The organism is Streptomyces sp. CB02980, from assembly GCF_014451325.2.
GTDB lineage: Bacteria > Actinomycetota > Actinomycetes > Streptomycetales > Streptomycetaceae > Streptomyces.
Genome location: NZ_JACSCH020000023.1, coordinates 1 through 109,842, shown reverse-complemented (window position 1 = coordinate 109,842; position 109,842 = coordinate 1). Strand labels below are relative to the sequence as shown.

The window sequence follows — 109,842 nt, the reverse complement described above, 5'->3', positions numbered from 1 at the left end:
GCCTGCGGCGAGCGGTACGTCGAGGACGTCGTGGACCATGCCGGTGGCGGTGATGAAGTTCGCCTCGGGCTCGTTGCGGGCCCAGCGCTCGATCTGGGCGCGGTCGGTGGTCGACTGCGTCTGCCAGGCGAAGGAGACCGGGTGCCGGGCGGGGGTGGGACAGCCGATCCGCTCACAGGAACAGCTGTAGCCGACGGGGTACGCGGCGGGGGCGAGGGGCAGCCCGGCGGCGGCGACGGCCAGAAGCAGCTTCTCGCGGTCGTTCTCGTCGTCGGCCGCGGTGCGTTTCGGGCGCCTGCGCAGCCACTGTGCGAGTTTGCTCTCCGTGCCGCGGTAGCGGTCGATCCCGTCGCCCATCTATCCCCTCACACCTCATGCTCGCCCGTTCGGCTCTGCCCATGGTCCCACCATCCTGCGCCCTGGGTGACCGGAGTGCGGAACCGGGGTGTGGAACCGGTGTGCGACGGACGTTTCAGGCCCTCGGCGCGAGGCCGCGCAGGGCGAGGTCGACGAGGCTGTCGGCGTACGCGTGGGTCAGCGGCAGGGTGCGGTGGAGCCAGCGGTGGTGGAGCGGTCCGACGAGGAGTTCGAGGGCGATCCGGGGGTCGACGCCGGGGTCCACGTCGCCGGCCGCCTGGGCCGCCTCGATGCGGCGGGCGTAGTACTGGAGCTGCGGTTCGAGGAGCGCCTCGGTGAAGCGGGCGCCGAGCTCGGGGTCGACGATGCCCTCGGCGGCGAGGGCGCGGGTGGGGGCGTCGAAGGTGGGGTCGTTCATCTCGTCGACGGTGGCGCGCAGGACGTACTTGAGGTCGGCGGCGAGGTCGCCGGTGTCGGGGATCTCAGCGGCCCCTTCCCCGCCGTGGGCGTCCGCCCGCCGAGCTGCCTCATTGGCGCGGGCCGCGAGGTCCAGGAAGGCGTCGAGGAGGACGGCGGCCTTGGAGGGCCACCAGCGGTAGATGGTCTGCTTGCCGACCCCGGCGCGGGCGGCGATGCCCTCGATGGTGGTCTTCGCGTAGCCGGTCTCGGAGACGAGGGCGAGGGCGGCGTCGAAGATGGCGCGGCGGGAGCGCTCGCTGCGGCGGGAGGCGTCGGGGGCCTTGGTGTCGGACATGGGCCCAATCTAGCAGTCTACGAGACGCTACGTCTCGCGAGTCGTGGCCAGAGCCGAACCACCCGAACGGTCCACAGCGCGGCGGGCCCGGAAGGCGGACCATGGGGTCACCGATCCGGCGGATCTTCACCCCGCCGGTGCCTCTGACCGCCCGTCCGTGAGGAGCCCTCATTGCGCACCACTCCGCGCACGTCCTCGCCCCGCCGTTATCTGATGTGCCCACCCACGCACTTCACGGTGACGTACTCCATCAACCCCTGGATGGACCCCACGAAACCGGTCGACCTGCCGCTCGCCCTCGCCCAGTGGGAGGACCTGCGCGACCGCTACCGCGCGCTCGGCCACACGGTCGAGCTCCTCGCCCCCGACCCGGCGCTGCCGGACATGGTCTTCGCGGCGAACGGCGCGACCGTCGTCGACGGACGGGTCCTCGGAGCGAAGTTCGCCCACGCGGAGCGCGCGGCCGAGGCCGGGGCGCATCTGGCCTGGTTCCGAGGAAACGGTTGGGCAGCCGACGACGTACGGGCTCCGGAGCACGTCAACGAGGGCGAGGGGGACTTCGCCGTCACCGCCTCCTGGATCCTCGCCGGGCGCGGCTTCCGCTCCAGCCCGCTCTCGCACGACGAGGCGCAGGAGTTCTTCGGCCGCCCGGTGATCGGCCTCGAGCTGGTGGACCCGCGGTACTACCACCTGGACACGGCGCTGTGCGTCCTGGACGACGCGGGCGACGAGGTCATGTACTACCCGGACGCCTTCTCCCCCGGCAGCCGCGCGGTGCTCGCCCGGCTCTTCCCCGACGCCCTGATCGCGACGGCCGAGGATGCGGCGGCCCTGGGCCTGAACGCGGTCGGCGACGGCCGGAACGTCCTCCTCCCCCAGGCGGCGGTGGGCCTCTTCGACCCGCTGCGACGGCGGGGCTTCGAGCCGATCGGCATGGACCTGGGTGAACTCCTCAAGGGCGGCGGCAGCGTGAAGTGCTGCACCCAGGAGCTGCGGCCCTAGCCCACAGGGCGTCGGAACGGGTCGACGCTGCTGGGGACGCTTCCGCGAAGTGCCCCTCCTGGTCTGCGGAAACGTGACTTCGGGGGGCACTTCCGGTGGGTGCGCACAGCCGGGGCTCTCAGTCCTCGGCCTCCGGCGGCCAGGAGTCGCCCCACTCCGCGTCGCGGGCCTGCTTGTAGAGCGAGCCGTGACGCTTGGTGACCGTGTCCCGGGTCAGGCCGTCCGGGCCGCACAGGTCGAGGAGGACCAGGCCCTTGCGGATCTGCGGCCTGCGGGTGATGCGGGAGGTCGCCGGCGCGGGCGCGACCCGGGTCGCCGCCACGTAGCTGTACTTCTCGTCCTCGTACGGCAGCGAACCGCCCTTCACCTTCCGGTGCAGCGAGGAACGGCTGACCCGGGCCGAGAAGTGGCACCAGTCCGTGCCCGGCTCGATCGGGCAGGCCCCGCTGTGCGGGCAGGGCGCCGCGACCGTGAACCCGGCCTCGATCAGCAGGGTGCGGGCCGCGATGATCCGCTCGTAGCCGTCGGGGGTGCCGGGCTCGACGATCACGACGGTCTGCGCGGCACGCGCCGCCTCGGTCACGAGGGCGGCCCGGTCGGCCTCGGTCAGCTCCTTGAGCACGTACGAGACGGTGACGAGGTCCGTGTCGGCGAGCCGCAGCGCGCTGCCGATCCTGGCCGTGCGCCACTCGGCGTCCAGAGTCCCGGCGGCGAGCTCGCGCCCGAGGGCGAGGGCCGGCTCGGCCCAGTCCAGGACGGTGGTGCGGGGCGGCTGCTCCTCCCAGGCCTCGGCGACGGCCCAGCCGGCCGCGCCCGTACCGCCGCCGACGTCGGTGTGGGTACGCGGCTCCCAGTCGGGCGCCGCCTCGCGCAGGGCGGCGAGGGCGCCCCGTACCGCCTCGAAGGTCGCCGGCATCCGGTACGCGGCGTACGCGGCGACGTCGGAGCGGTCGCGCAGCACGGGGGCGTCCGTCGGGGTGGTCCCCCGGTAGTTGGCGATCAGCCGGTCGACGGCCCGGGCGGCCTGCTTGGGCGGCAGCCCGTCGAGGAGCCCGGCGAGGGCGGCGCGCAGGGAGTCGGCGGAGGGAGCGGAGGCGTTCACCGAGACAGTCTAGGCGGCGGGATCGGCGGCCGCGGCGGCCCACGGAGCCCCCTGCGCCGCACCGGGCGACACAGGGCGGCACAGGACGACAGCGGGCAGCGCGGGTCGACATCGGGCGGCACACCGGGCGCCGCCGGGTCAGCCCGGCAGCGGGTCCCGGGAGTGGACCGTCCGCCACGCGTCGATGGACCGGTCCCACTGCTCACCCGTGAGTTCGGTCAGGGAGGCCGGGAAGAGGCCGTCCTCCTCCTTGGCGATGTGCGTGTGGAGCTCGTCGACGGCGCGGACGAACGCCGCGCGCTGCTCGGCCGAGTCGAGGTCGAGTCCGTCCAGGAAGGCGGCGAGCTCCCGGTGTTCCAGGGCGAGGGCGTCGACGTACGCCGTGTACTCCTCGTTCTCCCGCATGACCGCGAACAGCCCCCGCTCCTCCCCCGACCAGTGGGCCCGGAGTTCGACGGCCATCCGCGAGGCCAGCGTCCCGGCACGGGCGCGGTCGCCGCTGCCGAGCGCGCGCACGGCGTCCCCGGCGAGGTCGGTGACCGACTCGTGCTCGGCGATGAACTCCTTGATCAGCGGGATCTCGCGGCACCCGCAGTAGTGGCACATCCCCGGTCCTCCCGTCCGTCCCGGAGATCGTGACACCGCGGGCCGCGGAACGACCGGCGGCACACCGGCGGGCCGGATCCCCCTGGCCACGTCGCCCGCCTCGCCCGCCTCGGCCTACTTGGCCCTCCTGGTCGTCCAGGCCCTCCTGGTCGTCTAGGCCGCCTTGGCCGTCTGCCACGGCCTGCACAGCCCGAGGAAGCAGGCCAGGGCCAGGACGGCGCAGGTCAGCTGGACGACCGCCATCGGGACGGCGGTGTGCTCGCCGGCGATGCCGACGAGCGGGGAGGCGACGGCGCCGACGAGGAAGGACGTCGTGCCGAGCAGCGCGGAAGCGGAGCCGGCGGCGTGCGGGGTGCGCATCAGGGCCTGGGCGTTGGTGTTCGGCATGGCGAGGCCCATCGCGGACATCAGGACGAAGAGTCCGGCCGCGATCGGCACGAGTCCGACCTCCCCGAAGACGCCGCTGGTCATGAGGAGCAGCGCGAGGGAGGAGACGAGGATGGTCCCGAGGCCCCAGCCGAGCGCCTTGTCCAGGCTGACGCGGCCGACGAGCAGCTTGCCGTTGATCTGGCCGACGGCGACGAGGCCGATCGAGTTGAGGCCGAAGAGCAGGCTGAAGGTCTGCGGCGAGGCCCCGTAGATCTCCTGGACGACGAACGGCGAGGCCGAGATGTACGCGAAGAGGGCGGCGAAGGCGAGGCCGCCGGTCAGCATGTACCCGGCGAAGACGCGGTCGGCGAGCAGCCCCTTCATGGTGCGCAGCGCCTGTCCGACCCCGCCCTCGTGCCGGCGCTCGGGCGGCAGCGTCTCGGCGAGGAAGCGCCAGACGACGAGGGTGAGGAGGATGCCGATGACGGTGAGGACGTAGAAGACGCCCCGCCAGTCGGTGATCCGCAGGATCTGGCCGCCGATGAGGGGCGCGATGATCGGGGCGACGCCGGAGATCAGCATCAGGGTGGAGAAGAACCGGGCCATCTCCACGCCGTCGTACAGGTCGCGGACGACCGCGCGGGCGATGACGATGCCGGCGGCGCCGGCGAGGCCCTGGAGCAGCCGGAAGCCGATGAGCATCTCGGCGGTGGGGGCGAGGGCGCAGACGGCGGTGGCGAGGACGTACACGATCATGCCGATGAGCAGCGGGCGGCGGCGGCCCCACTTGTCGCTCATGGGGCCGACGACGAGCTGGCCGAGGGCCATGCCGGCGAGGCAGGCGGTGAGGGTGAGCTGGACGGTGGCGGCGGGGGCGTTCAGCGCCCCGGTGACCTCGGGCAGGGCCGGGAGGTACATGTCCATGGAGAGCGGGGGCAGTGCGGTGAGCCCGCCGAGGACGAGGGTGACGAGCAGCCCGGTGCGCCGGGCGGCCGCGTTGCCGATCGGCTCGGGAGCCCTTTCGGTTATGTGCCCTTGTGTTGTTTTCTGGCCGCTCTCCGGCATCGACCGCTCCATTTCGTTGAATTCTTGCCTATGCTCTCAGCTCGACCGACATGGTCGAGACCTCTGCGGGACCGCTGGGACAGATGGGGACGGGTGGGAAACATGGGTGAGACGGTGCGCTGGGGAATCCTGGCGACGGGCGGCATAGCGGAGCGGTTCACCACGGACCTGCTGACGCTCGACGGTGCGGAGGTCGTCGCGGTGGCGTCCCGCACGGAGGCGTCCGCGAAGGCCTTCGCGGACCGGTTCGGCATCCCGCGCGCGTACGGCGAGTGGGCCGGGCTCTTCGCCGACGAGGACGTCGACGTGGTGTACGTGGCGACCCCGCACCACGCGCACCGGGAGGCGGCCGGCCGTGCCCTGGAGGCGGGCAGGGCGGTGCTCTGCGAGAAGGCTCTCACACTCAACGCCCGCGAGGCAGAGGAACTCGTCGCTCTCTCCCGGGACCGTGGCCTCTTCCTGATGGAGGCCATGTGGATGTACTGCAACCCGCTGATCCGGCGCCTCGCGGAGCTGGTCCGCGACGGGGCGATCGGCGAGATCAGGACCGTACAGGCGGACTTCGGGCTCGCGGGCCCCTTCGCGGCGGACCACCGGCTGCGGGATCCGGCGGTGGGCGGCGGGGCGCTGCTCGACCTGGGCGTGTACCCGGTGTCGTTCGCGCAACTGCTGCTCGGTGAGCCGGACACGGTCCACGCGCACGCGCTGCTCTCGCCGGAGGGCGTCGACCTGAACACCGGCATGCTGCTGGGCTGGTCGGACTCGGGGGCGTCGGCGCTGCTGTCCTGCTCGCTCGACGCGGACACCCCGCTGACGGCCTCGGTGACGGGCTCGCTGGGCCGGATCGACGTCCCGCGCGGCTTCTTCTTCCCGGAACGCTTCACCCTGCACCGCAACGGCCACGAGCCGGAGGAGTTCACGTCGTCGGACGAACCCCACTCCCTCCGGCACGAGGCCGCCGAGGTCATGCGCTGCCTGCGGGCGGGCGAGACGGAGTCCCCGCTCGTCCCCCTCGACGGCTCGCTCGCGGTGATGCGGACGCTCGACGCGGTACGGGACCGCATCGGCGTCCGCTACCCGCAGGAGGAAGCGGTGATCACGCGGGCGTGAGACCCGGGGTCACGCGGACTTGAGGCCCGGGGGTCACGCGGACTTGATGCCCGGGGGTCACGCGGGCTTGAGTCCCGGGGTCACGCGGGCTTGAGACCCGGGTCGCCCGCCTCCGTGACGAAGGAGGCGGCCGTGGTGACGGGAGCGCCCTGGGTCGTCACGTACGGCACCGTACGGAAGTCGGCCCGGGCGGTCTCCTCGCCGAGCGCGACCGTCACATAGCCGCGCCGCCCGTTGAAGAACCTCAGGTGCGGGTTGGCCTGCATGAGCTTGTCGTAGTTCGAAGGACGGTCGGCGCCGTCCTTGCCGCTGCTGATCGAGGTGGCGACGATCTCGGTGCCGACGGTCCGGGAGGCCGGGTCGCGGAAGTCGGCCTTGATGTCGAGGCCGTAGCCGACGTGGACGTCCCCGGTGAGCACCATCAGGTTCTCGACCCCGGCGGCCCCGGCACCGGCGAGGAGCCGCTGCCGCGAGGCCGGGTAGCCGTCCCAGGAGTCCATGGAGAGCTTGAAGTCCGCGGTGGCGCGGTCACGGCGCTCGGCGAACACCACCTGCTGCGGCAGGACGTTCCAGCGGGAGCGGGAGCCGCGCCAGCCGTCGAGCAGCCACCGCTCCTGTGTGGCCCCGGTCATCGTCCGCGCCGGGTTCTCGGACTCCGGGCCCGGGACCTGCCAGCCGTCGCCGTACGCCTGGTCGGAGCGGTACTGGCGGGTGTCGAGGATGTCGAACTGGGCGAGCCGCCCGAAGCGCAGCCGGCGGTAGAGCCGCATGTCCGGCCCCTGGGGCCGCTGGGGCGTGCGGAGCGGCTGGTGCTCCCAGTAGGCGCGGTAGGCGGCGGCGCGGCGGAGCAGGAACTCCTCCGGCGGGACGTTGTTCTCGGGAGTGCCGCCCGCGTAGTTGTTCTCGGTCTCGTGGTCGTCCCAGGTGACGACGAAGGGGTGGGCGGCGTGCGCGGCGCGCAGATCGGGGTCCGACTTGTAGAGCCCGTACCGGAGCCGGTAGTCGTCCAGGGTGAGCGTCTCGCGGTTGAAGACGGCCGGGAGGGTCCGGTCGGTGTAGGCGCGGGCGCCGCCGGTGGCGTTCACGGCGTACTCGTAGAGGTAGTCGCCGAGGTGGAAGACGACGTCGACGTCCTCCTGCGCGAGGTGGCGGTAGGCCGTGAAGTACCCGTCGTGGTACGCCTGGCAGGAGACGGCGGCGAGCTTCAGACCGGAGCTGCGGGCCCAGGGGGCGGGTGCGGTCCGGGTGCGGCCGACGGGGCTGGTCCAGTCGCCGGCGCGGAAGCGGTAGAAGAACTCCCGGTCGGAGTCGAGGTGCTCGACCTCGACGTGGACGGTGTGGCTGAACTCCGGGTGGGCGGTGGCCCGGCCGCGGCGCACGGTCCGGGTGAAGCGCTCGTCGCGGGCGAGCTCCCAGTGGACCGAGACCCTCGCGGCGGGCAGTCCGCCGCCGGGCTCGAAGGGGCGGGGCGCGAGCCGGGTCCACAGCAGGACGGAGCCGGGCAGCGGGTCGCCGGACGCCACGCCGAGGGTGAACGGGTCCTCGGATATGCGCCGCCCGTCGAGTTCGGCCGCGGCCGCGGAACCCGCGGCCGGAAGCTGCGTGGCGAAGGCGAGCGCGGCGGCGGCCCCGGTGCCGGTGAGGAACCGGCGGCGCCCCAAGTGGCGGGCGGCGGCGCGGAGTTCCTCGGAATGCTCGTGAACGTCGTGTACGCGGTTCATGTGGCCCTCCCCAGACGGATGCTGTCCGTCCGTCATTCGAGGGGGGCGGGACGACCTCACGTTGTCGGGTACAGAACATCCACGTGTCGGGACCATGAGTTCATGGGGCACGCGTCTCGCGTACGCTGCGCGCCCATGAGCATCGCAGTGGTGACGGGAGCGGGATCGGGCATCGGCCGGAGTGTGGCCCTCGCCCTGGCGGCGGCAGGCTGGTCGGTGGCCCTGGCGGGACGGCGGGCGGAGGCCCTGGAGGAGACGGCGGCGACCCTGCCGGCCGGGGACTTCCTGACCGTCCCCACGGACGTGACCTCGGCGGAGGAGGTGACGGCCCTCTTCGCGGCGGTACGCGACCGCTACGGCCGCGTCGACCTGCTCTTCAACAACGCCGGTACGTTCGCGGGCGGCGGCGTCCCCGTCGAGGACCTGGACCCGGACACCTGGCGCGCGGTCGTCGACGTCAACCTGACGGGCGCGTTCCTGTGCGCCCAGGCGGCCTTCCGGACCATGAAGGAACAGTCCCCGCAGGGCGGCCGGATCATCAACAACGGCTCGATCTCGGCCCACGTACCGCGCCCGCACTCGATCGCGTACACGGCGACGAAGCACGCGATGACGGGCCTGACGAAGTCCCTGTCGCTCGACGGGCGCCCGTACCGGATCGCCTGCGGTCAGCTCGACATCGGCAACGCGGCGACGGAGATGACGGCCCGCATGCAGACCGGCATCCTCCAGGCCAACGGCGAACTGGCGGCGGAACCGGTGATGGACGCGGCGGACGTGGCGGCGACGGTGGTGCACATGGCGGCACTGCCGCTGGAGGCGAACGTGCAGTTCGCGACGGTGATGGCGACGACGATGCCGTACATCGGCCGGGGCTAGCGCCGGACGCCGTACATCGGCCGGGGCTAGCGCCGGACGCCGTACATCGGCCGGGTGACTCCCGATGCCGTTGCACCGGCCGGAGGGCCGACTCCTCCCCCGGCCGATGTCAGCGGCAGCGGCGCTACGCCTGCCCGGTCTCGAAGCGGGAGATCTTCCCGCCTTCGACGGTGAACAGCCACTTGGTGCGCATCGAGCCCCAGGTGTCGTTGCGGTAGTCGGCGACGAGACCACGCCCACCGTCCGACTCGGACTCGACGTCCATGTGCCCGCGCGAGCCGAACACCTCCCGGTCGAGCCACTCCTGGAGATCGCGCTCGGAGCCGTCGTCGGACATGGTCGCGTCAGGGGTCATGGCCTCGAAGAGTGCCGTCTGGTCATTGGCGTTGAGAGCCGCGACGAACGCACGCACGGCCGGATCGCTGAGCTGGTCCACAGGGATGGTCATGCCCTACCCGTACACCTCGCCGGGCCCCCGACGTGTGCCGCACGCCGATGGGACCCGGCAGGCTGCCCCGGATGACCGACACCGGCCGGGGCCGGCGGGGCGTCAGGACCAGTCGCAGGCCTTGCCGTCGTTGTCTCGGTCGAGGCCCGAGCGGTAGCCGGGCTGGCCTCGGTGGATGGGGGCCTTGCCGGCGGCGCGGACGGCGTCGCAGTTCTTGTAGTAGGCGAGACCGCCGCCCGAGCCGCCCGAGCCGCCACCGCTGCCACTGCCGCTGCCGCTGCCACTGCCACTGCCGTGACGGTCGGGGTCCGGGTCCGAGTCGCCGTGCAGGCGGGCGTAGTCCTCGCTCGGGCAGGACAGACCCGGCCGCGCCAGGGAGAGGCGTACGGACATGTGCTCCGGGCGCTCGACGTCCTCGCCCGCCTCCGGGTTCTGGAAGCAGATCCGCCAGTCCTCGTGACGGGCGCTCAGCTCCACGTCCGTGTACGCACTCGCGCCCCGGATCTCCGTGAGGCCCACCTTGCGGAGCTCGGCCGAGCCCTTCGCGAAGGTCCTGCCGACGACGTCCGGCACCTTGGGGAAGACGACGGCCGCGCCGTCCGCCGCCGGGCACGGGCTGCTCTTCTCGACGACGGCGAACTCGATCCTGCTCCGCCGTCCCTTCTCGGCCGTGGCCGTCTCCCCGGCCGCCGGCTCCTGGAAGCAGACCTTCCAGTTCCCGTCCACGAGCTGCATCCTGTCGTCCTCGGTCGCGTCGTGCGACCGCGCCCGGAACCCTGCCTCGTACGCGGCCCGCGACGCCGCCTCCAGGTTCTGGCCCCGGTAGTCGGCCACCACCCGCCGCACGGTGGGGACCGGGGTGGGCGTCGGCGGGGCGTACGGGGCGAAGGCCGTCGGGCGCGTGCCGGACGCGGGCTTCGCGTCGGCGACCGCGGGCTCGTCCGCCGGCCCGTCACTCGTGCCGACCGCCACGAACCACACAGCCGACAGGACGGTGGCGAGCACCTTCCGCCCCGGCGACCACCGGGTCCGCCAGGCCAGCACGATGCCCGCCGGAGGCATCAGGAACAGGCAGAAGACGACGAACCCGGGCCGTCGCCACCAGCGCTCCCCGGCCGGCGTGTTCCCCGGCCCGCCACTCCCCGCCCTGCCGGGCGACACGGCCGGCCCACTCTGATCCCGATCCTGCTCCACGGCGCGCGGAACCTGCCCCTCCCTGACGACTTCTCAGCGCCACACAGCCTATGACCTGCGTGTTCACTGGCACCCGGCAGGGCCGTACGGGCACTCTCCGGCATAAACCGCCACACGCGACCCACTCAACCCAGGAGGAGCGATGTCGAACGCCGGCAAGGTCGTCAAGCTGTACGCGAAGGGGGCCCCGGTCGGGGTCGAGGACGGAGCCGTCGTCGGCTTCCTCGTCGACCCGACCCGCGCCGGGGAGTGGCTGATCACCCGGGACGGCGAGGGCTTCCGGCTCACCGCCAAGGGCACGGAGGAGACCATCGCCTCGGAGGGCACCGAGCGCGCGCCCGTCGTCGCCCGCCCCGACGACTCCCCCGCCTCCGTCTGGCGCCTCCAGCGCGTCGAGGGCGACGGCGACACCATCGCGCTGACCACCATCACCTCGCTCGCCGACCTCCGGGACGGCACGTACGTGATCGACCAGAACGGTCTGGCCCTCGGCCGCGACCTGTTCGAGGACCGCTCCCTGCTCCCGAAGCGCATCTTCGTCCGTACGGACGACCGGGATCCGCAGTGGCGGATCGAGGTCCTCGCCTGAGCCGATCGCCCGGCGCGCGCCCCATCCGGGACCCGGGTGGGGCAGGCGTTCGTCCTCCCGTCAGCCGGTGAAGCCCGGCACCACCAGGCCCGACTCGTACGCGATGACCACCGCGTGGGTCCGGTTCTGCGCACCGAGCTTGGTCAGGACGTTCCCGACGTGTGTCTTGACCGTCTCCAGGCTCACGGTGAGGGACTCCGCGATCTCCGGGTTGGACAGGCCCGTGGCCATCAGCCGCAGCACCTCCTCCTCCCGCCCCGTCAGCGCCGCCTTCGGAAGCGCCTCCGCGGAGTCCAGCGGACGGGCGGCGACCATCCGGCGCAGGGTCGCCGGGAAGAGGATCGCCTCGCCCGCCGCCACCACCCGTACGGCCTCCGCGATCTGCCGGACCGGGAGCCGCTTGAGAACGAACCCGCTGGCACCGGCGCTGAGCGCGGCGGTGACGTAGTCGTCGTTCTCGAAGGTGGTGATCACGACCACCTTCGGCGGCACCAGGGCAGGGGCCCCGCCCCTCGGCCCCGCCGACTCGTCCGGCTCCGCGAGGAGTTGCCGCGTCGCCTCGATCCCGTTGCGGCGGGGCATCCGTACATCCATCAGGACCACGTCCGGCCGCAGCCGCCGCGCCCGCTCGACCACCTCGACGCCGTCGGCGGCCTCCCCGACCACCTCGATCCCCGGCTGTGCGGCGAGCAGGGTGCGCAGACCGGTGCGGGTCACCTCGTCGTCGTCCGCGATCAGGAGCGTCGTGGCGGTCTCGGTGGCGTCGGGGCCGGTCATGCCGACAACCGTACGGGCAGCCTGACCGCCAGCCGCCAGCGCCTCGGCCCGTCCGGGCCGGCATCGATCTCGCCGTGCAGGAGCCGTACGCGCTCGGCGAGACCGGGCAGCCCGTGCCCGGAGGTCGGGAAGGCCCGCGGGCGGCCCGTACGCGCGGAGGCCCCGGTCTCGTTGACCACAGCCAGCTCCAGCGCGTCCGGCCCGGCCGTCACCCGTACCGTGATCGGACCGCCGGCGCCGTGCCGGACGGCGTTGGTCAGCCCCTCCTGGATGATCCGGTACGCGGCCCGGGAGAGCGTCCCCCGCACCTGCGCCGGGTCCCCGGACCGCTCCCACTCCACCACCGCACCCGTGTGCCGCACCCGTTCGAGCAGCTCGGGAAGGTCGGCCAAGGTCCGGGTCGGCGCGGTCCCGGCGGTCCCGGCAGCCCCGGTCCCGGCCGTCTCGGCCTCGCGCTCGCGCAGGACGCCGAGGACGTAGTCCAGGTCCTCCAACGCGGCCCGGGCGGACTCCTCGATGCTGCGCAGGGCGGCCCGCGCCGCCGCCGGGTCGGTGGACATCAGCTCGCCCGCCACCGCGGCCTGGATCGTGGTCGTCGTCAGCGTGTGCCCGATGGAGTCGTGCAACTCGTGGGCCAGCCGGTTGCGTTCGGCCAGCCGCCGCTCCCGCTCGGCCGCGAGGGCGAGCCGCTCGGCCGTCGACGGCCCGAGGAGCCGCGGCGCCGACCACCGCAGGGCGCGCGTCACGAGGACGCAGACGACCGCGGCGAGCAGCAGACAGCCGAGCGCCACGGCCCAGCTCTGCCAGCCGCCGGTCACCCGTGCGGACCGGCCGAACAGGCTCAGGGCCAGCTCGGCGCGGAGCCAGCCCCCCGGAAGGGCCAGGGCGAGGAAGAGCAGCAGTCCGCTCGCGAGCGCACCCGTCCAGCCGAGGGTCACGTGCAGCAGCAGCCAGAGAGGTGTCCGCCAGCGGTCGGAGGCGGGGGGCGTGGGGGACGCGAGGGATGCGGAAGGTGCGCCGGGGACGGCCGCGACCGGTCCGGCTTCGGGCGAAGCCGTGGGCGGGCGCACGGCCGAGGGCTCGGGCAGGACCACGTACAACAGTCGGCGGGCGGCCAGGATCAGCACCCGCCGCGTGGTGCGGGCCAGGCCGACCAGGGCGATCAGGGCGGCCCAGACGACCAGCACCACGACGAAGAGGAGGCCCTCGGGGGCGGATCGCCACGCCAGCGCCGGAAGCAGCGCGAAGGACAGCAGGGGGAGACTCGCGAGGGCGGCCGAGTAGGCGAACAGCGCGCCCGTGTACGTGGAACGGCGCAGCAGCGGCCGGAGTGCCTTGATCATCACCGGCCAGTATGAACGGGCGGCTCGTGGCCGGCCTCCCCCGATCGGGGGAGCACTTTCTCCCGCGTTTCCGCGATGCGCTCACGGGCCCCCGGAAAACATGATCGTGTCCTGCCCGATCGACGGAAGGACAGCTGATGAACACGCGAGCGATGAAGACGAGGACGTCGAGGTTCCGCCTCTCCCGACCGCAGACGGGTCTCCGGCGCGGAGGCGCCGCGGCAGCGGCGGCGGTGGTCGTGGCGGTCATGACGGCGGGCGCGCTCGCGCCGCCCGCGGCGGTCGCGGCGACACGGCCGGACTCCGTGCAGCAGGGCCTGAACGCCCTGGTGCGCGGCGGCCAGCCGGCGGCGCTGGCGAGCGTCGAGGACGGCAGGGGCCACGCACGCACGTACACCGCAGGGGTCGGAGACCTGGCCACGGGCGCGAAGGTGCCCAGGGACGGCCAGGTGAGGATCGGAAGCAACACGAAGACGTTCACGGCGGTGGTCGTGCTGCAGCTGGTCGGCGAGGGGAAGGTCGACCTCGATGAGTGGGTCGACACGTATCTGCCGGGGGTGGTACGGGGGAAGGGACTCGACGGAGGGAAGATCACCGTCCGTCAGCTGCTGCAGCACACGAGCGGGATTCCGGACTACGGGACGGACATCAGCGACGAAGAGATGCTGCACCGGTACTTCGAGCCCCGTGATCTCGTCGACGTGGCGCTCAAGCACGAGGCCGAGTTCGTACCGGGGAAGAAGTGGAGTTACAGCAACACGAATTACGTACTGGCGGGCCTGATCGTCCAGAAGGTGACGGGGCGCCCGCTGGCCGAGGAGATCGACCGGCGCATCGTCAGGAAGATCGGGCTGCGGCACACGTATTTCCCCGGGCAGGGAGACAAGACCATCAGGGAGGCGCACCCGAAGGGCTATCACCGGATGAAGGAGGGTGAGCCGCTGCGCGACTTCACGGCGATCGACCCGTCGGCGGGCTGGGCGGCGGGCCAGATGATCTCGACGAACTCGGACCTCAACCGCTTCTTCGGCGAGCTGATCGGCGGCGATCGCCTGCTGCGCAAGGCGCAGCGCGAGCAGATGCGGACGACGGTCCCGATCGAAGGGACGTCGTTCCACTACGGGTTGGGGCTCATGAAGAGGCCGCTGTCGTGCGGGGGCGCCTACTGGGGCCACGGGGGCGACATCGCGGGCTACGAGACCAGGGGCGGGGTCACGGACGACGGGCGGGCGGCGAACGTGACGGTGACGAGCATCCCGACGGAGGACGAGGCCGTGAAGGGCGTGGCGGGGGTCGTGGATACGGCTTTGTGCGGGTGAGGGGGGTGGGGTGAGGCGCTGGGGGCGGGGGTTTCGAGTGGGCTTCTGGTGCGGCCGCCCTGGGCCGGGGCCTGCGCAATCTCCCCGTGGGTAGTTGAGCCCCCCGCCCCCGGCCGCACCACCTCACTCCGCTCAGTCCAGGCAGAACTCGTTCCCCTCCGGGTCCGCCATCACGATCCACCCGTCGCTCATCGGCGGCTCCGGCTCGAAGCGGCGCAGCCGCTTCCCTCCCAGCCCGACCAGCCGTTCGCATGCGGCCTCCAGCGCCGCCATCCGCTCCTCCCCCTCCAGCCCCGGCGCCGCCCTCACATCGAGGTGCACCCGGTTCTTCGCCGTCTTCCCCTCCGGCACCTGCTGGAAGAACACCCGAGGTCCCCGCCCCTCCGGGTCCTCCAGGGCCGATCGCGTGTTGCGCTCCTCCTCCGGCACCCCCAGCTTCGCCAGGAACTCGTCCCACGCGGCCATCGGGTCCGCCCCCTCCGGCAGTTCCACTCCCGGCGGGCCCGGATGGACGTAACCCAGTACCTCGCGCCAGAAGGTCGACAGCGCCCCCGGGTCGTGCGCGTCGAACGTGACCTGGAATTGACGGCTCATCGTACTGCTCCTTCATCGCGGCGTGATGGATCCACCCTGACACCCGAGGCGGACAGGATCGGTCCGCCACCTCTGGCAGGCTGGGCCACATGGACGAGCTGGGAACCACCGAGCGGGTACTCACCCTCCTCGGGCTGCTGCAGCAGCGCCGGGCCTGGTCCGGCCCCGAGCTTGCCGACCGGCTCGGCGTCACGCCGCGCACGGTGCGCCGCGACGTCGAGCGGCTGCGCGCGCTGGGCTATCCGGTCCACGCCGGCCTGGGAGTGGGCGGCGGCTACCGGCTGGGCCGGGGACAGGATCTGCCGCCCCTCCTCCTCGACGACGAAGAGGCGATCGCGACGGCGGTCTCCCTCCTCGCCGGCGCGGCCGCCGGCTCCGGCGACGCCACGCTCCGGGCGCTGACCAAGCTGGACCAAGTACTGCCGACCCGGCTGCGGCACGAGGTGCGCACCCTGTCGGGCTCGGTGGAGTTCTTCGGCGCGGGCCGCACACCGGTCGACCCCGAGGTCCTCATGACTCTGGCCGGAGCATGCCGCGAGGAGGTCGAGGCGGGCTTCGACTATCCCTCCGGAGGCGCGCCACGGCCGCGCCGGGTCGAGCCCCATCGTCTGGTCGCCTCCGACCGGCGCTGGTACCTCCTCGCGTACGACCTCGACCGGGACGACTGGCGCACCTTCCGCGTGGACAGGATGACGGCGGTGGCGGCCCGGACGTGGCGCTTCCGCCCCCGCGCGGCACCGGACGCGGCGCAGTACGTGCAGGAGGGGGTGACGAGCCGGGTCTACGCCCACCAGGCACGCTTCCTCGTCCACGCGCCGGCGGACGCGGTCCGCGCGCAGATCCCGGCGTCGGCGGCGGTCGTGCACGAGCGGGGCGAGGACCGCTGCGAGGTCCTGAGCGGCGCGGCGAGTCTCGACCGCGTCCTCGTGCACGTACTCCTCCTGGGGCACGAGTTCGAGCTGCTCGATCCCCCGGAGCTCACGGCCCGCTGCCGGGTTCTGGCGGAGAGGCTCCTGTCGGCCGCCGCCTCGGCGGCGACCCCGCCGCGACCTGGCGACGGGCAGGCGGAGGCATAGGGTCACGCCATGGTGAGCTGGGACGGGGCCGAGGTGCGTGCCCGGATACGGGAGATGGCGGCGCGGGACCCGGAGCGGGCGCGTTTCGGGTCGGATACGCATCGGTACGAGCTGCGTCCCGCGCTCCCCGACGCGGAGATCGGCGCGTTCGAGGAGGAGCACGGCATCCGACTCCCTCCGGACTACCGGGACTTCGTGGCGGAGGTGGGCGACGGCCCCGCCGGCCCGGCCCATGGTCTGCTGCCGTTGGCGACTCCCCGCCCGGAGGCGGGGGACGACTGGGCCGTGGACGGCGAGTGGGAGGAGGACCGTCGGCCGGGCCGGCTCGCCACGCGGTTCCCTCTCGCCGACCCCCTCCCCGGAGCGATCGGCGTCCTGGCAGCGGAGGAACTGACCCCGGGCACGCTCACGCTGGCGGAAGAGGGCTGCGGCATGTACGTCCGGCTGATCGTGACGGGGCCGCGTGCGGGCGAGGTCTGGTGGCTGGACCCGGACTGGGGCGGCTTCGTCCCCGCGTACCCCGACTTCCGGGCCTGGTACGCCAACTGGCTGCGCGCTCCTGCCTAGACTGACGGTCATGGCATGCCGCATCAGTGAACTGGTCATCGACTGCTCCGATCCCGAACGGCTCGCCGCGTTCTGGAGCGAGGTCCTCGGCTACGTCGAGCTCGGCCGTGACAGCGACGGAAGCATCGAGATCGGGCCGCCCGACGCCGGCTTCGGCGGCCCGCAGCCCACCCTCGTCCTCAGCCCCAGCAGCGACCCGCACACCGGAAAGCTCCCGCTCCACATCGACGTCAACCCCACCGACCGCGACCAGGACGCCGAGCTGGAGCGGCTGCTCGCGCTCGGCGCCAGGCCGGCGGACATCGGTCAGACCGGTGCCGAGAACTGGCACGTCCTGGTCGACCCGGAGGGCAACGAGTTCTGCCTCCTGCACCGCCGGCTCCCGCCGCTCTGAGCCCTCACGGACCTAGGCGGGGCTCACCGACCACTCGTTGTCCGGAGTGAGGACGGCCAGCATCGCGTACGTGCCGTCGAAGGGGACGGGGACGGCGTTCGTGATCTCCTCGACGTCCAGCACCTGCCCGGTGAAGAAGGTGCCGGCGGTGACCCAGTACGCGGGATGCGGTGTGAAGGGCAGGACCGCGCCGGGCTCCGCCTGCACCGCGAAGACCGGGGCGTTCGTCATGCCGATGCCGACCGAGGCGGTGCCCTCCGGCACGTCGTCCTGTACGTCGATCTCCAGGACACCGACCTGCGCGGGTCCCTCGGCGGCCGTGAACCCGAAGCTGCCGTTGTCGTGGTCGAACTCGATCCGGTTCCGGATCTGGTCGGCAGGGTCGGCCGAGACCTGGTCCCATGCCGAGAAGTGACCGCCGGGCTGGAGAGGGCCGGTCACCGCCCAGGCGAAGCTGTAGTCCGGGGACCAGGTGAAGGTCACCGAGTGGTTCGGGTGCGCGGGCGCGGTCAGCCAGGCGAGCGACAGCGCGTTCGGGACGCCGAGGTCGACCGGCTCCTGGTAGAGGCAGATGTCCTGGAACTGCGTCGAGTCGTTGGTGACGGTGAGGGTGTAACTCGCCGTCGCCGCCGCGGAGAGTCGCGGTTGTGCGCCGGCGACGGAGGGAACGGCGAGGGCGCCGGCGCACGCGGCGCCGCCGGTGAGGAACCCCCGCCGGGAGAGTGCGGGGCCCCGGTGGTGGGTCGGTTCGCGAGTCGGCATGTCCGCCAGACTGGCCACGGAGGTCCCGCCGTACGGGGTGATCGACGTGTCGGTCGACCGGACGGTCCCGTATCTTCACCCGCCGGGGGACGCGGCATCTTCACCGCCGGGGACGCGGCATCCTCACCCGCCGGGGGACGCGGCATCCTCACCCTCCGGAGAACGCGGACCCCTGGCCCGCCGGGGACGCGGGCTCATGGCCCACCCGGCTCCCCTCCCGCACCACCGCGTCCGAATTCCGCCAGCGGCCGCATCTCCGTCGCGCGACCCTGGCCGTATGAGCACCCAGACCACCACCACGACCGCCTACGACGCCCGCGCCATCGCGCCCTCCGCCCTCGCCGGGCTGCGCGTCACCGACGACGCGGGCCGCGCCTGCGTTCCGTACTCCGCCGACGAGGGCGGCGACCCGCTCCGCTGCTGCCTGCGTCTCTCCGTCCCGGGCGAGCGGATCGCGCTCGTCTCGTACGCGCCGCTGCGGCGCTGGGCGGCCGAGACGGGGGCCGAGCCGGGCGCGTACGACGAGCAGGGCCCCGTCTTCGTCCACGCCGGGGAGTGCGACGGGCCCGCGCCCTCGGAGACGTACCCCTTCGCCCGTGCGGAAGCGCTCAGGACCGTGCGTCGCTACGACGCGGCGGGCCGCATCGTCGGGGGCCGGCTCCTGGAGATCCCGGAGGCGACGTCCGAGGGCTTCGACCGGGCCTTCGCCGAAGCCTTCGCCGACCCGGCCGTGGCGCTGGTCCACGTCCGGGCGGTCGAGTACGGCTGCTTCCACTTCGAGGTCCGTCGCCCCTGAACGGCAGGCACCCCGCCGGCCCGGTCAGCGGGACTGCGGCTCCAGCCAGGGCCTGCGCCCGGGTCCGGTCGGGTGGGTGCCCGTGACGGCCATGACGACCGAGTAGAGGCTGGTCTCGGCGGCGATGAAGAGACGGTTGCGCTTGGCTCCGCCCCAGGTGATGTTGGCGACCGCCTCGGGCACGTTCAGCCGTCCGATCAGGGTGCCGTCGGGGTCGTAGCAGTGCACGCCGTCGCCCATGGCGGCCGCCCAGAGCCGACCGCCGTCGTCAAAGCGGAGGTTGTCGAAGCGGGCGGCCCCGCGGGCCCCGGCCTCGGCGAAGACGTCGCCGTCCGACAGCGTCCCGTCCTCGCGCACGTCGAAGACCCGGATGAAGCCCGCCCGGGTGTCGGAGACGAAGAGCTGCCGCTCGTCGGCCGAGAAGACGAGGCCGTTGGGGGCGGCGAAGCAGTCGGCGACCAGGCGCACTTCGCCCGTGGCGGGGTCGATGCGGTAGACGTTGTTGGCGCCGATCTCGCTCTCCGCGCGGTAGCCCTCGTAGTCGCTGGTGATGCCGAAGTCCGGGTCGGAGAACCAGATGGAGCCGTCGGACTTCACCGTCGCGTCGTTCGGGCTGTTGAGCCGCTTGCCCTGCCAGCGGTCGGCGAGGACGGTGATCGTGCCGTCGTGCTCGGTGCGGGTGACCCGGCGGTTGCCCTGCTCACAGGTGATCAGACGGCCCTGGCGGTCGAGGGTGTTGCCGTTGGTGTGCCCGGCGGTGCGGCGGAAGACGCTGACGGCGCCGGTCTCCTCGTCCCAGCGCAGCATCCGGTCGTTGGGGATGTCGCTCCAGACCAGCTGCCTCCAGGCGGGGAGGTAGATCGGCCCCTCGGCCCAGCGGCAGCCGGTGTACAGGACCTCCAGGCCGTCGTCGCCGTTCATGCAACGGCCGGTACGGAACCGGTCGTCGAACATCTCGTACAGTGCGGGGCGCTCGCTGGTCATGCGGGTTCCTTCCCATCCACACAGATGCCGTTCCGAATGCTGTACGGCTTCACGGGAAGACTGCCGAATGAGATACGGTCTCCGCAAGATCAAACCGAATGGAGAGTTGTGGATCACATCGATCGCGCCCTGCTGGCCCACCTCCAGCAGGACGCCACCCAGCCCTACGCCGCACTGGGCCAGGCCGTGGGCCTCTCGGCCGGGGCGGCCCACGAGCGCGTACGGAAGCTGAGGGAGCGCGGTGCGATCCGCCGCACCACCGTCGAGGTGGACCCGGCGGCGGTGGGCGGTGCCGTCCTGGCGTACGTGATGGTCGACTCGGTCTCGTGGATGGGCGATTCGGCACAGGACTTCGCCGCGCTCCCGGAGATCCTGGAGGCACACGTCATCGCCGGCAGCGCGTCGGTCCTGGTGAAGGTCAGGACGGCGACCACGGAGCAGCTGCAGGACGTGCTGCGCCGTCTCTACGCGATCGACGGGGTCAGCGGAACGCAGGCCACGGTCGTCCTGGAGACCTTCTTCGAGCGGCCGGTCTCCCCGGAGCTCGGCGCCGGGTGAACGAGCAGGGCCCCCGCCCGGGCGTAGTGCCTGGGCGGGGGCCCTCCCCACGTGGGCCGACAGACGAGTCGGGCTGTACGCCGGGTTCTGTCCCCCGGGACCTCGCGGTCGTCGGGGCGACGGCCATCCATCTAGGACCGGCGTTGCCACCGGCCTCCTGCGGTCTACCCGCGGACTCGGGCGAGCAGCCCTCGAACATCCGCGCAGAGACACCGAGGTGTCCCCTCTTGACCTTGCTCCGAGTGGGGTTTACCTAGCCGCCTGAGTCACCTCAGGCGCTGGTGGTCTCTTACACCACCGTTTCACCCTTACCGAGGACCGAAGTCCCCGGCGGTCTGTTTTCTGTGGCACTGTCCCGCGGGTCACCCCGGGTGGCCGTTAGCCACCACCCTGCTCTGTGGAGCCCGGACGTTCCTCGGGAAGATCCGAGGATCTCCACGCGGCCGCCCGCCCGGCTCGTCTGCCGTGCCGACCATGCTACCCGCCGATCAGGAGGCCGACGGCCTCAGAGGAAGTCAGCCGTCTCCAGGTCGAAGCCGAAGGGGGCGGGGAGCGGGAGGGGCTTGCCGAACGGGACGGCGTGCAGTTCGCGGTAGTCGCCGCGTTCCGGGTCGGTGAAGAGCGTCACGGTGGACGTGTCCCGGTCGACCAGCAGGTAGAGCGGGATGCCTCCGCCCGCGTAGCAGCGGCGCTTGGTCTCGCGGTCGGCGTTCGGGCGGGTGGAGGTGACCTCGAGGACCATCGCGACACCGTCACCGGGCATCCAGCAGTCGGCGCCCGCGAACAGGTCGGCCTCGACGGGAGCGAAGGTGAGGTCCGGGATGACGTGGTTCCTCGGCCGCTCCGCCGCACTCGCCGTCTTCAGGCCCTTGTTCCCCGACACGTCCATGTCGATCATCGATTTCCTGATCACCTGCCTCAGGACACGACTGATGTACTTCTCGTGGTCCCCGTCCGGCGGCGGTGTCACGACGATCTCCCCCTCGATCAGCTCCGCGCGGAAGCCCTCCGGCGTGTCCAGCGCCAGGAAGCCCTCCAGCAGGATGTCCGCCTGCGTGAGCGATTCGTTCGGCATGGCAGTCATGTCGTCAGGCTCGGACATCGAGGCACCTGCCGTCCGTCGGATGGGGGTCGTTCCCTCGATCGTGGCACATGATCCGGAAGCGGTCCCGAAGGTGTGGCGGAGCAGGCTTGACCTTGTCGCAGCGTCAGGGTTTCTACTGGGGCCATGCGTATCGGCGAGATCGCCGCGCTGGTCGGGGTCACCCCCCGCGCCGTGCGGCACTACCACCAGTCGGGCCTGCTGCCCGAGCCCGCGCGCCGGGCCAACGGATACCGGGAGTACGGCGTCCGAGACGCCGTCCTGCTCGCCCGTATCCGGCGCCTCACCGAGCTGGGTCTCGGCCTCGACGAGGTACGGGTGGTGCTCGCCGACGACGAGGGGCGCGGGCTCGTCGAGGTGCTGGAGGAGCTCGCGGGGGACCTGGCCCGCCAGGAGGCGGAGATCCGGGCGCGCAGGGAGCGGCTGTCCGCCCTCCTCGACGAGGCCCGGGCCGGGCGGCTGCCCGCCGACGGGCCCCTGTCGCCGGAGCTCACCTCGCTGCTCGTCGGCCTGGGCGAGCTGCCCGAGTCCCCGATGGCGGCGAAGGACCGGCAGATCCTGGCCCTGATGGACGTCGTCGTACCCGAGGAGGAGCGGGCCCGGCTGATGAGCCTGATGGAGGGAGCGGCCGAGCACGCGCGCGAGGTGTACCCGCTGCTCGACGCGCTCTCCGGGGCGGAGGCGGACGACCCCCGGGTCGCCGAGGCCGCGCGGGTGCTCGCCGGCTGCCTGCCGGACGAGCTGGGAGTGGACATGCCGTCCGGGGCGCCGGACGGGGCCGGCTCCCTCGACACCTCCCTCGCGGACGCCCTCTTCGCGGACCTCGCCCCCGCGCAGTCCGCGGCCATCCACCTGGCGATGCGCCTGGTCCGGGAACGACGGGAGCAGAACCGATGACGGGAACCGGAGCGATGACGGGAGCAGAGCCGATGACGGGCCGTAGGAGTGGGGGCGTTCGGCTTCTCCGGCTCGTCGCCTACGTCGTGCTCCCCGCCGAGGTCGTCCTCGCCGTCCTTCTCGTCGGCGGGGTCCGGATACCCGCCGCCGTGTGGGCCGGCGCCGAGCTCCTCGTCGTCGCGCTCGTGCTCGCCGAGGGCCTCTCGTACCTGCGGCTGCGGCGTCGGGGGCTCTCCCGGCGGGAGGCCGTCGCCGAGCTCGTGCCGGAGGCCGTGCTGCGGATCATGGGGCACGAGCTGCGGATCATGGCGAGCCTGGGGCGGTGGGCGGCACGGCGCCCGCACGGGGTCGGGGGTGTCGACGGCGTGTTCCCGCACGCGCGGGACCAGGCGGCGCTCATGTACGGCTTCGCGTTCGTGTGTGTGGTCGAGAGCGTCGGCATGTCGTATCTGCTCGCCGACTGGCCCGTCGTCCACGCGATCGTCCTCGTCCTGGACGTGTACACCGTGCTGTTCGTCCTCGGCCTGCACGCCGCGGCCGTGACCCGCCCGCACACCCTCGCCGGGGACGTCCTGCGGCTCCGCCAGGCCGCGCACGTCGACGTGTCCGTGCCCCTCGGCCGGATCGCGTCCGTCCGGCACGAGCTGGTGTTCTCGCACGAGAAGACCGAGGGGGAGCTGAACCTCGCCGTCGGCTCGCAGACCTCCCTCACCGTCGAGCTGACCGAACCGGTCGACGCGCCCCGGTTCTTCGGCGCGCCCCGGCCCGTACGGCTGATCCGCTTCCACGCCGACGACGCGCGCGCCCTCTACCGCGAGCTCGGCCCGGCCGTCACGCGGGCGCGAACAGAACCTTCGCCGTCCCCGGGTCCGCCTCCGCGAGTCTGACCCGCAGCCACTCCCCCAGCGGCAGGCGGGATTCGCCGCCCTCGATGCGGGCGACGACCGCCGGGTCGTCCAGGTGGACGGTGCCGACGGCCGGTTCGCGTTCCTTCACGTCGATCACGTACGCGTCGAAGATCTCGCCGACCCGTTCCCGCAGCAGCGCCGCCTCGACGATGTCGACGCTCTCGCGCTCCACGGTGTTGGCGCGGCGCGAGCCGTCGGCCATCTCGTCGGGCAGGTCGGGCAGGGCGGCCCGTACCCACTCGGGCGGTTCGTCGCCCGCCACCGCCGCGACGCACAGCTCGCCCGCGTACCGGTCGACGAGGCGGCGCAGGGGCGCGGTGCAGTGGGTGTACTCGTCGGCGACGGCGGCGTGCACGGCCGGGGTGGGGATGTGGCCGTCGGTGAAGACGGTGTAACCGGCGCCCCGGAGCAGGGTGGTGCACTCCTGGAGGAAGGCGGCGTGGCGCGGGTTCGTGGGGTCGGCGGCCCGGACGACGTCGGCGTACGAGACGTGGTGCGGCCAGTCGACGCCGAGGGCCTGCGCGGAGCGGCGCAGGCGGGCGACGGCGCCGTCGGGGGCGGTGGGGAGGGTGCGCAGGATGCCGGTGCCGGCGGCGGTCATGAGGTCGGCGGCGGCCATGCCGGTGAGCAGGGAGATCTGGGCGTTCCAGCCGTCGGCGGGGAGCGGGGCGCGGTAGGCGAGGGAGTAGGTGTGGTCCTGCTCGACGATCTCCTGTTCGGGGACGTTGAGGGAGATCCCGCCGCGTTCGGCTTCGAGGGCTTCGCGGAGGCGTCCGATGTCCCGGAGGAGCGCCACCGGTTCCTCGGCCGTGCCGGTGTCGATCTGCTTCTGCACGGTCGCGTAGTCGAGTTTGGCGCGGCTGCGGACGAGGGCGCGGCGGACGTCGGTGGCGACGCGGCGGCCTTCGGCGTCGAGGTCGATGCGCCAGAGGAGGGCGGGGCGGGGTTCGCCGGGGAGGAGGCTGGCGGCACCCTCGGAGAGGACGGCGGGGTGGAGGGGGACCTTGCCGTCGGGGAAGTAGAGGGTGAGGACGCGCCGGTGGGCCTCGGCGTCGAGGGCGGAGCCGGGGGTGACGAAGGCGGCGACGTCGGCGATGGCGTAGTGGACGCGGTAGCCGCCGTCGGACCTGCGGGCCAGGTGCATGGCCTGGTCGAGGTCGGTGGAGGTCGGCGGGTCGACGGTGAAGAAGGGCAGGTCGGTGGCGTCGTACGCGGGGAGCCGGGGGGCTTTCGCGGCGGCCTCGGCCGCGGCGAGGACGGCGGGCGGGAAGTCCTCGGGGATCGCGAGCTCGGCACGGAGTGCGCGCAGGGCGGCCCGCAGCGGAGCCTCGGCTGCGCCGGTCACGTGAATGTGGCGGCGGGGCATGGACCGAGCGTATGGGGCGGGGAGGGGTGCGGCACCTTGTGCGGAGGGGAGCGGCGCCTCGTACGGACGGGTGCGGCGCCTCGTGCGGAGGGGAGCCGGCGCCGTCTCCGTCCGTGGCCGCCCCCGCTGCCCGTACGGGACAGGGCGCCGTACCTCGTACGCTGGGCTCCTGGGGCCGCACCCCCATCCCCGTACGGACGAAGGAGAACCACCGTGCTCGTGCTGTTGCCGCCCTCCGAGGGCAAGGCCTCCTCGGGGCGCGGGGCGCCGCTCAAGCCGGAGTCGCTGTCCCTGCCGGGGCTCGCGGAGGCGCGGGCGGCGGTCCTGGACGAGCTGGTCGAGCTGTGTGCGGCCGACGAGGAGAAGGCTCGCGGGGTGCTGGGCCTGAGCGAGGGGCTGCGCGGCGAGGTCGCGAAGAACGTGGAGCTGCGGACGGCCGGCGCCCGCCCGGCGGGCGAGGTCTACACGGGCGTCCTGTACGACGCGCTGGGTCTGGCGACCCTGGACGCGGGCGCACGGAAGCGCGCGGGGCGTTCCCTGCTGGTGTTCTCGGGGCTATGGGGTGCGGTGAAGGTGACCGACCGGATCCCGTCGTACCGCTGCTCGATGGGGGTCAAGCTGCCGGGGCTCGGGGCGCTGGGCGGGCACTGGCGGGGCGCGATGGCCTCCGTGCTGCCCGAGGCGGCCGGGGACGGGCTCGTCCTTGACCTGCGCTCGTCGGCGTACGCGTCGGCGTGGAAGCCGAAGGGCGAGGTGGCCGCGCGGACGGCGACGGTGCGGGTGCTGCACGCGCCGACCCGGAAGGTGGTCAGCCACTTCAACAAGGCGACGAAGGGCCGGATCGTCCGGAGCCTGCTGGAGGCGGGGGCGGCTCCGCGTTCGCCGGAGGAGCTGGTGGTGGCGCTGCGGGACCTGGGGTACGTGGTGGAGGAGACCGGGAAGGCCGGGGCGCTCGACGTGCTGGTGGACGAGATCCACTGACCCACTTGGGCATTCATTGCACCCTGCGCAACGCTCGTTGCGCGTGACGCTCGTCGTGGGCAGGATGAAGCCCATGACGAGCGTGTTCGACCTTGCCCCGGAAACCCCCGTCGTCCCCGTCGTGGTGATCGAGGACGCCGCCGACGCCGTCCCTCTCGCCCGCGCCCTCGTCGCCGGCGGGCTGCCACTGATAGAGGTCACCCTCCGCACCCCGGCCGCGCTCGACGCCGTACGCGCCATCGCGGCCGAGGTGCCGGGCGCGGTCGTCGGCGCGGGGACGGTCGTCTCGGCGGCCGGGGTCGCGGACGCGGTCGGCGCCGGGGCGCGGTTCCTGGTCAGCCCCGGGTGGACGGAGCGCCTGCTCGGCGCGATGCGCGACTCGGGCCTGCCATTCCTCCCCGGTGTGTCGACGACCTCGGAGGTCGTGGCCCTGCTCGAACAGGGCGTGGAGGACATGAAGTTCTTCCCGGCCGAGGCGGCGGGCGGCGTCCCGTATCTGAAGTCCCTCGCGGGCCCGCTCCCCCGGGCCCGGTTCTGCCCGACGGGCGGCATCTCGCTCGCCTCCGCCCCCGCCTACCTCTCGCTCCCGAACGTCGGCTGCGTCGGCGGTACGTGGATGCTGCCGCCCGACGCCCTCGCGGCCCGCGACTGGGCGCGGGTGGAGACGCTGGCGCGCGAGGCGGCGGCGCTGCGGGGGCCCGTCAGCGCGCGGTCCCGGTGAACTCCACGCCCAGGTGGTCGGTCACCGGGCGGTAGCCGAGACGCTGATAGAGGGCGTTGCTGGTGGGGTTGGAGAGGTCCGTGAAGAGCAGGACCTGGGTGGCGCCGGTGTCGGCCGCGACCCGGCTGACGGCCTCGGTGGCTCCCGCCGCGTACCCGTTGCCGCGTTCGGCGGGCGGCGTGTAGACGAGGTGGACGCGGGCCTGGCCCTCGATCGTGCGGGAGACGGCGGCCATCGAGACCGCGCGGCCGTCGGGCGTCTCCCAGAGGACGAGGCGGCCTTCGGAGATCCGCTCGGCGACGAAGCCGGTGTAGTCCTCGGCGGGCTCGTCGCCGATGGCCGTCGCGAACTCCCTCGTCCAGGCCGTGACGAGCGGGGTGTCGGTCTCGGTGGCCGTCCGGTGCCGGCCGGCCGGGGCCGGGTCCGGCGGGGTCAGCTCGCCGAGCCGGAAGAGACGCATCCGGACGGCGGGCGTCCAGGGGCGGCCGGAGGCCTGCGCGTACGCCTCCACCGCGGCCGTCTCGCCGCGGACCTCCGTCGGCTCCTCCCCCGCCCGGAAGGCGAGCGCGAGAGCGGCCTCCTCCGTGGTCGCGCCGAGGTCGAGGGCCCCGGACGGGGAGACCGCGAGGACCCCCGTGACCCGGCCGTCGGGCTCGGCCCACCAGCCGAGCCGCTCCGCCCTGTCCATGAGGGTCAGCACGGCGGTGTTACGCGCGGGCTCGGCGGCGAGGTGCGTCCCGGCCGCGGTACGGAAGGCGGCGGTGTCCTCGGTGAAGTGCCAGGTCATGACGGGATGGTGGTACGGGGCCGGGTTCCCGCGCCACCCCCTTGCGGTGCCTCGTCGCCCCCTTTGCGGCGTCCCGCCGCCCTCGCTCCCCCTACCGGAGGTGGGAGGTGTCGTTGAGGAGCCGTACGGACGCGTTGCCGTCGGCGTAGTAGGCGACCGCCGAGATCGAGGCGGCCGCCAGCTCCATCCGGAACAGCGACTCCGGCGGGGCGCCGAGCGCGAGCCGGATCAGGGTCTTGATGGGCGTGACGTGGGTGACGAGGAGGACGGTCCGGCCCGCGTAGGCGGCGGTGAGCCGGTCCCGGGTCGCGGCGACGCGGCGGGCGACGGTCGCGAAGCTCTCGCCTCCGCCGGTGGGCGCGGCCTTCGGCGAGGCGAGCCAGGCGTCGAGGTCCTCGGGGTGTCGCTCCCGGACCTCGCCGAACGTCAGCCCCTCCCAGGCGCCGAAGTCGGTCTCGCGCAGCCCCTGCTCGACGCGGACGTCGAGCCCGAGGCGGCCGGCGACGGCGGCCGCGGTCTGGCGGCAGCGGGTGAGCGGCGAGCTGACGATCTCCTGGATGGTCCCGCGTGCGGCGAGCGCCTCCGCGACGGCCTCGGCCTGCCGGAGTCCGGCCGCCGAGAGCTCGGGATCGGTCCCCCCGCTGCCGGAGAACCGCTTCTCGGGGGTGAGCGCGGTCTCGCCGTGCCGGAGGAGCACGAAGGTGGCGGGCGCGCTCATGTCGGGCCCGGCGGACCAGCCTTGACCGGGGGCGGCAGGGGCGGCGGAGGCCGGCTGCGCGACCGGGGCGGGGGCGGACCCGGTGGGCGCGGGTGCTGCGGCGCTCCCGGTGGCCTCGGACCCGGTGGGCTCGGGTGCTGCGACGCTCCCGTCGCCCTCGGGCCCGGTGGTCTCGGCCGGTGCCCCCGCGGGCGCCGTGTCGGCCTCCGGCGCGTGGGTGCGCGCGGCGCGGCCGGTCGGGGCCGTGGCGCCCGCCTCTGCCTCGAAGTCTCCCGAGGCCGGGGCCGCGAGGGCCTCCTCGGCGGCGAACAGGCCGTCGTCCCGGGCCGTCGGGTGCGCGACGGTGCCGGGCCAGGCGCCCGAGCCCGTTCCCGTACGGCCCTGGCCGAGGTCGCCGGACGTGCCCGCACCCGCCGTGCCCGCACCCGTCGCCAGCGCGGCGCGGGCCCGTGCCGCGCCCGCCGTCGCGTCGCCGGGCGGGCCGGACGGCGCCGGGGGGAGGGTCGCGGCGTTGCGGGCCGCGGCGGTGTCCAGGGCGGCCGTCGAGTCGGACGGCTCCCACTGGCGGCCGCGCTTGCCCGCGTCCATCGCCTCGTTCGCGAGCCGGTCCGCGTGCTTGTTGCGTTCGCGCGGGATCCACTCGTAGCGGACCCGGCCCGCCGGGAAGACCCGGCCCGCCTCGGCCGCGAGCGGCTTCATGTCCGGGTGCTTGATCTTCCAGCGGCCGGACATCTGCTCGACGACCAGCTTGGAGTCCATCCGGACGTGGACGGTGGCGTCGGGGAACAGCGACCGCGCCGCCTTCAGGCCCGCCACCAGGCCCTTGTACTCGGCGACGTTGTTCGTCGCCACGCCGATGTACTCGGCCGCCTCCGCGAGCGTCTCGCCCGTCACCGGATCCAGGACCACGGCGCCGTACCCGGCGGGCCCCGGGTTGCCCCGGGAACCGCCGTCCGCCTCGACGATCACCTCACGCGAAGACGACGACGTCATTACAGGCCGGACTCCGACGTGCGGACGAGGATCCGGCGGCAGTTCTCGCAGCGCAGGACCTCGTCCTTGGCGGCGGCACGGACCTCGTTGACCTCGGTGATGTTGAGCTCGATGTGGCAGCCCTCGCACTTGCGCTGGTACAGCCGGGCCGCGCCGACGCCGCCCTGCTGGACGCGCAGCTTCTCGTACAGCTTCAGGAGGTCCGCCGGGACGGTGCCCGCGACGAGCTCGCGCTCCTTCTCCACGGACGCCTCCTCGGCGTCGAACTCGCCCTCGGCGGCGTCGCGGCGGGCGGTCGCGTCGTCCGTCTTGGCCTGGACGGCGGAGACCCGCTCGGTCAGCTCGGCGAGGCGCTCCTGGACGGACTCGCGGCGCTCCATGACCTCGAGGACGATCTCCTCCAGGTCGCCCTGGCGCTTGGCGAGCGAGACGATCTCGCGCTGGAGGTTCTCCAGGTCCTTCGGGGAGGACACGGCGCCCGAGTCGAGGCGCTGCTGGTCGCGCGTGGCCCGCTGGCGGACCTGGTCGACGTCCTGCTCGGCCTTGGTCTGCTCACGGCCGCAGTCGCTCTCCTCGGTCTGCGCGGCGACGAGCAGGTCACGCAGCTGGGTGAGGTCCTTGTTCAGCGACTCGATCTCGGCGTGCTCGGGCAGCGACCGGCGCTTGTGCGCGAGCTGCTGGAGGCGGACGTCGAGGGCCTGGACGTCGAGGAGGCGGATCTGGTCGGCGGGCGCGGCATTCAGTTGGGGGCTCCAGGGGAGGTGTGGTGGGAGGACCAGGGGTCGGTGACCGTCTTCGAGACGTGGACGCGGAGGTCCCAGCCGTGACGGTCGGAAATCTCGTCGAGCTGGGCGGCGGCCTGCTCGCACCAGGGCCATTCGGTGGCCCAGTGGGCGGCGTCGACCAGGCCCAGGGGTGACTGCTGGGTCGCCTCGGAGACGGGGTGGTGGCGCAGGTCCGCGGTGAGGAAGGCGTCCACGCCGGCGGCTCGTACGGCGTCGAAGAGGCTGTCTCCGGAGCCGCCGCTGACGGCGACGCGGCGCACGGTCATGCCGGGGTCGCCCGCGACCCGGATGCCCTGCGCGGTGGCGGGCAGCCGCTTCGCCGCGCGGGCGGCGAACTCGGCGAGGGTCTCGGGGTGGTCCAGCTCGCAGATCCGGCCGAGGTTGTTCTCGGGCACGAGGGGGCCGGTGACCCGGAGGTCGAGCGCGCCGGCGAGGGCGTCGGAGACGCCGGGGTCGGCGGTGTCGGCGTTGGTGTGCGCGACGTGGAGGGCGATGTCGTGCTTGATGAGGCGGTGCACGACACGGCCCTTGAAGTGGCCGGCCGCGACGGTCGTCGTCCCGCGCAGATAGAGCGGGTGGTGGGTGACGATCAGGTCGGCACCCAGGGCGATCGCCTCGTCGGCGATCTCCGCTACCGGGTCGACGGCGAAGAGCACACGGGTGACCTCGGCGTCGGGGTCACCGCAGACGGTGCCGACGGCGTCCCACGACTCGGCCCGCTCTGGCGGCCAGAGGGCGTCGAGCGCGGCGATGACTTCAGACAGACGGGGCACGAGGAAAGGCTACCTGGCTCGCCTTCGCGGCTGGTACCGCCGCCGTCGCGGTGCCGACGGCGGGCGGTCCCCGGCGCCGTCGGCCGGCGTCGGGGGCCGCTCGTTCACCGTCTGCCCGTCGAGGTGGCCGCGCTACTTGACGAGGTGGCCGCGCAGGTCGTCGAGGACCATGTCCGCGGCCGTCACGCCGAGGCCCAGGTACCAGGTCTCGTCCGGGACGTCCTCGGCCTGGCCGGCCTTGACGGCCTTGAGGTTCTTCCAGAGCGGGTTGGCCTGGGCGGTGTCCTTCTTGGTGGCCTTGGCCTCGCCGTACACGCCGGTGAAGATCCAGTCGCCATCGGCCTCGTCGATCTTCTCCGGGCTGATCTCGGCCGCGAGGTCGTTGATCTGCTGGTTCTCGGGCCGCGGCAGGCCGGTGTCCTCGAGGATGGTGCCGATGAACGACGCCTTCGCGTACAGGCGGATCTTGCCGGGGAGGTAGCGGACCATCGAGACGGTCGGCTTGTTCGGGCCGATGTCCGTGCCGAGCTGCTCGGCCTTGGTCTCGTACGCGGCGAGCTTCTCCTTGGCCTCGGCGGTCTTGTCGAGCGCGGCGGCGTTGAGGAGGTAGTTCTCCTTCCAGGTGAAGCCCGGGCGGATGGAGAACACGGTCGGCGCGATCTTCGACAGCTCGTCGTACTTGTCCGCGGCACGCAGCTGGCTGCCGAGGATCAGGTCGGGCTGGAGGTTGGCGATGGCCTCGAGGTTGAGGTTGTTGATCGTGCCGACGGACTTCGGGGTGCCGGCGTCCTTCTGGAGGTAGGCCGGGATGCCGTCGTCGCCTTCGGCGGGGGCGTAGCCGACGGGCTTGACGCCGAGGGAGACGACGTTGTCGAACTCGCCGACGTCGAGGACGACGACCCGCTTCGGGGCGGCCGGCAGCTCGGTCTTGCCGAGGGCGTGCGTGAGGGTGCGCGGGAACTGGCCGGCCTTGGCGTCCGTGCCCATGGCCGCGGTCTTCGCGGCGGCGTCGCCGAAGTCCTTGCCGCCGGTGGCGACGTCCTTCTTCTTGCTCGTGTCCTCCTTCTTGGAGGCGTCGGATCCTCCGTCGCCTCCTCCGCAGGCCGCGAGCGAGAGCGCGGCGGCGAGGGCGACGACGGCGGCGGTGCCGCGGCGGCGGAGGGACATGAGAAGGCTCCTGTACGTGTCCTGGCGGGGAGACGGGCGCGACCGGGCCGGAGTGGTGGGGGCTCCGTCCGGGGTGACCGGCCGGAGCCGCAGATTCCGTCCGGAGCGGGCCGGGCGGAGCCACAGCCTCCGTTTAGGTTCGCCTTACCTTACTCATCACGGGCAACTCCAGCACACCCGCCCCCCACCCCTCAGCCGAACCGCCGCACAGCCACCCTTATGTGTGAAGTGACCCTGCTCGTGTTGTTCGGCTGGAAGTGCGAAAACTAGCTTCGTGGCCGGAGGTGACGAGTCGATGACAGCGTGTGCCATCGAGACCGCGGCCGAGGACGACGGCCGCGACGGGGAGCACCCCGGCCGCGGCGCCCGGCCGGCGGAGTTCACTACGGGTCTCACGATCACGGCGAACGGCGCGTACGCCGCCAGGCTCGCGGGCGACGGGGACGCCCTGTACGTGGAGCGGTGGACGCTCGACGGCCCGGAGCCGTACGCCGTCCCGCTCCCCCTCGACCAGCCGGAGGAGCCCGGCACCCAGCTGCTGCCCCTGGCCGACGGCCGGGTCCTGGTCGCCCGCCGCGTGGACGGGCGGCGGAACACGTTCTCGCTGCTCTACCCCACGGGCCCGGCCACCGGGGAGCTCCGGCTCGGCGCCGTGGAGGCCCCGGGCTCCGAGCACCTGGTGCTGCTGCCGCCCTCGCCGGACGGCATCTGCGCGTACGCCATGTGCGTCGGCCCCGACACGACCACGCTGTGGCTGGTCGCGGGCGGGGCCTTCGGTCCCGAGCAGGTGGCGGAGGTCAAGGGCCGGTGCGCGGGCGGGGTGTGGCTCGACCGTACGGGCCGGATGCTCGCGCTCGACCGGCGGCTCGACGACGGGCCGCTGAAGGCGGTCGCCGTCGATCTGGAGCGGGGCGGGGAGGTGACGCCGCTGCTGCAGATCACCGAGGACAGCAACGACCGGCTGCTCCTCGCGGACCCGGACAGCGGGCTGCTCCTGATCCGTTCCGACGCGCCGTCACCGGGGCACGACCGGCTGGGCTGGGGTGTCCTCGGCAGTCTGCTGCCGGTGCGCTTCCCGGAGTGCCTGCGGCTCGACGACGCGGCGGTGACGCCGTTCGCCGTCCAGCCGGGGCAGGTCCTGATGCCCGAGACCTGTGCGGTCGCGCTGCGGATCGACGCGGCGGGCGGCAGCTGGGTGGGGACGTGGCAGCCGATCGCCCGCCGGATGGGCCAACTGGCCGCACCCGTGGGGTGGCTGGCCGGGGCCGGCCTGTGGACGGCCGGGGGCGTGCTCCGGCTGCCGTACGCGACGGCCGGGGCGCCCTGCGGTCTTGCGGACGTGGAGGCGCCGCCGGAGCCGGGACCCGATGCGGTCGCGGCGGCGGCCTCGGCGGTTGCTTCGACGGGGGCCCCGGAGGGGGCGGACGCAGGCGCCGAGGAGCCCCGGGTGTGCCGTCCCGTGCCGTTGCAGCAGGCTCCCCTCACGGACGGGAAACCCGCTGGCTAGACTCTCGGGCTGCACAGCACGACCGATGTCAACGGGGTGAGTTCGACCATGTCGGAGAACAGCACGACCGGGCAGGAGCCGAACGGCTCCGGCAAGCACCGCGGGGACGCCGCACCGACGGAGGACTCCGCGTCCTCCCCGCACGGCCGCCACCGCCGCGAGCCCGTCTCGCAGTAACGAGAAGTACCAGGTGGGACGAAGGGCCCCGGGTCACCCCGGGGCCCTTCGTCTTCCCCACCGTCCCCCGGCCGAGCCGCACCCCGGCCGGTGGTCGCCCCCCCCGGGCCTCAGTCTTTCTTCAGGCCGAGGACCTCCGACGCCGCGAAGGTCTCGCCCGCCGGGCGGGACGCGTAGTGCGGGGTCAGGAGGCCGTCCAGTTCCTCGTACGTGAACGCCTCCTTGGCCGTGTCGAACTTGGCCGCCACCCGCGGCCGGTCCACGATCGCGACCATCCCGCCGTGCACGACGAGCAGTTGGCCGTTGACCCCGGCCGCCGCCGGGGAGGCGAGGTAGCCGACGAGTGGCGCCACGTGCTCCGGGGACAGCGGGTCGAGGTCGCCCTCGGCCGTCGGCCCGGCGCCCCCCTTGTTCGCTGGAATGGCCGCGAACACGTCCTCGGTCATCCTGGTGCGCGCCCGCGGGCAGATGGCGTTCGCCGTCACCCCGTACCGGGCGAGCGCGAGCGCCGTCGACGTCGTCAGGCCCACGATCCCGCCCTTGGCGGCCGCGTAGTTCGGCTGGCCGGCCGAGCCGGCGAGGAAGGCCTCGGAGGAGGTGTTGACGATCCGGCCGTACACGCCGGTCTCCCCCGCCTTCGCCCGGCTCCTCCAGTGCACCGCCGCGAAGTGCGTGGTGTTGAAGTGGCCTTTGAGGTGGACGCGTATGACCGAGTCCCACTCCTCCTCGCTCATCGAGAAGACCATCCGGTCGCGCAGGATGCCCGCGTTGTTGACCAGGACGTCCAGCTTGCCGAACTCGGCCACGGCCAGGTCGACCAGGGCCCGTGCCGTCTCGAAGTCGGCGATGTCGCCGAGGTGCGCGACCGCCCTGCCGCCCGTCGCGCGGATCTCCGCGGCGACCTCCTCGGCGGGCGCGGCGGAGGCCGCGCCCGAGCCGTCGCGCCCCGGCTGCCCGTAGTCGTTGACGACGACGGCAGCTCCGAGCCGGGCCAGTTCCAGGGCCTCGGCGCGGCCGAGTCCCCGGCCGGCGCCGGTGACGATCGCGCTCAGGCCCTCAAGAGGGAGTGACATGTGTCGCGGTCCTCTCAGATCTCGATGCGGGTACGGGTCAGATCTCGATGCAGGTGCGGAGCGCGGCACCCGTCCGCATCTGCTCCAGGGCCTCGTTGATGCCCGCGAGGGGTACGCGGTGGGTGATGAGCGACTCCAGGTCGATGCGGCCTGCCCGCCAGAGCGCGATGGCCCGCTCGTAGGAGCGGAGCACGTCGCCGCCGCCGTACATGGAGGGCAGGATCCGCTTCTCGTCGAAGAACAGCTCGAACATGTTGAGCTGGAGGTTGTCGTCCATCGCGCCCGCGCCGACGACGCAGAGGGTGCCGCCGCGCCGGGTGTTCTCGTACGCGGTGCGGGCGGTGGCGGACTTGCCGACGACCTCGAAGACGTAGTCGAAGCCCTCGCCCGCGGTGATCCGCTGCTTGGCGTCGGCGAGCGCGTCCGGGGCGACCGCCTCGGTGGCGCCGAAGCGCAGCGCGGCCTCGCGGCGCGACTCGACGGGGTCGACGGCGACGATCTGGGCGGCGCCCTGGAGCTTGGCGCCCTGGATCGCGGAGATGCCGACGCCTCCGCAGCCGATGACGGCGACCGACGAACCGGCCTCCACCTTGGCCGTGTTGATGGCGGCGCCGAGCCCGGTGGTGACGCCGCAGCCGATGAGGGCGGCGATGCCGAAGGGCACGTCGTCGGGGATCGGGACGGCGCAGCCCGCGTCGACGACGACCTCCTCGGTGAAGGTGCCGGTGCCGGCGAAGCCGAACACGTCGCCGCCGGGGCGCTTGAAGTTGGGCGTGCCGGCGTTCATGAACCCGGCCAGGCAGAGCTGGGTCTGCCCGCGCCTGCAGGCGGGACAGCTGCCGCAGGCGGGCAGCCAGCAGAGCAGCACCCGCTGGCCCTGGGTGAGTCCGGTGACGCCGTCGCCGACGTCGAGTATCTCGCCCGCGCCCTCGTGGCCGGGGATGAAGGGGGCGGGCTGCGGGAGGACGCCGCTCATCGCGGAGACGTCGGAGTGGCAGAGACCGGTGGCCCTGACCCGGATCTTCACCTTGCCGGGGCCGAAGCCCACCGCCTCGACGTCGTCGACGACTTCGAGCTTGTCCTGGCCGATCTCGTGCAGTACGGCTGCGCGCATGGTGCGGCTCCAATCAGGCGATCAGGCGTGTTCGACGAGGGTGTCGGCGAGGACCGGGGCGTCGTCGCGCTCCACGGCCGTCACCGCCACCTGGACGCGGCCGTCCCCGGCCCACATCCGGATGCGCAGGGTCTCGCCGGGGAAGACGATCCCGGCGAAGCGCGTGCGGTACGAGCGGACCCGGGCGACGTCCCCGCCGAGCACCGTGTCCACGACCGCCTTGAGGGTCATGCCGTACGAGCAGAGCCCGTGCAGGATCGGCCGGTCGAAGCCGGCGAGCTTGGCGAACTCGGGGTCGGCGTGGAGCGGGTTCCAGTCGCCGGAGAGCCGGTAGAGCAGGGCCTGTTCCTCGCGGATCGGCCGTTCGACGGTGGCGTCGGGCTCGCGGTCGGGGAGCGCGAGGCGCTCGGAGGGGCCGCGGTCGCCGCCCCAGCCGCCTTCCCCGCGGACGAAGATCTGGGCGTCGCTGGTCCAGAGCGGGCCGTCGGCGTCGGAGGCCTCGGAGCGCAGGACGAGGACGGCGGCCTTGCCCTTGTCGTACACGGCGGCGACGCGGGAGGTGGAGAGGGCGCGGCCGGTGACGGGGACGGGGCGGTGCAGGGTGACCGTCTGACCGCCGTGCAGGACGGCGGCGAGGTCGATGTCGATGCCGGGGGCGGAGAGCCCGCCGACGACGCCCATGCCGGCGCCCGCGACGGTCGCGAAGCTGGGCAGGACGTGGAGCTTGGATTCGAGGGTGTAGCGGAGCTCGTCGGGGTCGGTCGCCGGGCTGTGCTTGCCTTGAAACGAGCCGGCGCCGAGTCCCAGGTGGTAGAGCTGGACGTCCTTGTGGTCCCAGGAGATCTCGGCGCTGCGGGGTTCGGCGGCGACGGCCTTGGCGGGGTCGATGGGCATCGGGCTGCTGCTCCTCGTGGCGGTGAAGACCTCGGCACGGCCGTCCGCACCGTCGGCCGCACCGAGGCCGTGCGGGGACCGTCCCGTACGCGGCCGTTCTAGAACGCGTTCTAGGTCGGTGGTCCCCATGTATAGCCCAGCCGGAGAGAGTTGGGAACCCTCCCGGCACCCGTCACCTGACGGTACGTCAGAGATGGCCGGGGCGCAGCTCCCAGGACATTTGTCACGGCCAGGACCGTACGTACGCGCCTGCCGCCGAAGGGCCCCGGATTCGTACCGTCGTCCTCATGACAAGGGACCTCATGACCAGGGACACGGACGAACCGGCGGTCGCCTTTCGCGACGCGGCCAAGGCCTTCGGCGCCGTCCGCGCCGTCGACGGGTTCGACCTCACCGTCCGGCGCGGCGAGACGGTGGCCCTGCTCGGCCGCAACGGCGCCGGGAAGTCGACGGCCATCGCACTGCTCCTCGGCCTCGACGAGCCCGACGGCGGCCGCGTCGAACTCTTCGGCGCCACACCGGACCGCGCCGTCGCCGCCGGCCGGGTCGGCGCGATGCTGCAGGAGGGCCGGCCGGTCCCCCGCGTCACGGTCCACGAGCTGGTCGCCTTCGTCGCCCGGACCTACCCGGCGCCGATGCCGGTCGCGGAGGCACTGGCGCTCGCCGGGCTCGGCGAGCTCGCGGACCGCCGGGTCGACCGGCTGTCGGGCGGCCAGACCCAGCGGGTCCGGTTCGCCGTCGCCCTGGTCGGGAACCCGGAGCTGATCGTCCTGGACGAACCGACGGCCGCACTCGACGTCGAGGCGCGCCAGGAGTTCTGGGACTCGATGCGGGGCTACGCACGCCGGGGCAACACCGTCCTCTTCTCCACCCACTACCTGGAGGAGGCCGACGCGTACGCCGACCGGATCGTCGTCCTCGACTCCGGCCGGATCGTCGCCGCCGGTACGAGCGAGGAGCTCAAGCGGGCCGCCGGCGGACACCTGGTCTCCTTCGACCTGGCGGGCGGCCCGACGGAGTGGCTCGGCCTGCTGCCCGGCGTCAGCTCGTACGAGGTGCGGGGCGACCGTGCCCGGCTGCGTACCGGGGACTCCGACGGGACCGTACGGGCGCTGGCGGAGCGGGACGCGGTCAGAGGCCTCGAAGTCACCCCGGTCTCCCTGAACGACGCCTTCCTCGCCCTCACGCAGGGCGCCCTCACCACCTTGGAGACGGTCCGATGATCACCGCGTACGTACGCCTGGAAGTGCGCAGGACCCTGCGCGACGCCGGTTTCGTCATCTCGACGATCGGTGTGCCGGTGATGATGTACCTCCTCTTCACCAACCTCGGCGGCGGGGACGACGGCGCGTACAAGAAGGCCGCGATGGTCGGGATGGCGGCGTACGGGGCGCTCGGCGCCGCGCTCTCCCTCGGTACGGGCGTGGCCGAGGACAAGTCCACGGGCTGGCTGCGGCAGCTGCGGATCACGCCCATGACGCCCCGGCAGGTGGTGGCGGGCCGTGCCCTGACCGGTTCGGTCGTCGTGCTGCCGGCCATCACGGGGGTTCTGGTGGCGGGCGGTCTGGCCAACGGCGTGCGCATGGCGGCCTGGCAGTGGGGCGCCGTCGCCGTCACGCTCTGGCTCGGCTCGCTCCCGTTCACCCTGCTCGGTCTCGGCAACGGCTACCGGCTCACGGCGCAGACGACCGGGGTCGTGAACGTCGCCTGCAATCTGGGGCTCGCGGTGGTCGGCGGGCTGTGGTTCCCTGTCGTGCTCTTCCCCGACTGGCTCCGCACGGTCTCGGAGTTCACGCCGACGAACCGTTTCGCCGAGCTGGGCGTGGCGGTGTCGGAGGGGACGGCGCCGGGGGCGGCGACCCTGGCGGTACTGCTCGGGTGGGCGGCGCTCTTCGGCACGTACGCGGCGGTCTCGTACCGTCGTTCGGCGAGAACGGCCTGAGGGGGCGTGACGGGCATGAGGGACATGACGGGGGCGGGCGCGCACGTGAGGAGACCGGACGTGATGGGCAGCTGGCGGCGGCTCGCGGCGACGCGGGCCCGGGAGCGGTCGGACCAGGGCCCGAGCGGGATCAGCCTCCTCCCGTGGCTGCTCATGGGCGTGGGTGCGTTCTCCCACCTCCTCGGCGGCGAGGCCCCGAACCCCTGGATCGGCGGTATCGGCCTCTTCACCTTCAACACGCTCTACATCGCCATCGTCTTCCGCTCCTTCCACCCGGGCAGCCGGGAGACGCCCCTGACCTGGGGACTCCTCGGCACCCTCGGGGCGCTGACCTTCGCACTCGCCATCGGCTACGGGAGGGAATGGCTGCTGCTGTTCCCGCTGCTCGGCCTCGCGGTCGGGGCGACGGTGCGGCGCGGGAGGCTCCTGCGGTGGATCACCCTCCCGCTGGTCGTCGCGGTGGGGGTGGTGACGTTCTGGCGGGACGGCTGGGACTCCGTCGGCGTCGTGTACGGCACCTTCATCTCGGTGATGGTGACGGCGGCGATCCTCGCCCTGGACGAGACGGTCGGGCAGCTCCGGGCGACCCGGGAGGAACTGGCCAGGGCGGCCGTCGAGAAGGAGCGGCTGCGGTTCTCCCGCGACCTGCACGACCTGCTCGGTCACACGCTCTCGGTGATCGTGGTGAAGTCGGAGGTCGTACGCCGGCTTGCGCCGCGCGACCTCGACGCGGCCCTCGCCCAGGTGGCGGACATCGAGGCGGTGGGCCGGCAGGCGCTCACCGAGATCAGGGAGGCCGTCACCGGCTACCGCGAGGGCAGCCTCGCCACCGAACTGGACCGGGCGCGCGACGCGCTGTCCTCGGCCGGCATCGAACCGGTCGTACGCCGCTCGGGCCCGCTCCTGGAACCGCAGACGGAGGCCCTGCTCAGCTGGGTGGTGCGGGAGTCCACGACGAACGCGGTACGGCACAGCGGCGCGTCCCGCTGCGTGATCGCCCTGGACGGCACCGCCGACCGGGTCCGCCTCACCGTCACCGACGACGGCCGGGGCCCGGTCGCCCGCACACCGGCCACCACCGGCACCCCGGGCAGCGGTCTGCGGGGCCTGCGCGAGCGGGTCGCGGCGGCAGGCGGCACTCTTGACTCGGGACCGGCTCCGCGGGGCGGGTTCCGGGTCACCGCGGAGCTCCCCGCGGAGACCCCCGGCCCGCACGAGTACGAGGGGGAGCCGACGACATGATCCGTCTGCTGCTGGCGGAGGACCAGGGGATGATGCGCGGAGCGCTGGCCCTGCTGCTGGGGATGGAGCCGGACATGGAGGTCGTCGCGCAGGTCGGGCGGGGTGACGAGATCGTGGACGCGGCGCTGCTCGCGCGGCCCGACGTGGCGCTGCTCGACATCGAACTGCCGGGCCGCTCCGGTCTGGACGCGGCGGCGGACCTGCGCACGGAGGCCCCGGACTGCCGGGTCCTGATCCTCACGACCTTCGGTCGCCCCGGGTACCTCCGCCGTGCGATGGAGGCGGGCGCCGCGGGCTTCCTGGTGAAGGACGGCCCCGTGGAGGAACTGGCCGAGTCGATCCGTCAGGTCCTGCGGGGTGAGACGGTGATCGACCCTGCCCTCGCCGCCGCGGCGCTCGGTGCGGGGCCCAACCCGCTGACGGCCCGCGAACGGGACGCCCTTGCGGCCGCGGTGGACGGCGCGACGATCGCGGACATCGCGGCGGCCCTCCACCTGTCGGAGTCGACGGTCCGCAACTACCTGTCGTCGGCGATCGGCAAGACGGGCACGCGCAACCGCATGGAGGCGGTCAGGGCGGCCCGCCGGCAGGGTTGGCTGTAGACCCGGGCGCCTACAGGCCCGCGATCGCCGCCGCCCGCTGGGCCTCGAAGTTCCTCACGTACGCGTCGAAGACCGTCGCGTCCTCGTACTTGAGCAGCGTCTCGTCGTTGTACTTGAGCGCCGTCGTCGTGTAGGTGTGGCTGCCGGTGAAGACGATCTTCTTGTCCACGCCGCCGTTGTACGTGCCCTCGACCAGCAGGTACTTGGTGTGGGAGTCGGAGCCGCCGCGCTTGTCGTTGTCGAGCTGGTGCAGGGTGATGCGGCCCTTGCCCGTCACCGGCCTGGTCAGCCAGTTGGCGACCTGTCCCATGGGCTTGTCGTCGGCCGTCCAGTTGTCGAGCGACCGGTAGACGATCTCGATGTCGCACCCGGCGTCGGCGAGCTCCCACAGCTTCCTGGCCACCTCGGTGCGGGTGATGTGGCCCTGGGCGATGCGGATCTTCGTACGGCCGTCCGCGGTACCGACGCCCGGGGAGTTCCCCGTGCAGGAGTCCGGGGTGCCGACCGGAGCCACCGTCGCGAGGATGTTGACGACCGTGTCGGTGCCGGCCCGCGGGAAGAAGTAGACCTTCGCCTTGCCCGCCTGGGTGTCGTGCGCGTAGTCCGCGACCTGAGGCGTCTGCCCGACGGCGGCCGCCGCCTGGTCGTCGAAGTACCCGGTGTACGCGGCGAACAGTTCCGTGTTGCCGACGACCGTCAGCGCGTCGTTCCACCAGTCGTCGGTGTCCTGGCCCGTGAGGTTCCCGGAGCCCTGCACGACCACGTCGTCGACCGCGATGTCGCCCTTGCCCTTGGTGCGGGAGAACAGGAAGAACTTGTTGTGGTTGACGTTGTCGTACGTGCCGTTCGGGTCCGCCGCCGTGGTGCCCGGGTCCAGCGCCAGGCAGGCCTCCTCCGGCTTGCAGGTCCGCACCCAGGAGCCGGGGCTGCCCGCCGGGTCCGCCAGCCGGGTCTTCAGGGTTTCGAGCCCGGTGGACTTGCTGTCGGCGTCGACGACGACCTGGACGGTGACGCCCCGCTTGTGGGCGTCGCCCAGCTTGTTGGCCAGGTACACGGACTGGAACAGGTACAGGGAGATCCGGATGGACGATCCGGCCTCGGAGCCGTCGACGAGCCCCGCCAGGTGGGAGAGGATCCGCCCCCTGGCGGCGGCGTCGGTGCTGTTGGGGTCGTTGAACACGGGGCCGGTCGTCACGGCCAGGACCGGTTCCGCCGAGGCCGACGGCGCGACGAGGAGGGACGCGCCGACGGCCAGCGCGGTCGCGGCGGTTCTGAACTTGTTCTTGATCGATATCACCCGGGCATTGTCACCCGCGGCGGGCCACCGCCTTGGCCGGCTTCGGGAGCCACAGGAGCATCAGCACCGCCGCCCCGATCAGCACGCCCGTCGCCACCCGGAAGGCCATCGCGTATCCCGGGACCAGGGAGGACGGGTCCGGTGCTCCCGAGGTGACGGCGGGGGTGGCCGCCGCGGCGATCGTCGAGAGGACCGCGAGGCCCAGCGCGCCGCCCATCGTGCGGGAGGTGTTGACCAGGCCCGAGACGAGGCCCGCGTCGGACGGGGCGGCGCTGGCGGTGGCGAGGGCGGCCAGCGGGGTGGTGGCCAGACCGAGGCCGGCCATCATCAGGATGCCGGGGCCCAGGATCGTCCCGAGGAACGTGCCGTCGGCCGTGAGCGTCGACTGCCAGGCGAAGCCCGCCGCCCCGACGAGGGCGCCGATGACGGCGAGGTTCCGGGCGCCGACGGCCGGCATCAGATGCGGGGCCAGCTTGGAGCCCAGGACGACGCTGAGGGAGCTGGGGACCAGGGCGAGACCGGCCTGGAGCGGGGTGTACGCGAGGACGCTCTGCGCGTAGGTGGTCATGAAGAACCACATGCTGAAGGAGCTCGAACCGCACAGCAGGATCGCCACGTTGGCCGCCGACACCGCGCGCGTACGGAAGATGCTCAGCCGCATCAGCGGCTCCGCCGTACGGGCCTCCACCGCCACGAAGACGCCGAGGAGCGTCAGACCGCCGAGGAGCGTGAGCAGGGTCGCGGGGGCCGTCCAGCCCGCCTCCTCGGTCTGGACGATGCCGTACGCGAGGGTGGCGAGCCCCGCGGTGACGAGGACCGCGCCGGGCAGGTCGAGGCGGCGGCCCGCGCCGGTGCGGGACTCGCGGAGCCAGACCAGCGCGCCCGCGAGGACGAGGACGCCGACGGGGACGTTGATGAGCAGGACCCAGCGCCAGGACAGCAGGTCGACGAGGACGCCGCCGACGAAGCCGCCCGCCGCGCCGCCGGCCGCGCCGACCGCCGTCCAGGTGCCGATGGCCCTGGTGCGGGCGGCTCCGGCGGGGACGGCGGCGGTGATCAGGGTCAGGGTGGCGGGCGAGAGGACGGCCGCGCCGAGTCCCTGCACGGCGCGGGCGGCGACGAGTTGCCAGCCCTCCTGGGCGAGGCCGCCCGCGACCGAGGCGGCGGTGAAGAGACCGAGCCCGAGCAGGAACATCGCCTTCCGCCCGTAGAGGTCGGAGGCGCGTCCGCCGAGCAGCATGAAGCCGGCGAAGGCGATGGCGTAGGCGTTGAGGACCCATTGCAGACCGAGCGCCGAGAGTCCGAGGTCTGTCCGCATCGACGGCAGCGCCACGTTCACGACGGAGACGTCGAGGACGACGAGGAACTGGCCCGCGCAGGCGGTCAGGACGACCGCCCAGGCGCGGGGCGTGGGTATGGAAGGGGTGGCGGGGGTCGTCCGTGCGGAGTCGGTCTGCGGCATGAGTGTGATGGTCGCAGACCGCATCCGCCCCGTACATGGGGATAAGGTCCTACGACCTGCGCAGCAGCGTCACCACCGCCGCCCCGCCCAGCCCGATGTTGTGCGCGAGCCCGACCCGCGCCCCCGCCACCTGCCGGGGCCCCGCCTCGCCCCGTAGCTGCCAGACGAGTTCGGCGGCCTGCGCCAGGCCCGTCGCGCCCAGCGGGTGGCCCTTGGAGATGAGGCCGCCCGAGGGGTTCACGACCCAGCGGCCGTCGTACGTCGTCGCGCCGGACTCGACGAGCTTGCCGGAGGCGCCCTCCTCGCACATGCCGAGCGCCTCGTACGTGAGGAGTTCGTTGATGGAGAAGCAGTCGTGCAGCTCGATCACGTCGACGTCCTCGATGCCGAGCCCGGAGCGTTCGAACGCCTGCCGGGCGGCGGCCCGGGACATCGGGCGGCCGACGGCGTCGATGCAGGAGCCCGAGGCGAAGGACTCCTCGGTGTCGGTGGTCATCGCCTGTCCGGCGATCTCCACCGCCCGGTCCCGCAATCCGTGTTCGTCGACGAAGCGCTCGGAGACGACGAGGGCGGCCGCCGCGCCGTCCGAGGTGGGCGAGCACTGGAGCTTGGTGAGCGGCCGGTGGACGGTCTTCGCGGCGAGGATCTCGTCGACCGTGTAGACGTCCTGGAACTGGGCGTTGGGGTTGTTCGCCGAGTGCCGGTGGTTCTTGGCGCCGACGGCCGCGAGCTGCGCCTCGGTCGTCCCGTACCGCTCCATGTGCTCGCGGGCGGCGTTGCCGAAGATCTGTGCGGTGGGCGGGGACGCCTCGAAGCCGTGGCCGGCGGCCATGATCCCGTAGTGCCGGGCGACGGGCGAGGTCGTGAAGTCGCCCGCGCCCGATCCGCCTCCGAGCGCGCCCCGGCTCATCTTCTCGAAGCCGAGGGCGAGGACGCAGTCGGCGATGCCGCCCTCGACGAACTGGCGGGCGACGATGAGGGCGGTGGAGCCGGTCGCGCAGTTGTTGTTGACGTTGTAGACGGGGATGCCGGAGAGCCCGAGTTCGTACACGGCGCGCTGTCCGGCGGTGGAGGCCTGGAAGCAGTAGCCGACGGCCGCCTGCTCCACGCGCGCGTAGGGGACGCCCGCGTCGGCGAGGGCCGCGGTGCCTGCCTCCTTGACCATGTCCCAGTACTGCCAGTCCCGGGTCTCGGGCTTCTCGAACTTGGTCATCCCGACCCCGACGACGTACGCCTTGGTGGTCATCTCGGTTCCCCCTCAGTCTCGCGGCAGGCCGAGCAGCCGCTCGGCGACGACATTGAGCTGTACCTGTGTGGTGCCGCCCGCGATGGTGAGGCAGCGGGACATGAGCAGGCCGTGGACGGCCCGTTCGCCGGGGCCCTCGCGCACGGCGCCTTCGGGGCCGAGGAGTTCGAGGGTGAGTTCGGCGAGTCTCTGCTGGTGGAGGGTCTGGACGAGCTTGCGGACGCTGGCGCCCGCGCCGGGTTCGAGCCCGGACACCTGGAGCAGGGTGGTGCGCAGGCCGATGCACGCGAGCGCGTGCGCCTCGGCGAGCAGGGCGCCGATCCGTACCCGTACGGAGCTGTCGACCCGGTCCGCCCGGGCGATGACGGCTTCGAGGCCGGTGTCGAAGGCGACCTGGTCGGCCATGTGGACGCGTTCGTTGCCGAGGGTGTTGCGGGCGACCCGCCAGCCGTCGTCGACCTCGCCGACGACGGCGTCGGCGGGGAGGATCGCGTCGTCGAACCAGACCTCGTTGAAGAGGGACTCCCCGGTGATCTCCTTGAGCGGCCGGATGTCGATCCCGGGGGTGTTCCGCATGTCGACGAGGAAGTAGGTGAGGCCCTTGTGCTTGGGGGCGGCCGGGTCGGTACGGGCGAGCAGGATGCCGTGGTGGGCCCACTGGGCGGCGCTCGTCCACACCTTCTGGCCGTTGATCCGCCAGCGGCCGTCCTCGGTGCGCTCGGCGCGGGTACGGAGGGAGGCGAGGTCGGAGCCGGCCCCGGGCTCGGAGAAGAGCTGGCACCAGAGGCGCTCGCCGCGCAGGGTCGGACCGAGGTGTTCGGCCTGCTGGGCCGGGGTGCCGTGGGCGAGGAGGGACGGCACGACCCAGGTGGCGATGCCGAGCCCGGCGACGGTGATCCCGGCCTCGTCCAGTTCGCGCTGGACGACGAGCTGCTGGAGGGGGCCGGCGCCGAGACCGTACGGCTCCGGGAGGTGCGGGGCGGCGTAGCCGGTGGGGGCGAGGGCGCGGCGGGCGGCGGCGGGGTCGAGACCGGCGGCGTGGGCGACGGCCTCACGGGCGGCCGCGCGGTACGGGGCGGCCTCGGGCGGCAGGTCGAGGCGGAGGCCGCGCCGGACGCCGGTGGCGGCGTGCCGGAGGGCGGCGAGCCGGTGCCGGTCGCCGGTGCCGAGGAGCTGGCGGGCGACGAGGGCGCGGCGGAGCAGCAGGTGGGCGTCGTGCTCCCAGGTGAACCCGGTGCCGCCGAGGATCTGGATGCAGTCCTTGGCACAGGTGAACGCGGTGTCGAGGGCGGTGGCGGCGGCGAGCGCGGCGGTGAGGGAGCGGGCCTCGTCGTCCCCGGCCCTGGCGGCGTCCCAGGTGAGGGCGCGGGCCTGTTCGAGCCGTACGAGCATGTCGGCGCAGAGGTGTTTGACGCCCTGGAACCGTCCGATGGGGCTGCCGAACTGTTCGCGGGTACGGGCGTGTTCGGCGGCGGTCTCGACGGCGCGGGCGGCGGTGCCGCAGGCGTCGGCGGCGAAGAGGACGGCGGCGAGGTCGTGGACGAGGGCGGTGTCGAGGGCGAGTTCGCGGGCGGCGGGGACATGGCGGTTTCGGGCGGTGATCTCGGCGGTGGGGCGGGTGGGGTCGGCGCTCTCGTGGGGCCGGACGGCGAGGCCGTCGGTGTCGACGGCGAGCCAGACGGAGCCGTCGGCGGTGGCGGCGCGCAGGATGACGAGATCGGCCTGGGCGCCGCCGAGGACGGGGGGCGCGGCGCCGTCGAGAAGGTAGCCACTGGCGGTACGGACGGCGGTGAGGGTGCCGGGACCGGTGCTGTCCGGACCGGCACCGGCGGCCCCCGGTCCCGTACCGGTCTCGCCGAGTGCCACGGCCCCGATCCGCTCCCCGCGCGCGAGGGCGCCGGCGAGTTCCCCGTCCCCGGCCCGGCGAAGCAGCTCGGCGGCGAGGACGGAGGGCAGATAGGGCCCCGGCAGGAGCGCCCTGGCGGCCTCCTCCACGACCACGACGAGGTCCCCGAGGTCGCCGCCCCCTCCCCCGTGCTCCTCGGGAAGATGAACCCCGAGGAGCCCCTGCCCGGCGGCGGCGTCCCAGTAGGCCGGCCGCCCGGTGGCGGTGTCGGGGACGTCCAGGTGCTTGCGGACCTCCTCGGGCGGTACGGCGCGGTGGAGCCAGCCCCGGACGGATCGGGCGAGCTCCCGCTGTTCGTGCGTGATGGCGATGCCCATGCGCGGCAGACTAGAACACGTTCCATTCTGACGGAAGGTCAGATACGGGATTCGAGGGACCTCCCCCGCGCGCGCGACGAGGCGGGGCAGGGTGTACGACGGCAGTGAATGGCGCTTCCCCGAGTCCGGCTCGCCGGACCTCATGCGCCGCTACGACGAGACCGGGCGTACGTCGATCCTCGGCGGCCTCTGGATCTGGTAGCGGGGCCGGGCCGGCGGGAGCCACCGGCCCGCGCCGGCCACCCTTCGCGACATCACCAGGGCACCACGCCGGCGTCCTCGAAGAACGTGCCGGTCGGGCCGTCGTCGGGCAGGGTCGCGAGTCGGATGGCGATCGCCGCCCCCTGTTCCGGGGTGCGCACGCCGCGGAAGCCGTTGAGGTCGGTCGCGACATAGCCCGGGCAGCCGGCATTGATCAGGATGTTCGTGCCGCTCAGCTCTCGTGCGTACTGGAGGGTGACGGCGTTCAGGAACGTCTTCGACGGCGCGTACGCCACGGCCACCGGACCCGTCGTCTGCTCACCAGCGGTTCCCGACTGCCGGGCGAGGGAGCCGACGCTGCTGGACATGTTCACGATCCGGGGTGAAGCAGAGCGACGCAGCATCGGCAGCATCGCGTTGGTGACGCGGATGACGCCGATCACGTTGGTCTCCACGACCGTCCGGATGGTGGCGGGATCGACCCGGGTGGGCTCCTGCGGCCAACTGCCGGTGACGGCTGCGTTGTTGACGAGCACGTCGAGGCGCCCGGCCTGTTCCTCGATCAGCCGTGCGGCGGCGGTGACGCTCGCGTCGTCGGTGACGTCCAGCGGTACGCCGAACGCGTCGACTCCGGCCGCGCGCAGTCTCTCCACCGCGGCCTCACGGCGCTGATCGTCGCGGGCGCCGACGCCGACGCTCCAGCCGAGGGCGCCCAGGCCCGCGGCGATCTCGTAGCCGATTCCCTTGTTCGCGCCGGTGACCAGCGCAATCGTTCGTTCGCTCATGGGAACCATGCTGCCCCCGGACTCCGGCGGGGGTCCAAGACCGATCGGGTGGGCAGCGATACCGTCCGGGTATCGATCGGGGGTAGCGTGAGCGGATGGAGACCCGGGAACTGCGCTACTTCGTCGCTGTCGCCGAGGAGTTGCACTTCGGGCGGGCCGCGCAGCGGCTCGGGATCGCGCAGCCGCCTTTGTCGCGGGCGATCCAGCAGCTCGAACGCCGGCTCGGGGCGGTACTGCTGGATCGGACCAGCCGCACCGTCGCGCTGACCGAGGCCGGTTCGGTGCTGCTGGCCGAGGGCCGGGCCGCCCTCGACGCGGTCGACACCGCTGAGCGCCGGACCCGCCGCGCAGCCCTTTCCGCGACCGGCGGTCCCGGCCTGGTCCTGGTCACGAAAGCCAGCGCGTCCCGCGAACTGCTGGCGAAACTGCTCGAAACGTACGCCGCCGAACCCGGCGCGGTCCCCGTCGACGTCATCCTGTGCGGCCCGGCCGAGCAGGAACGGCTTCTGCGCGAGGGCCGGGCCGACGTGGCGCTGCTGCACCGGCCGTTCGACTCGGCGGCCGGGTTCCACACCGAGGAACTCGGCACGGAGGGCCAGGTCGTGGTCCTGCCGGCCGGACATCCGCTCACCGCCCGGGCCCATGTGCACATGGCCGACATCGCCGACCTGCCGGGCCTGCCCCTGCCACGCTGGCCCGACGCCGACGGCTCCTACCCGCCCGGCCCCGGCCCGCGGGTCCGCGACCACGCGCAGTTGTTGCAGCTCGTCGCGCTCGGCCGGGCTTGCGCGGTCTCACCGGAGTCGTGCCGAGCCCAACTGCACGGTGACCTCGCCGCCGTGCCCGTGCTGGACGCGCCGAAAGTCACCACCGTGATCGCCTGGCCACCGCACAGTCGGTCCATGGCCGTCGCCGACCTTGTCCGCACCGCGACACGTCTCCCGTAGCTCCCATAGTTCCCACACGCCCGGCCAGGTTCCGCCTGCCGTGGCCCGGCTCCACCGGACCGGCGTTGTCAGTGGTGCCTGCCACGCTGTCGGTACAGCGGAACGACCGAGCACGGAGAGAGCGAGCACGCCATGGGCACCTGGGACATCGGCCCCTTCGACAACGACACCGCCGCCGACTTCTCGTACCGGGTGGACGAGGCCCCGGCGGAGAAGAAGGCCGAGGTGCTGCGTACGGCCTTCCGCGAGGTGATCGAGACCGGCGACGCGTACCTGGACGCGGACCTGGCGGACGAGGCGATCGCCTCGGCGGCCCTCCTCGCCGCCCAGTGCCCCGGCGGCGACCCTGTCACCACCTCGTACGCCCCGAAGGACCCCCTGCCGCCCCTCCCGGCCGACCTGCGCCCGCAGGCCGTGACGGCCCTGGACCGGATCCTCACCGAGCCCTCCGAACTCCTCGAACTCTGGGAGGAGTCGGACGGCGAGGAGTGGAAGGCGGTGGTACGGAAGCTGCGCGCGGTCCTGGACGGAGCGGACACGGGTTCGGGCTCCTGAGGCGCTGACGCGCGCGGCTCTAGTGGTCGTCGTACAGTGCGGCCCGCAGAACGGCGATCAGGTCGTCGCCCGACACCTCGGCCCAGTCGGGAGCGGGTCCCCGGACGCGCCTGACCTCGTAGCGCCCCTCCTCCGGCTCGTGCACCAGGACCTGACGGCTCATCCAGTACATCGGGTCCACCCGCAGCCGGACGGCGCGGTGCGTCATCGTCGGGAACGTGCTCCGCAGCACGTCGTCCGCGTGGAGGCGGCGCAGGAGGGACCGCTGTCCCCGGTAGTACTCGGAGGACAGGAGCGCGGCCCACTGCGCGGCAGTGGGCTCGCCCGCTTCGAGCGCCCTCCTGAACCCGTCGAGCTCCAGGAAGTCGAACCTCGCCTTGAGTTCGTCGAGCGGCACTCCCTCCCGCCACGCCGCGATCGCCTCCACGAGAGTTCCGAGATCGTCCGTGGAACCGATGGTCCAGCCGAAGTCGGGAATGTGGACCCTCAGCCGGAACAGGCGACGCCCCTCGGTCACGGCATCGACCGACAGGTATCCCCGCCTCGTCTCGATGCCGGTGGCTTCGGTGGCCCAGGGCGGCAGCCCGATGTCGCAGCCGCGCTGCTCCGCCGCCTGCCGCAGGGCCGCCGCGAGGCCGTCCGAGGCGGTCACGGCCGGAGATCCTTCATGCACTTCTCGCCTTTCGTTCCTCGGTCCGGTGCCGGTCGGCGCGATGCCGCAGGGCGAGCACGACGCTCGTGACGGTCGCGGCGACGGCGATGAGTGCGAAGGCGAGGAGGCCGGGGTTGACCCACCAGGGGACGACCTCGATGCCGTGGCACACCAGGCTCACGGGCAGCGCGCTGCTGGAGTCCGGGTAGGCCTTGATCCCCACGCCGAACCAGCACGCGTCGTCCGGGAAGAGGAACGGCAGGTACGACAGGCCGTACACGTGCACCGCGCCACCCACGAGATAGGCGAGCCCGGCGACCCAGGCTGCCTTCCTGGCGGGCGAGCGGCGGGGCCGGGGCGGTCGGGGCGGGGGCAGTTCGTCGCCCCGGCGGGCCCGGACCAGCCCGACGTACGTGATCCCCGCCCAGGCCGGCAGGCCGATGGCGAGGATCATCGTCCCTATGAGGGTCGCCATGATCAGCGCCCGCCGACGCGCCCCTCGGCGGCGGCCGCCACGAAGGCCGTGAAGGCGGCGGGGGTGGCGAGGAAGGCGGGGCCTTCGGGGTTCTTGGAGTCACGGACGGCGATGTGGGCGGTGAGGTCGGCGATTTCGATGCAGTTGCCGCCGGTGTCGCCGCTGTACGAGGACTTACGCCAACGCGCGCCCGTCAGGTTCTGGTCGGTCCCCATACTGTTCCTCCATGACGCGGGCGATCAGTGTGGCCGAACCCTCGACCGAGAGCGCAGCGGCCTGCAGGTGATCGTAACGGAGCGAGCCCTCCCTGAACGCGGCTGGATTGGCGGTCATATGCCCCTGCACGAAGTCCTCCGTGTAGACGACGTCGGGGTCGCCCTCGAAGCGCAGGAGGTTGAACTCGCCCATGATCCCGGCATGCGCGCCGGCCGTGAACGGCATGATCTGGATCTTCACCCACTCGCGCTCCTGCATGCGTAACAGGTGGGCGAGTTGGGCCCTCATCACCTCCTTCCCTCCGATCTCCTGACGGAGTACAGCCTCCGTCAGGACGACCCACATCAGAGGAGGAGTCTCCCCACTCAGGATCCTCTGTCGCTCCATTCGGGCGGCGACCCTGCCGTCGAGATCCCCGTCCGTCCTGACGCCGAGAACGGCGCGGGCGTACGCCTCCGTCTGGAGCAGCCCAACGACCAGTTGAGGCTGGAACGAGGAGATGTACGTCGCCCTCGCTTCCATCTCCGCGTATGGCTGGAACCAAGTCGGCAACTGACTCTTCAGCACCAGGCCCACCAGCCGCGAGAACAGCCCACCCGTCATCAACGCCGCATCGAGTTGTTCCGAGAACCGTCTCGTCGGGACCTTCTTCGCCGTCTCGATCTGCCCCACGAGCGAGCCCGTGCAGTACAGGATCTTGCCGAGCTGCGGCTGACTGAGGCCCGCCTCCTCTCTCAGACGGCGGAGTTCCGATCCGTAGTAGTCCAGCGGCGAGGCACTCGGATCCAGGCTGCGGATGTTGACCACGGCGAGGTCACCCCCAAGCTCACGCGGTGAGGCGTTGTGTTCAGTCCGTAGCCGAGCGTAACGAAAGCCGCCCAGTCTGGTGGCATGAATCAGGCAACAGACCTCTACCCTGCGGTACTTGCGACGAGCTACCGCATGCGGTTCACCGTCGGTGAGCACTCCGCGGGTCACATGCGCCGCATCCTCCGCATGTTCCTCACGCGTTGGGAGCTCGACCGGTCGGCCGACTCCGCTGCCCTCGCGCTGACCGAGCTCGTCGCCAACGTCGTCCGGCACGTGCCCGGCCGGCATTGCGCGGTGCTGATCCTGCGGGAGCCGTACGGACTCCGGGTCGAGGTCTCGGACGGGGTGCCCGGGACCGTACACGCGAAGGCGGCTGATCCGCTGGACGCGGGCGGACGGGGGCTGGTCCTGGTGGAGGCCGTGACGGACCGGTGGGGGGTCGACGAGCGGGCCGACGGGAAGACGGTGTGGTTCGAGTGCGACGCGTAGGGCACGATGGGCGCCGTCACTCGCGTACCCGCCAGTAGGAGTCACCATGTCCGAGCCCGCGCCCGAGATCCTCGCCGCCTTCGAGGCCGCCAAGGGCTTCATGCCCGTCGGGGAGGGGCTCGCCCTGTACGCGGCGGCCACCGAGGCCGCGAAGCTCGGGCTGCCGCTCCTGGAGGTCGGCACGTACTGCGGGCGCTCCACCATCCTGCTGGCCGACGTGGCACGGCAGACGGGGACGGTCGCGGTGACCGTGGACCACCACCGGGGCAGCGAGGAGCAGCAGCCGGGGTGGGAGTACCACGACGAGACCGTGGTCGACCCGGAGGTGGGGCTCATGGACACCCTGCCGACGTTCCGGCGGACGCTGCGCAAGGCGGGTCTCGAAGAGCACGTGATCGCCGTGGTCGGGCGGTCGCCGCAGGTCGCGAAGGTGTGGGGCGGGCAGCTCGGGTTCGTGTTCGTCGACGGCGGGCACACCGACGAGCACGCCACCAACGACTACGAGGGCTGGGCCCCGAAGGTCGCCCCCGGCGGCCTGCTGGTCATCCACGACGTCTTCCCGAACCCGGAGGACGGCGGCCAGGCGCCGTACCGGATCTACCTCCGCGCGCTGGAGTCGGGGGACTTCGAGGAGGTCTCGGTCGCGGACTCGCTGCGGGTCCTGCGCCGCCGGGGCTGAGCCGCGGGCCGACAGGTCGGCGGCCGCCCCCTCGGAAGGGGACGGCCGCCGGGCCGATGCGTGCCGAGGGGTCGGAACCCGAGGTCAGGCCCCCGAGGTCAGAACCCCGAGGTCACGTACAGGCAGTTGGTGTAGCTGTAGCCCGGTTCGATCTTCGCCTTGCTCGACTTGGTGTCACCGGCCGTGGACGTGCCCGTGGAGACCCGCTTCTGCAGGAGGTGGTAGTCACCGGCGGGCAGCAGCAGGGTCGCCTTCGGGTACTTCGAGGACGGCCCGGTGCAGGCCTTGATCTTCTTGCCCTGCGAGAAGAGCGGGCCGGGGTACTTGGTGCAGGTCCCGCACGCCTTCAGGGTGACCTTGCCGGTCATCGGACCGGTGTAGAGCAGCTCGACCTCGCCCGGACCGTCGTTGCTCACCACCATGACCATCCGCGTACCGCCGGGCACGTCGGCCGGGGGCAGCTTCCCGCCCGCCGCGGGCTCCTCTTCGGCGATCTCGGCGGCGATGGCGATGGAGCGGGCGTGGGCGGCCTGCGGGCTGCTCGGGTAGTCCTTCGCGTAGGCCGTCATCGTGTCGAGGGCGGCCTTGAAGTCCTTGTCCTTGAACTGGTCCGTCCCGCAGGCGAAGTCGCCCTTCTGGACCGCCGCGTCGGCCTGGTCCGTGGCGCCCTCGAGCGACGGGTCCGTCATGCCGTCGAGGGAGGCACCGATGACGTGCAGCTCTTTGGTGGTGTCGCAGGGGGCGCTGCCCCCTGCGAGGGCGTCCGTCCGGGTCTTGATCGACGCCTCGAAGGCCGGTGCGACCTTCGGCGCGTACGTCGACTTCGGGAAGGTCTTGAGGAGTTCGTTGAAGCTCTCCCTGGGGTCCGGCTCGTAGGTCGCGTTGCCGATCCCGGCCGCCCCGCACTCGTAGAGGGAGTGGGCCAGCGGCTCGTCGGTCTTGGCCGGCCGGGTGCCCAGCAGGTCCTTGTCGGCGGTGGCCGGGAGCCCCCGCAGGTAGGTGAGGCGCGGGATCGCGTCGCAGTACACCTTGTCGGCGTACGGCTTGGAGACCGTCGCGAAGTAGGTGTCGAGGCGCGCGGGGACGAGCTTTCCGGCCCGTGATCCCGCGTGCTCCCTGCCGAGCTTCTCGTACTCGCCGAGCGCCTTGCGGAAGGTCGGTTCGGCCTTGTCGAAGGCGAGGCCGTCGGCCGACTTCACGAGCTCGTCGGCGGCGGCGAGGCGGTCGAGCAGGGCCTGCTCCTTCGCCTCGTCGCGGGCCGCCCCGTACGCGAGCGAGCCTCCCGCGGGCACGGCGAGCAGCACGAGGGCCAGCGGCAGCGCGAGGCGGCGGAAGGACGTGCCGATCCGGAGGGTCGCGCGCAGGCCGCGGCGGGCGCCGTCCGCCGCGACGGCCAGGAGGAAGACGCCGTAGCCGACGAGGAGCCCGACGGGCACGCCGTCGACGTCGGCGGGGAGGGCCAGGAAGAGCAGGGCGGCGGTGGCGATCCAGCAGAGCGCGGCGCCGACCCAGTTGCGCAGGAGGACGTAACCGAGGCCCAGGCAGGAGAGGTTGAGCAGGCCGATCATGGCGGCCTGGGCGCCGTTCGCCGCGCCGGGCGGCTGCGCGGGCGGCTGCCCGCCGTCGCCGGGCGGCGGACCGTACCCGGGAGGGCCGTAACCGGGCGGCGGGCCGTAACCCGGCGGGGCGCCGGGCGGCGGCGGAGGCGTGCCGGCACCGGCCCAGCCGGGCGCGGTGGCGGGACCGGCGGCGGGAGCGGAGCCGGGCACCGCGCCGGGAGCGGGACCGGTGGCCTCGGGGCCGGGCCGGGCCGCCGCGCTCGGGGGCGGGTCGGTCGGCGGTCCGAAGCCCGCCGAGGGCCGCGCCTCCCAGGGCGCGGGGGCCACGGGCGCGGGCGTGGCCGGCGCGCCGGAGTCCGGGGCGGCCCGGTCCGCGGCCGCGGACCGCAGTATCTGGGTCGACGAGTCGAGCGAGCCCGCCTGACCGGGCTGCCCGGGCCGACCCGGCTGGTTCGACTGGTTCGACTGGTTCGACTGGTTCGATCTGTCTAATGCGTCGTCCTGCACAGGCCGGTCCGACGGCTCGGGACGTGCGTCGTTCGGTTCTTCCCCCACCACGGTTCCCCCTCGTGGGTCCATGCGCGGTGACACCCCACCGTCGCCTCTTCCCACCTACCCTTCACGGTTCACTCACACGCGTCCACCGTTCCGCGAAGCGGTGACCAAGCTGCGACGTACCCGCTGCGGGATTTCGCCCCGTACAGGGCCTAGAGTCGCCAGGTGCCGTACGACCACCGGAAGATCACCCGCCGCACCCTCAGCCGCACCCGCAGCCTCGCGCTCGTCCTCGCCGCCACGGGCTGCTGCGCCGTACTCGCCGGCTGCGGGGCCTCGCAGGCCTCGCCGTCGGACGGGAAGCCCACGGAGAGCCCGAAGGCCTCACCCTCGGGCACGGCCGGCGGCGCACCGGGCGAGGCTCCGAGCGGAGCGCCGAGCGGAGCGCCGAGCACCCGGGAGACGGCCCTCTCCCTCGCCGGACGGACCATTGCCCTCGACCCCGGTCACAACTCCGGCAATTTCCGCCATTCCCAGGAAATCAACCAGAAGGTGAACATCGGCACAACCCGCAAGGAGTGCGACACCACGGGCACCTCCACGAACGCGGGATACACCGAGGCCTCCTTCACCCTCGACGTCACCCACCGACTGCGGGACCTCCTCACGGCGCGCGGCGCCAAGGTGGTCCTCACCCACGACGCCGACCGCCCCTGGGGCCCCTGCATCGACGAGCGGGCGAAGATCGGCAACGCGGCCCGTGCCGACGCCGTCGTCTCCGTCCACGCGGACGGCTCCGCCGCCGGCAACCGCGGCTTCCATGTGATCCTGCCCGCACGCGTACGCGAAGGATCCGCCGACACCGCGAAGATCGTCGGCCCCTCGCGCGAGCTCGGCGAGCGGATCGCCGACCGGTTCGCCCGCGCCACCGGAACGGCCCCCGCCAACTACCTCGGTTCCGGTACGGGGTTGGACGTCCGCGACGATCTCGGCGGACTCAATCTCTCAACCGTGCCCAAGGTCTTCGTCGAATGCGGCAATATGCGTGATCCGAAGGACGCAGAGCTGCTCACGTCGGCGACGTGGCGACAGAAGGCCGCCCAGGGGATCGCGGACGGCATCGCCACCTACCTCGAGGGGTAGAACCCGCGGGCGATAGATTCGCTCCGTACGATGGGGCAGCTCCGTGCCATCCCCCGTGCCATGACCTGAGCGCCACCCCGACGCGACGACCCGACGAAGGACTTCTTACGTGAATATCCGCTCCCTCACCCGAGGCGATGGCGTGCTGATCGGTGCAGCGGTGGTGCTGTTCATCGCCTCGTTCCTCGGCATTTCCGGCTGTGACGGGCCTGAAGCGCTCTGCGACCAGATCGAGAACCCGAACTCCTGGGAGGTCTCGTACCTCGGCTGGGGCTCCTTCTTCCTGGGCATCGCCGGTGCCGCGCTCGTCGTCTTCTCCCGCAGCCTGCCGGAGCAGCGCAAGGTGGCCGGCCTGGAGCTCGGCCAGGTCGGTGCCACGTTCACCATCGCCTCCGCGTGGACCCTGCTGATGTGGGTCTTCGAGGCGAACAACGCCGGCGCGGGCCTGATCCTCGGCCTGATCGCCGCCCTGGTGCTCGCCGGTGCGGCCGTCGCCGGACCGATGGTCCCGGCCCTGAAGGCCCCGCTCGTGGGCGCGCCCAAGCCGCAGACCCCGCAGCCGTACGGCATGCAGCCCGGCCAGCCCGGCCCGCAGGGCGTCCCCGGCGGCTACGGCTACCCGGGCGCGCAGCACCCGCCGTACGGCGGTCCGCAGGACCCGTCGCAGGGTGCCGGCCAGCCGTTCGGCGCGCAGGCCGCCGCCCCGCAGCCGCAGGCCCCGCAGCAGCCCGAGCCGCAGGCCCAGGCCCCGCAGGCGGGGCCGGCCGGGGGCTTCGAGCCGTTCTGGTTCGCGGTTCCGGTCGCCCGTCCGCTGTACGCGGAGGACGGCTCGCAGGCGCCGATCGCCGAACTGGCCCCGGGTACCTGGTACCTGGCGGTCGAGCAGCGCGGCGCCACCCTGGTGGCGCAGACGCAGGACGGCCGTCGTGGTGTCCTGCAGGACACCACGGGCATCCAGCGCGGCTGATCCACCACAGCAGCATGACCGACGGCCCCCCGCCCGGAAGCGAATCCCTTCCGGGCGGGGGGCCGTTGACGTACAGTCCCCGCATCCACCCGAACTGACGGAACGTCAGAAAGGATGCGGGGCATGCGACTCGGACTCGCCCTCGGCTACTGGGGCCGCGGCCCCTCCCCCGACCGCCTCGACCTCGCCCGCGAGGCCGAGCGGCTCGGCTACGACTCGGTGTGGACGGCGGAGGCCTGGGGCTCCGACGCCTTCACCGCGCTCACCTGGATCGCCGCCCACACCAGCCGGATCAAGCTGGGCACCGCCGTCGCGCAGATGGCCGCCCGCGCGCCCACGACCACCGCGATGCACGCGCTCACGCTCGACCACCTCTCCGGCGGGCGGGTCATGCTCGGCCTCGGCCTGTCCGGGCCGCAGGTCGTCGAGGGCTGGTACGGGCGCCCCTTCCCCCGCTCCCCGCTGACCGCGACCCGCGAGTACGTGGACGTGGTCCGCCAGGTGCTGCGCCGCGAGGCCCCGGTCCGGCTCGACGGGCGCCACCACTCCCACCCGTACACCGGCTCCGACGGCACCGGCCTCGGCAAGCCCCTCAAGGCGATCACCCACCCGCTCCGGGCCGACCTCCCGATCCTCCTCGGCGCCGAGGGGCCGAAGAACATCGCGCAGACGCTCACGATCGCCGACGGCTGGCTGCCGCTGTACTGGTCCCCCGAGCGCTGGTCCGAGGTGTACGCGCTGCCCGAGCGGCTCCCGGAGGGCTTCCTGGTCGCCCCCATGGTCCGCGCCCAGCTCTGCGACGACGTGACGGCCGGCCTGCTGCCGGTCAAGGCGATGCTCGGCTTCTACATCGGCGGCATGGGGCACGCGGCCCGCAACTTCCACGCCGACCTGATGGGGCGGATGGGGTACGAGAAGGAGGCGAGGCGCGTCCAGGAGCTGTTCGCCGCCGGGCGGCGCGAGGAGGCGGTCCTCGCGGTCCCGGACTCCTTCGCGGACGAGATCTCCCTGGTCGGCCCCCGGCGGCGCATCGCCGAACGGCTGGACGCATGGCGGCGGGGCCCGGTGACGGACCTCCTCGTCACGTCACCGGACCCCGAGACCCTCCGCCTGCTCGCGGAGCTCAACACGTAGGGGGTGTACCGGCGTCAGCCGCCGCTGAGCTGGGAGGCGCTGGGGACCTTCTCGACGACCTCGGCGCCGGCGCTCTTGCCCGCGTCCTTGACGCTGTTGATGACGTTCTCGAAGACGCCGACGTCCGCGTCGCCCACCTCGCCCTTGCGGAGCTTCGTCCCGAGCTCCTTGAGCGACTCGATCCCGGCCGTGAGCGGCGCGACCGCCTTCGACAGCAACGGGTCGCCCTTGGCGTTGTTCGTCGCCGCCTTGAGCCGGTTGTACGTGAACGCGCCCGCGAGACCCGCCTTCACCAGGGCCAGGGTCCGGCCGTCCGCGCCCTTCTTGAACTTGCCCGCACGGTACGGCTTCACGATCCACTGGTACGTGGCTCCCGCGGCCAGACCCGCGTTGGCCACGAACCGGGTCTTGGCGAGCTTCTGCTGCTCGAAGCCGGCCGAAGCCGTCGGGGTCGCGGAACCGCTCGCGCTCGCGTCGTCGTCGCTGCCGCAGGCGGCGGTCGTCAGAAGCAGGGTGCAGGAAAGGATCAGGGCCACGACACCGCGGGACACGGACCGGGGTACGGATCTGGGCACGACAGGACCTCCCTGAGGGTTGTGGCGCCAGCCTCGCCCGGGGCCCCCGGTGCCGCCACGCGAGCGGCTCCGAATGGGGCCGGCCCCTCGCCCACACATCCCTCCTTCAGGGAATCCTTGCAGGTCAGGGCCCTGGGACGTCCCTCGGCGTCCCTGGGACACCGCCGTCTCTGGCCCCGCCGCCCACACGGCCCGGAGAGTGGAGCGGTCGGTCCGGGACGGTTCCGGACCCAGGGGGGTCTGACTCATGGTGACGCGCCGCAGCTGCGACGCAGGCGGAAGATGCCAGTGGTTCTACGCGAGGCCCGATGCCCGGCTGAGGCCGGGCATCGGCGTCTACCGCGGCTTCCGCTCGACGGCAGGTACGCCGCAGGAGCGGCTGGTGGTACCGACGGGCAGGGTGTCCCTGTTCATCGGGTTCGGAAGCGAGATACGGCTCGGACGTACGGCCGCCGGGCGGGACGGCGGGCCCCGGCGGGAGAACCCGGCCGGGAGGGAGAGCGGGGGCCGGCGGGAGAGCGGGCCCCGGCGGGAAGGCGGTGGACGTACTGGAACCGGCTGGGAGGGCGCCGGCGACTGCACCGGCACCGCCCGGGAGGGCGGTGGACGTACCGGAGCCGGGCGGAATGCCGGGGGCCGCTCCGTCGCGCACACCTCGGTCGTGTCCGGGCTGCACACCCGCGCCCGGGTCCTCGGGCATCAGGGAGACCTGCACGGGGTCGAGCTCACCCTCGCCCCCTGGGCGGCGTACCGCCTCTTCGGCAGCCCGCTCGGTGAGCTCGCGGACATCCTCACCGACCCGGCCGACGTGCTCGGCCGCCGCGCGCGGGACCTCACCGCCGCCCTGGAGGCCGCACCGGGCTGGGCCGAGCGCTTCACCGTGCTCGACGAGACGCTCCTGCGGTGGGCCGCCGAGGTCGCTCCGTCCCGCGAGCCGTCCCCGGCCGTCCTCGACGCGTGGCAGCTGCTGAGCCGCACCTCGGGGACCGTCCCCGTGCGGGAACTCGCCGCCCGGTCCGGCTGGAGCCCGCGGCACCTGGAGAACCGCTTCCGCGAGCAGATCGGGCTCACCCCGAAGCGCCTGGCCCGGATCCTGCGGCTGAACCACGCGATCCGGCAGCTCGCGGCCGGCGGCCGGGCGGCCGACGTCGCCGTCGGGTGCGGTTTCTACGACCAGTCCCACCTCAGCCGCGAGTTCACGGCCCTGACCGGGATGCCGCCGGGCCGCTTCCTGGCCGCCCGGAAGGCGGCCAGCGCCTGGCTGGCGGGCTGACCGGCGGCCCCCGCTGGGCTGTTCGTTTTCGTCCAATACCCGGGCGCGTGACGGATGTCAGTCTTCCGTCACGGAAACCCGACGACACGGGGGTGCGTCGGGCCCCGTCCGCATCACTCGCCACTGAGCCGACCGGCGGGCTCCGCCGTCCGTACGGGGCGGCGGAGCCCGCCGGTAGCGCGTCCCCGAATCCCGCCGTCCCGCCCCTTCCGGAGGTTGCGCGAGCCATGCCTCGCCCCGACCGAATCCCGCCCGACCCCGGCCTCCGCGTGGGCGGTGCACGACTGCGCGCGCAGGCAAGCGGTACCGGATCCGCTTCTCCGTTCCCGCCCCCTGAGATCCGCCGGACGGATCCTCCTGCGGGTCAGTCCTCCTGGCTGGGGATGAACCGCCCGGTGCAGCTGCGCGCCTTGTCCTTCGGGAGGGCCGCGCAGACCCACACGGAACCGTCGTCCGGGGCCGCGATCAGGGGCGAGTAGACGTCCCTGTCGTAGTGGACGACATCGGCCTGCGCCGCGCCGTCGGAATTGTTGACGACGACCGTCGCACCGATCTCCGCGAAGGAGATCCGGCCCCATGCCGCCTGGCAGGCCCGGCTGTAGCGGAGTTCGATGACCAGGTCCTTGGGGATGGACCCGGTGCGTACGGTGACCGCGTCGGCGCCGCAGTTCATCTTCTTGGGGTCCTTGCCCTCGCAGCCGGCCCCCTTGCAGCCCGTCTCCGGGCCCGCGACCTTGACGGAGGCCGACGGCCGGGGCGACGGCGACTCGCCGACGAGTCCGAGTGAGTAGGCGGCGAGACCGCCGCCCACCACCAGGATCAGGCCGAGCACGGCGGCGATCCGCAGGAAGCGGGAGCGGCGCCGGCGCGGCGGGGACCCGCCGGTCTCCGGCGCACCGCCCGCACCCGGCTCGGCGTCCGCGTCCGGCGCACCGTCCGAATCCGACGCCCCCTCGGCCCCCTCGGCCCCCTCGGCTCCCGCTTCCGGACCGCCCCCCGCTTCGCGTTCCGCCTGCGCCCGGTCCCAGAGGTCGAGCAGCTGCGCGGACGGTGTCCCGCACAGACCGGCGAGGCTCTCCACCGCGTGGCGCGGCGGGAACTGCTTCCCGTTCACCCACCGCTCCCACGACGACTTCGCGTAGTGGGTCTTCTGGCTGAGCTGGGCGAAGCTCAGTCCCGACGCCTTCTTCAGGGCGAGCAGCTCGCTCGCCAACTCCTCGGCCGAAGCCTTGGGTCTACTGCCGACAGTCCCCGCACCGTCCACTTGGCCCTGCTCTCCCGCATCCCTTACTCATGCCCATGCCAGCCATGAACGGATGGAGTCTAAAGCTCCGAGAAGAACACGCTTTGCCATTGCTTTTGCCGTCGTGTCGGGCAGGGAATCAGCAGCAGTCCGGATCGAGGCCGACCGGGAGACGTTCGCCGCCGAAGACGGCCACGGTCGCCTCCTCACCGCCGAGGGCGGCCACCGCGAGCAGCAGGGAGCCGGCCGTCCAGGCCGTCTGCTCCTCGGGCCACACGGCCTTGTCGTTCTCCGTCTCGCCCTCGAAGACGTACCCCGTCCAGTACATGCCGTTCTCGGCGCGCAGGTGCCGGATGTCCTGGAGGATGGTCAGGGCGCGGTCCGACTCCCCCATCGCCCAGAGGGCGAGGGCGAGTTCGCAGCTCTCGCCGCCGGTCACCCACGGGTTGGGGATCACGCAGCGCACGCCGAGGCCGGGCACGACGAACGTGTCCCAGTCGGCCTCGATCCGGTCCTTCGCCTGGGAACCGGTGACCGCGCCACCGAGGACCGGGTAGTACCAGTCCATCGAGTAGCGCGACTTGTCGAGGAAGCGCTCGGGGTGGCGGCGGATCGCGTGACCGAGCGCCCCGGTCGCCAACTCCCAGTCGGGCTGCGGCTCTTCGCGGGTCTCGGCGATGGCGAGCGCGCAGCGGAGCGCCTGGTGGATCGACGAACTTCCGGTGAGGAGCGCGTCGTTCACCGGTGTGCCGTCGGCCTCGCGCTTCCAGCCGATCTCGCCGCCGGGCTGCTGGAGCCCGAGGACGAACTCGACGGCCGCGTAGACGGCGGGCCACATCCGGTCGAGGAAGGCGTCGTCGCCGGTCGCGAGGTAGTGGTGCCAGACGCCGACCGCTATGTACGCGACGAAGTTGGACTCCCGGCTGCGGTCGGTGACCTGGTCGGGCTCGCCGTCGTGGTACGCCGCGAACCAGGAGCCGTCGCTGTTCTGGTGCCGGGCGAGCCACTCGTAGGCGCGGGTGGCGGCGGCGTGCTCACCGGCCGCGTCCAGCGCCATGGCGGCCTCGGTGTGGTCCCACGGGTCCAGGTGGTGGCCCCGGAACCAGGGCAGGGCGCCGTCCTCGCGCTGTACGGCGAGTATCCCGGCGACGGTCTCGGCGGCCTGCTCGGCGGTGAGCACCCCGGGCAGGACGAGGTGCTCCGCGATCCGCTCGGGGGAGGTCACTGGGAGTCGGCCTTGGGAAGGTGGGGCTTGGTCGCGTACGCCACGAAGCTCTTGCCGACGACCGGGTTGAGCAGCTGCTCGGCGACCCGGGTCAGGGCCGGCTTCTTCATGATGTCCCAGACCAGGAGCTTGTGGTACGCGCGGACCGGCAGCGCCTTGTCGTTGTCGACACCGAAGGCGCACTTCAGCCACCAGTACGGCGAGTGCAGCGCGTGCGCGTGGTGGGTGCCGTACGGCTTGAGTCCGGCCTGCCGGATCTTGCCGAGGAGTTCGTCGGCCTTGTAGATGCGGATGTGACCGCCCTCGACCTCGTGGTACGCGTCGGAGAGCGTCCAGCAGATCTTCTCGGGGCCGTACCGCGGGACGGTGATCGCGATCCGCCCGCCGGGCTTGAGGACGCGGACCATCTCGGCGAGCACACCCTTGTCGTCGGGGATGTGCTCCATGACCTCGGAGATGATGACGACGTCGAAGGACTCGTCGGGGAACGGCAGGTTGAGCGCGTCGCCCTCCATCGCGGTGGCGGTCGCGCCCGCGGGGGCCTCGCCGGCCTCCTTCATGGCCGCGAACCACTTGGCGACCTCGCGGATCTCCTCGCCGTTCTGGTCGAGGGCCACGACCTGCGCACCGCGCCGGTAGCACTCGAAGGCGTGCCGGCCCGCACCACAGCCCAGATCGAGCACGCGGTCGCCGGGGGCGAGCGGGAAGCGAGTGAAGTCGACGGTCAGCACGAGCTGCCTGCTTTCGCGGTAGGAGTTGGTTGTGGGCAGGCGTTCCGCAGGGCGACGGGGGTCCCCCCTGCTCGAGCGAAGCCGAGAGTTCGCGGGAGGGTGGGCACGACCCGCCCACCGGGCCGCACCCGGCAGCGAAGGCGGGATGTCACCGGCGGGCCCCGGCTCCCTGAAGGGCAGCCGCCTCGCGGTACAGCTCCGCAGTGCCCTGCGCAGCCTTCGCCCAGGTGAACCGGGACAGCACCCGTTCCCGCCCTGCCGCGCCGAGCCGGGCGCGCAGCTCGGAATCCCCGAGCACCCGCCCGAGCGCGGCGGCCAGCGCCCCCGCATCCCCCGGCGGCACCGCCAGACACGTCTCCCCGTCGGCCCCGGCCACCTCGGGAATCGCACCGCCGGTCGTCGCGACGAGCGCCGTCCCCGTCGCCATCGCCTCCGCCGCCGGCAGCGAGAATCCCTCGTACAGCGACGGCACACAGGAGACCTGCGCGGACCGCACCAGGTCGACGAGCTCCGCGTCGCTGATGCCCTTGACGAACTCGACGGCCCCGGCCAGCTCGTACCGCTCGATGGCCGCGGCCACGGGACCGTCCTCGGCGCGCTTGCCGACGACGACGAGGTGCGCGTCCGGGTTCTCGGTGCGGAGCTTGGCGAGCGCCTCGATCAGGTGGATGAGGCCCTTGAGCGGGACGTCGGCGCTGGAGGTGGTGACGATCCGGCCGGGGACCTCGGCGACGGCCGGGTCGGGCGACCACAGGTCGGTGTCGGCGCCGATGTGGACGACCCGGATGCGGTCCTCGCGTACGCCGAGGTGGTCGACGATCTCCTGCCGGGACGTGCCGGAGACGGTGAGCACGGACGGCAGCCGCCGGGCGACGCGCTTCTGCATGCGGGTGAAGGCGTACCAGCGGCGGACGGAGGCGCGGCGCTTCCAGTCGGCGGCGGCGTCGAGTTCGAGCTGCCGGTCGACGGTGATGGGGTGGTGGATCGTGGTGACGAGCGGGGCGCCGATCGCGCGCGGTCCGCCGAGGAGCCCGTATCCGAGGGTCTGGTTGTCGTGGACGACGTCGAAGTCTCCGCGGCGGGCGGCGAGCATGCGCCGGGCCCGCAGGGAGAAGGTGAGCGGCTCGGGGAAGCCGCCGGTCCACATGGTGGCGACTTCGAGGCCGTCGATCCAGTCCCGGTACTCGTCGCGCTTCGGGGTGCGGAACGGGTCCGGCGAGCGGTACAGGTCGAGGCTGGCGAGCTCGGTGAGCGTGAGCCCCGTCAGGTCTGCGCCGTCGACGACCGCGTCGAGGACGGGGTACGGCTGCGAGCCGATGACCTCGACGCTGTGGCCGAGGCGGGCGAGCTCGCGGGAGAGGTGCCGGACGTAGACGCCCTGACCGCCGCAGAAGGGGTTCCCCTTGTACGTGAGGAGAGCGATCCGCAACGGTCTGTCACCGGCTGCGGTGACGCCCTGTCGGGGGCTTGCCTCTATGGCCTCAGCGGTCATGCGCGACCCCCTTCGAGCGTGGTTTCGCCGGAGCGTAACCGCTCGCGCTAATCTAGAACAAGTTACAGACTTGATCGTTCTTGATCTTCTGGCCTGATCTTCTTGATCCTTCAAGGAGGACAGAATCTACCGGCAGGTAGCTCTGTGGTGAGAGCCGGAACAGGTGATTCGCGCCACGGCGCCCGCACCGCCATACTGTCGCTCCCCACCGCACGGAACGGGACCTCATGACCGCAGACATCAGAGCGGACCACAGACCCGCGGCGCCGCCCCTCACGGAGCGCCAGGAGGCACGGCGCCGCCGCATCCTGAACGCCAGCGCCCAGCTCGCGGCGCGGGGCGGCTTCGACGCCGTGCAGATGCGGGAGGTCGCGGAGGCGGCCGGGGTGGCCCTGGGGACGCTGTACCGCTACTTCCCCTCCAAGATCCACCTGCTGGTCGCGACGATGCAGGACCAGCTCCAGCACATGCACACGACCCTGCGGAAGCGGCCGCCGGCGGGCGCCGATCCGGCGGAGCGGGTGGCGGAGACGCTGATGCGGGCCTTCCGCGCGCTCCAGCGCGAGCCGCAGCTCGCCGACGCGATGGTGCGGGCGCTGACCTTCGCGGACCGCGGGGTGAGCCCCGAGGTCGACACGGTCTCGCGGCTGACGACGGCGATCATCCTGGACGCGATGGGCACGGAGCACCCGACCCCTGAGCAGCTCTCGGCGGTCCGGGTGATCGAGCACACCTGGCACTCGGCGCTGATCACCTGGCTGTCGGGGCGCGCCTCGATCGCACAGGTGAAGATCGACATCGAGACGGTCTGCCGGCTGATCGACCTGACGGCGCCGGAGGCGGCGGCACGCCGCTGACCGGACGCGCTTGCGCCGACTGCAGGCCTCTCGGCACCGACGAGACGCACCCGCGCCGACGGCAGGTCGCTCTCGGCACCGGTGACCGCAGGTCGCTCTCGGCACCGGCGACCGCAGGTCGCTCTCGGCACCGGTGACCGCAGGTCGCTCTCGGCACCGGTGACCGCAGGTCGCTCTCGGCACCGGTGACCGCAGGTCGCTCTCGGCACCGGCGAGACGCACCCGCGCCCCCGGCGGCTGACGTGCCGGGGGCGCGGGCGGTGTCCGCGGATCAGGACGAAGGCGTGGCCTTGTTGGCCGCCGTGAGGGCCGCCGCGCACTCCGGGCTGCTGTCGACGGCCACGAACATGACCAGCTTCAGCGGGCCGGCGGAGTGGTTGCTGGCCTGGAGCTGCCAGCTGCTCTTCTTCAGGGACTTGATCACCGAGCCGCCCTGCTCGGTCTTCCGCTCCTCGTTCCAGCCGCCCTCGGCCAGGGTCGCGACCGTGTCCGTGTAGGACTTCGCCGGGTCCTTCGCCTTCTCGGCGTCGGCCGTCCAGCTGACCATGCAGTCCTTGGCCTCGGCCGGAATCTGCTCGCCCGAGGCGTCCTGCGTGAAGCCGGCCGCGGTCGCGGCGTCGGTGAGCTCCTTGGTGACCACGGCGCCGGTGAGCCGCTCGCCGCCCGAACCGCCGGAGCCGCCCGTCGAGGACGAACCGGCCGAGGACGAGCCACCCTTGTCCGTACCGCCCTCGCTTCCGCAACCGGCAACCAACAGCACCACACCGGCGGCCGCAGCCACCCACGTCACCTTGCGCACAACACTCCCAAATACGCACGTACGACGGCCTCTTGCCCCCGTTTTTCAGGGCACAGTTTTGCACGTGGGAACGGGCGGCGTGCGCAACGACGCCTTTCGTCAGCCCCGTTCGGCGTCCTCCCCGAGGAGGACCTTCTGCTCCTGCTCGGTGAACCGGTTCATGCACGCGGTCTCCGTCGCCTGCAGGGAGATCATCTCCATGACCAGCGACTTCTGCTCGCCGACGTGTCGGGCGTACATCACCCAGCCCCGCTTCCTGAGCGTGATCTGGAGCATGGTGCCGCCCGTCTTGTCGAGCTTCTCCACCTGGCGCTCACCCTGGACCCAGTCCTCGGCGACGAGGGCGGTGACCGCCTTCTCGAGGTCGCCCCGCGATCCGTCGACGGGAGGGCCGATGTACTGCCACGCGGCGGTACAGGCGAAGGCGCGCTCCTCAAGCCGCTCCCGCTCCGTGGACGGCGTGGGACGCGGCGTGGAGCCCGTGGGGGTCGCCCCGCCGACTCCCGGAAGGTCGGACTTCGGCAGCCCCGCCTTCTCGACGGCGGCGACGATCTCGGCGTGGGCCGTCGCACGGCCGAAGGCGGAGGCCCGTCCCCCGGTGCCGGTGCCGGTCCCGCACCCCGCCCCGAGGACCACCGCCGCCGTCGCTCCCGCGACCGCCGCCCACCACTTGCCCCGACCCCGCATGCCTGCCCCGCTCCCTGCGCGTACGTACGTGTGCCGAGGGAGTCTCACACACGCGGTACGCGCAGGTCACGACGGTTGCGGCGGCGCAGTCGGCTGGTACCGGGGGTCCGCAGGGCCGGCTACGGGAGGCCGCCGGGCCGGCTACGGGGGTCCGGCGGGCCGGCTACGGGGCTCCGCGGGGCCGGCTACGGGGCTCCGCGGGGCCGGCTACGGGGCTCCGCGGGGCCGGCTACTCCTCCGGCGGGAAGACCGGCTCCCCGCCGTCCGCGAGAGTGATCATGATGGCCTCCACCGGGCACCCCTCGGCCGCCGCGAGCAGCTTCTCGCCCGCGTCCGACTCCGGTTCGCGTGCGTGGGACTGTCGGGCGGTGTCGAGGCGGAAGCCGTCCGGGGCGTGGTTCACGCACATGCCGGAGCCGATGCAGACGCTCCGGTCGACCTCGACGTGCCAGCGGTCTCCCATCACGCGCCGCCCTCGTAACCGGCCGGCAGGTGGATCATCTTGTGCTCCAGGTACTCGCCGAAGCCCTCGGGCCCGAACTCCCTCCCCAGACCGGAGTTCTTGTAGCCGCCGAACGGGCCGAGCATGTCCAGGCTGAAGGTGTTGACGTTGAAGGTGCCGGTGCGCACGCCGCGGGCGAAGTCGATGCCGTGCTCCACGTCCCCGGTCCAGACGCTGCCGCTGAGCCCGAAGTCGGAGTCGTTCGCGACGCGCAGGGCCTCGGCCTCGTCCCCGTACGGCAGCAGGCAGATGACCGGGCCGAAGATCTCCTCGCGGGCGATCCGCATGGAGTTGTCGACGCCGCCGAAGAGCGTCGGCTCGACGTACCAGCCGCGGTCGAGCCCGGCCGGGCGGCCGCCGCCGGAGAGGACCTTGGCGCCCTCCTCCTGGCCGATGCGGATGTAGTCGAGGGAGCGCTGCTGCTGCCGCTGGGCGACCAGCGGCCCGACCTGGGTGGCCGGGTCGAGCGGGTCGCCGACGACGAGCGCGCCGGCCGCCGCGGCGAAGGCCTCGGCGATCTCCTCGTACCGGGAGCGGGGGACGAGGATCCGGGTCTGGGCGACGCACGCCTGGCCGTTGTTCATCCAGGCTGCCGGGACGATCCCGGCGACGGCGGTCGCGAGGTCGGCGTCGGGCAGGATCACGGCGGCCGACTTCCCGCCGAGTTCGAGGGTGACGCGGGTGAGGTTGCGGGCGGCGACCTCCATCACCCGCTTGCCCGCGGCGACCGAACCCGTGAAGGAGACCTTGTCGATGCCGGGGTGGCCGACGAGGTACTCGCTGACCTCGCGGTCGGCGGGCAGGATGCTGAGCACGCCCTCGGGCAGCCCGGCCTCGGTGGCGATGTCGGCGAGGATGTACGAGTCGAGCGGCGACTCCGGCGAGGGCTTGAGGACCACCGTGCAGCCGGCCAGCAGCGCGGGCCCCAGTTTGGCCGCGGCGGTGAACTGCGGCACGTTCCACGGGACGACGGCCGCGACCACACCCACCGGCTCGCGCCGGACGAGCAGCGGGCCGAGGATGCCGCCGCGCCGCTCCTCGTACGTGAAGTCGCGGGCGACGGTGATCGCCGCGTCCCAGACCATCATCGCGCCGAGCGCCTGGGCGAGGACGGACCAGGAGTACGGGGAGCCGTTCTGCGCGCTGATGGAGCGGGCGATCTCCTCGTGGCGTACGGCGATCGCGTCCTTGATCCGGCTGACGACGGCGATCCGCTCCTCCACCGTCATCCGGGGCCAGGGCCCTTCGTCGAACGCCCGGCGGGCGGCCGCCACGGCCCGGTCGACATCGGCGGTGGAGGCGTGCGGGACGCGCCCGATGACCTCCTCGGTGTGCGGGGAGACGACCTCGATGACGTCCTCGCCGAGCGGGTCGGTCAACTCCCCGCCGATGAACAGCTTTCCGTGCTCCACAAGCTCGGTCATGACCGCCGCCTTCATGAGGAGAGGATTTCCCTGACGATGCCTCAGAACTGATACCAGTTCTAGTTATAGGGAGCAATGGCCCGGACAGAATGGGCCCCCACCAGCCGTTTTGCGACTGGTGGGGGCTTCTGTCACGCGGCTTGGGCCGTCTGGGGGCCGTCAGCCGCAACGTGAACCAGGGGTCGGCGTGCCCGAGGTGCCCGCTCAGGGCCGTGATGTTCTCCCCCGCGTCGAGCAGCACGGAGGCGCAGAAGCAGTGCCGCCCGACGGCCTTGCCCTGCTCCGTGGTGAAGAGCAGCCACTTGGTCACGGGCGGCCCGTCCGGCGTCTCCCACGGCAGCGTGACGCCCTCGGGAGGGAATCGCTCCATGTGCGTCGCGAGCGCGCGGCCCACGTGCTCGGGCAGCGGGACGTCGCGCACCTTGCCCCTCTTCGGGGGTGCGAAGACGGCCCGGCCTCGGACTCGTCTTCACCCGGCCCGGGGTCGCCGCCGGCGCCTTGACGGAGGCCGCGCGGCAGGGGCGAAAGCCTCACGCGAAGTGGGTGTCGGCCGATGGGCCACGCCAAGAGATCACGCGTGGCCGTTTCATCAGTTCGAGCCACTGGACGACGTGCCGAACGCGCTACTCGGTGAGTCTCAGCGGGCCGCCGGCTGGGGAATCACCCCGGCCTGGCGGGGATGCGGTGATTGAATCAGCAAGTCTCCGAGGAGGCTCTGGTCATGCGCGTTCAGGCCGGCCCGGAATCTCTCGAAGTCGGCTCGCCGGACCCGCGCGGCGAACGCGACGAGGTTGACGTAGCGGTTCACCAAGTGCGGGCTGTCCTGGGACATCTGGGAGAACCGCGGGAGCAGATCTCGGCCCACTCGATCGGCCTGAGCCAGAACACCCGAAGGCGACATTTCAGGAGCCATTTCCTTGCCGACAGTGAATCGGGATATCACCCCGAGTGAGGCATCCAGACTTCCGGAACAGAGGTACCCGATCTGGTCGCACGTGTATTCCGCCGCCCTATAGTAGGGCTGGATCCAGGGATTGATGAAGCGTGTCCACTTCATGTAGTCGAGAATGATCACGGCGGCGGCCAGTCGCGCGTGCCGGGCCTTGAGGGCACCGATGAAGCTCCCGAGGACGAAGCGCAGGGGCTTCGGCCCCTGCTCCTGAAGGTCGGCCGCAATCGACCCCTCGATGAGGAGTACGCGGGTCCCCAACAGGTTGGTCATCGCCACCTTTCCCTTGACGTCGTCGACCACGTAGACGTCGACAGTGCGGTGATAGTCAAGTTTTCGCTGGAGTCCGGCGAACTCGGCATGCAGTACCGGAAAGCTTTCCGGTGTCACCTTGATTGCCCGGCCGAGAAGACGGGCTTTCTCAAGGCGGAGGTGGAACCAGTAGGAACCGACAAAGAGGAGAATGAGGAGGATAAATAGGGGGAAAATTACCATGATGGCGACCATCAGAGGAACGGTGATCGCCATACAGCACATGGCGAGCGTCAACCTTGAGCGCTCATAAGGGTGTGTGACGACTTCGGACCGGAGGTCGGGGTCACGATCCGGCGTGCTGGGGAACGTCATGACGCCTCCCTACTCACTTCCATTTTCCACCTCGCGCGCTCCTCCTACCTGCTGAGGAGCCGTCCGGTCAATTGGTTGAGGCGTATACGACGAACCGCTCCGACGAGTGAAGAAGTTGAACGGTCACGGGCCGTCGGCCCTCACGCGGTTGAGGTCCCGGGCCCGCCCCGGGCCGCCCCCGGACAGAGTCAGAGATGCAGCCGCGCCGCCGAGCGCGGTCCGGCCGGGCCGCCTGCGGGCCGTGCGGGGGGGCTCGACGACGGCCGACCAAGACGAGCCGGTCGCAGGTCGGCGGCACCCCGAAGACAATGCGACACAAGCCACTCTGACGGTTCGTCAGTTCTCGATATAGTGGGCCATGGGCGAGCGCGCTCCGTACCGCCGTGGAGATTCCGTACCGCCGTGGAGAGATGAGGGATCCATGCAGGGACCCATGCCCCAGGTGACCGAGCACGGCGGAGGCGTCTGGGCGCTCCGGGTGCCCATCCCCGACAATCCGCTCGGCCACACCCTGGTCCACGTCCTCGACACCGACCGCGGCCCGGTCCTCGTCGACACCGGCTGGGACGATCCGGCCTCCTGGACCGAACTCACCGACGGACTCGCCGCGTTGGACATCGACGTGTCGGACGTCCACGGCGTCGTCATCACCCACCACCACCCCGACCACCACGGCCTCTCCGGCAAGGTCCGCGAGGCGTCCGGGGCCTGGATCGCCATGCACGCCGCCGACACCGACGTCGTACGCCGCACCCGGGAGGCCGAGCCGGGCAGCTGGCTCGACTACCTCGCCCGCAAGCTCGCCGCCGTCGGCGCCCCCGAGGACCACCTCGCCCCGCTGCGGGCCGCCCGCGCCTCCGGCCGCATGCGCACCCTGCCCGGACTGCGCTCCGCCCTCCCCGACCGGGAGATCGTCCCCGGCGAACTCCTGGACCTCGCCGGACGGCGACTGCGCGCGATCTGGACCCCCGGCCACACCCCCGGCCACGTCTGCCTCCACCTGGAGGAGGAGCACCCCTCCCGGCTGCCCGGCCACGGCCGGCTCTTCTCCGGCGACCATCTGCTGCCCGGGATCACCCCGCACATCGGGCTGTACGAGGACCCCGACGACTCCCCCAAGCTCTCGACTTCGTTCGAGCAGGGGGGATCCCCATCCGTCATCGATCCCCTCGGCGACTACCTCGACTCCCTCGAACGCATCGGCCGCCTCGGCGTCGCCGAGGTCCTCCCCGCCCACCAGCACGCCTTCACCGACGCCGCCGGCCGGGTCCGCGAACTCCTCGACCACCACGAGGAACGGCTCACCGGACTCCTCGGCCTGCTCGCCACCCCGCTCACCCCCTGGCAGCTCGCCGAGCGGATGGAGTGGAACCGCCCCTGGGACCAGATCCCCCACGGCTCCCGCAACATCGCCGTCAGCGAGGCCGAGGCGCACCTGCGCCGCCTGGTGAAACTCGGCCGGGCGGAGGCGGTGCAGGGGACGGAGCCCGTGGAGTACGTGGCGGTGTGAGGCGCCTCGCACCCGCCGGGCCGCGGGCATACGGGCCGGTAGAGTGGGCGGGTCGTCATCATGCCCGTACGGGGGGAAGCCGGTGGAATTCCGGCACTGACCCGCAACCGTGAACGGCCCCGTCCGGGAGCCGTGAGTCGGATTGCCCCGTCCGGGACGTGACCGCCGGCACCGTCGAGGAATACGGAGCCGGAGCCTGGTGCCCCTGAGGCGTGCCGGTGCCCGGCCGCAGGAGAGGGCCCCATGAACACCGTCCGCCGCGGCGCCACCGCGCTCGCAGCCGCCACCGTCCTGCTCGGCACCGGAGCGGCCGGGGTGGCAGGAGCGGCCACCACCGCACCCTCCCCCACGCCCTCCGCCGTCACGATCCCGGACGGCCTGTACGGCACGAACGACCCGACGTACGACGGTGTCTGGCGTCAGTCGCTCGCCTTCCTCGCCCAGCGCGCCACCGGCTTCCAGCCCGCCGACAAGGCCGTGGACTGGCTGCTCGGCCAGCAGTGCGCGGACGGCTCGTTCAGCGCCTACCGCGCGGACGCCGAGACGCCCTGCGACGCGAAGACCATGCGGGACACCAACTCCACCGCGATCGCCGTGCAGGGGCTCCGCGCGGTCCGGAAGCAGTCGGCCTCCCCGGAGACGATCGACAAGGCCGTCAAGGCGGGATCCGACTGGCTGCGTTCCGTGCAGAACAAGGACGGCGGCTGGGGCTACGGCCCCGGCGGCGCCAGTGACGCCAACTCCACCTCGGTCGTCGTCGGCGCGGTCGCCGCGACGGGCGTGCGGCCCGGCTCGTTCACCTCCGCCGAGGGCCGCACGCCCTACGACGCGCTCCTCTCCTTCGCACTGCGCTGCTCGGACAAGGAGGGCCCGGGGGCCTTCGCGTACCAGCCCGACAAGGCCGGCAAGCTCCTCGCGAACGCCGACGCCACCGCCGCGGCCACCCTGGCGGGCCTCGGCAAGAGCGTCGTCGCCACCAAGGCCTCGCCCGAGCAGCCGCCGGTCTGCCACGACCTGTCGAAGCCGACGATCGAGCGGGCCGCGCTCAACGGCGCCTCCTACCTGGCGAAGGCCCTCGCGAAGACCGGCCACCTGACCCTGCCGCCGATGCCGGGCGCCACCGACACCACCGAGCAGCCCGATGTCGGCAACACCGCCGACGCCGTCGTCGCGCTCGCCGCGTCCGGCGCCTCGAAGGAGGCGAAGCCCGCCGTGGAGTGGCTGGAGAAGAACTCCGCCGCCTGGGCGAAGAAGGGCGGCCCGGCCGCGTACGCGCAGCTGATCCTGGCCGCGCGGGCGACGGAGACGGACCCGCGCGAGTTCGGTACGGCGGACCTGGTGGAGCAGCTCAACGCCACCGGCCCGGCGCCGAAGACCCCGGACACCTCGGCCTCCTCCACGAGTGACGACGAGGGCGGCTTCGACATCTGGTGGATCATCGGCATCGGCATGGTCGTCGGCGTCGGCATCGGCTTCCTCGTGAGCGGCCGCAAGAAGTGACCGCCGCGCGAGGGAACGGTGCGAGCGGGAACGGTGTGAGAGGGAGCGGTGCGCGGAGCCGCGGCTCCCGTGCCGCGGGAGCCGCGGCCGGGGCACTCCTTGCGCTCACCTCGGTCGTGGCCGCGGCCGCTCCGGCACAGGCCGCCGGCTACCGCTACTGGTCGTTCTGGGAGAGCGACGGCGGGAAGCCCTGGGCGTACGCCACGCAGGGTCCGGCGACCGCGCGCCCCGCCGACGGCGACGCGATCGGCTTCCGCTTCGCCGTCAGCAACGGCACGAACGACACCTCCCGGCCGTCCGTCGCCCCCGACTTCACGGGGATCTGCGGGGGCGTGGAGAAGAAGGACGGCACGAAGCGGGTCGCGGTCGTCGTCGACTTCGGCGGCCCGGCGGACGCGCCGCCCGGCGAGACCCCGCCGGAGAAGCCGGTCAAGGCCGGCTGTGCGCAGGTCCGTGAGGACGCGACGGGCGCGGAGGCGCTCGCCGTGGTCGCGAAGCCGCTGCGGTACGACGGCGCGGCCATGCTGTGCGGGATCGCCGGCTACCCGGCGCGGGGCTGCGGCGAGCCGGTCGCGGAGACCGGTGGGACCGGGGAGACCGGTGGGACCGGGGAGACCGGTGGGACCGGTGGGACCGGGAAGACCCCGGCGTCGGCCGCGCCGAGCGCGTCGGCGACCGCCGGCGGGGAGGGCGGGGGCCCGTCCTTCGGCGTGCTCGCCGGCGGGGCGGCCGTGCTGGCCCTGGGCGGGGCGGCGATCTGGAAGGCCCGCCGGCGCGGATGAGCCCGGTACGCACGCAGGTGGACGCCGTACGCACGCGGATGATCCCGGTACGCACGCGGGTGGACGCCGTACGCACGCGGATGAGCCCGGTACGCACGCAGGTGGACGCCGTACGCACGCGGATGAGCCCGGTACGCACGCGGGTGGACCCGGTACGCACGCAGGTGGACCCGGTATGAAGGTGAGTGACGTCCTCCGCGCCCCGGAGGCGAGCCGGTCCAACGCCCTGCACGCCGGCGCGTGGTGGGTGTGGGCGCTCGGCCTGGCCGTCGCCGCCTCCCGCACGACGAACCCCCTCCTCCTCGGCCTCCTCGTAGGGGTCGCGGGCTATGTCGTGGCGGCCCGGCGTACGGACGCGCCCTGGGCGCGCTCGTACGGCGCGTTCGTGAAGCTGGGCCTGTTCGTCGTCTTCCTGCGGGTCGTCTTCTCGCTGCTGCTCGGCTCCCCGATCCCGGGGACGCACGTGCTGTTCACGCTGCCCGAGGTGCCGCTGCCCGAGTGGGCGCAGGGGGTACGGATCGGGGGGCGGGTGACGGCCGAACAGCTGGTGTTCGCGCTGTACGACGGCGCGAAGCTGGCGACCCTGCTGATCTGCGTGGGCGCGGCGAACTCGCTCGCCAACCCGGCGCGGCTGCTCAAGTCTCTGCCGGGCGCGCTGTACGAGGCCGGGGTCGCCGTCGTCGTGGCGATGACCTTCGCGCCGAACATGGTCGCGGACGTGGTGCGGCTGCGTACCGCCCGCCGCCTGCGCGGCCGCCCCACGGGCGGGGTGCGGGCCGTGCTCCAGATCGGACTGCCGGTCCTGGAGGGAGCACTGGAGCGGTCGATCGCGGTCGCGGCGTCGATGGACGCGCGCGGGTACGGGCGGACGGCGCAGGTCCCGGCCTCGGTACGCCGCACCACGAACGTCCTGACCCTGGGCGGACTGCTCGGAATCTGCGCCGGTTCGTACGGGCTCCTCGCGGCGGAGGGCGCGGGATACGGGCTGCCGCTGCTCGGCGCCGGGCTGCTCGCGGCCATGGCGGGGCTGCGGCTCGGCGGACGCCGGACGGTCCGCACCCGGTACCGGCCGGACCACTGGGGGGTGCGGGCCTGGCTGGTCGCGGGGTCCGGGGTGGCGGTGGCGGTCCTGATGATCTGGGCGAACACGTACGCGCCGGAGGCACTGCACCCCGGGGTCGTACCGCTGGAGGCTCCGGAGCTGCCGCTCTGGCCTGCGGTGTCGACCCTGGTGGGCCTGGTGCCGGCATTCGTGGCCCCCGTACCCGCAACAGCTCCCGCTGCGAAGGAGAAGGCGTGATCCGCTTCGAGAACGTCTCGGTGACCTACGAGGAGGATGCCGAGCCGACCCTGCGGGGCGTGAACCTGACCGTCCCCGAGGGCGAGCTCGTCCTGCTCGTCGGCCCTTCGGGCGTCGGCAAGTCGACCCTCCTCGGCGCGGTCTCCGGCCTCGTCCCCCACTTCACCGGCGGCACCCTGACCGGCCGGGTCACGGTCGACGGCCGCGACACCCGCACGCATCCGCCGCGCGAGCTGGCGGATCTGGTGGGCACGGTCGGCCAGGACCCTTCCGCGCACTTCGTCACCGACACGGTCGAGGACGAGCTGGCGTACGGCATGGAGTCCCTGGGCCTCGCGCCGGGCGTCATGCGGCGCCGGGTCGAGGAGACTCTGGACCTGCTCGGCCTCGCGGAACTCCGCGACCGTCCGATCACGACGCTCTCCGGTGGCCAGCGCCAGCGGGTCGCGATCGGCTCGGTCCTGACCCCGCACCCGAAGGTCCTGGTCCTGGACGAGCCGACGTCGGCGCTGGACCCGTCGGCGGCGGAGGACGTCCTGGCGGTCCTGCAACGACTGGTGCACGACCTGGGCACGACGGTACTGCTCGCGGAGCACCGCCTGGAGCGGGTGGTGCAGTACGCGGACCAGGTGCTGATGCTGCCGGAGGGCGTGATGGGCGCCCCCGCCGAGATCATGGCCGTCTCACCGGTGCATCCGCCGGTGGTGGGGCTGGGGAGGCTGGCGGGCTGGGATCCGCTGCCGCTCACGGTCCGGGATGCGCGACGGAGGTCCGGCGAGATGAAGGTGCGGCTGGAGGGGCGGGCCCCTGCGGGGCCGGCTGGATTCTCAGCCCGTCCGGCGTTTGAGGACCGGGGTTCGGGGCGGAGCCCCGGTTTCGGGAAGGTGCGGGGTGGGGGACTCAACCTGTTCAAGCGGCGCCGTACCCCATCCGCACCCGCCACCCCCACCACGACCCCCCTCGTCCTCGCCGACCGCCTCGCCGTCCGCCGCGGCCGCGTCGAGGCGCTCCGTCGCATCGACCTCCAGGTCCGGGCCGGCGAGACCCTCGCCCTCATGGGCCGCAACGGCGCCGGCAAATCCACCCTCCTGTCCACCCTCGTCGGCATGATCGCCCCGACCTCCGGCACCGTCCGCGTCGCGGGCCGGACCCCGCACACCACCAGCCCCCGCGAGCTGATCCGCCAGGTCGGCCTGGTTCCGCAGGAGCCGCGGGACCTGCTGTACGCGGACACCGTCGCCGCCGAGTGCGCGGCGGCCGACGGGGACGCGGGCGCCGCTCCCGGGACCTGCCGGGCGCTGGTGTCCGAGCTGCTGCCGGGCGTCGCGGACGACACCCACCCCCGGGACCTGTCGGAGGGGCAGCGGCTGGCGCTCGCGCTCGCCGTCGTCCTGACCGGCCGCCCGCCCCTGCTCCTCCTGGACGAGCCGACCCGCGGACTGGACTACGCGGCGAAGGCCCGTCTGGTCGCCCATCTCCGTGCCCTCGCCGCCGACGGACACGCGATCGTGCTCGCGACGCACGACGTGGAGCTGGCGGCCGAGCTGGCGCACCGGGTGGTGATCATCGCCGACGGCGAGGTGGTGGCGGACGGGCCGACGGCCGAGGTGGTCGTCTCCTCCCCCGCGTTCTCGCCGCAGGTGGCGAAGATCCTGGCCCCGCAGCCGTGGCTCACGGTCGAGCAGGTGGAGGCGGCTCTGTGAGTACCCGCCCGGTACGTGCGGTCCGGTTGGGGCCACGCTCCGTCACCGCCCTCGCCCTCGTCTCCCTCATCGGGCTGTTCGCCTTCTGCTGGCCCCTCTTCGCGGCCGCCGGCTCCGCCGTGACCTCGCACGCCGGGGACGCGCCGTGGCTGTTCGCGGCGCTGCTGCCGCTCCTCGTCGCGGTGGTCGTGGCGACGATCGCGGACTGCGGGATGGACGCGAAGGCGGTGGCGATGCTGGGCGTGCTGGCCGCCGTCGGCGCGGCCCTGCGGCCGCTGGGCGCGGGGACGGCCGGTCTGGAGCCGATGTTCTTCCTGATGGTGCTGAGCGGTCGGGTCCTCGGGCCGGGCTTCGGTTTCGTCCTCGGCGCGGTGACGATGTTCGCGTCGGCCCTGCTCACGGGCGGGGTGGGGCCCTGGATGCCGTTCCAGATGCTGTCGATGGGCTGGTTCACGATGGGCGCCGGGCTGCTGCCGGGGCCGAGCCTGCTGCGGGGCCGGGGCGAGCTGCTGATGCTCTCGGTGTACGGGTTCGTGGCGGCGTTCGCGTACGGCACGATCATGAATCTGCAGGGCTGGGTGCTGCTCCAGGGCCTGAGCAGCGGGATCTCGTTCCAGCCGGGCGCCCCGCTCGACGAGAACCTGGTCCGCTTCCTCGCCTACGTCACCGCCACCTCCCTCGGCTGGGACCTGGGGCGGGCCGTTCTCACCGTCGTCCTCACCCTCACCATCGGCGGCACGCTCCTGAAGGCGCTGCGGCGGGCGACCCGGCGGGCGAACTTCGAGGCCCAGGTCACATTCGGGGGTCCCGAGGAGCCCTCCCCGGGTGAGCCGCCCCACAGGACCTACGTCACGTACGAGCCGGAATAGTAGTCGGACGGTACCCGGCCAAACCGCCCACAACAGGGCATGACCTGCGGAAACACCTCACACCCACCCCCCGGGACCTTCCTCCGGGGTCCGAACCTTCCTCGTACAGGGGGTCGTTGCATCGGCGTTCCAGCCCTGCTTGTCTGGTGGACGTCGCCAGGCAGCCGGTGCTCACCGCAGCGCCTCGGACGGCCGGTTCCCCCAGTTCCCGGGTTCCCCGGGCCCTGGTTCCGGCTTGCCGAAATCGCCTGACGCAGCCCTTGTTCCCGAAGTTAGGTAGAGACCTTGATCCGCTCGATCACCACTCGTGTCGCCGCCCGCAAGAAGACCTTCGCCGCCTCCGCAGCCGTGCTGCTGGGTGCGTCGGGTGCGGTGCTCGGCACGACCGGCGCCGCCTCGGCCGCCAGCCCGCAGGATGTCGCCCGGCAGATCGTCCCGGCTTCGCAGTACGCCTCCTTCAGCAAGATCGTTACGCACGAGTCCGGCTGGAACCCCAAGGCCACCAACTCCTCCAGCGGCGCCTACGGCCTCGTCCAGGCCCTCCCGGCCTCGAAGATGTCCTCGGCCGGTTCCGACTGGAAGACGAACCCCGCCACCCAGATCAAGTGGGGTCTCAACTACATGAACGAGCGCTACGGCTCCCCGAACGCCGCTTGGGCGTTCTGGCAGGCCAACGGCTGGTACTAAGAGTCACCGCCGCACCCTGCGCACCCGCAAGGCCCCGCCTCCCTTCCAGGGAGGGCGGGGCCTGCGGCGTTTCCCGGGGCCGGGGCCTTCCCGTACCCGTCTCGCGGTCCCGCCCCCGCGGATTCCTACAGCCGCTGAATGATCGTCCCGGTCGCCACCGCCCCGCCCGCGCACATCGTGATCAGGGCGAATTCCTTGTCCGAGCGCTCCAGCTCGTGCAGCGCCGTGGCGATGAGCCGCGCCCCCGTCGCCCCCACCGGGTGACCGAGGGCGATGGCGCCACCGTTGACGTTGACCTTCACAAGACCGTCCAAGTCCCGGTCGAAGACCTGCGCCCAGCTCAGCACCACCGAGGCGAAGGCCTCGTTGATCTCGACGAGGTCGATGTCCCGGAGCGACATCCCCGCCTTGCCGAGGACGGCGCGCGTGGCGTCGATCGGTCCGTCGAGGTGGAAGTGCGGGTCGGCGCCGACCAGGGCCTGGGCGACGATCCGGGCGCGGGGCTTCAGTTTGAGGGCGCGGGCCATGCGCTTGGAGGCCCACATGATCGCGGCGGCGCCGTCGGAGATCTGGGAGGAGTTCCCGGCGGTGTGGACGGCGGTCGGCATGACGGGCTTGAGACGGGCGAGGCCCTCCATGGTGGTGTCGCGCAGGCCCTCGTCGCGGTCGACGAGCCGCCACATGCCCTGCCCGGCGGCCTGCTCCTCCTCGGTCGTGGGGACCTGGACGGCGAAGGTCTCGCGCTTGAACCGCTCCTCGGACCAGGCGTTCGCGGCGCGTTCCTGGGAGAGCAGGCCGAGGGAGTCGACGCGTTCGCGGGTGAGGCCGCGGTGGCGGGCGATGCGCTCGGCGGCCTCGAACTGGTTGGGCAGGTCGACGTTCCACTCGTCGGGGAAGGGCTTGCCGGGGCCGTGCTTGGACCCGGAGCCGAGCGGAACGCGGGACATGGCCTCGACACCGCAGCTGATCCCGATGTCGATGACGCCGGCCGCGACCATGTTGGCGACCATGTGGCTCGCCTGCTGCGAGGAGCCGCACTGACAGTCGACGGTGGTGGCGGCCGTCTCGTAGGGAAGGCCCATGGTGAGCCAGGCCGTGCGGGCCGGGTTCATGGACTGCTCGCCGGCGTGGGTGACCGTACCGCCGACGATCTGCTCGACGCAGTCGGCGTGGATGCCGGTGCGCCCGAGGAGTTCGCGGTAGGTCTCACCCAGGAGGTAGGCGGGATGGAGGTTGGCGAGCGCGCCTCCGCGCTTGCCGATGGGGGTGCGTACGGCTTCGACGATGACGGGTTCCGCGGCCATGAGCTCGTCCTCTCCTCGACCGGACGGGGCGTCCCGGCAGCCCGTCGGTCGGCGTCACGGGGGAACTAGTACGCGTTCTAGTTCTGAGTGCAGTCTTATGACTGCTACCGCGGGTACGCAAGGGTCCGGGAGGCAACACTTCCCGTTCCGACCCTTGCTACTTGTAGAACTCGTTACTAACTTTCCCGGCAACTCCTGACGGCCCATCAGATCCCCTCATCAGAATCCCTCAGATGTGGAGTGTGTTGCCGATGCCCTGCCCCCACCTTCCCGAGGGGTTCGACGCCACCGACCCCGATCTGCTCCGCGACCGCGTCCCCTTCCCGGAGTTCACCCGGCTGCGGCAGACCGCACCCGTCTGGTGGTGCCCCCAGCAGCCCGGCGTCACGGGCTTCGCGGACGGCGGGTACTGGACCGTCACGCGCCACGCGGACGTCAAGTACGTCTCCACACACCCCGAGTTGTTCTCCTCGAACGAGAACACGGCCGTCATCCGCTTCAACGAGCACATCACCCGGGACCAGATCGAGGTCCAGAAACTGATCATGCTCAACATGGACCCGCCCGAGCACACCCGGGTCCGCCAGATCGTCCAGCGCGGCTTCACCCCGCGGGCGATCCGGAACCTGGAGACGGCCCTGCGCGACCGCGCCCACGCCATCGTCGACGAGGCCAGGCGCGCCGCGGACGCCGACGGCACCTTCGACTTCGTCACCCGGGTCGCCGTCGAACTCCCCCTCCAGGCCATCGCCGAACTCATCGGCGTCCCCCAGGAGGACCGTTCCCGGATCTTCGACTGGTCGAACAAGATGGTCGCGTACGACGACCCCGAGTACGCCATCACCGAGGAGATCGGCGCCGAGGCCGCCATGGAACTCATCGGCTACTCGATGAACATGGCCGCCGCCCGCAAGGAGTGCCCCGCCGCCGACATCGTCAGCCGGCTCGTCGCCGCCGAGGGCGAGGGCAACCTCTCCTCCGACGAGTTCGGCTTCTTCGTGCTGCTGCTCGCCGTCGCCGGCAACGAGACCACTCGCAACGCCATCAGCCACGGCATGCACGCCTTCCTCACCCACCCCGACCAATGGGAACTCTTCAAGCGGGAACGGCCGGCGACCGCCGCCGAGGAGATCGTGCGCTGGGCGACCCCCGTCGTCTCCTTCCAGCGGACCGCCACCCAGGACACCGAGATCGGCGGGCAGAAGATCGCCAAGGGCGACCGCGTCGGCCTCTTCTACTCCTCCGCCAACAACGACCCCGAGGTCTTCACCGACCCCGAACGCTTCGACATCACCCGCGATCCGAACCCGCACCTCGGCTTCGGTGGCGGCGGACCCCACTTCTGCCTGGGCAAGTCCCTCGCCATCAAGGAGATCGAGCTGATCTTCAACGCCGTCGCGGACGCCCTGCCCGACCTGACCCTCGCCGGCGAACCCCGCCGACTGCGGGCGGCCTGGCTGAACGGAGTGAAGGAACTCCGGGTCCGCGCCGGGGCCTGAGCGCGCGGAGCGGGGCGGGACGGAAGCGGAACCGGCGCCTCAGGGACGGAACCGGAGGGGCACCCGGCACGTCCCACCCCGCATGCGGGGGACACACAGAATTCTGACCACCATCGTCGCGCTGCTCGCGCTCCAGCTCGGCTCGCTCGTCGCACCGGCGTACGCCTGCGGCTGCGGCGCCATGATCCCGACCAAGGACCAGCGCATCGGCGTCGACCGCGAGGAGTCGGCCGTCCACTGGGACGGACGGACCGAGACCGTCGTCATGCGCTTCAACGTCCACGGCGACGCCGAGCACGCCGCCTGGATCATGCCCGTGCCGAGCCGCGCCGGCGTCACCCTCGGCGACCCCGAGCTCTTCGACTCGCTCGACCGGCTCACCGAGCCCGAGCAGCGCGAGCGCACCTACTTCTGGCCGCGCGCGGGCGACTGGCCCTTCGACACCGACTACGGAGACGGGGCCGGGGCTCCGCCGCCCGGCGCGGGCGGCGTCGGCGTCGTCGGCCGCGAACGGCTCGGCCCCTTCGACGTCGCCCGGCTGACCGCCACCGACCCGGACGCCCTCGGCGACTGGCTGCGGACGAACGGCTTCGAGCTGCCCGAACGGCTGACCGGCGCCCTCCAGCCGTACGTGGAACGACGGTGGGAGTACGTCGCCGTCCGCCTCGCACCAGCCCAGAAGGACGCCGTCCTCCAGGGCGAGCTGACCCCGCTGCGCATCTCCTTCGCCTCCCCCGAACTCGTCTACCCGATGCGTCTGTCGCGGCTCGCGAAGACCTCCCAGAGCCTCGGCCTCTACATCCTCGCCGAGCACCGGATGGAGCCCCGCTCCCCCATCGGCGGCGACGCCCCCGAGGTCACCTTCGCCGGCCGGATCGAGCCCGAGGGCCCCGTCGTCGGACTCGCCGGGAATCAGCCGGTCCGACTCACCGTCCTGGAGCAGGAGTTCCCCCACCCGGAGCGGATCGACGACGACCACCACCTGCGGGCCGTCGCCGACACCCCGTACCGCAGGGTCGAGTACACCGACCGGCTGCTCACGGTGGGCGACGGAATCCCCGTATGGCTGCTGACCGCGGGCGGCGGTCTGCTCCTCGCCGCCCTCGCGACGCTCCTGGTCGTACGGGCGACAAGGCGCCGCCCGGCGGCCGGCGCCGGTGTACGTTCGGCCGCATGACGAACCCTCAGTGGAACGCAGTCGACGCCTACTTCACCGAGACGATCGCCCCCGCCGACGAGGCGCTGACCGCCGCGCTCAGCGCCTCCGCGGCGGCCGGGCTGCCCGAGATCGCCGTCGCCCCCAACCAGGGCAAGCTCCTCCACCTGCTCGCCCGGATGCAGGGCGCCCGCAACATCCTGGAGATCGGCACGCTCGGCGGCTACAGCACGATCTGGCTGGCCCGCGCCCTGCCCACCGACGGCCGGCTCATCACCCTCGAATACGACCCGGCCCACGCGGACGTCGCCCGCGCCAACCTCGCCCGCGCCGGCCTGGACAAGATCGTCGAGGTCCGCACCGGGGCGGCCCTGGACAGCCTGCCGCAGCTGGAGGCGGAGGGCGCGGGCCCGTTCGACCTGGTCTTCATCGACGCCGACAAGGTCAACAACCCGCGCTATGTGGAGTGGGCCCTCAAGCTCTCCCGCCCCGGCACGGTGATCGTCGTCGACAACGTGGTGCGGGGCGGCAGGATCACCACCCCCGACCCGGACGACCCGGCGATCACCGGCACCCGCGCACTCTTCGACCTCGTCGCCGCGGAACCACGCCTGGACGCGACGGCGATCCAGACGGTCGGCACCAAGGGCTACGACGGCCTGCTGCTCGCCCGCGTGATGGGTTAGACCCCCGCAGCGCAGGTGTCTCCCTCCCCTGCGGCACGTAGGGAAGGGAGACACCTGCGGGGCACGTCAGACGAGGCCTGCCAGCAGTTCCGCGAAGAGCGCGGGCCGGCTGAAGTAGCCGACGTGCGAGGTGTCCAGGGTGTGCACGTCGAAGGGGTTGCCCGGCGTCAGCTCGTCGGCCTTGCGGATCATGTGGTCCTGCACCGGCGGGGTGATGCTCGCGTCCCCGGAGAGCCGGACGTAGGTGTGCGGGACCCGGCCCCAGCGCTCCGCCGTGACCAGCGCCCCCGGCTCCAGCACCCCGTGGTTCTCGTCCGGGTCCAGGGTGTCGAGCAGCGCTCCGAACGTGCGGTCGGTGGAGTCGGCCATGACGGCGGCCTTCAGCTCGGCGAACACCGCGGGATCGGCATGGGCCGCCCGCCAGTTCAGCCGGACCACCCCCGGATCGACGGACTCGCCCGTGAGCGGCACGGCGATCCGCGCCACCGCCGCGTCAAGCAGGTTCTCGTCGACCACGTCCCACGCCCCGGTGAGCATCGCCGGGTCGGCGAGGCAGAACGCGGAGAGGTAGACCACCCGGTCCACCAGGTCCGGCACGGCGTCGGCGACGGCGCTGATCGTCAGACCGCCGAGGCTGTTGCCGACCAGCACGACCGGCCCCAGCGGGGTCAGCCGCCGCAGGACGTCCGTCACGTGCCGCACGTTGTCCCGCAGCGTGACGCCGCTCATCGGGGACGGGGCCGCGGCGAGCGCCGTCAGGTCCTGGGGCTGCCGGTAGTAGGCGGCGGGCCCCTCGGCCCGGTCGCCGTGCCCGGGCAGATCGACGGCGTACGAACGGTGTCCGAGCAGCGCCAGCTCGTTCTGCAGCGGGCCCCAGGCCCGTGCGTTGCTGGAGCCGCCGTGAACGCATACGAAAGTGGGGCGCGAGTGTGCGCGCATGGTGGGATTCCTCGTCATCAGGAGGCGAACGGTGGACGCGGGTCCGGGTGCCGGGACAGGCCGGCACCGCGGTCAGCACCCCGAACGGGTGCGGATCGCCTGCCAGTTGTGGATGACGGAACACATACGGGCGACCCTAACAGAACGGAGCGTCTCGCGACCGTGCGATGGCCTACGGGGCTCCGGCGCCGGCCCCGCCCGGTGCGCTCCGGCACCAGCCCGCGAAGAGCGGCAGCTCGCCGGACGCGTCGAGGACGACCACGCCGAAGGGCCGGTCGAAGGCGACCCGCTCCACGACCTCGTGCCGGGCCGGCGCCGCGCTGCGGGTCATCGTCACCCGGGTCACGGCGGCCGCCTCGACACCCTCCTCCGCGACCTCGACCAGCGCCTCCTGCACCACCTTGGAGACGAGGAGGCCGGCCGGGGACAGACCCGAGAAGTCGGCCCCGGGCCGCAGCGCCCGGCTGATGCCGAGCGACGCCAGGTGGGCCTCGGCCTCGGTCTTCGTACGGAGGGTGAAGCGCGGCAGCCAGAGGTCGGCCGCGTCCGCGGCGAGCCGCTCCCGCGCCGCGGGCCCGGCCCAGGCGGCGGGCAGCACGTCGGCCGGCCCGGCGCCGGGCCGGCCGAGGGCGAACCGCACCCGGGCGGCCTCCTCGCCCGCGCACGGCAGCTCGACGACGGTGACCCCGTCCACGGACCAGACCCGATCGCCCGGAATCCGCTGCCGCATGGTCGGTACGGGCCGGGTGGCGCCGGAGCCGTCGGTGAAGGGCTCGTCACGGGTGAGGCGCGCGGGGAAGGCGGTCAGCCAGGAGGCCTTCAGGGCGAGGGCGTTGACCAGGACCAGGTCCTCGGAGCCGTCGAGGCCGAGCGGCAGCCGCTGGACGCGCCCGCCGGTCGCTGTCCGTATCCAGTCGTCGAGTTCGTCCTGGGCGACGGCCGGAACCTCCCCCAGGGACATGTCGTCCGTCGCCCCGAACACCTCGTCGGGCAGCTCGAACCAGGCCGGCGCTCCGCGCAGCACCCCGAACTCCACATCCGGCAGGCCACGCCGGAAGGCGTCGAACACCGGCACCCTGCTCCACACGCCGGCCGCAGACGCGACCCCGTCCGTCCCCGCGAGCCGCCGCCCGGCGGCGGTCACCGCCCCGGCGGCCGCCTCCCCGTCGACCCCGAGCAGCCCCCGCAGCTCCTCGGCGGTCCGCCCGCGCGCGCCGGAGGCCACGGCGGCAAGAGCGAGCCACAGCCCCACCGGGGAACAGACGAAGTCGTCCTCGCCCAGACAGCGCAACCAGCGGGCCGCCAGGGCCCGTACCGCGTCCGCCTCGAAGGCGGTGGGACCGGGAGTCATATCCTGCCCTTCATGAGCATCGTGAAGATCAACGTCCTGACCGTGCCGGCCGAGCAGCGTGAGGTCCTGGAGCAGCGCTTCGCCTCCCGGGCCGGGGCCGTGGAGGGGTCCGACGGTTTCGAGTGGTTCGAGCTGCTGCGCCCCGTCGAGGGCACCGACCAGTACCTGGTGTACACGCGCTGGCGCAGCGAGGAGGACTTCCAGGCCTGGATGAACGGTTCCATGAAGGCCGCGCACGGGGGCGGCGGCGCGGGTGGCGCCGAGGGCGGCGAGCGGCCCAGGCCCGCCGCGTCCGGCTCCACCCTCTGGTCCTTCGAGGTCGTCCAGCAGGCGTCCCCGAAGAGCTGACCCCGCGCCTGCCCCTCCGGCCGGGCATCCGGAGAAATCGAGCTGCGTCCCAGGTCGTGCGCGCCGCACAATGGCGCTCATGACCTGGACCTTCTCCCCCGAGCGCGTCGGCGCCCCGGACGCCACCGCCCTGCGCCGCGACTACTACGACGACGTCGCGAGCCGCTACTGGAAGCGCCCCGCGACGCGGGCGGAGATCGACGAGGGACTGACCAACGACGGGGTCGAGCTGCTGACCCCGCCGACCGGGCAGTTCCTGGTCGCGCGGTACGAGGGCAAGCCCGCGGGCTGCGGCGGGGTGCTCCTCCTCGACGAGGACCGCGCCGAACTGACCCGCGTCTTCCTGCGTCACGCCTTCCGCGGCCTGGGCGGGGCGGGCGGGCTCCTCGGCACGCTGGAGGACGCGGCGCGCGAGCTCGGCGCCCGCCGGATGGTCCTGAACACTCGCCTCGACCTGGTCGAGGCGCGCGCCCTGTACACCCGGCACGGGTACGACGAGATCCCGGCGTACTGCACGGGCCCGTACATGGACATCTGGTACGGCAAGGACCTCTGAGGGGCCCGCCCCGGGGCCGACGGGGGCCCGGCCGGCGGCTCTGGACTGCGGATCCGGACTGCGGATCCGGACTGCGGATCCGGACTGCGGATCCGGTCAGCGGCTCCGGCCGTCGGCGCCGGCCGTCGGCTCCGGCCGTCGGCTCCGGTCGTCGGCTCCGGCCGTCGGCTCCGGTCGTCGGCTCCGGTCAGCGGCTCCAGACGACGACGTCGAAGATGCCTCGCGTGTCGGACGCCTGACCGGCCAGTTCCTTGACGGTCAGGCGGGCGAGGCGGCCGTCGTTCGTCGCGGCGCAGACGACCATGCCGGTCTTCAGCTCCGTCTCCGTCGAGGTGCCCAGGGTGTCGATGTCCCGCGCGCAGTCCTCGTACGAGGGCGTCTTGTTCGTCGAGTCCTTCCACACCAGCGCCTTGACCTCGTCCCCGGGCTGCAGCATGATGCCGCCGAACGGGTAGACGGAGAAGTCGTTCTCCGCACGGATCTCGGACTCCGCGGGCGGCACCGAGTCGAGGTCCTTGTCCTCCGCGTACGCGATCACCAGGGGTCCCTGCCACTCGACCGTGCCGGCCGGCTTCGCGGGCGGGGCCGCGGAGGTCGGCGTCGCCGGAGGCGTCGAGGTCTCCTCGCTCGTCGAGGTCTCCTGGCTCGTCGTGGGCTCCGGGCTCTGCGAGGAGTCCACGGAGGAGTCCTCGCCGCTCCCGCCCTCCGCCCCGGACGGGCCGGTCGAGCTCGTCACCGGGGTCTGCGCCTGCGGCGGCGGGGAGTCGCCCTCGTTGTTGGCGCTCACCAGATACGTGCCGACGACGCCGATCAGCGCCGCCGCCAGCGTGGCCGCCGCGCCGATCCAGGCGCCCCGGTGCGAGGACGATCGCGCCACGACGATCGGCGCCGGACCGCCGTATCCACCGCCGTACCCGCCTCCGTAGCCGCCTCCGTACCCGTCGTGTCCGCCGTTCGGCGGTCCGGCCGGCGGGTGCGCCGGCGGGGTCGGCCAGCCCTGGCCCTGACGTGGTTCTTCGCTGTTCATCCTGCCCGCTCCCCCTGTGATGCGATCTTGGAGGGGACAGCGTACTGAGGGGATTTGAGTGACTGTCATACAGGGCGTACGGCCGTGCACTCATGCGTCGTGGTCGCGGGGCGGCTCCGGGTCACGCGGGCGCTCCGCGTCGGAGCCGCCCAGCTCGGCCGTCAGTTCCTCCACGAGTTTCACCAGGTCGGTGGGCCGGTCCGGTCCCCACCAGTCGCCGAGCAGCTCGGCGAGTGACTCCTCGCGGGCCGCGTCGAGCCGGGTCGCGGCCCGGACGCCCTCCTCGGTGAGCATCAGCTGGAGCCCCTCCCGGGTGACCAGGCGCCGTTCCTCCACCTGCCGGGAGGCCTCCGTGATCACCCGCAACGGCACGGGCACGTGCTCGGCGAGCCGGACGGGTTCGACGGTGCCGTGGCGGCGGATGCGGAGCAGCAGCCAGCTCGCGGCGGGCAGCAGGTCGAGCCCGGCCCGGGCGGTGATCCTCTCGTAGATCGCCCTGCGGCCCTCGCGGGAGCCGAGGACGGACAGGGCGCGGGCGCACTCGTCGTACGAGGAGCGCTCGACGGGGCGCGAGGCGAGCGTCCGGGCGGTGTCGGGCACGGTGACCGAGCCCCGCAGCTTGTCCTCCTTGAGGAACCAGGCGACGACGAAGGCGGCCAGGACGACGGGCGCGGCGTACAGGAAGACGTCGGTGATGGACATGGCGTACGCGTGCAGGACGTCGGGACGCAGTTCGGCCGGGAGTGCGGCGACGGTGCGCGGGTCGGCGGCGACCTGCTCGGGGCCGATGCCGGGCGGGAGGTCCTGTCCGGAGGCGGCGGCGAACACGTCGTCGAGTTCGTGGGTGAGCCGGCTGGTGAAGATCGTGCCGAAGACGGCGACGCCGAAGGAGGCCCCGATGGAACGGAAGAAGGTGGCCCCGGAGGTGGCGACGCCGAGGTCCCCGTACGGAACGGCGTTCTGCACGACCAGGACGAGGACCTGCATGACCAGACCGAGGCCGACGCCGAAGACGAAGAAGCAGACGCTCATCTCTCCGGTGGAGCTGGTCTCGGTCAGCCCGTGGAGCAGGAGCAGTCCGAGGCAGGTGACGGCGGTGCCGGCGATCGGGAAGACCTTCCAGCGGCCCGTGCGGGAGACGATCTGGCCGGTGACCGTCGAGGTGATCAGGATGCCGGCGACCATCGGCAGCATGTGCACGCCGGACATGGTCGGGGTGACGCCCTGCACGACCTGGAGGAAGGTCGGCAGATAGGTCATCGCGCCGAACATCGCGAAGCCGATGACGAAGCTGATGACCGCGACCAGGCTGAAGGTCCGGATCCTGAACAGCTTGAGCGGCAGTACGGGTTCGGCCGCCCGCCGCTCGACCTGGATGAACAGGACGAGGAGTACGGCTCCGAGGACGCCGAGGCCGATGATCTGCGCCGAACCCCACGCCCAGGTGGTGCCGCCGAGGGAGGCCACGAGGACCAGACAGGCGGCGACCGAGGCGATGAGGAAGGTGCCGAGGTAGTCGATGGTGTGCCGGGTGGAGCGCGCCGGGATGTGCAGGACGGCGGCGATCACGAAGAGGGCGACGATGCCGATCGGCAGGTTGATGTAGAAGACCCAGCGCCAGGAGAGCTGCTGGGTGACGACTCCGCCGAGCAGCGGGCCGAGGACGCTGGTGGTGCCGAAGACGGCGCCGAAGAGCCCCTGGTACCTGCCGCGCTCGCGCGGCGACACGAGGTCGCCGACGATCGCCATCGCCAGCACGATGAGACCGCCGCCGCCGAGGCCCTGGACCGCACGGAAGGCGATGAGCTGCGGCATGTTCTGGGCGACGCCGCAGAGCGCGGAGCCGATGAGGAAGAGGACGATCGCCGCCTGGAAGAGCCTCTTGCGCCCGTACTGGTCGCCGAGCTTGCCCCACAGCGGGGTGCCCGCCGTGGACGCCAGTATGTAGGCGGTGACCACCCAGGACAGGTGCTCCATGCCGCCGAGCTCGCTGACAATGGTCGGCAGCGCGGTGGAGACGATGGTCTGGTCGAGGGCGGCCAGCAGCATGCCGAGGAGCAGCGCGCCGATCGCGACGAGGACGGTACGGCGGCCCTGCCCCTCCCCGGGCGCGGGGGCGCCACCGAGCTCGGAGGGGCTTACTTCCTGGGCCATGGGCGTCTCCTCGGGGCGTCTCGTCGGGCGTCCCGCCGGACGGCCCATGGGACGGCTTCTCCATCCTGCTGTGAATGTCCGGATATGGCCTGCGGAGGGTACGGCCGTTCGCCTGCCCCTTCGTCCGCCTGTTCGCCCTCCTGGTCGCCCTTCGGAAGGGTGCGGGCTGCATAATCGCCAGCAGTTGTCTCGGGGAGGGGACCCATCATGACCGGACATGTCTGTCCTGAATGCGGTGTACAGAGACCTGGCTGCGCCTGCGCCCGGGCCGAACTGGCGGCGGCCGAGGACTTCGATCCGCTCCGGATCAGGCCGTACGTGACGCTGGACGCGCCGGAGGGCGGCGCGGACGGCGGCGGGTTCGGCGACGCGGAGACCGGGGCGACGGCGAGGTCGGCGGGTGCGGGGTCGGCGGGTGCGGGGTCGGGGGGTGCGGGGTCGGGGGGCCCTGACGCGTACGGCACTGCCGCGCACAGCTCTGGTTCGTACGGCCCGAACGCGGAGGACCCGCCGACGGCGCCGTTGGCGGCGATCCGGCTGGGCGGGGGGCTGGGCCGGGGCGCCGGCGGAAGCGTCGCCGGGGGCATCGCCGGGGGCATCTCCGGGGGCGCCGGCGGAAGCGTCTCCGCGGGCGAGTACGAGCCGTACGGCAGCACCGCGGCCTTTCCGGCCGCGCCGCACCCCGGGGGCGACCCCTCCGAGACCATGCCGCTCCTGCTGCGCGGCGTCGGCGACATACCCCCGCCGCCCGGCCAGGGGCAGGGGCGGGGACGCGGGCGCCGGCGCGGCGCGCTGGTCGCGGCGGTGGCCGCCGTCGCCGTGGCGGGCACCGCCGCCCTGGCGGCCGCCGTCCTCGGAGGCGGGGAGGAGCCCGACGACCGGGCGGCCGTACCGGACGTGACCACGAGCGCGTCGCTGAACCTCGGCGTGTCGGAGGCGCCGTCCCCCTCCCCCTCGTCGCAGAGCCCGGAGCCGACGTCCTCGTCCCCGACTCCGCGCGAGACGTCCGCGTCGGCGTCCCCGTCGCCCACGTCGTCCTCTCCGACCCCCACGACCGCGTCTCCGAGCGCCTCCGTGACCACGAGCGGCGCGGCGGCGCCCCCTCCGGCTTCTCCCTCGTCGGCGCCGGCCGTCGCGCCGACGGCGACTCCGCCGGCCACGACGACGCCTCCGGCCGAGTCGCCCGGGGAGGGGGAGGAGGGCCAGGAGGAGACCCTGGACTTCGGCTCCAGCGGGCACGCGGTACGGGAGCTCCAGCGGCGCCTCACCGACGTCGGGGTCTACCACGGCCGGGTCAACGGCAGGTACGACGACGACGTGTGGGAGGCGGTGGCGGTCTACCAGTCGTACATGTACATCCAGGGCGATCCCGAGGGCGCGTACGGGCCGAACACCCGCGAGGTCCTGGAGCGGAACACCCCCCACATCTGACTCCCGCGGGGGACTCCCGTGACTCCCGCGAGCGACTCCCACGAGTCCGCCCCGGGTCCCGGCATGCGGACCGGTTGGCCAAGACGCCCCCCGGTTTTGTATCGTAGGAAAACAAAGTGGCCCCGCCCGCACACCCTGACCGGTGGGCGGGACCGCTTCGTTCTCCGCACCACCCCCTCTGGAGACCCGATGCCTGCCACCACCCCGGCAACGCTCACCGCCCGCGCCCTCCTCCTCGACATGGACGGCACCCTCGTCAACTCGGATGCCGTCGTCGAACGCTGCTGGCGACGCTGGGCGGAGCGGCAGGGTCTCGACGGGGACTCCGTGCTCAAGGTGGTCCACGGCCGCCAGGGGTACGCGACCATGGCCGTCCTCCTCCCGGACCGCCCGATGGCCGAGAACCACGCCGACAACCGCGTCATGCTCGCCGAGGAGACCGCCGACCTCGACGGGGTCGTGCCCGTCCCCGGCGCCCCCGCCTTCATGGCCGCGCTCGCGCAGCTGCCGCACGCCCTGGTGACCTCGGCGGACGAGGCCCTCGCCCAGGCACGGATGGGCGCCGCCGCGCTCCCGATGCCGGAGACCCGGGTCACCGCCGAGCAGGTCGGGGCCAGCAAGCCGGACCCCGAGGGCTTCCTGAAGGGCGCGGCCGAGCTGGGCTTCGACCCGGCGGACTGCCTCGTCTTCGAGGACTCGGAGGCCGGCATCCAGGCGGGCCGCGCGGCCGGCATGCGGATCGTGGGCGTCGGCCCGCGCGCGGCGGCCTTCGCGCCGGACGTGCACGTCGCCGACCTCACCCGTCTGCGGGTCGAGCCCGCGGCCGACGGTTCGATCACGCTGACCGTGCTTCCGTAGGACCCCGAGCGCTTCCGGCGCCCCCTTCACCAGCGCCTCGCAGCAGCAGCCGCACCCCCAGCAGCACCTCCCCGCTCGGGGATCCACGACGGGATCCACGACGGGATCCACGACCGGACGAGACCCCGGGCCGAAACGGCCCGGGGTCTCGTCGTATCCCCGCGCGCGCCCACCGACGGCCGCTCCCGCCCCACCCCCGTGACGCCCGGCGGAACCTGGCGCTCCATCAGAACGTGTCACACCCCTTGATGTGACGTGTCCATGTCGCCACCCTGTTACCTGGCGCACCCCCCACCGAAACCTCGCGCCGCCACGATGACCGGGCCATCGCCCGGCACCCACGGGGACGGCACCCGCCAAGGTCCCCCCACCTCAAGGGAGTTCCCATGCCCGTCGGCATCGTCTACGCGCGTCGACTCGCCGTGCTCGCCACCTCCGCCGCCCTCACCGTCACCGGCCTCCTCGCCACGGCCCCGGCCGCCCAGGCCGCCATGCCCACCCCGGTCAGCGCCGCCACCGCCCGCACCTACCTGGCCGCCCTCACCGTGAAGGCGGAAGGTTCCTCCTCCGGCTACAGCCGGGACCTCTTCCCCCACTGGATCACCCAGTCCGGCGCCTGCAACACTCGCGAGACCGTCCTCAAGCGCGACGGCGTGAACGTCGTCACGGACTCCAGCTGTGCCGCGACCAGCGGCAGCTGGTACTCGCAGTACGACGGCGCCACCTGGACCGTCGCCTCCGACCTCGACATCGACCACATGGTCCCGCTCGCCGAGGCCTGGCGCTCGGGCGCCAACACGTGGACCACCTCGCAGCGCCAGTCCTTCGCGAACGACCTGACCCGGCCGCAGCTGATAGCCGTGACGGACAACGTCAACCAGTCGAAGGGCGACCAGGACCCGGCGGAGTGGCTGCCCTCGCGGACCGCGTACCGCTGCACGTACGCCCGCGCGTGGGTACACGTGAAGTACCACTGGAACCTCAGCGTCGACTCCGCCGAGAAGAGCGCCCTCCAGTCCGTGCTCAACGGCTGCTGAGGACTCCACCACTGACTCTGCGTCAACAACGGCCACCGGGAAGTGAACCTCACCACACACTTCCCGGTGGCCTGATGTTGAACTTGCAAGTACTAGTGAGGGGTGCCTAACCTTACGGCCTCATCGGTTTCCGTCCCCCACTCCCCGTCCACCCCACGGACGGGGCCAGGCCGAAGGAGTCCCCCCATGAACACCCCGAACAATCAGCAGAATTCGAAGAGCCCCGGCGGCGTGAGCACCCTCGCGGGCCGCCTCGACCAGTCGCAGCCGTACGCGCTGGGCCTCTTCCGCATCGTCGTCGGCCTGCTCTTCGCCTGCCACGGCGCCGCCTCGCTCTTCGGCGTCCTCGGCGGCGCGATGGGCGGCGGGACGGTCCCGGCCGGCACCTGGCCGGGCTGGTACGCCGCCGTCATCCAGCTCGGTGCGGGCGGCCTGGTCCTGTTCGGACTGGGCACCCGGAGCGCCTCGTTCCTCGCCTCGGGCTCGATGGCGTACGCGTACTTCAAGGTCCACCAGCCGGAGTCCCTGTTCCCGCTGCAGAACGGCGGCGAGACCGCGGCCCTGTTCTGCTGGGCCTTCGCGCTGCTCGTGTTCACCGGCCCGGGCGCGCTGGCTCTCGACGGCCTCTTCCGCGGCCGGGTGGGCGCGGGCGCCACGGCGCGCAGGACGAGCGAGGAGCGCGAGGAGCAGGCCACCCCGGTCACGGCCTGAGCCTTGACGCCGACGGCGGCCTGAGGCACCTCGGCCCGGCAGGCCGAGGTCACCGCGGCGCGGCAGGCCCCGGGCCGCCTCGGTCGCGTACGGGAGCCGCACACCGGAGCTGTGCACCGGAGCCCCGTACCGCAGTCACATACAGGAAAGGGCCGGACCACGCAGCACGCGTTCCGGCCCTTTCCCCTGTCCCCCTCACCCGGAACCGGCCCCTCACCCCGGGCACATTCCCTCAAAGTCGCACACGTTCGCGCGGGCCCGGCGGAGCCCGGCACCCACCCGGCGGGCGGCCCCCCGCCCCCGCGTAGGCTCTCCCCCTGTGAATCTGCTCGACAGCCTTGGCTCGCTGCGGTCGCTCACCGCCGGTCCATGGATCTACCCGGTGGTGGCGACGTCGATCCTGCTCGACGTCTTCCTGCCCGTGCTGCCGAGCGGCTTCCTGGTGATCACCGCCGCCACGGCGGCGGCGTCGGCCACCGCGGCCACCCCCGACGTACCGTCTCTCCTCCCTCTCCTGCTCTGCGCGGCCACGGCCTCGGTGCTGGGCGACTTCCTGGCGTACCGGCTGGCGCTACGCGGGGGCGCCAGGCTCGACCGGACGATCGCCCGGTCCCGGCGCCTGTCCATGGCGCAGGAACGTCTCGGCACCGCGCTGGCCAGGGGCGGCGGGCTGCTCGTCGTCCTCGCGCGCTTCGCACCGGCGGGCCGCTCGGTGGTCTCACTGGGCGCGGGCGCGGCGAAGCGGCGCGTGGAGGAGTTCCTGCCGTGGTCGGCCCTGGCGGGCGTGACCTGGGCCTCGTACAGCGTGGGGCTCGGCTGGCTGGGCGGGCAGTGGCTGGGCGCGACGTGGTTCAGCGCGGGAGTGTCGACCCTCGCGCTCTTCCTGGCGGGCGGGCTCGCCGCCTACCTCATACGGCGTCCGGCTGAGGCTCCCGCGCCTGCCTCCTGACAACGGACGGCGCCGGGTGCACCGGATGCGCGTGATGCGCACCGCGTACCTCCAGGCCGTCGAGGAGTCTCGCGGTCGCGTCGGCGATCTCGTCCACGGCCCGCTCGAAGACCTCGCGGTTGTGGGCGGCGGGGGCGCGGAACCCGGAGACCTTGCGGACGTACTGCAGGGCGGCGGCGCGGATGTCGTCCTCGGTCGCCTCCTCGGGCAGCGCGGGCGGTCGGAGCGTCTTGATGCTGCGGCACATGCCTCCAGTGTGGCGCGCGCCACTGACAACCGCCGAGAACGGCGGTCACCGGGCGCGGGCGGGACGGCCCTCCACGCCCCCGCAGCCGTCCGTCCTCAGGCGCCGGGACGCCGGGCAGCCCCCGGGCCACCGGCCGGCCCGGCGACCCGCAGCCTCAGGACAGACCCCGCCGGCTACGCGCGTTGATCTCGGCGGCTCGGGCGCGCAGCTCGCGCAGCGGCGTGGCCGGCTGTACGTCGGTGGGCTCGGCCTCCCACTCGGCGCCGCCGTGGACGGGCCGGATGAGACAGCGCCCGGGGAGGCTCCCTTGGACACCCCCGGGGAGGCACCCGGGGACGTGCCCGACGTAGAAGCCGACCCGCCCGGTGGCGGCGTCACGGACGAGGTCACCGACCTCGGGCAGTGGCTGCACGCATCCCCTCCGTCCCGATTCCTGAAGCCTGGGGAGAACCAGAGAAGCCCCCCGCCCCCTCCCTGTCAACGTATCTCTAGAGATGTCCCCCGATGGATGGATCGACCGGGCGGGGCGGCGCACACCTGTGCACCCTGGCCGCGGGGTGCGCCGTAGGGTGTCCGCAGATGAAGGGAGTGGTCCACCCGTGACTGACCAGGACAGCGCTCGTCGGCCCAAGTACCATCGCATCGCCGATGAGTTGAGAACCGCGATCCAGTCGGGCGCGTTCGCGCCGGGTGACCGGCTCCCCGGTGAGAACGACCTCATGACGACCTACGACGTGGCCCGGATGACGGCCCGCCAGGCCCTCTCCGTGCTGCGCACCGAGGGGCTCGCCGAGGCCCGCAAGGGCGCCGGGGTCTTCGTCCGGGTCTTCCGTCCGCTGCGCCGCCGGGGCATCCCGCGGCTGTCCGGCGAGCAGTGGGGCAACGGGCGTTCGGTCTGGTCGGCGGACGTGGAGGACCGGGACCTGGTCGTCGACCAGGTCGAGGTGGCCGAGACGGAGGCGGGGGCGCGGATCGCGGGGGCGCTGAACCTGAGGCCGGGCGCGCCCGTGTGCGTACGCAGCCGCCGTTTCGTCCTCGACGCCAAGCCGGTGCTGCTGTCGGTCTCGTACCTGTCGGCGGAGTTGGTGCGCGGGACGCCGATCGCCGAGCCGGACACGGGGCCGGGCGGGACCTATGCCCGGCTGACGGAGCTGGGCCACCGGCCGGTGCGGTTCCGCGAGGAGATCCGCTGCCGGATGCCGACGGCGGACGAGTCGGACCGGCTGGCCCTGGAGTGGGGGACGCCGGTGGTCCTCATCGGGCGTACGGCGTTCACGGGGCCGGGGACGGCGGTGGAGCTCAACGAGATGACGCTGGACTCGTCGTCGTACGTCCTGGAGTACGACTTCGACGCGTGACGTCGAACCGGAGCCCGGGATCGGCGTGGGCGATGTCGCCCGCGTACGCCCCGGCGGCCAGTGCGACGGCCTCCCCGGGCGGCAGTGCCGACCCCACATGGGTCAGGACGAGCCGCCCGACACCGGCCTCGGCCGCGGTCCTGCCGGCCTGGGCGGCGGAGTGGTGCCCGGGGGTCTCCCCGTCCGCCTCGCACACGAACAGGTCGCAGTCGCGGGCGAGTTCGACGAGGGAGGGGCAGGGCTCGCAGTCTCCGGAGTAGACGAGCGAGTGCCCGCCCTCGTCCTCCACGCGCAGCGCGAAGGCGGGAAGTCCGTGCTCGACGGCGCGGGAGGTCAGGGTGAGCCCACCGATGCGGGCGACCTGCCCGTCGTGCAACTCCCGCACGCTGAAGGCCTTTTCGACAGGACTGCGCTCAGGGCCGTTGGTGAGGAACCCGGCGAGCCGATCGGCGATCCCGACGGGCCCGAAGAGGGGCACGGGCAGGTCCGTCTCGAGCCCCGCGTAGAGCAGGGCGTAGGAGAAGGTGAGCAGGTCGGCGGAGTGATCGGCGTGCAGATGGGAGACCCACACCGCATCGACGTCCCCGACCGCCACGTGCCGCTGTAGCTCGGCAAGGGTGCCGCTGCCGGCGTCGACCCAGACGCGCACCCCGCCGCCTTCGACGAGATAGCCGGAACAGGCGTTGCCGGGCCGGGGGAAGGGGGTGGCGGAGCCGAGCACGGTGATCTGCAGGGGCGCGACGAACATAAGCCAAGATTAAATTACCCCTACGCCAACTCGCGCGAAGTTGTGCGGACACGGTGAAGAGCGTGCGTATTCTGTGTGCTCGTCGGGTCCCATCGGCGGGCTCCCGGCAGAAACTGAGGGACATTCATGCTTCGCGCACGCACGTTCGCGGCCGTGACCGCGGCCGCCGCCTCCGGCATCCTGCTGCTGCCCACGCAGGCACAGGCCGCCGGTTCGGTCCACCTGTACAAGATCTACTACGACAGCCCGGGCACGGACCGCCGCTCGAACACGAGCCTCAACGCCGAGTACGTGCAGATACGCAACACGACCGGCGCGGCGGTCAACCTGCGCGGCTGGACGCTGACGGACGCGGCGAACCACAAGTACACGTTCGGCAACTTCGTCCTCGGCAAGGGCAAGATCGTGACGGTCCGCACGGGCCGCGGCACGAACTCGGCGGCGAACGTCTACCAGAACCGCGGCGCGTACGTCTGGAACAACGACCGCGACACCGCGACGCTGAAGAAGTCGAACGGCGCGCGGATCGACACGTGCTCGTACAACTCGACGCGGGTCGACTACAAGTGGTGCTGACCCACGACGAGGGCCGATCACCACGCTGACGGCCCTCGAGCGGACGGCCCCGGGAAACCCCGGGGCCGTCCGCGCAGCTACTTCTCCCCGGCCCCCGCCTCGGGCTCCCGGGCGGCCGGAATCCCGTGCTGCTGGACGTCGGAGTTGACCTGCCCGCCGAGGGTCATGACGTTCAGGGTCGCGGAGTTCTCGTTGGCGATGGCCTTCTCGACCCGGGCGACGAGCGTCGAGAACGCGTCCCGCTTCGGCAGGTTGTGGTACGGCCCGACCTTGGTCTCGAAGTAGACCCGCTCGTGCCCGAGGAGCTGCTCGGTGGACCGGTAGTTCTTCCACTGCTCACGGTACCGGTAGACGCTCTCCAGCGACACGGCGGCGACGACCACGACGCTCAGCACGGTGGCGGTGACCCGAGCGAAGGCCAGATCCAGGTTCACGAACACGGGCACGAGCGCGCCACCGACGACGGAGACGGTCCGCATCCGCAGATGCATCGCCTTCATCCGGGTCGCCTTGGCGTCGTACCAGCCCTGGTACTGCGAGAGCCTCGTCTCGATGTACCGCTGCGGCGTCATCTCACCGCTCTGCACCCCGGGTTCGGGTGCGTCCCCCACCTCAGCCATGCCGCGAGTACACCCGCCCTGCCAGGTCCCCGTCAACTCTTCACCCATTCCCCCACAGCCCCCCGCAAGGTAGTTTCAACCACCGTCGACCAGTGACCAACCGACCTTCACCCACGAGAACTTCAGGGGGCCCCGTGAAGCCGCAGTCCCACCTCACCCGCACGACGCCCGCCACCAGGGCGGCCCTAGCCCTCGCCGCCCTCGCCGCCGCCGCGGTGGCCACCCTGGCGGCCCACACGACCACGGACACCACCACGGCCAGCAACCGCGAAACGGGCACGGTGAAGGTGGAGGCCGCCGCGGGCGACAAGAAGGTAGAAGTGATCAAGGCCTGACCGCCCCCTGCCCCGCAGAGGACCGCGAAGACAGAGGCCCCTCACCACGCCCGGCGAGGGGCCTTTCGCGATCCGGTGAGCCGGCTCGTCGCCCGCCTCAAGACGGCGGCCGGCGCTCTCACTCGTCGTCGCCGCGCTCCAGGACCAGGCCGACGGACCCGCCCTCAAGACCGTTGCCGTCCTCGAGGTGCAGGTGACTTCCCTCGGGAACGCCATCCCCGGCCAGCACGAGGAGATGCCCGGCAAGCGTCCTGAGGCCCGCGGCGTTCGCCTCGATGACGACCTCTCCCCCGAGGTCCCGCACCTCGATCCGTGCGTCCGCCTCCCACGTGAAGACGTGGGCGACACCATCGGTCACGGCCGTGACGCAGGTGCTCTCCACGGGAGCGCTGCTGGATTCCGAGGTCATGGAGAGCATGATGCCGCTCCACACACGCTCCCGGAGGCCGGTCCGATTCCCCGTGCCCACCCAGGACCACTCGGATCAGCCTTCGTCCCGGCTGAATTCGTGCGTGCACCCCCCGGAAGTCACGTCCCGGGTGAAGCAGGCGACGAAGGAACTCGGGGAGCCGTAGAAGGCCAGCTTCATGTCCTCGCAGTCCACGCCGTCGAAGGTGACCTCGCCATACGTTCCGGAGGGAGACCAGGTTCCATGCTGCCGTTCGGCGAACCCGGAGCACCCCCAGCCGACGACGTCCTCCTTGTCCAAGCCCTTCGCCGTGAACGTGCCGTCGTCCTCGAACTCGACTGTCACCCCGCTCCAGTCCGACCACACGCCCGTCAGTTGATCAACGGTGTCGACCTCGACCGGGTAGTAGCCGGAACAGGAGGTCGACAGAAGCGTCACCGCACCGCCCAACGCGGCGCCCACGAACGCACGTCGTATCCGCTGATGCTGGTCGGCAGCCATACGGCTCCGCCTCTCGTGTCTCACACATGCCCGGTAACGACGACTCAAGGAAGCGACGAACATCATCTTGAACGCGTTCAAGTCCTGATGTCAACGGGCTGGGCACATGCGGAGCGGACGCAGGTCCCGGCATCCAGCCGAAGCGACCACCCCCGTCGACACCAGAAGAAAACACCAAAGGCCCCCAGCCATGATCGACTGGGGGCCTTTGCACTGGTGGGCGCGGACGGTTTCGAACCGCCGACATCTGCTTTGTAAGAGCAGCGCTCTACCCCTGAGCTACGCACCCGTGGAAGAGGCAACAGCCTACATGGCGCATGGGTGGGTGCCGCAAACCGATACCCCCGGTGCTGGGGGTAGCCCCACCCTGGGGACGGTGGGTCGCCGGATCGTGACGGCGGGTGGTGGGGTCGTACGGTCGGGGGACTGTCCGCGTTTCTGGGTTTCTTGTGGGGGTCTCGGCGTCATGGCTGCTCTACGTCGTCCGTTTCGGGTCTTGCTCGCCTCCGGTGGAGTGCTGGTCGCCTCTCTCGCGCTCGCCGGGTGCGGCTCGACCGATGTCGAGGGGGCGCCCGTGGAGCGGAGGACGTTCGCCTTCGCCGGCGAGGCGCTCACCGTCGACTCCGACGACTCCGAGCTCGTGATCACCCCTGCCGACATCGACGACGTGCGCGTCGAGCGGCAGGTCGACGGGTGGGTGTTCATGGGGTCGGGCCCCGAGCCCGAGTGGAAGCTCGTCGACGGGAAGCTGACCCTGCGGGTCAACTGCGACGGCGTCTCCTCCAACTGTGACGCCGTCCACCGGATCCAGGTCCCCCGCGACGTCGCCGTCACCATCGAGAACGACAACGGGCGCATCACCGCCGAGGGCTTCGCCACCCCGATGAAGGTGCGCTCCGACAACGGGGACGTGCGCGTGCGCAAGGCCGGCGGAGCGCTGGACCTCGGCACCGAGAACGGTGACGTCGTCGTCGAGCCAGGGGCCACCGCGCCCGAGGTCGTCGCCCGGTCCGACAACGGCGACGTACGCATCGCCCTCGGCTCCGTCCCCCGCCGCGTCGACGTCGTCACCGACAACGGCGACGTCCACGTCTCCGTCCCCACCGCCGAGTACGAGGTGACCGGCGCCAGCGACAACGGCGACGTCCGGATCGACGTCCCCCGCCGCGACAAGAGCGGGCACTCCGTGAGCGTCCGCAGTGACAACGGTGACGTCTCCGTCCTCACGGCGAACTGACCGGCCCGTGTGTTCGTCCTTACCGGGTGGGAGAATGAACCGGACCGGGCACGGCGGACACAGCACGGGAGAGGTACGTGGCGGCGAGCGACGCGAGGGGGGCGAGCGACGTCCGGCGTCGTGACGCGCCAAGCCGGGGGCAGACCCGATCCGAAGACGGACCGAGGCCAGGGATGTCCGGGCTCCGGCTCGCCCTCGCCCTTCCGCTGCTCGTCGGCGCGATGCTGCCGCACTCCTTCGCCGGCGGCGGCACCCGCCGCTGGTTCGGCGGACGCGGTGAGAGCCAGCGCGCCGAGGCCCAGGCCGCCAAGGACGCCGCCGCCTCCGCCTTCTACGAGCTCGACACCGCCCAGCGCGGGCTCCGCATCTCCATCGAGACCATCACCGCCGTCGACAGCTCCCCCGAGACGCGTCGCGCCGTCGAGGGCTTCGAGGCCCTCGGGCGCCGTATCGACGAGGTCAGCCACACCTACATCAGCGCCGTCGACGCCCACGACCTCGACCGGGACGAGCTCGACGCCGCGACCGCCGGCCGGGCCCGCGCCGAACTGACCCGCGCCAAGGACGAGCTGGACCGTGTGAAGGGCGAGCTCGACCGGTTCGAGGCGGGGCTCGCCCCGCTGCTCGGACAGGCCGAGACCCAGCTCGCCCGCCTCGCCCCCGCCGTCGAGCGGGCCCGGCAGGCCCTGCGCGGCGCGAGTGCCGCCCTCGACTCCGTACGGGAGAGCGGGCTGCGCGCCGACGACCTCGCCGCCCGGCTCGCCGCCCTCGGGCCCGAACTCACCAAGCTCAACGAGGGTGCCGGCCGGCACGGCGTCCCCGAGACCCTCCAGCGCGCCGACAAGGTGCTGCGCGACGCCGAAGCCGTACGGGCCGAGGCCGAGCGGCTCCCCGAGCGCGCCGCCGAGATCGACCGGCGCCTCGTCTCCCTCCGTACCCGCACCGAGGCCCTCACCACGCGCACCGGTGGCGTCGAACCGATCCTCTCGGAGCTGCGGCGGCGCTTCACCGCACCCTGCTGGCAGGATCTCCAGCACGTGCCCGAGCAGGCCGCCGCCACGCTCCGGCAGGCCGAGGAGCGGCTCGCCGAGGCCGGAAAGGCGCGCGCCGAACAGCGTTGGCCGGACGCGACCTCGCTGCTCTCCACCGTCCGCGCGCTGCTCGACTCCACCGACGAGGCCGTCTCCGCCGCCGGCGACCGGCTGCGCCGCCTCGACGCCGTCGCCAAGGACCCCACGGCGGAGATCGACCGCGCCCGGTTCGCGGTACGGGACGCCCAGCGCCTCGCGATGGCCGGACGCAGCACCCCCGACCCGCGCCACGCCCGCCCCCTCGACGAGGCCGTCGGCCGGATCGACCGGGCGGTCGACACCCTGGAGGGCCGTCACCCGGACTACTGGCACTTCCTGACCGAGCTGGAGGCCGTACGGGCCACGGCCGCGCACGTCGTCGGCCAGATCAGGGAGGAACGGGGCGGCGCCACCGGGCATTGAGCCCGGGGTACGACGTGGCGGTCGGGTCCCCTGCCCGTGTCCGCTCGCAGGCTCTAGCCTGTTCCCATGCCTCGTTACGAATTCCGCTGCCGGACCTGCGGCGACACCTTTGAGCTCAGTCGGCCCATGGCCGAGTCCTCCGACCCGGCCTCCTGCCCCGCCGGGCACGACGACACCGTGAAGCTGCTCTCGGCCGTGGCCGTCGGCGGCTCCGCCTCCGCCGCCCCCGCGCCGAGTGGTGGCGGGGGTGGCGGAGGCTGCTGCGGTGGCGGTTGCTGCAGCTGATCGCAGCCGTCAGACGGCTGCCGCCGCCCTGAAGCGGCGCAGGATCTCCTCCCCCGCCGCGACCCCGCGTTCCGCGAGGACGTCGAGGTGGGGGGCCGTCCAGTCGCTGTCGGCCAGTTCGCCGTGGCCCGGGCGCCACGCCCGGTCCGCGGCGAGCAGCAGGTCCGCGTCGAGGAGCGAGTCGCCGGCCGCCAGGGTGAGCGAGGCGCCGGTGCGACGGGCGACCTCGCGGACGGCCGCGCTCTTGGTGAGCGGCTTCGGTACGGCGTACACCTTGCGGCCCTGGAGCGAGACCGTCCAGCCGCGCTCCCCCGCCCAGGCGCCGAAGCGCTCCAGCCAGTCCTCGGGCAGCCGTTCCCGCTCGACGACGAGGTAGGCGAACAGGTCCTCGGCGACACGGTGCTTGCGTACCCAGGACAGGTCCGTGGTCGCGGTGAGGTAGGCGCGGACCTCGGAGAGCGGCGCGCACTCCTCGGCGAGCCTGCTCACCACGGAGGCGTGCCAGTCGGCGTCGGTGACGCCGTCGACGAGGATGTGCCCGCCGTTGGCGCAGATCGCGTACTTCGGTGCGCTGCCGGGGAGTTGGATGCGCTGGTACTGCTTGCGCGTCCGCGTGGTGGTGGGCACGAAGACGGCTTCGCCGGTCAGTCGCTCCAGGAGCCCCGCCGCGTGCTCGGTCATGTACGAGAGCGGCTTGGACTCGTGGACCTCGACGCAGAGCAGCCGGGGCGCCTGGGCGTCGGGCATGCCGAGGGCGAGGGCCGCGGACGAGTAGATGAGGGTGCGGTCGAGGTCGCTCGCGACCAGGACGGGGGCGGGACCCGTGGTCGGGACCGGGATCGTGGCCGGGATCGGGGCCTGGGCCGGAATCGGGGCCTTCGTCGTAGTCGTCACGCTCGTGGTCGTACCCGTCGTCTCCGTCGTACTACCGGTCGCGCTCGTCGTACTCGCCGTATTCGTCCCGCTCGTCCCGCTCGTCGTACTCACTGGGACACCACCGCCTTGCCGTCGGCGCCCGTCGCGCCCCTCGTGTACTGAGGGTGTATCAGGCCGACGCAGCTGTACGGGAGTTCGTCGATCTCCTCGACGGGTACGCCGCGCTGCTCGGCGAGCAGCCGGACGTGCGCGAGGTCGGCTTCGGCGCCCCGCTTGGCGAGGATCTTCCAGGGGACGCGGCGGAGCAGGACGCGGGTGGTCTCGCCGACGCCCGGCTTGACCAGGTTGACGTCGTGGATGCCGTACTCCTCGCTGATCCGCTCCACCGCGGCCCAGCCCTCCCAGGTCGGGGTGCGGTCGGCGGCCAGCAGTTCCTTCACGTCGGTGTCGACGGCCGCGCCGACCTCGTCGAAGCGGGCGGCGACGGCGTCGAGGAACGCGTGGGAGACGTCCGCGCCGGCCAGCTCGCGGTAGAACTTTCCGCCGTGGAAGTCGTTCGGTCCGACCAGGTCGGCGCGGAGCACCGTACGGGAGATCAGGCCGGAGACCGTGGAGTTGAGGCAGGCGGAGGGTATGAGGAAGTCCTCGCGCGTACCGTACGTACGGACGCAGGAGCCGGGGTCGGCGAGGACCGCGATCTCCGGGTCGAAGCCGGTGACGCCTTCGGCGGCCTCGAACTCCTCGATCGCGTCGGCGAGTTCGCGGGTGATGGCGCCCTTGCCGGTCCAGCCGTCGACGAACACGACGTCGGCCGGGTCGTGGTGGGCGGCGAGCCAGCGCAGCGCGTTGGCGTCGATGCCGCGGCCGCGCACGATGGAGACGGCGTAGTGGGGCAGGTCCAGGCCGTGGCGGGCCTGCGCCCAGCGGCGCATGAGGACGCCGACGGGGGTGCCGGCGCGGGCGAGCGAGACGAGGACGGGGCGGTGGCCGGGCCGCTCGCGCTCGGCGAGGACGGTCTCGGTGACGGTGCCGACGGCGCGGGCGATGCGGGTCGCCGAGGTCTCCAGGGCGGCGTGGAACAGCTCCTGGTAGCGGTCGCTCGGCTGGTACTCGACGGGGAGCGACTCGGCGTAGTGCGCACCGCCGCTCTGGATGGCTTCCTCGCGTTCCTCGGTGGGCGCCTCGAGCTCGACGTCCGAGAGGTCCTGGAGCAGCCAGCCGACCTCCTCGGGTGCGTACGAGGAGAAGGCGGGGCCGCGGAGGGGCTCGGGCAGCATGGAGCTCCTTTCGGGAGCTTCGGTGGCTTCGGTGACCTCGGGCGTGGCGTCGTACGGAACGTACGGCGAGGCCGTGGGCGTGTACGAGGGGACGACGGCGAGCACGACGCGCGGGATGTGCGCGGCGAGCTGGGCGAGCAGGCCGTCCGGAGCGTGCAGGGCCGGGGTGTCGGCGGTGGAGTCGACGACGAGGACGACGGCGTCGAAGCCCGCGCCGGCCACGTTGTAGGCGTAGCGCTCGCCGGGGCCGTCGGCGGGGTCGTCGTGGGCGGGGAAGACGAGCCGGGTGCGAATCGCGTAGCCGGGGTCGTCGACGGCGAGGACGGGCGAGCGGGTGGTGGTGGAGTACCGGACGTCGTGCCCGGCGTCTTCCAGTGCGGTGCCGAGGCGCAGGGGCGCGTACATCAGCTCCTCGAACCCGAGGACGAGAACGCGGGGCCCTGCGGGCGGCGGGGCGGGGGTGGCGGGCCGCCCGTCGGCGGTCGCACCGAGCGCTTCCTCGGCGGTGGGGCCGGAGAGTTCCTCGTCGGACGGGCCGGGCAGCCCCTCGGCCGTCGGACCGGGCAGCGCCTCGGCGGACGAGCCGGGCAGCGCCTCGGCCGTCGGACCGGGCAGCCCCTCGGCGGACGAGCCGGGCAGCCCCTCGGCCGTCGGACCGGGCAGCGCCTCGGCGGACGAGCCGGGCAGCCCCTCGGCCGTCGGACCGGGCAGCGCCGGGTCGGCCGGGGCTCGCAGTGGCTCGGCGGCCGGGGCTCGCAGCGCCTCCGTGATCCTGTTCGCCATCGTGGGCAGCGCCGTCTCCAGGCGGTGTCGCTGGTCGGGCGTGAAGCCGTGTCGGCCGCCGTCGGGCAGCCCCTCCGGCCAGTCCAGCGCCACCCGCACGGGCGCGTGCCGGCGCGGGGCCGCGGACGAGCCTGGCACGGAGCCCGCTCCCGGCGCGTACGCCCGCTCGTGTTCCGCCACCAGCGCCTGGCCCTTCTCCAGGACCCCCTCCGGGAGGCGTACGGTGCCGGCGGCGCCGGATATCAGGTCGACGCGGGCGCCTATCTCCGCCGCGAAGGCGTCCAGGCGGCCGAGGTCGGCGGCCGAGCGCATGTCGACGAGGGCGACGACGACGTACCGGTCGCGCGGGTAGCGCTCGTGCAGGGCCCGCACGGTGTTGAGGACCGTGTTGCCGGTGGAGAACTCGTCGTCGACGAGGACCAGCGGGCCGTCGCCGGCGAGCAGCTTGGGGTCCTCGGGCAGCAGCAGGTGCGAGGTGGCGTGCGAGTGGGACTCCTCGAAGCCGCCCGCTCGGGCGACTCCGGCCACCGGTCGCCGGGTGGAGTGGAGGTACGGGGCGAGGCCGAGGCCGTCGGCGACGGCGTGGCCCAGGGCGGTGGCCGTCTCGGCGTACCCGAGGACGACCGAGCGTGCGGCCTCCTCGTCACCGAGGAGCGCGCGGACGCGCCGGCCGAGGTCGAGGCCGGAGCCGTAGACCACGGACGGCCGCTGCGGCACGTGCTTGCCGAGCACGCTGGAGACCAGCAGATGCGCGCGCTTGGGGTTGCGACGCAGTGCGAGGCCCAACAGGGCCGGCAGCGCCTCGTCGCCGATCAGTTCGACGCCCAGTCGCTCCGCGACCCACGTTCCGGTCCACACCACGTCGTCGACGTCCCTTCGTCAGCCGGCAAGTCCGGCGGTGAGCAGATCCACGAAGCCGACGTCCTCCTTGGCGACGCCGAAGAGCTCGGCGCGCAGGAGGGTGCGTTCGGCCCACGCGCGATGCGGCTTCACTTCGTTCATCTTGTTCGTGTAGGCGGAGCGGAGGACTCCGCCGCCGCCCTGTTCGGGCCGCAGGATGTCCTGGGCGTCGCTCCACTCCTCGTGGCTGACCACGGAGAGGGCGTGCACCGGCACCACATGGGTGGGGTGGATGCAGGTCTTGCCGAGCAGTCCGTTGGCGCGGTCGAGTTCGATCTCGCGCAGCAGCCCGTCGAGGTCGTGTTCGATGAGGGCGGTGCGCAGGTCCTCGGCGCGGCCTTCGAGGAAGGGGCTCCGGCGCAGCTGGGGCTTGAACATGCGCTCGCCGGGCCGGAAGTACTCCCAGACGGGTCCGGTGACGGTGAAGCCGGTGCCGTCGGAGCGGCCGAGGACGTTGACGACGTCGGCGATGACGTTCGCGACGATCTTGACGTCGTAGGCGGTCATGTCGGGCGAGCGGCGCAGCCCGTAGGCGGAGCAGAAGTCGGTGACGCCGAGGCGCAGGGCGAGGACCCGGTCGCGGTACTTGTCGGTGATCGAGGCGATGCCGGCCAGGGTCTCGGCCCGGGTCTCCAGGTGGAGGAGCTCGGGGGACTCCAGGACGGGCATGGCGAAGAGACGCCGTCCGCTCGTCCGCTCGGCCAGGGCGAGCGCTTCGAGGAAGGCTTGGCCGCGTGCCTCGGTGAACTTGGGCAGTACGAATCCGGACAGCAGGCGGACCGTTTCTCCAAGCCGGGCGACGAGGTCGGTGATCTGGCGCGGATCGCGGACCCGGATGAAGAGCAGGGGCAGATCCGCGGCGGTGTCCGTGGCGGTGTCGGCGTCCGTCACGGTTCCGGCGGTGTGATCGGCGAGGTCGGCGAACTGGCGTACGAGGTTGTCCTCGCCCGCCTCGACATCGGCGTCGCTGATGGAGTCCTCCAGGCAGAGCACCATGGAGACCACTCCACGGGCCGCCTGCTTGCGCACGTCGTCGGCGAGCCGGGGCCGGGTGGCCGGGCTGTAGAGCGTGGCCCCCAGGGCCACGGCGAGCGTGCGCGCGGGCGAATCTGCCGTGAACGCGGCCGGTTCCCGAAGGAAGAGACCGGCCCGCGTCGCGGACGGGATGTGCCCGAAATGACGCATATAAGTCCCCCGTCTACCTCTCTGGAACCTGACGACATGTGGCCGGTAATAGTACGTAGGTGCGGGTGTCTGCAGTTCCCTTCGAGCATGAAATCCAGGTAACTCATCGGCGTCCGTCACACCGTCCCGCGACAGGTGACGCCCCCGCGTTGTCCGCGGGTCTGCCGGGAGGGCAGGATGACGGTCATGACGCACGCGATGCTGAAGGGCTCCAACGTCCCTCTCGACACCGCGGCCGTACGGGCCGTGCTCCGCTGGACCCCGGGCTCCGGGGTCCCCGACGTGGATGCCTCGGCCCTGCTCCTGGGGCCCTCCGGCCGGGTGCGGTCCGACGAGGACTTCGTCTTCTACAACCAGCCGCGCCACCCTTCGGGCCTGGTGCGACGGCTGCCGAAGAAGCGTGACTCCAAGGGTCTCACGGACACCGTGGAAGCCGACCTCGGAAGCCTCGACCCCTCCGTCGACCGGGTGGTGATCGCGGCCTCCTCCGACGGCGGCACCTTCCGCTCCGTCTCCGACCTGCGGATCCTGCTGTACGACGCGACGGCGGGACCCGACGCCGAGGCGCTGGCCCTGTTCTCCGTGACGGCGGAGACGGGCGAGGAGACGGCCGTCATCTGCGGCGAGCTGTACCGCCGTGGGGACGGCTGGAAGTTCCGCGCCGTGGGGCAGGGCTATCCGACGGGCCTGGTCGGTCTCGCCACCGATTTCGGCATCTCGGTCGACGAGGACGCACAGGGCGCTCAGGACGCGGCCCAGGAGGCCGCCCAGGCGGCCTCGAACGCCCAGAGCACCCAGGACGGCTCTCAGGAGGCCCAGGGCGGCTTCCGTGAGGTCCCGGGCGGCCAGGGCTCCCCCGGCGAGGCCCAGGAGGCCACAGCGGCCACCGTCGCCTCCCCGGGCGCCGGCGACCCGGATCTCGACCTGACCGTCGCCCACACCCCCGTACCCGTGCCCCCGCAGCCGACCGCGCCGCCGCCCATGCCCGACCGGGCGCCCGCCTACGGCTACCCCCAGCCGGCGAACGCCGCCCCGGCCCCCGCCTACGGCTATCCGCAGCCGGTGACCGCCCCCGAGCAGAACCCGGCACCCGAGTTCCGGATGCCGCCGATGGGCCCCCAGTTCGTCCGGCCCTGAGGGACCCGAAACTGCTGCGGGGCCGCCCGGTCCCGAGGGACCCGGCACTCCCGAGGGGCTGCCCGAGGGCGGCCCCGCGGACGCGGGCAACGGTTACGCCTTGGTCTTGTAGCCGCGCCCCCACTGGAGACCCCAGCCGTACAGCCGGTCCAGTTCGGCCTGGAAGCCGTACACGAAGCGCACCTCGCGGCGGACCGTCAGCTCGCCCTTGGCGTTCTCCACGGAGAAGACCGCGCAGGAGCGGGCCTGCGGGGCGCGCTCGTCCAGCTCGATCTCGATCCGGGGGCCGTTGCTCGGATAGAGCGTGATCTTGGCGTGCGTACGGTCGAAGGCCGGCGTCTGGTCGTAGATGTACACGAAGAACAGCAGGCGTTTGATCTCGTCCTTGTGGTCCAGATTGACGAAGATCGTCTCCCCGGAGGAGCCGCCGAAGCGGTCGTCGCCGCTGAGTTTCACGTACGGCGCGCCGTTCAGGTCGCCGAAGAAGCCGCCGAGCGGCTGCACCACGCCCTTGCTGCCGTCGGCGAGCTCGTAGAGACAGCCCAGGTCCAGGTCGACGTTGACCATGCCCTGGGTGTGCGCCTGCACGACCTCGGGCTTGAAGAGCTGGGACGGGTTGCGGAGCAGCCGGCCGCTCTGCCGGGAGCGTCCTTCGAGGTCGGAGGTCCGCATCCGCCAGGAGAGGTTCACCCGGAGGTTGCCGGTGGCGGCGCCCTGCTTGGTGAGCGAGACGGACGGGCGCCGTTTCGTCAGGTCGATCGTGTTCGACGCGGCGCTGCCCGAGTCGAACTGCGACGCCGTCCTCCCCGGAAAAAGGTTGTCCCAGAAGGCCATGCCGCCTTCACCCCCCACTGATCGCCGGCCCCACTGTTCGCCGGCACCGCTGATCACCGACATCGCACATGCCTGCGGGGCGGCCGGGTGCACCGACCGCCCCGCAGTGAAGCGTTCCTCATTGCCGGGGGTGTCACACCCCGGACGACACCTCGGTCTTGTCCCCCGCGGGACCCGACCCGCCCTCGGCCGCCGCGAGCGCCTTGTTGCGCCGTACGGAGGACCAGAAGGACCAGGCGATGAGGGCGACACCGATGAGACCGGTGACCACCTCGGGGATCTGGTAGCGGATGGAGACCATGAGGATCAGGGCCAGCGCGCCGATCGCGTAGTGCGCGCCGTGCTCCAGGTAGACGTAGTCGTCGAGGGTGCCCTGGCGGACCAGGTAGACCGTCAGCGAACGCACGTACATCGCGCCGACGCCGAGGCCGAGCGCCATCAGGACGATGTCGTTGGTGATGGCGAAGGCGCCGATGACACCGTCGAACGAGAAGGAGGCGTCGAGGACCTCCAGGTAGAGGAACATGAAGAAGGCGGCCTTGCCGGCCAGCTGTACGACGCCGACCTGCTTGCCGCTCTTCTTGGCCTCTTCCTCGGCCTCGTGCTCGCGCTCCTCCTCTTCCTCGAGCTTGTTCTCGAAGTAGCCGGAGAGACCGCCGACGACGAGGTACGTGATGAGGCCGAAGACGCCCGAGAGCAGGACGGTCGACGCCGCGTCGATGTGCGTGCCGCCGTGCTGGTGGGCCTGGGTCGCGAAGGTCATGGCGCTGACGGCCAGGACGACCAGGGCGATGCAGACCGACAGCATGTCGACCTTGCCGAGCTTGGCCAGCGGGCGCTCGAGCCAGCC

112 protein-coding genes, 1 tRNA gene, 1 other RNA gene and 1 riboswitch (1 of these 115 only partly in view) are annotated in these 109,842 nt (G+C 72.6%); of the genes, 53 read left to right on the top strand and 61 right to left on the bottom strand.

Annotated elements, in window-relative coordinates:
* Both E0F75_RS34930 and E0F75_RS34925 read right to left on the bottom strand, forming a co-directional pair.
* Positions 1–357, bottom strand: the beginning of a protein-coding gene (locus E0F75_RS34930) for a bifunctional DNA primase/polymerase (protein ID WP_030321615.1). It extends 423 nt beyond the left edge of the window; the window shows 357 of its 780 coding nt (coding positions 1–357); it begins with the start codon at positions 355–357; its stop codon lies beyond the left edge, outside the window.
* Between the two features lie 115 nt (positions 358–472).
* Positions 473–1,111 (bottom strand): TetR/AcrR family transcriptional regulator, encoded by a 639-nt coding sequence (locus E0F75_RS34925; protein ID WP_229314995.1) that lies wholly within the window; start codon positions 1,109–1,111, stop codon positions 473–475.
* A 171-nt stretch (positions 1,112–1,282) separates the two neighbouring features.
* Here E0F75_RS34925 and ddaH point away from each other — a divergent pair, with 171 nt between their 5' ends.
* The gene (gene ddaH / locus E0F75_RS34920; protein WP_374115488.1) at positions 1,283–2,113 is read left to right on the top strand and encodes a dimethylargininase; all 831 of its coding nucleotides are present in this window, start codon (positions 1,283–1,285) and stop codon (positions 2,111–2,113) included.
* 118 nt (positions 2,114–2,231) lie between these two features.
* On the opposite strand, the gene E0F75_RS34915 is transcribed toward ddaH, so the two are convergent.
* The 3 genes from E0F75_RS34915 to E0F75_RS34905 form a co-directional block, all read right to left on the bottom strand.
* On the bottom strand, positions 2,232–3,215 hold the full coding sequence (locus tag E0F75_RS34915; RefSeq protein WP_229314994.1) for a small ribosomal subunit Rsm22 family protein: 984 nt from the start codon (positions 3,213–3,215) through the stop codon (positions 2,232–2,234).
* 138 nt (positions 3,216–3,353) lie between these two features.
* The gene (locus tag E0F75_RS34910) at positions 3,354–3,821 is read right to left on the bottom strand and encodes a hemerythrin domain-containing protein (protein ID WP_229314993.1); all 468 of its coding nucleotides are present in this window, start codon (positions 3,819–3,821) and stop codon (positions 3,354–3,356) included.
* Between the two features lie 153 nt (positions 3,822–3,974).
* Positions 3,975–5,255: a Bcr/CflA family multidrug efflux MFS transporter gene (locus E0F75_RS34905; RefSeq protein WP_229314992.1), complete on the bottom strand. Its 1,281-nt coding sequence runs from the start codon at positions 5,253–5,255 to the stop codon at positions 3,975–3,977.
* Positions 5,256–5,357: 102 nt separating this feature from the next.
* Here E0F75_RS34905 and E0F75_RS34900 point away from each other — a divergent pair, with 102 nt between their 5' ends.
* Positions 5,358–6,365 (top strand): Gfo/Idh/MocA family protein, encoded by a 1,008-nt coding sequence (locus E0F75_RS34900; protein ID WP_229314991.1) that lies wholly within the window; start codon positions 5,358–5,360, stop codon positions 6,363–6,365.
* 80 nt (positions 6,366–6,445) lie between these two features.
* Here E0F75_RS34900 and E0F75_RS34895 read toward each other — a convergent pair whose 3' ends face one another.
* Positions 6,446–8,086: an alkaline phosphatase gene (locus E0F75_RS34895; RefSeq protein WP_229314990.1), complete on the bottom strand. Its 1,641-nt coding sequence runs from the start codon at positions 8,084–8,086 to the stop codon at positions 6,446–6,448.
* Between the two features lie 102 nt (positions 8,087–8,188).
* Between E0F75_RS34895 and E0F75_RS34890 the strand changes: the two genes are divergently transcribed.
* Complete coding sequence (locus tag E0F75_RS34890; RefSeq protein ID WP_229314989.1) at positions 8,189–8,965, top strand: SDR family oxidoreductase; 777 nt, start codon at positions 8,189–8,191, stop codon at positions 8,963–8,965.
* A 124-nt stretch (positions 8,966–9,089) separates the two neighbouring features.
* On the opposite strand, the gene E0F75_RS34885 is transcribed toward E0F75_RS34890, so the two are convergent.
* Positions 9,090–9,413 carry a nuclear transport factor 2 family protein gene (locus E0F75_RS34885; RefSeq protein WP_229314988.1) on the bottom strand — a complete coding sequence of 108 codons (324 nt, stop codon included), beginning with the start codon at positions 9,411–9,413 and terminating at the stop codon, positions 9,090–9,092.
* Positions 9,414–9,515: 102 nt separating this feature from the next.
* Positions 9,516–10,574, bottom strand: coding sequence for an excalibur calcium-binding domain-containing protein (locus E0F75_RS34880; RefSeq protein ID WP_229314987.1), 1,059 nt, complete (start codon positions 10,572–10,574; stop codon positions 9,516–9,518).
* 175 nt (positions 10,575–10,749) lie between these two features.
* Between E0F75_RS34880 and E0F75_RS34875 the strand changes: the two genes are divergently transcribed.
* Positions 10,750–11,196: a hypothetical protein gene (locus E0F75_RS34875; protein ID WP_229314986.1), complete on the top strand. Its 447-nt coding sequence runs from the start codon at positions 10,750–10,752 to the stop codon at positions 11,194–11,196.
* A 60-nt stretch (positions 11,197–11,256) separates the two neighbouring features.
* Here E0F75_RS34875 and E0F75_RS34870 read toward each other — a convergent pair whose 3' ends face one another.
* Positions 11,257–11,973, bottom strand: coding sequence for a response regulator transcription factor (locus E0F75_RS34870; RefSeq protein WP_229314985.1), 717 nt, complete (start codon positions 11,971–11,973; stop codon positions 11,257–11,259).
* A complete protein-coding gene (locus tag E0F75_RS34865; protein ID WP_229314984.1) occupies positions 11,970–13,316 on the bottom strand; it encodes a sensor histidine kinase in 1,347 nt (448 codons plus the stop codon). The genes E0F75_RS34870 and E0F75_RS34865 overlap by 4 nt, the downstream gene beginning before the upstream one ends.
* A gap of 248 nt (positions 13,317–13,564) precedes the next feature.
* On the opposite strand from E0F75_RS34865, the gene E0F75_RS34860 reads away from it, so the two are divergent.
* Positions 13,565–14,635 carry a serine hydrolase gene (locus E0F75_RS34860; protein WP_229315016.1) on the top strand — a complete coding sequence of 357 codons (1,071 nt, stop codon included), beginning with the start codon at positions 13,565–13,567 and terminating at the stop codon, positions 14,633–14,635.
* Positions 14,636–14,767: 132 nt separating this feature from the next.
* Here the strand turns inward: E0F75_RS34860 and E0F75_RS34855 are convergent, their stop codons facing one another.
* Positions 14,768–15,229, bottom strand: coding sequence for a VOC family protein (locus E0F75_RS34855; RefSeq protein ID WP_229314983.1), 462 nt, complete (start codon positions 15,227–15,229; stop codon positions 14,768–14,770).
* Positions 15,230–15,318: 89 nt separating this feature from the next.
* Between E0F75_RS34855 and E0F75_RS34850 the strand changes: the two genes are divergently transcribed.
* Genes E0F75_RS34850 through E0F75_RS34840 form a run of 3 tightly spaced genes read left to right on the top strand, consistent with a single transcriptional unit; the run spans position 15,319 to position 17,266 of the window.
* Positions 15,319–16,305, top strand: a complete 987-nt coding sequence (locus E0F75_RS34850; protein ID WP_229314982.1) for a YafY family protein — start codon at positions 15,319–15,321, stop codon at positions 16,303–16,305.
* 9 nt (positions 16,306–16,314) lie between these two features.
* Positions 16,315–16,872, top strand: a complete 558-nt coding sequence (locus tag E0F75_RS34845; RefSeq protein WP_229314981.1) for an SMI1/KNR4 family protein — start codon at positions 16,315–16,317, stop codon at positions 16,870–16,872.
* Positions 16,873–16,882: 10 nt separating this feature from the next.
* Positions 16,883–17,266 carry a VOC family protein gene (locus tag E0F75_RS34840; protein ID WP_229314980.1) on the top strand — a complete coding sequence of 128 codons (384 nt, stop codon included), beginning with the start codon at positions 16,883–16,885 and terminating at the stop codon, positions 17,264–17,266.
* 12 nt (positions 17,267–17,278) lie between these two features.
* Here E0F75_RS34840 and E0F75_RS34835 read toward each other — a convergent pair whose 3' ends face one another.
* On the bottom strand, positions 17,279–18,028 hold the full coding sequence (locus tag E0F75_RS34835) for a hypothetical protein (RefSeq protein ID WP_229314979.1): 750 nt from the start codon (positions 18,026–18,028) through the stop codon (positions 17,279–17,281).
* Positions 18,029–18,305: 277 nt separating this feature from the next.
* On the opposite strand from E0F75_RS34835, the gene E0F75_RS34830 reads away from it, so the two are divergent.
* The gene (locus E0F75_RS34830) at positions 18,306–18,824 is read left to right on the top strand and encodes a DUF1203 domain-containing protein (RefSeq protein ID WP_229314978.1); all 519 of its coding nucleotides are present in this window, start codon (positions 18,306–18,308) and stop codon (positions 18,822–18,824) included.
* Between the two features lie 24 nt (positions 18,825–18,848).
* On the opposite strand, the gene E0F75_RS34825 is transcribed toward E0F75_RS34830, so the two are convergent.
* Complete coding sequence (locus tag E0F75_RS34825) at positions 18,849–19,808, bottom strand: SMP-30/gluconolactonase/LRE family protein (protein ID WP_229314977.1); 960 nt, start codon at positions 19,806–19,808, stop codon at positions 18,849–18,851.
* Between the two features lie 108 nt (positions 19,809–19,916).
* Here E0F75_RS34825 and E0F75_RS34820 point away from each other — a divergent pair, with 108 nt between their 5' ends.
* On the top strand, positions 19,917–20,366 hold the full coding sequence (locus E0F75_RS34820) for an Lrp/AsnC family transcriptional regulator (protein ID WP_229314976.1): 450 nt from the start codon (positions 19,917–19,919) through the stop codon (positions 20,364–20,366).
* Positions 20,367–20,426: 60 nt separating this feature from the next.
* Here E0F75_RS34820 and rnpB read toward each other — a convergent pair.
* An RNA gene (gene rnpB, locus E0F75_RS34815) (RNase P RNA component class A) lies at positions 20,427–20,825 on the bottom strand.
* A 46-nt stretch (positions 20,826–20,871) separates the two neighbouring features.
* Positions 20,872–21,450 carry a Uma2 family endonuclease gene (locus tag E0F75_RS34810; protein WP_229314975.1) on the bottom strand — a complete coding sequence of 193 codons (579 nt, stop codon included), beginning with the start codon at positions 21,448–21,450 and terminating at the stop codon, positions 20,872–20,874.
* A gap of 144 nt (positions 21,451–21,594) precedes the next feature.
* Between E0F75_RS34810 and E0F75_RS34805 the strand changes: the two genes are divergently transcribed.
* Both E0F75_RS34805 and E0F75_RS34800 read left to right on the top strand, forming a co-directional pair.
* A complete protein-coding gene (locus tag E0F75_RS34805) occupies positions 21,595–22,365 on the top strand; it encodes a MerR family transcriptional regulator (protein WP_229314974.1) in 771 nt (256 codons plus the stop codon).
* Between the two features lie 32 nt (positions 22,366–22,397).
* Positions 22,398–23,252, top strand: coding sequence for a hypothetical protein (locus E0F75_RS34800; RefSeq protein WP_229314973.1), 855 nt, complete (start codon positions 22,398–22,400; stop codon positions 23,250–23,252).
* Here the strand turns inward: E0F75_RS34800 and E0F75_RS34795 are convergent.
* Entirely contained in the window at positions 23,197–24,639 is a 1,443-nt protein-coding gene (locus E0F75_RS34795; RefSeq protein ID WP_229314972.1) for an RNB domain-containing ribonuclease, read from the bottom strand. The two genes, E0F75_RS34800 and E0F75_RS34795, sit on opposite strands and share 56 nt — an antisense overlap.
* A 213-nt stretch (positions 24,640–24,852) precedes the next feature.
* Here E0F75_RS34795 and yaaA point away from each other — a divergent pair, with 213 nt between their 5' ends.
* Together yaaA and eda are read left to right on the top strand one after the other, a co-directional pair.
* Positions 24,853–25,620 (top strand): peroxide stress protein YaaA, encoded by a 768-nt coding sequence (gene yaaA / locus E0F75_RS34790; protein ID WP_229314971.1) that lies wholly within the window; start codon positions 24,853–24,855, stop codon positions 25,618–25,620.
* Between the two features lie 73 nt (positions 25,621–25,693).
* Entirely contained in the window at positions 25,694–26,341 is a 648-nt protein-coding gene (gene eda / locus E0F75_RS34785) for a bifunctional 4-hydroxy-2-oxoglutarate aldolase/2-dehydro-3-deoxy-phosphogluconate aldolase (RefSeq protein WP_229314970.1), read from the top strand.
* On the opposite strand, the gene E0F75_RS34780 is transcribed toward eda, so the two are convergent.
* The 5 genes from E0F75_RS34780 to E0F75_RS34760 form a co-directional block, all read right to left on the bottom strand.
* The gene (locus E0F75_RS34780; protein ID WP_229314969.1) at positions 26,322–27,128 is read right to left on the bottom strand and encodes a GNAT family N-acetyltransferase; all 807 of its coding nucleotides are present in this window, start codon (positions 27,126–27,128) and stop codon (positions 26,322–26,324) included. The two genes, eda and E0F75_RS34780, sit on opposite strands and share 20 nt — an antisense overlap.
* A gap of 91 nt (positions 27,129–27,219) precedes the next feature.
* A complete protein-coding gene (locus E0F75_RS34775) occupies positions 27,220–28,839 on the bottom strand; it encodes a bifunctional RNase H/acid phosphatase (RefSeq protein WP_229314968.1) in 1,620 nt (539 codons plus the stop codon).
* Entirely contained in the window at positions 28,839–29,582 is a 744-nt protein-coding gene (locus tag E0F75_RS34770; protein ID WP_229315015.1) for a zinc ribbon domain-containing protein, read from the bottom strand. The genes E0F75_RS34775 and E0F75_RS34770 overlap by 1 nt, the downstream gene beginning before the upstream one ends.
* The gene (locus tag E0F75_RS34765; protein ID WP_229314967.1) at positions 29,579–30,397 is read right to left on the bottom strand and encodes a Nif3-like dinuclear metal center hexameric protein; all 819 of its coding nucleotides are present in this window, start codon (positions 30,395–30,397) and stop codon (positions 29,579–29,581) included. Before E0F75_RS34765 ends, E0F75_RS34770 begins: the two co-directional genes overlap by 4 nt.
* Before the next feature lie 132 nt (positions 30,398–30,529).
* Positions 30,530–31,564: an ABC transporter substrate-binding protein gene (locus E0F75_RS34760; RefSeq protein ID WP_229314966.1), complete on the bottom strand. Its 1,035-nt coding sequence runs from the start codon at positions 31,562–31,564 to the stop codon at positions 30,530–30,532.
* A gap of 295 nt (positions 31,565–31,859) precedes the next feature.
* On the opposite strand from E0F75_RS34760, the gene E0F75_RS34755 reads away from it, so the two are divergent.
* Together E0F75_RS34755 and E0F75_RS40185 are read left to right on the top strand one after the other, a co-directional pair.
* Positions 31,860–33,071 (top strand): hypothetical protein, encoded by a 1,212-nt coding sequence (locus E0F75_RS34755; protein WP_229314965.1) that lies wholly within the window; start codon positions 31,860–31,862, stop codon positions 33,069–33,071.
* A gap of 48 nt (positions 33,072–33,119) precedes the next feature.
* Positions 33,120–33,248 (top strand): hypothetical protein, encoded by a 129-nt coding sequence (locus E0F75_RS40185; RefSeq protein WP_267499917.1) that lies wholly within the window; start codon positions 33,120–33,122, stop codon positions 33,246–33,248.
* 110 nt (positions 33,249–33,358) lie between these two features.
* Here E0F75_RS40185 and E0F75_RS34750 read toward each other — a convergent pair whose 3' ends face one another.
* From E0F75_RS34750 to E0F75_RS34740, 3 genes are read right to left on the bottom strand one after another with little or no spacing between them, the layout of a single operon-like run.
* Entirely contained in the window at positions 33,359–34,321 is a 963-nt protein-coding gene (locus tag E0F75_RS34750; protein ID WP_229314964.1) for a 3-oxoacyl-ACP reductase, read from the bottom strand.
* A 37-nt stretch (positions 34,322–34,358) separates the two neighbouring features.
* Positions 34,359–35,435 (bottom strand): Zn-dependent alcohol dehydrogenase, encoded by a 1,077-nt coding sequence (locus E0F75_RS34745; protein ID WP_229314963.1) that lies wholly within the window; start codon positions 35,433–35,435, stop codon positions 34,359–34,361.
* A 21-nt stretch (positions 35,436–35,456) separates the two neighbouring features.
* Positions 35,457–36,329, bottom strand: a complete 873-nt coding sequence (locus tag E0F75_RS34740) for a MaoC/PaaZ C-terminal domain-containing protein (protein ID WP_229314962.1) — start codon at positions 36,327–36,329, stop codon at positions 35,457–35,459.
* A gap of 287 nt (positions 36,330–36,616) precedes the next feature.
* Here E0F75_RS34740 and E0F75_RS34735 point away from each other — a divergent pair, with 287 nt between their 5' ends.
* From E0F75_RS34735 to E0F75_RS34720, 4 genes are all read left to right on the top strand, one after another.
* Entirely contained in the window at positions 36,617–37,552 is a 936-nt protein-coding gene (locus tag E0F75_RS34735; protein WP_374115486.1) for an ATP-binding cassette domain-containing protein, read from the top strand.
* Positions 37,549–38,271 carry an ABC transporter permease gene (locus E0F75_RS34730; RefSeq protein WP_229314961.1) on the top strand — a complete coding sequence of 241 codons (723 nt, stop codon included), beginning with the start codon at positions 37,549–37,551 and terminating at the stop codon, positions 38,269–38,271. The genes E0F75_RS34735 and E0F75_RS34730 overlap by 4 nt, the downstream gene beginning before the upstream one ends.
* Before the next feature lie 63 nt (positions 38,272–38,334).
* A complete protein-coding gene (locus E0F75_RS34725; RefSeq protein WP_229315013.1) occupies positions 38,335–39,513 on the top strand; it encodes a sensor histidine kinase in 1,179 nt (392 codons plus the stop codon).
* On the top strand, positions 39,510–40,115 hold the full coding sequence (locus tag E0F75_RS34720; protein WP_229314960.1) for a response regulator transcription factor: 606 nt from the start codon (positions 39,510–39,512) through the stop codon (positions 40,113–40,115). The genes E0F75_RS34725 and E0F75_RS34720 overlap by 4 nt, the downstream gene beginning before the upstream one ends.
* 10 nt (positions 40,116–40,125) lie before the next feature.
* On the opposite strand, the gene E0F75_RS34715 is transcribed toward E0F75_RS34720, so the two are convergent.
* From E0F75_RS34715 to E0F75_RS34695, 5 genes are all read right to left on the bottom strand, one after another.
* Positions 40,126–41,412 carry a phospholipase D-like domain-containing protein gene (locus E0F75_RS34715; RefSeq protein WP_229314959.1) on the bottom strand — a complete coding sequence of 429 codons (1,287 nt, stop codon included), beginning with the start codon at positions 41,410–41,412 and terminating at the stop codon, positions 40,126–40,128.
* Between the two features lie 10 nt (positions 41,413–41,422).
* Positions 41,423–42,874, bottom strand: a complete 1,452-nt coding sequence (locus E0F75_RS34710) for an MFS transporter (RefSeq protein WP_229314958.1) — start codon at positions 42,872–42,874, stop codon at positions 41,423–41,425.
* Positions 42,875–42,923: 49 nt separating this feature from the next.
* Positions 42,924–44,120, bottom strand: coding sequence for a lipid-transfer protein (locus E0F75_RS34705; RefSeq protein WP_229314957.1), 1,197 nt, complete (start codon positions 44,118–44,120; stop codon positions 42,924–42,926).
* A 12-nt stretch (positions 44,121–44,132) separates the two neighbouring features.
* On the bottom strand, positions 44,133–46,343 hold the full coding sequence (locus E0F75_RS34700; RefSeq protein ID WP_229314956.1) for an acyl-CoA dehydrogenase: 2,211 nt from the start codon (positions 46,341–46,343) through the stop codon (positions 44,133–44,135).
* Positions 46,344–46,597: 254 nt separating this feature from the next.
* Entirely contained in the window at positions 46,598–47,329 is a 732-nt protein-coding gene (locus E0F75_RS34695) for an SDR family oxidoreductase (RefSeq protein ID WP_229314955.1), read from the bottom strand.
* A gap of 95 nt (positions 47,330–47,424) precedes the next feature.
* Here E0F75_RS34695 and E0F75_RS34690 point away from each other — a divergent pair, with 95 nt between their 5' ends.
* Together E0F75_RS34690 and E0F75_RS34685 are read left to right on the top strand one after the other, a co-directional pair.
* Positions 47,425–48,276, top strand: a complete 852-nt coding sequence (locus E0F75_RS34690) for a LysR family transcriptional regulator (RefSeq protein ID WP_229314954.1) — start codon at positions 47,425–47,427, stop codon at positions 48,274–48,276.
* 132 nt (positions 48,277–48,408) lie between these two features.
* On the top strand, positions 48,409–48,831 hold the full coding sequence (locus tag E0F75_RS34685) for a DUF4259 domain-containing protein (RefSeq protein WP_229314953.1): 423 nt from the start codon (positions 48,409–48,411) through the stop codon (positions 48,829–48,831).
* A 19-nt stretch (positions 48,832–48,850) separates the two neighbouring features.
* Here the strand turns inward: E0F75_RS34685 and E0F75_RS34680 are convergent, their stop codons facing one another.
* Genes E0F75_RS34680 through E0F75_RS34665 form a run of 4 tightly spaced genes read right to left on the bottom strand, consistent with a single transcriptional unit; the run spans position 48,851 to position 50,981 of the window.
* A complete protein-coding gene (locus E0F75_RS34680) occupies positions 48,851–49,483 on the bottom strand; it encodes a hypothetical protein (RefSeq protein WP_229314952.1) in 633 nt (210 codons plus the stop codon).
* Positions 49,484–49,496: 13 nt separating this feature from the next.
* Positions 49,497–49,958, bottom strand: a complete 462-nt coding sequence (locus E0F75_RS34675) for a hypothetical protein (RefSeq protein WP_229314951.1) — start codon at positions 49,956–49,958, stop codon at positions 49,497–49,499.
* A 2-nt stretch (positions 49,959–49,960) separates the two neighbouring features.
* Positions 49,961–50,173: a DUF397 domain-containing protein gene (locus E0F75_RS34670; RefSeq protein WP_229314950.1), complete on the bottom strand. Its 213-nt coding sequence runs from the start codon at positions 50,171–50,173 to the stop codon at positions 49,961–49,963.
* The gene (locus tag E0F75_RS34665) at positions 50,133–50,981 is read right to left on the bottom strand and encodes a helix-turn-helix transcriptional regulator (RefSeq protein WP_229314949.1); all 849 of its coding nucleotides are present in this window, start codon (positions 50,979–50,981) and stop codon (positions 50,133–50,135) included. The genes E0F75_RS34670 and E0F75_RS34665 overlap by 41 nt, the downstream gene beginning before the upstream one ends.
* 84 nt (positions 50,982–51,065) lie before the next feature.
* Here E0F75_RS34665 and E0F75_RS34660 point away from each other — a divergent pair, with 84 nt between their 5' ends.
* Positions 51,066–51,473 carry an ATP-binding protein gene (locus E0F75_RS34660; protein ID WP_229314948.1) on the top strand — a complete coding sequence of 136 codons (408 nt, stop codon included), beginning with the start codon at positions 51,066–51,068 and terminating at the stop codon, positions 51,471–51,473.
* 46 nt (positions 51,474–51,519) lie between these two features.
* Positions 51,520–52,152 (top strand): class I SAM-dependent methyltransferase, encoded by a 633-nt coding sequence (locus E0F75_RS34655; protein WP_229314947.1) that lies wholly within the window; start codon positions 51,520–51,522, stop codon positions 52,150–52,152.
* 98 nt (positions 52,153–52,250) lie between these two features.
* Here E0F75_RS34655 and E0F75_RS34650 read toward each other — a convergent pair whose 3' ends face one another.
* Entirely contained in the window at positions 52,251–54,038 is a 1,788-nt protein-coding gene (locus E0F75_RS34650; protein ID WP_229314946.1) for a hypothetical protein, read from the bottom strand.
* A 393-nt stretch (positions 54,039–54,431) separates the two neighbouring features.
* Here E0F75_RS34650 and E0F75_RS34645 point away from each other — a divergent pair, with 393 nt between their 5' ends.
* From E0F75_RS34645 to E0F75_RS34635, 3 genes are all read left to right on the top strand, one after another.
* Positions 54,432–55,349, top strand: a complete 918-nt coding sequence (locus tag E0F75_RS34645; protein ID WP_229314945.1) for an N-acetylmuramoyl-L-alanine amidase — start codon at positions 54,432–54,434, stop codon at positions 55,347–55,349.
* A gap of 109 nt (positions 55,350–55,458) precedes the next feature.
* A complete protein-coding gene (locus E0F75_RS34640; RefSeq protein ID WP_229314944.1) occupies positions 55,459–56,316 on the top strand; it encodes a DUF5336 domain-containing protein in 858 nt (285 codons plus the stop codon).
* Between the two features lie 123 nt (positions 56,317–56,439).
* Positions 56,440–57,450 (top strand): LLM class F420-dependent oxidoreductase, encoded by a 1,011-nt coding sequence (locus E0F75_RS34635; protein WP_229314943.1) that lies wholly within the window; start codon positions 56,440–56,442, stop codon positions 57,448–57,450.
* Between the two features lie 14 nt (positions 57,451–57,464).
* On the opposite strand, the gene E0F75_RS34630 is transcribed toward E0F75_RS34635, so the two are convergent.
* Positions 57,465–58,025, bottom strand: coding sequence for a hypothetical protein (locus E0F75_RS34630; protein WP_229314942.1), 561 nt, complete (start codon positions 58,023–58,025; stop codon positions 57,465–57,467).
* 661 nt (positions 58,026–58,686) lie between these two features.
* On the opposite strand from E0F75_RS34630, the gene E0F75_RS34625 reads away from it, so the two are divergent.
* On the top strand, positions 58,687–59,298 hold the full coding sequence (locus E0F75_RS34625; RefSeq protein WP_229314941.1) for an AraC family transcriptional regulator: 612 nt from the start codon (positions 58,687–58,689) through the stop codon (positions 59,296–59,298).
* Between the two features lie 364 nt (positions 59,299–59,662).
* On the opposite strand, the gene E0F75_RS34620 is transcribed toward E0F75_RS34625, so the two are convergent.
* From E0F75_RS34620 to E0F75_RS34605, 4 genes are all read right to left on the bottom strand, one after another.
* Positions 59,663–60,511, bottom strand: coding sequence for a DUF2690 domain-containing protein (locus tag E0F75_RS34620; RefSeq protein WP_229314940.1), 849 nt, complete (start codon positions 60,509–60,511; stop codon positions 59,663–59,665).
* A 169-nt stretch (positions 60,512–60,680) separates the two neighbouring features.
* Positions 60,681–61,766, bottom strand: a complete 1,086-nt coding sequence (locus E0F75_RS34615; protein ID WP_229314939.1) for a prenyltransferase — start codon at positions 61,764–61,766, stop codon at positions 60,681–60,683.
* Entirely contained in the window at positions 61,763–62,497 is a 735-nt protein-coding gene (locus tag E0F75_RS34610) for a class I SAM-dependent methyltransferase (protein WP_229314938.1), read from the bottom strand. The genes E0F75_RS34615 and E0F75_RS34610 overlap by 4 nt, the downstream gene beginning before the upstream one ends.
* Before the next feature lie 148 nt (positions 62,498–62,645).
* Positions 62,646–63,989, bottom strand: coding sequence for a glycosyltransferase family 4 protein (locus E0F75_RS34605; protein WP_229314937.1), 1,344 nt, complete (start codon positions 63,987–63,989; stop codon positions 62,646–62,648).
* A gap of 227 nt (positions 63,990–64,216) precedes the next feature.
* Between E0F75_RS34605 and E0F75_RS34600 the strand changes: the two genes are divergently transcribed.
* Positions 64,217–64,846 (top strand): TetR family transcriptional regulator, encoded by a 630-nt coding sequence (locus tag E0F75_RS34600; RefSeq protein ID WP_037639037.1) that lies wholly within the window; start codon positions 64,217–64,219, stop codon positions 64,844–64,846.
* A gap of 271 nt (positions 64,847–65,117) precedes the next feature.
* Here the strand turns inward: E0F75_RS34600 and E0F75_RS34595 are convergent, their stop codons facing one another.
* From E0F75_RS34595 to E0F75_RS34570, 5 genes are all read right to left on the bottom strand, one after another.
* Positions 65,118–65,627: a hypothetical protein gene (locus tag E0F75_RS34595; protein WP_229314936.1), complete on the bottom strand. Its 510-nt coding sequence runs from the start codon at positions 65,625–65,627 to the stop codon at positions 65,118–65,120.
* 117 nt (positions 65,628–65,744) lie between these two features.
* Positions 65,745–66,332: a hypothetical protein gene (locus E0F75_RS34590; RefSeq protein ID WP_229314935.1), complete on the bottom strand. Its 588-nt coding sequence runs from the start codon at positions 66,330–66,332 to the stop codon at positions 65,745–65,747.
* A 229-nt stretch (positions 66,333–66,561) separates the two neighbouring features.
* Complete coding sequence (locus E0F75_RS34585) at positions 66,562–66,795, bottom strand: ferredoxin (protein ID WP_030321717.1); 234 nt, start codon at positions 66,793–66,795, stop codon at positions 66,562–66,564.
* Positions 66,795–68,258 (bottom strand): aldehyde dehydrogenase, encoded by a 1,464-nt coding sequence (locus E0F75_RS34580; RefSeq protein ID WP_229314934.1) that lies wholly within the window; start codon positions 68,256–68,258, stop codon positions 66,795–66,797. Before E0F75_RS34580 ends, E0F75_RS34585 begins: the two co-directional genes overlap by 1 nt.
* A 637-nt stretch (positions 68,259–68,895) precedes the next feature.
* Complete coding sequence (locus E0F75_RS34570; RefSeq protein ID WP_229314933.1) at positions 68,896–69,834, bottom strand: hypothetical protein; 939 nt, start codon at positions 69,832–69,834, stop codon at positions 68,896–68,898.
* A gap of 433 nt (positions 69,835–70,267) precedes the next feature.
* Here E0F75_RS34570 and E0F75_RS34565 point away from each other — a divergent pair, with 433 nt between their 5' ends.
* The 7 genes from E0F75_RS34565 (at position 70,268) to E0F75_RS34535 (ending at position 78,185) form a co-directional block, all read left to right on the top strand.
* Positions 70,268–71,344, top strand: coding sequence for an MBL fold metallo-hydrolase (locus E0F75_RS34565; RefSeq protein ID WP_229314932.1), 1,077 nt, complete (start codon positions 70,268–70,270; stop codon positions 71,342–71,344).
* 72 nt (positions 71,345–71,416) lie between these two features.
* Positions 71,417–71,492, top strand: a riboswitch (cobalamin riboswitch).
* Between the two features lie 95 nt (positions 71,493–71,587).
* Positions 71,588–72,844: a prenyltransferase/squalene oxidase repeat-containing protein gene (locus E0F75_RS34560; RefSeq protein ID WP_229314931.1), complete on the top strand. Its 1,257-nt coding sequence runs from the start codon at positions 71,588–71,590 to the stop codon at positions 72,842–72,844.
* Between the two features lie 35 nt (positions 72,845–72,879).
* Positions 72,880–73,626 carry an SCO2322 family protein gene (locus E0F75_RS34555; protein ID WP_229314930.1) on the top strand — a complete coding sequence of 249 codons (747 nt, stop codon included), beginning with the start codon at positions 72,880–72,882 and terminating at the stop codon, positions 73,624–73,626.
* Between the two features lie 175 nt (positions 73,627–73,801).
* Complete coding sequence (locus E0F75_RS34550; RefSeq protein WP_229314929.1) at positions 73,802–74,926, top strand: energy-coupling factor transporter transmembrane component T; 1,125 nt, start codon at positions 73,802–73,804, stop codon at positions 74,924–74,926.
* A complete protein-coding gene (locus tag E0F75_RS34545; protein WP_229314928.1) occupies positions 74,923–76,629 on the top strand; it encodes an ABC transporter ATP-binding protein in 1,707 nt (568 codons plus the stop codon). The genes E0F75_RS34550 and E0F75_RS34545 overlap by 4 nt, the downstream gene beginning before the upstream one ends.
* Complete coding sequence (locus E0F75_RS34540) at positions 76,626–77,498, top strand: ECF transporter S component (protein ID WP_229314927.1); 873 nt, start codon at positions 76,626–76,628, stop codon at positions 77,496–77,498. The genes E0F75_RS34545 and E0F75_RS34540 overlap by 4 nt, the downstream gene beginning before the upstream one ends.
* Positions 77,499–77,783: 285 nt before the next feature.
* The gene (locus E0F75_RS34535; protein WP_229314926.1) at positions 77,784–78,185 is read left to right on the top strand and encodes a transglycosylase SLT domain-containing protein; all 402 of its coding nucleotides are present in this window, start codon (positions 77,784–77,786) and stop codon (positions 78,183–78,185) included.
* Between the two features lie 125 nt (positions 78,186–78,310).
* On the opposite strand, the gene E0F75_RS34530 is transcribed toward E0F75_RS34535, so the two are convergent.
* Positions 78,311–79,489, bottom strand: coding sequence for a steroid 3-ketoacyl-CoA thiolase (locus E0F75_RS34530; RefSeq protein WP_229314925.1), 1,179 nt, complete (start codon positions 79,487–79,489; stop codon positions 78,311–78,313).
* 251 nt (positions 79,490–79,740) lie between these two features.
* Between E0F75_RS34530 and E0F75_RS34525 the strand changes: the two genes are divergently transcribed.
* The 3 genes from E0F75_RS34525 to E0F75_RS34515 all read left to right on the top strand — a co-directional run bounded on the left by E0F75_RS34525 (position 79,741) and on the right by E0F75_RS34515 (position 82,830).
* Positions 79,741–80,988: a cytochrome P450 gene (locus E0F75_RS34525; protein ID WP_229314924.1), complete on the top strand. Its 1,248-nt coding sequence runs from the start codon at positions 79,741–79,743 to the stop codon at positions 80,986–80,988.
* A gap of 82 nt (positions 80,989–81,070) precedes the next feature.
* On the top strand, positions 81,071–82,165 hold the full coding sequence (locus tag E0F75_RS34520) for a DUF2330 domain-containing protein (protein ID WP_229314923.1): 1,095 nt from the start codon (positions 81,071–81,073) through the stop codon (positions 82,163–82,165).
* Positions 82,162–82,830, top strand: a complete 669-nt coding sequence (locus E0F75_RS34515) for an O-methyltransferase (RefSeq protein WP_229314922.1) — start codon at positions 82,162–82,164, stop codon at positions 82,828–82,830. Before E0F75_RS34520 ends, E0F75_RS34515 begins: the two co-directional genes overlap by 4 nt.
* Before the next feature lie 66 nt (positions 82,831–82,896).
* On the opposite strand, the gene E0F75_RS34510 is transcribed toward E0F75_RS34515, so the two are convergent.
* Complete coding sequence (locus E0F75_RS34510; RefSeq protein ID WP_229314921.1) at positions 82,897–83,769, bottom strand: alpha/beta hydrolase; 873 nt, start codon at positions 83,767–83,769, stop codon at positions 82,897–82,899.
* 172 nt (positions 83,770–83,941) lie between these two features.
* The gene (locus tag E0F75_RS34505) at positions 83,942–85,120 is read right to left on the bottom strand and encodes a serpin family protein (RefSeq protein WP_229314920.1); all 1,179 of its coding nucleotides are present in this window, start codon (positions 85,118–85,120) and stop codon (positions 83,942–83,944) included.
* Positions 85,121–85,132: 12 nt separating this feature from the next.
* On the opposite strand from E0F75_RS34505, the gene E0F75_RS34500 reads away from it, so the two are divergent.
* Complete coding sequence (locus E0F75_RS34500; RefSeq protein WP_229314919.1) at positions 85,133–85,468, top strand: antibiotic biosynthesis monooxygenase; 336 nt, start codon at positions 85,133–85,135, stop codon at positions 85,466–85,468.
* A 70-nt stretch (positions 85,469–85,538) separates the two neighbouring features.
* Positions 85,539–86,024, top strand: a complete 486-nt coding sequence (locus tag E0F75_RS34495; protein WP_229314918.1) for a GNAT family N-acetyltransferase — start codon at positions 85,539–85,541, stop codon at positions 86,022–86,024.
* Between the two features lie 187 nt (positions 86,025–86,211).
* On the opposite strand, the gene E0F75_RS34490 is transcribed toward E0F75_RS34495, so the two are convergent.
* A complete protein-coding gene (locus E0F75_RS34490) occupies positions 86,212–87,051 on the bottom strand; it encodes a hypothetical protein (protein WP_229314917.1) in 840 nt (279 codons plus the stop codon).
* Between the two features lie 90 nt (positions 87,052–87,141).
* Positions 87,142–89,205: an MFS transporter gene (locus E0F75_RS34485; protein ID WP_229314916.1), complete on the bottom strand. Its 2,064-nt coding sequence runs from the start codon at positions 89,203–89,205 to the stop codon at positions 87,142–87,144.
* A gap of 207 nt (positions 89,206–89,412) precedes the next feature.
* Between E0F75_RS34485 and E0F75_RS34480 the strand changes: the two genes are divergently transcribed.
* The 5 genes from E0F75_RS34480 (at position 89,413) to E0F75_RS34460 (ending at position 94,191) form a co-directional block, all read left to right on the top strand.
* Positions 89,413–90,636, top strand: a complete 1,224-nt coding sequence (locus E0F75_RS34480; protein WP_229314915.1) for a peptidoglycan-binding protein — start codon at positions 89,413–89,415, stop codon at positions 90,634–90,636.
* Positions 90,637–90,825: 189 nt separating this feature from the next.
* Positions 90,826–91,494 carry an HAD-IA family hydrolase gene (locus tag E0F75_RS34475; RefSeq protein WP_229314914.1) on the top strand — a complete coding sequence of 223 codons (669 nt, stop codon included), beginning with the start codon at positions 90,826–90,828 and terminating at the stop codon, positions 91,492–91,494.
* Positions 91,495–91,880: 386 nt separating this feature from the next.
* Positions 91,881–92,531, top strand: coding sequence for an HNH endonuclease family protein (locus E0F75_RS34470; protein ID WP_229314913.1), 651 nt, complete (start codon positions 91,881–91,883; stop codon positions 92,529–92,531).
* Between the two features lie 186 nt (positions 92,532–92,717).
* Complete coding sequence (locus E0F75_RS34465; protein ID WP_229314912.1) at positions 92,718–93,242, top strand: DoxX family protein; 525 nt, start codon at positions 92,718–92,720, stop codon at positions 93,240–93,242.
* Positions 93,243–93,561: 319 nt separating this feature from the next.
* The gene (locus tag E0F75_RS34460; protein ID WP_374115485.1) at positions 93,562–94,191 is read left to right on the top strand and encodes a DedA family protein; all 630 of its coding nucleotides are present in this window, start codon (positions 93,562–93,564) and stop codon (positions 94,189–94,191) included.
* On the opposite strand, the gene E0F75_RS34455 is transcribed toward E0F75_RS34460, so the two are convergent.
* Positions 94,151–94,438 (bottom strand): DUF2277 domain-containing protein, encoded by a 288-nt coding sequence (locus tag E0F75_RS34455; protein WP_229314911.1) that lies wholly within the window; start codon positions 94,436–94,438, stop codon positions 94,151–94,153. The two genes, E0F75_RS34460 and E0F75_RS34455, sit on opposite strands and share 41 nt — an antisense overlap.
* Before the next feature lie 154 nt (positions 94,439–94,592).
* On the bottom strand, positions 94,593–94,850 hold the full coding sequence (locus tag E0F75_RS34450) for a hypothetical protein (protein WP_229314910.1): 258 nt from the start codon (positions 94,848–94,850) through the stop codon (positions 94,593–94,595).
* Positions 94,851–95,037: 187 nt separating this feature from the next.
* On the opposite strand from E0F75_RS34450, the gene E0F75_RS34445 reads away from it, so the two are divergent.
* Positions 95,038–95,796: a GntR family transcriptional regulator gene (locus E0F75_RS34445; protein WP_229314909.1), complete on the top strand. Its 759-nt coding sequence runs from the start codon at positions 95,038–95,040 to the stop codon at positions 95,794–95,796.
* On the opposite strand, the gene E0F75_RS34440 is transcribed toward E0F75_RS34445, so the two are convergent.
* A complete protein-coding gene (locus E0F75_RS34440) occupies positions 95,738–96,544 on the bottom strand; it encodes an MBL fold metallo-hydrolase (RefSeq protein WP_229314908.1) in 807 nt (268 codons plus the stop codon). The genes E0F75_RS34445 and E0F75_RS34440 overlap by 59 nt on opposite strands.
* Before the next feature lie 126 nt (positions 96,545–96,670).
* Between E0F75_RS34440 and E0F75_RS34435 the strand changes: the two genes are divergently transcribed.
* Positions 96,671–97,120 carry a lamin tail domain-containing protein gene (locus E0F75_RS34435; protein ID WP_229314907.1) on the top strand — a complete coding sequence of 150 codons (450 nt, stop codon included), beginning with the start codon at positions 96,671–96,673 and terminating at the stop codon, positions 97,118–97,120.
* A gap of 77 nt (positions 97,121–97,197) precedes the next feature.
* On the opposite strand, the gene E0F75_RS34430 is transcribed toward E0F75_RS34435, so the two are convergent.
* On the bottom strand, positions 97,198–97,740 hold the full coding sequence (locus E0F75_RS34430; RefSeq protein ID WP_229314906.1) for a DUF4231 domain-containing protein: 543 nt from the start codon (positions 97,738–97,740) through the stop codon (positions 97,198–97,200).
* A gap of 134 nt (positions 97,741–97,874) precedes the next feature.
* Between E0F75_RS34430 and E0F75_RS34425 the strand changes: the two genes are divergently transcribed.
* Positions 97,875–98,075 (top strand): hypothetical protein, encoded by a 201-nt coding sequence (locus E0F75_RS34425; protein ID WP_229314905.1) that lies wholly within the window; start codon positions 97,875–97,877, stop codon positions 98,073–98,075.
* 118 nt (positions 98,076–98,193) lie between these two features.
* On the opposite strand, the gene E0F75_RS34420 is transcribed toward E0F75_RS34425, so the two are convergent.
* From E0F75_RS34420 to E0F75_RS34410, 3 genes are all read right to left on the bottom strand, one after another.
* On the bottom strand, positions 98,194–98,484 hold the full coding sequence (locus tag E0F75_RS34420; RefSeq protein ID WP_229314904.1) for a hypothetical protein: 291 nt from the start codon (positions 98,482–98,484) through the stop codon (positions 98,194–98,196).
* Positions 98,485–98,559: 75 nt separating this feature from the next.
* Positions 98,560–98,985 (bottom strand): hypothetical protein, encoded by a 426-nt coding sequence (locus E0F75_RS34415; RefSeq protein WP_229314903.1) that lies wholly within the window; start codon positions 98,983–98,985, stop codon positions 98,560–98,562.
* Positions 98,986–99,199: 214 nt separating this feature from the next.
* Positions 99,200–99,274 (bottom strand) — tRNA-Val (locus E0F75_RS34410).
* 207 nt (positions 99,275–99,481) lie between these two features.
* Here E0F75_RS34410 and E0F75_RS34405 point away from each other — a divergent pair.
* The 3 genes from E0F75_RS34405 (at position 99,482) to E0F75_RS34395 (ending at position 102,000) form a co-directional block, all read left to right on the top strand.
* Positions 99,482–100,222, top strand: a complete 741-nt coding sequence (locus E0F75_RS34405) for a DUF4097 family beta strand repeat-containing protein (RefSeq protein WP_229314902.1) — start codon at positions 99,482–99,484, stop codon at positions 100,220–100,222.
* A gap of 173 nt (positions 100,223–100,395) precedes the next feature.
* Entirely contained in the window at positions 100,396–101,715 is a 1,320-nt protein-coding gene (locus tag E0F75_RS34400; RefSeq protein WP_229314901.1) for a hypothetical protein, read from the top strand.
* 66 nt (positions 101,716–101,781) lie between these two features.
* Entirely contained in the window at positions 101,782–102,000 is a 219-nt protein-coding gene (locus E0F75_RS34395) for a zinc ribbon domain-containing protein (RefSeq protein WP_229314900.1), read from the top strand.
* A gap of 9 nt (positions 102,001–102,009) precedes the next feature.
* Here E0F75_RS34395 and E0F75_RS34390 read toward each other — a convergent pair whose 3' ends face one another.
* From E0F75_RS34390 to E0F75_RS34380, 3 genes are all read right to left on the bottom strand, one after another.
* Entirely contained in the window at positions 102,010–102,840 is an 831-nt protein-coding gene (locus tag E0F75_RS34390; protein WP_229315012.1) for an HAD family hydrolase, read from the bottom strand.
* A 143-nt stretch (positions 102,841–102,983) separates the two neighbouring features.
* Entirely contained in the window at positions 102,984–105,797 is a 2,814-nt protein-coding gene (locus E0F75_RS34385) for a phosphoribosyltransferase domain-containing protein (RefSeq protein ID WP_229314899.1), read from the bottom strand.
* Between the two features lie 18 nt (positions 105,798–105,815).
* Positions 105,816–107,021, bottom strand: coding sequence for an HpcH/HpaI aldolase/citrate lyase family protein (locus E0F75_RS34380; RefSeq protein ID WP_229314898.1), 1,206 nt, complete (start codon positions 107,019–107,021; stop codon positions 105,816–105,818).
* Positions 107,022–107,198: 177 nt separating this feature from the next.
* Here E0F75_RS34380 and E0F75_RS34375 point away from each other — a divergent pair, with 177 nt between their 5' ends.
* Positions 107,199–108,158: a TerD family protein gene (locus E0F75_RS34375; RefSeq protein WP_229314897.1), complete on the top strand. Its 960-nt coding sequence runs from the start codon at positions 107,199–107,201 to the stop codon at positions 108,156–108,158.
* 93 nt (positions 108,159–108,251) lie between these two features.
* Here E0F75_RS34375 and E0F75_RS34370 read toward each other — a convergent pair whose 3' ends face one another.
* The gene (locus E0F75_RS34370; RefSeq protein WP_073917690.1) at positions 108,252–108,992 is read right to left on the bottom strand and encodes a Tellurium resistance; all 741 of its coding nucleotides are present in this window, start codon (positions 108,990–108,992) and stop codon (positions 108,252–108,254) included.
* 133 nt (positions 108,993–109,125) lie between these two features.
* Positions 109,126–109,842: DUF475 domain-containing protein (locus E0F75_RS34365; RefSeq protein ID WP_229314896.1), on the bottom strand; the 717-nt coding region annotated here is incomplete at its 5' end.

Excerpts from the sequence above, each read along its gene's own strand:
- E0F75_RS34370 (WP_073917690.1), bottom strand. The coding sequence starts at position 108,992 with ATGGCCTTCTGGGACAACCTTTTTCCGGGGAGGACGGCGTCGCAGTTC.
- E0F75_RS34840 (WP_229314980.1), top strand. The coding sequence starts at position 16,883 with ATGGCATGCCGCATCAGTGAACTGGTCATCGACTGCTCCGATCCCGAA.
- E0F75_RS34475 (WP_229314914.1), top strand. The coding sequence starts at position 90,826 with ATGCCTGCCACCACCCCGGCAACGCTCACCGCCCGCGCCCTCCTCCTC.
- E0F75_RS34760 (WP_229314966.1), bottom strand. The coding sequence starts at position 31,564 with ATGTCCCTCCGCCGCCGCGGCACCGCCGCCGTCGTCGCCCTCGCCGCC.
- E0F75_RS34560 (WP_229314931.1), top strand. The coding sequence starts at position 71,588 with ATGAACACCGTCCGCCGCGGCGCCACCGCGCTCGCAGCCGCCACCGTC.
- E0F75_RS34690 (WP_229314954.1), top strand. The coding sequence starts at position 47,425 with ATGGAGACCCGGGAACTGCGCTACTTCGTCGCTGTCGCCGAGGAGTTG.
- E0F75_RS34670 (WP_229314950.1), bottom strand. The coding sequence starts at position 50,173 with ATGGGGACCGACCAGAACCTGACGGGCGCGCGTTGGCGTAAGTCCTCG.
- E0F75_RS34480 (WP_229314915.1), top strand. The coding sequence starts at position 89,413 with ATGACCGGACATGTCTGTCCTGAATGCGGTGTACAGAGACCTGGCTGC.
- E0F75_RS34805 (WP_229314974.1), top strand. The coding sequence starts at position 21,595 with ATGCGTATCGGCGAGATCGCCGCGCTGGTCGGGGTCACCCCCCGCGCC.
- E0F75_RS34705 (WP_229314957.1), bottom strand. The coding sequence starts at position 44,120 with ATGACCACCAAGGCGTACGTCGTCGGGGTCGGGATGACCAAGTTCGAG.
- E0F75_RS34660 (WP_229314948.1), top strand. The coding sequence starts at position 51,066 with ATGAATCAGGCAACAGACCTCTACCCTGCGGTACTTGCGACGAGCTAC.
- E0F75_RS34525 (WP_229314924.1), top strand. The coding sequence starts at position 79,741 with ATGCCCTGCCCCCACCTTCCCGAGGGGTTCGACGCCACCGACCCCGAT.
- E0F75_RS34730 (WP_229314961.1), top strand. The coding sequence starts at position 37,549 with ATGATCACCGCGTACGTACGCCTGGAAGTGCGCAGGACCCTGCGCGAC.
- E0F75_RS34910 (WP_229314993.1), bottom strand. The coding sequence starts at position 3,821 with ATGTGCCACTACTGCGGGTGCCGCGAGATCCCGCTGATCAAGGAGTTC.
- E0F75_RS34570 (WP_229314933.1), bottom strand. The coding sequence starts at position 69,834 with ATGACGTTCCCCAGCACGCCGGATCGTGACCCCGACCTCCGGTCCGAA.
- E0F75_RS34590 (WP_229314935.1), bottom strand. The coding sequence starts at position 66,332 with ATGCGGGGTCGGGGCAAGTGGTGGGCGGCGGTCGCGGGAGCGACGGCG.
- E0F75_RS34720 (WP_229314960.1), top strand. The coding sequence starts at position 39,510 with ATGATCCGTCTGCTGCTGGCGGAGGACCAGGGGATGATGCGCGGAGCG.
- E0F75_RS34735 (WP_374115486.1), top strand. The coding sequence starts at position 36,617 with ATGACAAGGGACCTCATGACCAGGGACACGGACGAACCGGCGGTCGCC.
- E0F75_RS34725 (WP_229315013.1), top strand. The coding sequence starts at position 38,335 with ATGGGCAGCTGGCGGCGGCTCGCGGCGACGCGGGCCCGGGAGCGGTCG.
- E0F75_RS34495 (WP_229314918.1), top strand. The coding sequence starts at position 85,539 with ATGGCGCTCATGACCTGGACCTTCTCCCCCGAGCGCGTCGGCGCCCCG.
- E0F75_RS34400 (WP_229314901.1), top strand. The coding sequence starts at position 100,396 with ATGTCCGGGCTCCGGCTCGCCCTCGCCCTTCCGCTGCTCGTCGGCGCG.
- E0F75_RS34550 (WP_229314929.1), top strand. The coding sequence starts at position 73,802 with ATGAAGGTGAGTGACGTCCTCCGCGCCCCGGAGGCGAGCCGGTCCAAC.
- E0F75_RS34395 (WP_229314900.1), top strand. The coding sequence starts at position 101,782 with ATGCCTCGTTACGAATTCCGCTGCCGGACCTGCGGCGACACCTTTGAG.
- E0F75_RS34375 (WP_229314897.1), top strand. The coding sequence starts at position 107,199 with ATGACGGTCATGACGCACGCGATGCTGAAGGGCTCCAACGTCCCTCTC.
- E0F75_RS34530 (WP_229314925.1), bottom strand. The coding sequence starts at position 79,489 with ATGGCCGCGGAACCCGTCATCGTCGAAGCCGTACGCACCCCCATCGGC.
- E0F75_RS34470 (WP_229314913.1), top strand. The coding sequence starts at position 91,881 with ATGCCCGTCGGCATCGTCTACGCGCGTCGACTCGCCGTGCTCGCCACC.
- E0F75_RS34490 (WP_229314917.1), bottom strand. The coding sequence starts at position 87,051 with ATGAACAGCGAAGAACCACGTCAGGGCCAGGGCTGGCCGACCCCGCCG.
- E0F75_RS34440 (WP_229314908.1), bottom strand. The coding sequence starts at position 96,544 with ATGTTCGTCGCGCCCCTGCAGATCACCGTGCTCGGCTCCGCCACCCCC.
- E0F75_RS34745 (WP_229314963.1), bottom strand. The coding sequence starts at position 35,435 with ATGCGCGCAGCCGTACTGCACGAGATCGGCCAGGACAAGCTCGAAGTC.
- E0F75_RS34780 (WP_229314969.1), bottom strand. The coding sequence starts at position 27,128 with ATGACCTGGCACTTCACCGAGGACACCGCCGCCTTCCGTACCGCGGCC.
- E0F75_RS34500 (WP_229314919.1), top strand. The coding sequence starts at position 85,133 with ATGAGCATCGTGAAGATCAACGTCCTGACCGTGCCGGCCGAGCAGCGT.
- E0F75_RS34885 (WP_229314988.1), bottom strand. The coding sequence starts at position 9,413 with ATGACCATCCCTGTGGACCAGCTCAGCGATCCGGCCGTGCGTGCGTTC.
- E0F75_RS34830 (WP_229314978.1), top strand. The coding sequence starts at position 18,306 with ATGAGCACCCAGACCACCACCACGACCGCCTACGACGCCCGCGCCATC.
- E0F75_RS34415 (WP_229314903.1), bottom strand. The coding sequence starts at position 98,985 with ATGGCTGCCGACCAGCATCAGCGGATACGACGTGCGTTCGTGGGCGCC.
- E0F75_RS34850 (WP_229314982.1), top strand. The coding sequence starts at position 15,319 with ATGGACGAGCTGGGAACCACCGAGCGGGTACTCACCCTCCTCGGGCTG.
- E0F75_RS34775 (WP_229314968.1), bottom strand. The coding sequence starts at position 28,839 with ATGACGTCGTCGTCTTCGCGTGAGGTGATCGTCGAGGCGGACGGCGGT.
- E0F75_RS34635 (WP_229314943.1), top strand. The coding sequence starts at position 56,440 with ATGCGACTCGGACTCGCCCTCGGCTACTGGGGCCGCGGCCCCTCCCCC.
- E0F75_RS34800 (WP_229314973.1), top strand. The coding sequence starts at position 22,398 with ATGACGGGCCGTAGGAGTGGGGGCGTTCGGCTTCTCCGGCTCGTCGCC.
- E0F75_RS34420 (WP_229314904.1), bottom strand. The coding sequence starts at position 98,484 with ATGACCTCGGAATCCAGCAGCGCTCCCGTGGAGAGCACCTGCGTCACG.
- E0F75_RS34510 (WP_229314921.1), bottom strand. The coding sequence starts at position 83,769 with ATGCGCGCACACTCGCGCCCCACTTTCGTATGCGTTCACGGCGGCTCC.
- E0F75_RS34750 (WP_229314964.1), bottom strand. The coding sequence starts at position 34,321 with ATGTCACTCCCTCTTGAGGGCCTGAGCGCGATCGTCACCGGCGCCGGC.
- E0F75_RS34845 (WP_229314981.1), top strand. The coding sequence starts at position 16,315 with ATGGTGAGCTGGGACGGGGCCGAGGTGCGTGCCCGGATACGGGAGATG.
- E0F75_RS34685 (WP_229314953.1), top strand. The coding sequence starts at position 48,409 with ATGGGCACCTGGGACATCGGCCCCTTCGACAACGACACCGCCGCCGAC.
- E0F75_RS40185 (WP_267499917.1), top strand. The coding sequence starts at position 33,120 with ATGTCGGAGAACAGCACGACCGGGCAGGAGCCGAACGGCTCCGGCAAG.
- E0F75_RS34430 (WP_229314906.1), bottom strand. The coding sequence starts at position 97,740 with ATGGCTGAGGTGGGGGACGCACCCGAACCCGGGGTGCAGAGCGGTGAG.
- E0F75_RS34740 (WP_229314962.1), bottom strand. The coding sequence starts at position 36,329 with ATGCCCATCGACCCCGCCAAGGCCGTCGCCGCCGAACCCCGCAGCGCC.
- E0F75_RS34435 (WP_229314907.1), top strand. The coding sequence starts at position 96,671 with ATGCTTCGCGCACGCACGTTCGCGGCCGTGACCGCGGCCGCCGCCTCC.
- E0F75_RS34755 (WP_229314965.1), top strand. The coding sequence starts at position 31,860 with ATGACAGCGTGTGCCATCGAGACCGCGGCCGAGGACGACGGCCGCGAC.
- E0F75_RS34870 (WP_229314985.1), bottom strand. The coding sequence starts at position 11,973 with ATGACCGGCCCCGACGCCACCGAGACCGCCACGACGCTCCTGATCGCG.
- E0F75_RS34465 (WP_229314912.1), top strand. The coding sequence starts at position 92,718 with ATGAACACCCCGAACAATCAGCAGAATTCGAAGAGCCCCGGCGGCGTG.
- E0F75_RS34515 (WP_229314922.1), top strand. The coding sequence starts at position 82,162 with ATGACGAACCCTCAGTGGAACGCAGTCGACGCCTACTTCACCGAGACG.
- E0F75_RS34580 (WP_229314934.1), bottom strand. The coding sequence starts at position 68,258 with ATGACCGAGCTTGTGGAGCACGGAAAGCTGTTCATCGGCGGGGAGTTG.
- E0F75_RS34710 (WP_229314958.1), bottom strand. The coding sequence starts at position 42,874 with ATGCCGCAGACCGACTCCGCACGGACGACCCCCGCCACCCCTTCCATA.
- E0F75_RS34565 (WP_229314932.1), top strand. The coding sequence starts at position 70,268 with ATGCCCCAGGTGACCGAGCACGGCGGAGGCGTCTGGGCGCTCCGGGTG.
- E0F75_RS34925 (WP_229314995.1), bottom strand. The coding sequence starts at position 1,111 with ATGTCCGACACCAAGGCCCCCGACGCCTCCCGCCGCAGCGAGCGCTCC.
- E0F75_RS34700 (WP_229314956.1), bottom strand. The coding sequence starts at position 46,343 with ATGGGCATCGCCATCACGCACGAACAGCGGGAGCTCGCCCGATCCGTC.
- E0F75_RS34890 (WP_229314989.1), top strand. The coding sequence starts at position 8,189 with ATGGGGCACGCGTCTCGCGTACGCTGCGCGCCCATGAGCATCGCAGTG.
- E0F75_RS34895 (WP_229314990.1), bottom strand. The coding sequence starts at position 8,086 with ATGAACCGCGTACACGACGTTCACGAGCATTCCGAGGAACTCCGCGCC.
- E0F75_RS34380 (WP_229314898.1), bottom strand. The coding sequence starts at position 107,021 with ATGCGTCATTTCGGGCACATCCCGTCCGCGACGCGGGCCGGTCTCTTC.
- E0F75_RS34605 (WP_229314937.1), bottom strand. The coding sequence starts at position 63,989 with ATGACCGCTGAGGCCATAGAGGCAAGCCCCCGACAGGGCGTCACCGCA.
- eda (WP_229314970.1), top strand. The coding sequence starts at position 25,694 with ATGACGAGCGTGTTCGACCTTGCCCCGGAAACCCCCGTCGTCCCCGTC.
- E0F75_RS34675 (WP_229314951.1), bottom strand. The coding sequence starts at position 49,958 with ATGGCGACCCTCATAGGGACGATGATCCTCGCCATCGGCCTGCCGGCC.
- E0F75_RS34795 (WP_229314972.1), bottom strand. The coding sequence starts at position 24,639 with ATGCCCCGCCGCCACATTCACGTGACCGGCGCAGCCGAGGCTCCGCTG.
- E0F75_RS34900 (WP_229314991.1), top strand. The coding sequence starts at position 5,358 with ATGGGTGAGACGGTGCGCTGGGGAATCCTGGCGACGGGCGGCATAGCG.
- E0F75_RS34655 (WP_229314947.1), top strand. The coding sequence starts at position 51,520 with ATGTCCGAGCCCGCGCCCGAGATCCTCGCCGCCTTCGAGGCCGCCAAG.
- E0F75_RS34905 (WP_229314992.1), bottom strand. The coding sequence starts at position 5,255 with ATGCCGGAGAGCGGCCAGAAAACAACACAAGGGCACATAACCGAAAGG.
- E0F75_RS34855 (WP_229314983.1), bottom strand. The coding sequence starts at position 15,229 with ATGAGCCGTCAATTCCAGGTCACGTTCGACGCGCACGACCCGGGGGCG.
- E0F75_RS34810 (WP_229314975.1), bottom strand. The coding sequence starts at position 21,450 with ATGACTGCCATGCCGAACGAATCGCTCACGCAGGCGGACATCCTGCTG.
- E0F75_RS34520 (WP_229314923.1), top strand. The coding sequence starts at position 81,071 with ATGCGGGGGACACACAGAATTCTGACCACCATCGTCGCGCTGCTCGCG.
- E0F75_RS34455 (WP_229314911.1), bottom strand. The coding sequence starts at position 94,438 with ATGTGCCGCAGCATCAAGACGCTCCGACCGCCCGCGCTGCCCGAGGAG.
- E0F75_RS34585 (WP_030321717.1), bottom strand. The coding sequence starts at position 66,795 with ATGGGAGACCGCTGGCACGTCGAGGTCGACCGGAGCGTCTGCATCGGC.
- E0F75_RS34875 (WP_229314986.1), top strand. The coding sequence starts at position 10,750 with ATGTCGAACGCCGGCAAGGTCGTCAAGCTGTACGCGAAGGGGGCCCCG.
- E0F75_RS34835 (WP_229314979.1), bottom strand. The coding sequence starts at position 18,028 with ATGCCGACTCGCGAACCGACCCACCACCGGGGCCCCGCACTCTCCCGG.
- E0F75_RS34695 (WP_229314955.1), bottom strand. The coding sequence starts at position 47,329 with ATGAGCGAACGAACGATTGCGCTGGTCACCGGCGCGAACAAGGGAATC.
- E0F75_RS34865 (WP_229314984.1), bottom strand. The coding sequence starts at position 13,316 with ATGATCAAGGCACTCCGGCCGCTGCTGCGCCGTTCCACGTACACGGGC.
- E0F75_RS34600 (WP_037639037.1), top strand. The coding sequence starts at position 64,217 with ATGACCGCAGACATCAGAGCGGACCACAGACCCGCGGCGCCGCCCCTC.
- E0F75_RS34825 (WP_229314977.1), bottom strand. The coding sequence starts at position 19,808 with ATGACCAGCGAGCGCCCCGCACTGTACGAGATGTTCGACGACCGGTTC.
- E0F75_RS34860 (WP_229315016.1), top strand. The coding sequence starts at position 13,565 with ATGACGGCGGGCGCGCTCGCGCCGCCCGCGGCGGTCGCGGCGACACGG.
- E0F75_RS34505 (WP_229314920.1), bottom strand. The coding sequence starts at position 85,120 with ATGACTCCCGGTCCCACCGCCTTCGAGGCGGACGCGGTACGGGCCCTG.
- E0F75_RS34485 (WP_229314916.1), bottom strand. The coding sequence starts at position 89,205 with ATGGCCCAGGAAGTAAGCCCCTCCGAGCTCGGTGGCGCCCCCGCGCCC.